The following is an 88,720-nucleotide window of genomic DNA, read 5'->3' on the forward strand; positions in this document are numbered from 1 at the left end:
GTGAGCACCGCGATCGCGCCGGCCTTGTCCAGCGGGTCGTTCCCGTTGCCGCACTTCGGTGACTGCACGCACGACGGGCAGCCCGAGCGGCACTCGCAGTCGGCGATCGCGTCGCGCGTCGCCGCGAGCCACACCCGCAGCGCCTCGTGGCCGCGGTCGGCGAACCCCGCGCCGCCCGGGTGCCCGTCGTGGACGAACACGGTGGGCCGCCCGGTGTCCGGGTGCAGTGCGGTGGAGACGCCGCCGATGTCCCAGCGGTCGCACGTGGCGACCAGCGGCATCAACCCGATCGCCGCGTGCTCCGCGGCGTGCAGCGACCCCGGCACGCGCGCCGGGTCGATGCCGATCCCGGCGAGCAGCGACTCGGAGAGCGTGTACCAGACCGCCCGGGTCGCGAGCGTGCGCTCCGGGAGGTCCAGCGGGACCTGCTCGACGACCTGCCCGGACGGCATCCGCCGCAGGTAGCCCACGACCTGCTCGGTCACCTCCACCGTGCCGAGGCAGACCTGCAGCTCCGGCCCGTCCTCGCAGGTGGCCCCGTACGACTCGCACTGCTCGGTGTGCACCACGGCGATGTCGGTGACCGACCGCGACTGGGTGGTCCACTCCGGCTCCTCGGCGTGGACGTGCGCGATGTTCTCCTCGAGGTCGAGGGAGTCGACGACGTAGCTGACGCCCTGGTGCAGGTGCACCGCGCCCGCGTGCACCGTGGAGTGCGCGGCGCCCGGGTCGACGGTGCCCAGCATCCGGCCGGTGTCGGTCTCCACGATGACGACCTGCTCGCCCCCGGAGCCGCGGATGTCGACGCCGTGGTGCGGGGTCTCGGTCGGCAGCGCCCAGAACCAGCCGCCGCGGCGGTGCCGCAGCAGCCCCTCGGTGACGAGGTCCTCCAGCACCGCGTCGCTGCCCGCGAACACCTCGGTGACGTCCGCGGCGGTCAGCGGCATCTCCGCGGCGGCGCAGGCGAGGTGCGGGGCCAGCACGTAGGGGTTGGTGGGGTCGAGCACGCAGCGCTCCAGCGGGGCGCCCAGCAGCGCGGCGGGGTGGTGCACGAGGAACGTGTCCAGCGGGTCGTCCCGGGCCACGAGCAGGACGAGCGCGTCGTCGCCCGAGCGCCCGGCCCGGCCCGCCTGCTGCCAGAACGAGGCCCGGGTGCCCGGGAACCCGGCGACCACCACGGCGTCGAGCCCGGCGATGTCGATGCCCAGCTCCAACGCGTTCGTGGTCGCGACACCGCGCAGCTCCCCGGACAACAGGGACTCCTCGAGCGCGCGGCGCTCCTCGGGCAGGAATCCCGCCCGGTAGGCGGCGACCCGTCCGGCGAGATCGGGGTCGACCTCGGCGAGCACCCGGCGGGCCGAGAGCGCGGTGAGCTCCGCCCCGCGCCGGGAGCGCACGAAGGCGAGTGACCGAGCACCCTCGACGACGAGGTCGGCCAGGATGCGGCTCGTCTCGGCGCCCGCCGAGCGCCGCACCGGCGCGCCGTTCTCGCCGGTGATCTCCTCCAGCAGCGGCGGCTCCCACAGCCCGACCGCCCGCGCCCCGCGCGGCGACGCGTCGTCGGTGACCCCCACGACGTCGAGCCCGGTCAGCGCCGAGGCCGACGCCGCCGGGTCGGACATGGTGGCCGAGGCCAGCACGAACGTCGGGTGCGCGCCGTAGCGGGCGCACACGCGGCGGAGCCGCCGCAGCAGGAGCGCGACGTGCGAACCGAACACCCCGCGGTAGGCGTGGGCCTCGTCGATCACGACGAAGCGCAGGCGCCGCAAGAAGGTGGTCCAGCGCCCGTGCCGGGGCAGGACGCCCCGGTGCAGCATGTCCGGGTTGGTGAAGATCCAGCGGGCGGTGCGGCGGATGGCGTCGCGCTCGGCGTACGGGGTGTCGCCGTCGTAGGACGAGGCCCGCAGACCCTCGGGCCCGCCCGGGTCGAGCGCGCGGGCGGCCCGCAGCTGGTCGGCGCCCAGCGCCTTGGTGGGGGACAGGTAGAGCGCCGTCGCCCGGGGATCCGCCGCGAGCCCCGCGACGACCGGCAGCTGGTAGGCCAGCGACTTGCCGGACGCCGTCCCGGTGGACACCACGACGTGGCGGCCCGCCCACGCGTGCTCGGCGGCCTCCGCCTGGTGCCCCCACGGCCCCGGGACCCCGCGCGCGGCGAGCCGGGCCCGGAGCTCGTCGGGGACCCAGCCCGGCCAGGCCACGCGCCGGCCCTCGCGCGCGGGCACCACCTCGGCGTGGGTGAGCGGCGCCTCGCCCTGCGGCGTCCCGGCCAGGACGCGGCGCAGCAGGGCGGTCCCGCGCCCGTCGTCGTCGGGGATGCCCTCCGCCCGTTCCAGGGCCCCGACGCTGCTCACGCACCCGAGAAAAGCACACGGGCCCGACAGCACCGCGCGTCGGGAAAGAAACGCATCTCACAGCTTGATCGGGAACCGGGCCCGACGACTGTCGGACACCCCTCCTACACTGCGACTCCTGCCACGTCGTTCGCAGTGTGCGAGGTGGCGATCACTCAGCGCCGAGGACGCCGCCAGCCGGCCTCCCGTCGCCGGATCCATTCCAACCGGGAGGCTGGATGCAAGCGTCCTACCTCGCTCAGGGAGTCGAGTTCTCCACGAGCGAATACACCGTGGTGAGCGTGGTGGGGGTGATCGCCCTCATCGCTCTCGCCATCGGCTTCGTCCTGCGCAAGCAGGTGCTCGCCGCCGACGAGGGCACGCAGAACATGCGCGACATCGGTCGCGCGGTGCAGGAGGGGGCGCAGGCGTTCCTGCGGCGCCAGTTCCGCACCCTGGCGCCGTTCATCGTCATCGTGTTCCTGGTGCTGCTCGCGCTGCCGGCCACCGGCTGGGTCGAGCGCATCGCGCGCTCGATCGCCTTCGTCGTCGGTGCGCTGTTCTCCATGGCCATCGGCGGCCTGGGCATGAACCTCGCGACGAAGGCGAACATCCGCGTCGCGGCCGCGTCCACCAAGCCCGGTGGCCGGGACGAGGGCGCCCGCATCGCCTTCCGCACCGGTGGTGTGGTCGGCATGGCGACGGTGGGCCTCGGCCTGCTCGGCGCCGCGGTCGTCGTGCTGATCTTCGTCGAGGAGGCCCCGCGCATCCTCGAGGGCTTCGGTCTCGGTGCCGCGCTGCTCGCCATGTTCATGCGTGTCGGCGGCGGCATCTTCACCAAGGCCGCGGACGTCGGCGCCGACCTCGTCGGCAAGGTGGAGCAGGGCATCCCCGAGGACGACCCCCGCAACGCCGCGACGATCGCCGACAACGTGGGCGACAACGTCGGTGACTGCGCCGGCATGGCCGCCGACCTGTTCGAGTCCTACGCGGTGACCCTGGTCGCGGCGCTGATCCTCGGCTCGGTCGCGTTCGGCACCCTCGGCCTGACCTACCCGCTGATCGTCCCGGCGATCGGCGTCCTCACCGCCATCGTCGGTGTCTTCATCACGCGGACCCGCGAGGGCGAGAACGCCCTCAAGGCGATCAACCGCAGCTTCTACATCTCCGCGGGCATCTCGCTGGTGCTCACGGTGATCGCGGCGTTCGTCTACCTGCCCTCGAGCTTCGACCAGCTGCCCGGGGTCAACCAGGTCTCGGTCGGCGACCTCGCCGCGGCCGGCAACCCCGCGGTCATCGCCGCGATCGCCGTCGCCATCGGCATCGTGCTGGCGATCGTCATCCTCGCGCTGACCGGCTACTACACCGGCACCGAGGACCAGCCGGTCAAGGACGTCGGCACCTCGTCGCTCACCGGCGCGGCCACCGTCATCCTCGCCGGCATCTCGGTCGGCTTCGAGTCGGCGGTCTACACGGCGATCGTCATCGGTGCGGCCGTCTACGGCGCCTTCCTGCTGTCCGGCTCGGTCATCGTGGCGCTGTTCGCCGTGGCCCTCGCGGGCACCGGTCTGCTGACCACGGTCGGCGTCATCGTCGCCATGGACACCTTCGGCCCGGTCTCGGACAACGCGCAGGGCATCGCGGAGATGTCCGGCGACGTCGAGGGCGCCGGCGCCGACATCCTCACCGAGCTCGACGCGGTGGGGAACACGACGAAGGCCATCACCAAGGGCATCGCGATCGCGACCGCCGTCCTCGCCGCCACGGCGCTGTTCGGCTCGTACAACGACGCGATCCGCCAGGCCTACGAGCAGGTCGGCCAGCAGGTGACCGACATCTACAACGTCACCGCCCCGAACCTGCTCGTCGGCGTCGTGCTCGGCGCGGCGGTCGTGTTCATGTTCTCCGGTCTCGCCGTGAACGCCGTGTCCCGCGCCGCGGGTGCGGTGGTCTACGAGGTGCGGCGCCAGTTCCGCACCAAGCCCGGGATCATGACGTTCGACGAGCGGCCCGAGTACGGCCGCGTGGTCGACCTGTGCACCCGCGACGCGCTGCGCGAGCTCGCGACGCCGGGTCTGCTCGCCATCCTCGCCCCGATCGCCGTCGGCTTCGGCCTCGGCGTCGGTCCGCTCGCCGGCTACCTCGGCGGCGCGATCGCGGCGGGCACCCTGATGGCGGTCTTCCTCGCGAACTCGGGCGGCGCCTGGGACAACGCGAAGAAGCTCGTGGAGGACGGCAACCACGGTGGCAAGGGGTCGGACGCCCACGAGGCGACGATCATCGGTGACACCGTCGGCGACCCGTTCAAGGACACCGCGGGCCCGTCGATCAACCCGCTGATCAAGGTCATGAACCTGGTGTCGGTGCTCATCGCGCCGGCCGTGGTCGTGCTCTCGGTCGGGCCGGACGCCAACCCGGTCGTCCGCGTGATCATCGCCGTGGTGGCCGTCATCGGCATCGCGGTGGCGGTGTTCATCTCGAAGCGCCGCTCGACGGCGATCGCGGACTCCAACACCGACGCGCCCTCGCCGGCCTCGGTCTAGTCCCACCCGCACGAAGGGCGTCGTCCGGACCGGACGGCGCCCTTCGTGCTGTCCGGGCCCCGGAGACGCCAGCGGTGGCACACGGCTGCCACCTGACGTCAGGACGGCGCCACGGTCACCCGAGAGGCCGCGCGACATCCGGCGCGTGGTCGACCACGGTTCGAACGCATGTTCTAGAGTGCGCGCGCGTGGGGCAGATGTCGTTCTACTCGGCGGACGCCCTGCCGCGCGCGGTCACCGACCTCGAGGGCGTGCTCTGCGCGGGCGGGGGCATGTCCCTGTTCGGTCGCGGCACGGCCGCGCGCCTCACGATCGTCCTCGGGACACCCCCACCGGCCCCGGAGGAGGAGTCGGAGGACCCCGAGGGCACCGACGACGGGCTCCGGCCCGCGGAACCCGTCGAGCCGGCGGCCCCGAGCCCGCCGAGCACACCGAGCCCGCCGAGCACACCGAGCCCGCCGAGCACGCCGACCCCGGAGCCCCGCGCGTGGGAGGAGGGCGTCGACGAGATCTACGACGACGACCTCCCCGTCCGCGACGACGGCGCGCCCACCACGCCGGGACCGCCTCCCGAGGCGCCCGAGCCGGCCCGACCCGACGTCGGGACGGACCCGATGACGGAATGGCGGGCGCACGCCCTGTGCTGTGCCTTCCGCGGCCGTGGGGTGCCGGCCGAGGTGGACCGCCTGCCGGACGGGCGTCCGGTGGTGCGCAGCGCCTTCCGGGCGGATCTCCTGCCCCTGGCGGAGCACTGGCACACCGATCCCAAGCACGCGCCGGTCCCCCTCCAGCTGGACGGGCCCCGGCTGCGCCTGTGGGTCCTGGCCGCCGGGCGCTGGGCGGGGCGTGCCTACACTCTCGGTCTCGACCCGCTCGCACCGACGACGCACGAGCCCGTGCTCACGGCGTGTCAGCGGGCGGGCCTCGGCGCCACTCTGGCCGGGGACTCCGACGACCCCGTCGTCCGGATCGTCGGGCGGGCGCGGCAGCGTCGGCTCGCCGAACTGGTCGGGGGCCGGCCACGGCACCTCCACGACGGGGTGTGGCCGGACTGACGGATCCGATTCAGGCTCGTGACCAGCGGGAATCGGGCGGTGGACCGGGAACGACCGCACGGCGGACGACGTTCTCGATGGCACGGAGGTCGCCGTGAGGCACACTGGCGACGAGTGGGGGACCCGAGAGCGGGCCGCCACGAGGCGACGAGACGAGGCATGACTGGTGGCAGCGCGAGAGGCGGCGGCTGGGAAGTCGGCATCGACATCGGCACGGAGCGCAACCGCGACGGCCGACGAGACGTCCGCTCCGACCCAGCGCGCCCGCGCGTCGAGCACGCGCAGGAGCACGGCCAAGGGCGGCGGGCGCAAGAACGGCACCGGCACGGCGACGCCCGCGGGTGACGGCAACCGCCGGCTCGTGATCGTCGAGTCGCCGGCGAAGGCCCGCAAGATCGCGGACTACCTCGGCTCGAGCTACATCGTCGAGTCCAGCCGCGGCCACATCCGCGACCTGCCGCGCGGCGCCGCCGACGTGCCCGCCAAGTACAAGGGCGAGAGCTGGGCGCGGCTCGGGGTCGACGTCGACAACTCCTTCGAGCCGCTCTACATCGTCACGCCGGACAAGAAGTCCACGGTCACCGAGCTCAAGGACGCCCTCAAGGAGGTCGACGAGCTCTACCTCGCGACGGACGGCGACCGCGAGGGCGAGGCCATCGCCTGGCACCTGCTCGAGACGCTCAAGCCCAAGGTGCCGGTCCGCCGGATGGTCTTCCACGAGATCACCGAGTCCGCGATCCGGGCCGCCGCCGCGAACCCCCGCGAGCTCGACCACGACCTCGTGGACGCGCAGGAGACCCGCCGCATCCTCGACCGGCTCTACGGCTACGAGGTCAGCCCCGTGCTGTGGAAGAAGGTCATGCCGAAGCTCTCGGCGGGCCGCGTCCAGTCGGTGGCGACCCGCGTGATCGTCGAGCGGGAGCGCGAGCGCATGGCGTTCGTGTCCGCGGGCTACTGGGGCATCGACGCGCAGCTCAACACCGGCGCCGGGGACAAGGCCAACCCGCAGACGTTCAAGGCCGCCCTGACGAAGGTCGGCGACCAGCGGGTGGCCACCGGACGCGACTTCGACGCCCGCGGGCAGCTGAAGTCGGACACCGTCACCCGGCTCGACGAGGCCTCCGCGCGGCGCCTGGCCGAGGCGCTCGGCTCGAGCGACTACTCCGTCGCCGAGGTCGAGGAGAAGCCCTACACGCGCAAGCCCTACGCGCCGTTCATGACCTCCACGCTCCAGCAGGAGGGCGGCCGCAAGCTGCGGTTCTCGTCCGAGCGGACGATGCGCACCGCGCAGCGGCTGTACGAGAACGGCTACATCACCTACATGCGTACGGACTCCACGACGCTCTCGGAGACCGCCATCAACGCCGCGCGCAGCCAGGCGCGCGACCTCTACGGCTCCGAGAACGTCGCGGAGCAGCCGCGCCAGTACACGCGCAAGGTGAAGAACGCCCAGGAGGCCCACGAGGCCATCCGGCCCGCGGGGGACACCTTCCGGACGCCGGGTCAGGTCGCCGGCGAGCTCGGCGGCGACGAGTTCCGGCTCTACGAGCTGATCTGGCAGCGCACCATCGCGAGCCAGATGCGCGACGCGCGCGGCACGACGATGACGGTGCGCATCGAGGCCACCGCCGCCACCGGCGAGGCCTGCACCTTCACGACGTCGGGTCGCACCATCACCTTCCCCGGCTTCCTGCGGGCCTACGTCGAGACGGTCGACGAGCTCGAGGGCGGCCAGGCCGACGACGCCGAGTCGCGGCTGCCCCGCCTCGAGCAGGGGCAGGGCCTCACCGCCGACGAGCTCGACCCGTCCGGGCACTCGACGAGCCCGCCCGCGCGCTACACCGAGGCGAGCCTGGTCAAGACCCTGGAGGAGCGCGGCATCGGCCGCCCGTCGACCTACGCGTCGATCATCAACACCATCCAGGAGCGCGGCTACGTCTGGAAGAAGGGCAGCGCGCTCGTCCCCAGCTGGATCGCGTTCGCGGTCGTCGGGCTGATGGAGAAGCACTTCGGCCGCCTCGTCGACTACGACTTCACCGCGACCCTCGAGGACGAGCTGGACGCCATCGCGTCGGGCAACGCCCGGCGCCAGACGTGGCTCTCGCACTTCTACTTCGGCGGCGACGGCGAGTCGACGAACGGGGCGGGCGGGGACGGCGTCGAGGCGTCCATGACCCAGCTCGGCGGCCTGAAGAAGCTCGTCGGCGACAACCTCGAGGGCATCGACGCCCGCGAGGTGAACTCGCTGCCGATCGTCACCGACGACCAGGGCCGCGACATCGTCGTGCGCGTGGGCCGCTACGGGCCCTACCTCGAGCGGATGATCACCGAGGACGGCGAGGAGAAGAGCCAGCGGGCCAACCTGCCCGAGGACCTCCCGCCCGACGAGCTCGACCTCGCCCTGGCCGAGCAGCTCTTCGCCACGCCGCAGGAGGGCCGCTCGCTCGGCACCGACCCGGAGTCGGGCCACGAGGTCCTCGCGAAGGAGGGGCGCTTCGGGCCGTACGTCACCGAGGTGCTGCCCGAGGGCGCGAAGGAGAAGCCGCGCACCGGCTCGCTGTTCAAGTCGATGACGCTCTCCGAGATCACCCTCGACGACGCGCTCAAGCTCCTGAGCCTGCCGCGCGTCGTCGGGAAGGACCCGGAGACCGGGGTCGAGATCACCGCGCAGAACGGCCGGTACGGGCCCTACATCAAGAAGGACAAGGACTCGCGGTCGCTCGACAGCGAGGAGAAGCTCTTCACGGTCACGCTCGAGGAGGCGCAGAAGATCTTCGCGCAGCCCAAGCAGCGGGGCCGGGCCGCGGCGAAGCCGCCGCTGAAGGAGCTGGGCAAGGACCCGGTGTCGGGCGAGACGATGGTGGTCAAGGACGGTCGCTTCGGCCCGTACGTCACCGACGGCACCGGCTACAACGCCTCGCTGCGCAAGGGCGACAGCGTCGAGACGCTCACCGACGAGCGGGCCGCCGAGCTCCTCGCCGAGAAGCGTGCGAAGGGGCCGGCGCCGAAGAAGGCGACCGCCTCGAAGGCGCCGGCCAAGAAGGCACCCGCGAAGAAGGCCCCGGCGAAGAAGACGACGACGCGGAAGTCGCCGACGACCTGAGTCACCCGGCGGGCGTCAGCAACGGCGTCCGCCGGTACGTCTCCAGGCAGGTCACGGTGAGCCACGTCCACGCCAGGATCACCGCCACCCAGAAGCCGAGGACCACGGCGGGCGCGGAGCTCCCGCTCGCGATCGCCGCGAAGGCGACGAGGAAGACGACCCCGGTGACGCGGCCGAACCAGGGGCGGGCCGTCGGCACGGCGAGGCAACCGACGACCAGGCACAGGAAGCCGAGCCCGGCGAACACGAGGTGCCCGAGCCCGCTCACGGTCACGGCGGTCGCGGTCCCGTCCGGACTCCCGGGCGGGAAGCCGTTCATCGGGTCGGCCACGAACACCCCGGCCCCGACCAGCCCGGTTCCGTAGCCGGCGACGAGCCACCCGGACCAGGGGCGTGGAGCCCGCAGCGTCCGCAGGGCGCGGGTGATGCCGACCCCGGCCGCGACCGTCATGAGCCCGCAGACGACGAACGTGGTGGTCTGGACCCACCCGCCGGGCCCGTTCGCGAGCAGCGAGACGTCGTGGCGGGTGAGGTCGAAGCCGTCGCGCACGAGGCCCTGCACCAGCGCGGAGACGACGTAGAGCGGCCCGGCGACGAGCCCGTAGCCCAGCAGGGAGCGCGTGACGGCAGCGTGGAGGTCCGCGTCGCCGCGGCCCACGAGCGGGCTGCCGGAGGGGCCGGTCGGGCGGGACGTCGTCATCGTGGAGCCCTTCTGGACCGAGCAGTACTGCAGCTGGACCGGACGGTACCGAGCGCAGTACCGTCCGGTCCAGTGGACGAGTTGATCGTGCGGGTCGACCCGGCCGCGCCGTCCGGGCGCCGTCGGGACGAGCCGGCGCGCGCCGCGATCGTGCGGGCCGCCACCGAGCAGTTCCTCGCGGAGGGCTTCCAGGCGACCAGCACCGACCGGATCGCGGCGGCCGCCGCGGTGTCGAAGCAGACGGTCTACAACCAGTTCGGCGACAAGCGCAGCCTGTTCGCCGCCGTGGTCCTCGGGGTGACCGCCACGGCCGAGGCGTTCGGCGCGGAGCTCACCGCCGCGCTCGCCGCCGTCCGGCGCCCGGAGGAGGTCGAGCCGGCGCTGCGGATGCTCCTGCGACGCTGGGCCGCGGTGGCGCTGAGTCCCCGCGTGCTGGCCATGCGCCGCCTCGTGATCGCCGAGGCCGGGCGCTTCCCGGAGCTCGCCGCCGAGTACCACCGCCGGGCGCCCGAGGCGACGCTGCGCACGGTGGCGGCGGGCCTGGCCGACCTGGTCGAGCGGGGGCTCGCGCGCGTCGAGGACCCCGACCGCGTCGCCGCCGACCTCGCGTTCGTGCTCTTCGGCGCCGAGCTCGACCGTGCCCTGTTCCACCCCGGGACCCCGCCACCCGACGCCGAGCGGCTCGACGCGCTCGTCGACCACGCGTTCCGGGTCGTCCGCCCGCTCGGGTGACGCCGGGTAACGAGGAGGTCAAGATCCCCGATAGGCCGGTCGTCCGAGCGCACGGTGCGCCCGGCGGACCAGTTCGGGGGAACCGTGCGCATCGCCGCGCTCGTCGTCGGGGCCGTGACGGCCGTCCTGCTGCTCGCCGGGTGCGGGCCGGCGTCGTCGACCCGCTCCTTCCCGACGACGGGTGCGGCGGCTCCGGTCGCTGCCTCGCCCGTGGCGGACAGCGACGTGGCCGCCGACGGGGCGACGGACGGCATGGTCACCCGGGTGATCGACGGGGACACCTTCGTCGTCGACGGCGGCACCGAGGTCCGGGTCCTCGGGATCGACTCGTGCGAGGCGCCGACCGCCGGGGGCAGGCGGGCGACGCGGGCGGCCGAGGACGCGATCCTCGGCCAGACGGTCCGACTCACCGCCGAGCCCGGGGTCGACCGCGACCGCTACGGCCGCGAGCTGCGCTACGTGTCCTACGCCGGCGGCGACCTCGCCGAGATGATGGTCCGCGCGGACCACACGGCGATCTACGCGAAGGGCCGCAACGACGCCTCGTCCGCGGTGCAGGCCCGGCTGCGCTCCCTCGACGGCAACGGCCGTACCTGCGGGGCCGCGGCCACCAGCACGAAGCAGGCCGCACCCGTCGTCGGGAACCCCTCGCCGAAGCCGCAGCCGAAGGCCTCCCCGAAGCCGGCCCCGCGTCCCGTGGCGGCCGCGCCGAAGCCGGCCGCGGCCTCGTACGCGAACTGCGACGCGGCGCGCGCCGCCGGGGCGGCGCCGCTGCACCGCGGCGAGCCGGGCTACTCGGGCAAGCTCGACCGCGACGGCGACGGGATCGCCTGCGAACCGAAGAAGCGGTAGGTCAGTCCTTCGTGTACGAGTAGCCGCCCGGCAGGTCGACGGTCTTCCGGCCGGTGCGGCTGTTCCACGTGAACGGACCGAGCTTCACCGAGTACGACACCGTCTTGCCCGCGTCGGAGCGCGAGACGTTCCGCCAGATCGGCAGCGGGCCGAGACGGCGCTTCTTACGGTAGTTCAGTCCCATACCGTTCTCCTGCCCGCTGTCCGGCGCTCCCACGCGCGTCCGACCGGGCGGGACGGTGGCCGGATTCACTCGGACGTGTGAGGGTCGTGGGATGGACGAGCGCAGGGCCGAGGGGTTCACCGACCCCCTCGCCGGGCCGGACGGGACCCGGCCGACGCGTCGGGAGGACGACCCGACGACCGCCACCGCCCCGTCCTCGGACCTCCGGCTCCCGGGCGCGGTCGACGACGACGGCGTCGCGCGGTGGATGGACGAGGACCGGGGGCGGGCGCTGCAGCCGCTGGGCCGGGACGTGCCGCCGCCCCGCCCGATCCCGCCGCCCCGCCGGGAGCGGGTGCTGCCGCCCGAGTACGCCGAGCCCGCGTCGACCGCGGCGGACCACGGTGAGGAGTCCGCCTGGCAGCGCGAGCGGCGGGAGGAGGCCGAGTTCCGGGCGCAGTTCGGGGAGTGGCGCGCCGGCGCGGCCCCACGGTCGCCGGGTCCGCTCGGCGGCGTGCGGCTGGGGGCGCCGCTGATCGTGCTGATCGCGGTGCTCATCGCGGTGTTCGCGCTGGCCCTGCACCTGTGAGCGGAGGCTGTCGGGGGTCTGGGGCATCATCGGTCCCGTGAGCGTGTGGTCGCAGGTCGTGGGGCAGCCGGAGGCGGTCGACGAGCTGCGCGCGGCCGCCGAGCACGCGGCCCACGTCCGGTTCACCTCCGACGGGGCCGAACCCGAGGGCGCGCCGCGGCACGCCGGCGGGATGACGCACGCGTGGCTGTTCACCGGGCCGCCGGGGTCGGGGCGGTCGGTGGCCGCGCGGGCCTTCGCCGCGGCCCTGCAGTGCCCGCGGGGCGGCTGCGACGCGTGCCAGGTCTGTCGCACGGTCCTGGCCGGTACGCACGCGGACGTCCACGAGGTGGCCACCGAGAAGCTCTCGCTCGGGGTCAAGGAGATGCGCGCGGTCATCGAGCGGGCGGCGCGGATGCCGACCACCGCGCGCTGGCAGGTGGTGCTGATCGAGGACGCCGACCGCATGTCGGAGAACGCCTCGAACGCCGTGCTCAAGGCGGTGGAGGAGCCCAACGAGCGCACCGTGTTCCTGCTCTGCGCGCCCAGCGAGCACCCGGACGACGTCAGCGTCACCATCCGGTCCCGCTGCCGGCCGGTGCGGCTGCGCACCCCGCAGGCGTCGGCCATCGCCGACGTGCTCCGCGAGCGCGACGGGATCGACGCGGACACCGCCTCGTGGGCCGCGAGCGTCTGCGGCGGGCACATCGGACGCGCACGGCGCCTCGCGCGTGACGAGGACGCCCGGGGGCGGCGGGAGGCGGTCCTGGGGCTGCCGCGCGCGGTGCGGGACGCGGCCGCCGCGTTCGCCGCGTCGGACGACATGCTGGCCGCCGCCGAGGCCGAGATGGTCGCCCTCACCGGGGCGCGCGACGAGGCGGAGCGCGAGGAGCTCGCCGTCTCGATGGGCGCGGGCGGCACGGGGAAGGGCGTCGCGCAGGCGCAGCGGGCGGCGAAGGCCGCGGAGAAGGAGCTGGAGAAGGCGCAGAAGCTGCGGCAGACTCGGGCACGGCGCGACTCGCTCGACCGGGCGCTCGTCGACCTGGCGGGCTACTACCGCGACGTGCTCGTCCGCGGGTTCGGCGCGCAGGTGGCGGCCACGCACCCCGACCGGGCGATCGAGGTGGAGGGCGCCGCGCGCGACGGCTCGCGCGAGTCCACGCTCCGACGCCTCGAGGCGGTCCTGGCCTGCCGCGAGGCGCTGGAGACGAACGTGAAGCCGCAGATCGCCGTGGAGGCGATGGTGACGGCGCTGCGGGCCGGTTGACCCCGGTCAGTCCTCGACGAAGACCAGGTCGGTGATCGGGACGGTCAGCGAGACCCGGTCGCCGTCCTGGCTGACGAGCGCCGAGAGCGTGGTCCGCCGCCCGGCCGCCTCCACCGGGTCGTCGTCGCTGCCCTGGTCGCGCAGCCAGCCGAGGAAGGTGCCGGAGGTGTCCGCGCGCAGGTAGTCGGTGGCGCGTCGGAAGAGCTTGGGCAGGATCAGCTGACCGTCCGGCCCGACGTCGGCCTGCTTCGTCAGCGTGAACCCGCCCGACCGGTCGGCCGCCCACACGCTGCCCGGTCCGGTCGCGTCCGCCGCGAGCTCGAGGAACCGGCGGCGCACGGGCTCCGGCGTGGAGGAGTACAGGGTCAGGTAGGCGCGGCCGTTGCTGGTCTGCGTCGCGTTCACCGAGACGTCGACGACCGTCGCCGGGTCGACCTCGTCGCCGTCGGCGTGCGCGGTCGCCGCGTGCCCGGTGACGAGCAGGGCGACCGGGCGGCCGTTCACCTCGACCAGCGCGGCGCAGACGGCGGCGGGCACCGAGTCGGGCGTCGACGCCGTGACGGTCCCGTCGTCGTCGAAGCGCACGTCGGAGAAGCCGACGGCCTCGAGGAGCGTCGCGCGGGCCTCGTCGGCGAGGGGCTGCGCCTGGTCCTGGTAGTGCGTCTCCGGGGCGTCGATCGCGTCGAGGCGCAGCTGGATGCTGCCGTCCCGCTCGCTCGGCCGGACGCGTCGGCCGTTCTCCAGCCGGCGCACCGTCGCGAGCTCGTCGGGGACGAAGCGCACCGAGTCGCCGTCGGGGGAGTAGCCGACCACCACGAGCCGGCCGCGGATCCACGTGAACGCCATGTCGATGTCCTGCCCCGGGGCGGGCCCGACCACGCCGTCGGAGAGGCGAACACCCGGCGACGACTGCTAGGTTGTCGTCATGTCGAGATTCCGGATTCTCGTAATCACGGTCCTGGGGCTGGTGCTCGTCGGGTGCGGGTCGGCCCCGGCGGCCCCGTCCGAGCCGCCGCGCCCGGCCGACTGCCCGGCGCCGACGTCGTCGGACCTGACCACCGCGGACGGCTGGCTGGGCCGGATCGCGGGGCAGCCCGACACGGTCGGTCTCGTGCTCGACGACGGGCGCGGCCGGGTCGTGTCCCACGAGGCGGACCGGCCGTTCCCGCTGGCTTCGGCGGTGAAGGTGGTGCACCTGACGGCCTACGCCGCCGCGGTGGCCGACGGGCGGATCCGGCCCGACGAGCAGGTCGCGCGCGCGGACTGGGAGCGCTGGTACGTGCCGGGCACCGACGGCGACGCGCACCCGACCGCGCTGCAGCGGCTCGGACCGGGGCCGGACTACGCCGTCGACCAACTCGTCACCGCGATGATCCGGGAGAGCGACAACGCGGCGGCCGACTGGCTGCGGGCCCGGCTCGGCGACGACGCCCTGCGGGCGGCCGCGGCCTCCACCGGCTGGGTCGACGTCGACCTGCCCTCGTTCGCCGGCGGCGCGGCCCGGCTCGCGATGCCCGACCTGGCGCCGGCGGGTGCCGACCGCGCCCGGCTCGCGGTCCTCGACGCCGAGCTGGGCCGGCGGGTCGCCGACGAACCCGCCTTCCACGACGAGGTCGTCCGACGCATCGCCGCCGCCGTCCGTCAGGACCCGGCGCAGTTCGTCGCGGACAACGAGGCGTGGACCGCCACCAGCGCCCTCGGGACGCCCGCCCAGCTGCTCGGCGTCCACCGGGCCATCGCGACCGGGTCGGTTCCCGGCGCCGACGTGGCCGCGCGGCACCTGACCTGGCAGGGGCCCTCGTCGTCCGGGACGATCGGCTTCAAGGGCGGCAGCTTCGTCGACGTCCTCACCTTCGGCGGGTTCCTGCGGCGGACCGACGGCTCGGTCGGCTACGCGGTGATCCTCGGCCGCGACCTGCCGGTCGTGCCGCTGACCGGCCAGCAGGCGCGCGGCCAGCAGGAACTCGTGCTCGACGCCCTCCGGTCGCCGGGAGGTCTCGACCGGCTGGCCTGTGTCGCGTGAGTGGGACGATCACCGCGTGACCGACGACGACCGCCTCGCCGCCCTCGAGGCCCGGGTCGCGGCGTTGGAGTCGGCCGCCCCGGCGCCGACGACCGAGGCCGTCGACGACTCGGGGCTCGTGTCCTACGAGGGCGCGGTCCGCCTGCACGGCGAGGTGTCGTGGCGGATCGGCTACTCCCCGGCCGGCGTGGTCGACCTGCCCTCCGCACCCACCGCCGAGGTCCTCGCCGCGCTGGGCCACCCGGTCCGGCTCGCCCTGGTCCGCCGCCTCCTGCTCGGCCCGGCCTCCGCCGCCGAGCTCCAGGACGCGGCAGAGCTCTCGTCGACCGGCCAGGTCTACCACCACCTGCGCGCGCTCACCGCCGCCCGCGTCGTCGAGCAGGACGGCCGCGCCTTCCGCGTCCCCGCCACGGGCGTGGTCCCGGTCCTGACGATGCTGCTGGCCGCGGGGGACGTCGCCGGGCTGTTGCGCTGAGTTCGTCCGTTCCGTTCCCGACGACGGGTCCGGCTGGCTAGCGTGGGTCGGGTGAGCGTCCCGGTGCCGCCCGGCCCGTACGCGGCCCCGACGCCGCGGGCCTCCGACCCGACCGTCCTGTCCACCGGACAGGTCGTGCCCCGCCAGGCGATGCCGGTCGCCGAGGTCGGCGACTCGTTCTCGGTCGACCTCGCCGCGGCCCCGCAGGTGCTGCGGGAGTTGCGCGCGGCGCGCGATCAGCTGATGCAGATCCGCCGTGAGGCGCTGGCACTCGGCAAGGTCGACCCCGGGACGAACGACGACGTCAGTCGGGACGCGGCGACCGTGCTCGGCTCCATCGCGGTGGGTGGTCCCGGCTCATTGTTGGTCGCCGTCGAAGGCGGCATGCAGCGGATCGACGAGCTCGTCTCAGCGATCGAGTCCGAGTTGCGGGATTACGCCTCGAGCGATGCCGGCCAGGTCGCACGGTTCGATGCCCGTTCCTGAGCCGACGCGCATAGCTGTCCTGGTGATATTCCTGTTGTGTTCGGCGTGCACCTCGCCGGAAACGATGTCCCCACGTGAATCGACTGCGCCGACCTCTCCCCGATTTGGCGCACCTACGGTGTCGGTGCCGAGGGACGTCAGTGAGGTCGCCGCCGCACCCTGCTCGACGCTGCTGACCAGCTCCGAGCTGGAGACACTGGATTTCGGACGACCGGGCCGGCAGCGGATTGTTCTCGACAGCCGGGAGTGTTCGTGGACGAACGAGCAGGACGAGCAACTCGCGATAACTGTGATCGCCGACCGCGACCTGTTGGCTGACACCTACCGCACGCGCCTACTACCGATCTTCCAGCCGACGACGATCGAGGGCATGCCGGCCGTGCGTCAGCGGATACGGGTCGACGACAACACGTGCACGGTGACGACCGGGCTCGGGCCGCGGCAGGCCCTCGAGACGGAGTGGTCGGGTCTGACGAATCGGCAGACCGAGGACCCGTGCGCGAAGGCCGAAGAAGCCATCGCGCTCGTCGTCAGGAAGCTTCCGCCGCAGGGTTGAGAGACGGGCGCGCGGGGTCGATGGCAGGAGTTCAGTGGCACGGCGTGCGCTCAGGTGGCTCGAGTTCACCGGGGAGTGACGAGGCTGTCCGACTCGTGCTGCAGAACCGATGCCGCCGGCACCGGTTCTCGGGCAGAGCTTCGGCGAGCCGACCTGCGAACGCCCCTACTCCGCCGCGTCCACCACCGTGCCGCCCGTGGCGTCCACCAGCTCCGACGGCGTCGCGTCGAAGACCGTGCGCGGCGACCCGGCGGCGGCCCAGACGCGGTCCCAGGCGAGGACGCCGCGCTCGACGTAGGTCGTCACCGGCGACACGAGACCGACCGGCGCGACCCCGCCGATCGCGAACCCCGTCCGTTCCCGCACGAACGAGCCCGTCGCCTGCTCCACGGGCTCGCCCACCACGGCCGCCAGCTTGCCCACGTCCACCCGCGTCGAGCCCGACGCCAGGACCAGCACCGCAGCGTCCGTCGACGGCACCCGGAACACGAGCGACTTCACGATCTGCCCGACCTCGCAGCCGAGCGCCGCGCCCGCCTCGGCGGCCGTCCGGGTCGAGTCCGGCAGCTCCCTGGTACGTCCGCCCATGCCCTGCGCCGCCAGCGCGGAGGCCACCCGCTCGACGCTGCGTCCCCTGGCCACCGGACTACATCCGCCGGTTCGCGAGCACGGGCAGCACCTCGCGCACGCGGGCCACCGACGCGGTGTCGACGTCGACCACGAGCAGACCCGGGTCGTCCCCGAGCGACTCGACGACCGTGCCCGTCGGGGACGCCACGAGCGAGTGGCCGACCCCGCGCGGCGCCTTCCCGGGGTCGAGGCCGCGGGCGAGGGGGTCGGCCTGGTCGCAGGCGACCACGAACGTCGTCGAGTCGACGGCGCGGGCGCGCACCAGCAGCTCCCACTGCTCGATCTTGCCCTCGCCCGCGCCCCACGAGGCCGGGAGCAGCACCGTCGAGGCGCCGCGGTCGGCGAGGGCCCGGAAGAGCTCCGGGAAGCGGACGTCGTAGCAGACGGCGAGTCCGAGCGTCTCGCCGTCGACCTCCACCACGACCGGCTCCTCCCCGGGCGCGACCGTCCTCGACTCGGCGAAACCGAACGCGTCGTAGAGGTGGATCTTGTCGTAGGAGGTGTCGACCCCGCGGCCGACCGCGAGGAGCGTGTTCGTGACGCGGCCGTCGTCGGTCGGGGTGAACATGCCCGCCACGACCAGGACGCCGTGCTGGTCGGCGATCGCACGCACCTCGGTCGCCCACGGTCCGTCGAGCGGCTCGGCGACGGGCTTCAGCGACACCCCGAAGCGGCACATCGTCGCCTCCGGGAACACCACGACGGTCGCGCCCTGCTGCGCCGCGAGCGCCGTGTGGTCACGGACCAGCTCCAGGTTCGCCTTCGGATCGTCGGTGGCCAGGATCTGGGCGAGGGCGACGCGCATGGGGCCGTGTATACCGGGCGCGTGGACGTGGACACATACCTCGGGCGCATCGGCGCGCACGAGGGCGACGACGTGGCGGTGCTGGCCGACCGCCACTTCCGCGCCGTGCCCTTCGAGAACCTGTCGATCCACCTCGGCGAGCCGGTCGACCTCCGCCCCGAGGCGCTGTTCGACAAGATCGTGCACCGGCGGCGCGGCGGCTTCTGCTACGAGCTCAACGGGCTGTTCGCCTGGTTGCTCGCCGAGCTCGGGCACGACGTCCGGTTCCTCGGCGGCGTCGTCCACACCCCGACCGGCGACACGGCCCCGCTGGCCCACATGGCGCTCACGGCGGGCGGACGGCTGGTCGACGTGGGCTTCGGCGGGTTCCTCGTGCTCCCCATCTCCCTCGACGAGCCGTCGACGCAGATCGACCCGCAACCCGACGGCGACGTCGAGGTGCGCAGCCCGGCGGGGAAGCCGGGCTACCGGCTGGAGCGGCGGGAACGGGCGCGCGACGACTTCGGCCCCACCTGCTTCTGGACCGCGACCCACCCCGACTCCGGGTTCACGCACGGCCCCACGTGCTCGCTCCCCACGGCCGACGGCGGACGGGTCACGATGGCCGGGGCGCACCGCATCGTCACCGCCCCCGACGGCACCCGCACCGAGGACGACCTGCCCGACGACGAGGCCCTCGCCGCCTACCGCGACCTGTTCGGCGTCGACCTCGACCGCCTCCCCGTCGCGCTCCACCCGCCGTCGTGATCGCCGCCCGGCTCGCGCTCGCCCTCGTCGGCGCCCTGCTCACCGGCGCCTGCGCGGCCACACCCGCTGCCGCACCGCCGCCCGCCGCGGCGCCGCGCGTGGCCGTACAACAGCCCGCGCCGCCCACCACCTCCACCGCACCCGCCCCGCTCCGCGTCCTCCTCACCGACGACGACGGGTGGGACGCCGGGGGCATCACCGCGATGCGGTCGGCCCTGCTCGACGCCGGGTACGACGTCACCCTCGTCGCGCCCGACGGGAACCGCTCCGGGGCGGGCGCCTCGTCGGACGGGCGGACGGAGCTCGAGGAGAAGGAACGCGGCGTCTACGCCGTCGACGGCTACCCGGTCGACGCGGTGCGGGCCGGCCTGGACCTCATGCGCGCGGACCCGCCCGACCTCGTCGTCTCCGGCACCAACCTGGGGCACAACTCCGGCACGGGCATCGTCGAGTCCGGCACCGTCGGCGCCGCCGTGACCGCCGCCCGCGCCGGCATCCCCGCGATCGCCTCGTCGACGCACCGTGGGCGGTCCGAGGACGACTGCGCCGCCACCGCCGCGTACGTCACCCGGCTCGTGCAGACGCTCGGCCCGCAGCTGTTCGCACCGGGCGTCGTCGTGAACGTCAACTACCCGGCGGGGGAGCGCGCCGACGAGGTCCGGGTGCGCGGCCCGCTCGCCGTCGAGCTGGACGGCGAGGAGATGACGGTGCCGACCGACGGCCCGGACGACGACGTCGACCTGCTCGACGACGGCGTCGCGACCCTGACCCAGCTCGACGTGGGCGGCTCCCCGTCGAACACGGTCGTCGACCGGCTGCGGGACGTCCCCGCCTGACCGTCAGGCCTCGAGCGCCGCCCAACCCGCGGCGACGGCCTCCGCGTACGGCGCCGGGTCGATCCCCTGCGCGTGCAGCCAGGCGTCGTTGCCGAAGGTGGCCCGGTAGCGGTCGGACCGGTCGCACATCAGGGTCACGACGCTGCCCTGCTCGCCCCGCGCGGCCATCTCGCCCAGCAGGTGCAGCGCGCCGAACACGTTGGTCCCGGTGGACGGCCCCGCGTCGATCCCGAAGCGATCCGCGAGGAACCGCATCGCCGCCACCGACCCGCCGTCGGGAACGCCGAGCATCCGGTCGACGACCCGCGGGACGAACGACGGCTCGACCCGCGGCCGCCCGATGCCCTCGATGAGCGAGCCCGGCCCGGTCGGCTCCTCCCCGGCGTAGTGGCGCAGGAAGGCCGAGCCCTGCGGGTCCACGACGGCGAGGCGGGTCGCGTGGCCGCGGTAGCGCAGGTAGCGGCCGATGGTCGCGCTGGTGCCGCCGGTGCCGGCACCGACGACGATCCAGGTCGGGATCGGGTGCGGCTCCTCGGCGAGCTGGTCGAAGATCGACTCGGCGATGTTGTTGTTGCCGCGCCAGTCGGTGGCGCGCTCCGCGTGCGTGAACTGGTCGAGGTAGTGCCCGCCGCGCTCGTCGGCGATCCGCCGGGCCTCGGCGTAGACCTCGCCGGGGGAGTCGACGAACGCGCACGTGCCGCCCTCGCGCTCGATCAGCCGCACCTTGCGCACGCTGGTCGACCGCGCCATCACCGCGACGAACGGCAGCCCGACGAGCCGCGCGAAGTAGGCCTCGCTGACCGCGGTCGAGCCGGACGAGGCCTCGACGACGGTCGTGCCCGGGCCGATGTCGCCGTTGCACAGCGCGTAGAGGAACAGACTGCGGGCGAGCCGGTGCTTGAGGCTGCCGGTCGGGTGCGTCGACTCGTCCTTGAGGTAGAGCTGGACCCCGCCCGACATCGGCGGCCGGAGGAGGTGCGTGTCGGCCGAGCGCCGGGTGTCGGCGGTGATCTGCCCGACCGCCCACGTCACCCAGGCGCGGTCGGTCGTCGTCGCCGGCAGGACGTCGCGGAGCTCCACGCCCCGCACCCTCTCAGGCGGGGCGGACACCCGTCCTCGACCGCTCGGGCCGCTGCCGACCCCGCCCGTCCGGGGTGCGGAGCAGGTCCCCTACACTTGGCCCTGCTGCCGCCTTAGCTCAGTCGGCCAGAGCAACGCACTCGTAATGCGTAGGTCTCGGGTTCGAATCCCGAAGGCGGCTCCGCAGGTCAGGGCCGGTCCGGACGCTTCCGGGCCGGCCTTTTCCGTTCCTGGAGGGGGAGGTCGTCCCGGTGCCCGTGAGGCGTTCGCCGCTCGCCGTGGCCGCCTGCGCCGCGGCGCTGCTGCTCGTGACGGCATGCGGCAGCGACCGGGCGCCGGTCGTCGCCCCCCTCGCCGCGACGCCGACGTCCGCGACGGCACCCGTCCCGCCCGCGACACCGACCGGCACCGCTGCCCCGGCGCCGACGGACCTCCACGACCCGGTGCTGAAGGACGTCGCGATGCAGCTGGTGTCCGCCGCCGAGAACTCGACGCTCGACTGGCGCTCGCAGTACGGCTACCTCGAGGACATCGGCGACGGCCGGGGCTACACCGGCGGGATCATCGGCTTCACGTCGGGCACCGGCGACATGCTGACGCTGGTCCGGAACTACACGGCCGCAGCGCCCGGCAACCCGCTCGCCGGGTTCCTCCCAGCGCTGAAGGCCGTGAACGGGAGCGCCTCGCACGACGGCCTCGGCGAGGCGTTCGAGGAGGCCTGGCGGGAGGCGGCGACCGACCGGCGGTTCACCGCCGCGCAGGACCGGCTCCGCGACACGGCCTACTTCGACCCGGCGGTGGCGGCCGCGAAGGCCGACGGGCTGCCGCCCCTCGGGCAGTTCGTCTACTACGACGCCATGGTGGTGCACGGGCCCGGCAACGATGCGCAGAGCTTCGGGGGCATCCGTGCGGCGGCGAAGAAGCAGGCGAAGGCGCCCGCCCAGGGCGGCGACCTCGAGGACTACCTCGCCGCGTTCTGGAAGGTCCGGATCGCGGTGATGCGCTCCGAGCCCGCCCACACCGACGTCACCCGCATCACCGACCTGCAGCAGAAGTTCGCACGCGACGGGAACTTCGCGCTGCGGACCCCGCTCTCGTTCTCGGTCTACGGAGACCCCTACACGGTCCCCTGAGCAGGGAAAATCCGTCGCGGCCCAGGCGTGCCGGACCCACGATGAACGCATGGCCGCACCTGACCGGGACCGTGCGCGCCGCGACGCGCTGCGTGTCGCGGCCGAGCTCGGACGCCCCTGCCCCGACCCCACCGCCCCGCTCGACGAGGCCGCCCGCCTGCTCGCGCGGTGGCGGACCGACGACGAGATCCGGGCGGCGCTGCGCCCGGTGTTCGCCGCGGCGGTGCCGCACCAGCGCGCCCTGATCGCGCTCGGCGACATCGACGCCTGGCTCCCCGACGGCCGGGTGGCGCTGGGGCACTGGGAGGCGGCGGTGTCCGGCCCCGACGCGGCACTGGCCGCCGAGGCGGCGTGGAAGGCCGCGCGTGCCCACCTCCGGGCGGGTCGCCCGGCGGAGGCCGCGCCGCTGCTCCGGCAGGCGGCCGCGGGTGGGTGGACCGAGGACGCCCAGGCCCGACGCCGGGCCGAGAAGGCCGCCGCGGTGGAGGCCGCGGCCCAGCGGGAGGGCGACCGCCTGCGGCGCGCGCAGCGCTGTCTCGACGCCGACGACCACGAGAGCGCCGAGGACGTGCTGCTCACGCTCGAACACCCCGAACCCGGGTTCAGCGGACTCCGCCACGGGGCGTGGGAGCAGGACCTCCGCGGCGAGATCGCCTTCCGCCGCGGTGACCTCGAGCGGGCGGAGGAGCACTTCGTCGCGGGCGGCGGACCGGGCCACCGACGTCGGGATCTCCGGCTCGCGCAGCTCGCGATCCTCCGGGGCGACGCTGCGGAGGCCTTCGAGCGGACCACGGGACTGACCGATCCCGACGACGAGGTGTCCGAGGAGGCCTGGCCGCTGCTCGTCCTCCACGCCGAGCTCATCGCTGCCGGGATGGACCACGACGAGGCGCCGGTGTGCGTGTGCGGCTGCTGCTGCGACGCCGAGTGCCAGGGATGGTGCGGCGGAGATTGATGGAAACATCGCATCGCCCTCGTCGCGGTACCCGGAAGTAGTGCCGTACGGTGCGCCGCTGCCGAATTCCCGAGCAGCGGCCACCGTTCGGACCACCGATCCGGACAGATCTTCCTGTTACCGCACGTTGCTTATGATCCCTGGTAACGGGAACGCGCGGTAAGGGGCACGCGTTGTCCGGAATACCTCTCATGGCGCCCCCACGAACAATCGCGCACTCTCGGATTCATGAGAGCGGCACAGCGCTACGACGACGTGGTGATCACGGGACTGGCGCACGTCGACGCGCCGCACGTGGTCACCTCCTCCGACCTCGAGGACCGGCTGGGCGGCACCCTGACGAGGCTCCGGATCACGCCCGGCCTGCTCGAGAAGCTGTCGGGCATCGTCGAGCGCCGGGTGTGGGACGACGGCACCATGCCGAGCGAGGTGGCCGCGCAGGCGGGGGAGAAGGCCCTCGCGAACAGCGGCGTCGCGCGGGACGAGATCGGCATGCTGATCAACACGTCGGTCTCCCGCGACCATCTCGAACCGAGTACCGCGAGCATCGTGCACGGCCGCATGGAATTGTCGCCCGAGGCGGGTAATTTCGATCTCGGCAACGCCTGCCTCGGATTCCTCAACGGCATGAACGTCGTCGCCACGATGATCGAGGCGGGCGAGATCGACCACGGACTCGTCGTCGCGGGGGAGACCAGTCGATTCGCGATGGAATCGACGATCGCCCGCCTCGCGGGCGAGGACGCGACCCGGCAGATGTTCCACCAGCAGTTCGCCACGCTCACCGTCGGCTCCGGCGCCGTCGCCATGGTCCTGTCCCGCGGCAGCACCGGCCACCGCTTCCTCGGCGGGCTCGGCCGCGCCAGCACGATGGGCAACGCGCAGCTCTGCGTCGGACAGGCCGACGAGATGCGTACCGACTCGGGTGGGCTCCTCGCCGCCGGGATGGAGCTCGCCGGGCGGGCCTGGAAGGACGCCGTCTCGGCCTTCGACTGGGACACCGGCTCCTACGACGTCTACTGCCTGCACCAGGTCTCGAAGGTGCACACCCGCGCCGTCGCCGACCAGCTCGGGCTCGACATCGCGCGCTTCCCCTCGCAGTTCCCGCACTTCGGCAACATCGGCCCGGCCGGGGTTCCGACGGTGCTGTCGAAGGCGGTCGAGGACGGCACCGTCACCGACGGCTCCCGCGTCATGCTCATGGGCGTCGGCAGCGGCATCAACGCCGCGGCGGCCGAGGTGATCTGGTGACCACCGGCTTCGCCCTGGACCACCGCACCGTCGAGATCGGCGGCCACACGATGGCCTACGTCGACGAGGGCGCCGGCACCCCGGTGCTGCACGTCCACGGCAACCCGACGTGGTCGTTCTACTGGCGCTCGCTGCTGACCACGCTGCCCGACGACGGGTTCCGCGCGATCGCGCCCGACCACATCGGCATGGGCCGCTCCGACAAGCCCGCGCTCGCCGACTACCCGCACACCCTCGCGCGGCGCGTCGCCGACCTGAGCGCGTTCGTCGAGCACCTCGACCTCGACGGGCCGCTCCACCTCGTCGTCCACGACTGGGGCGGCCCGATCGGCCTCTCGTGGGCCGCGGAGCACCTCGATCAGGTCGACCGGATCGTCGTCCTCAACAGCGCCGCCTTCCCGCTGCCCGCGGACAAGCGCATCCCCTGGACGTTGCAGGCCGCGCGCCTGCCCGTCGTCGGGGACGTCCTCGTCCGGCGGTTCAACGCCTTCTCCCTCGGCGCGCTCGCGCTGGGCAGCGGTCGGCCCTGGCTCGGCGCCGAGGCCCGCCGCGGCCTGCTCGAGCCGTACGACTCCCCGGAGCACCGCGTCGCCGTCCACGCCTTCGTCCAGGACATCCCGACCGGTCCCGCCGACCCGGCCCACCCGGTGCTGGTCCGCCTGGCCGAGCGGCTCCCCGAGCTCGACACCCACCCGGTCCAGGTGCACTGGGGGATGAAGGACCCGGTCTTCGACGAGACGATCCTGCGCCACCTCGTCGCGCACCTGCCCCACGCCGAGGTGCACCGCTACCCGGACGCCGGGCACTACGTCCTCGAGGACGCCGCGGACCGGATCGTCCCCCGGGTCCGGCGCTTCCTGACGGCGGGTCGGTGAGGGCTGCGATGACCGCCGAGAGCCTCGACGGCATGCTCGCCGAGCACGCCGTCGCCCGCTCCCGTGCCGCCGCGCTCGTCCTGCCGGCTCCGCTCGGCCGCACGCGCACCGTCACCTTCGGCGCCCTGCAGCGTCGGGTGGCCGACGCCGCGGCGGGGCTCCTCGCCGCCGGGATCGGCCCCGGCACCCGAACCGCGCTGCTCGTGCCGCCGACCGCCGACTTCTTCGTCCTCGCCTACGCCCTGCTGCGGGTGCGGGCCGTTCCCGTCGTCGTCGACCCGGGCATCGGGCTGGACCGGGTGCGCTCGTGTCTGAACGAGGCCGCACCCGAGGCCTTCGTCGGGATCGCCAAGGCGCACCTCGCCCGGCGCGCGCTGCGGTGGTGCCCGTTCGCGCGGATCGCGGTCACCGCCGGCCCGGTGCCGGTTCCCGGCACGCTCTCGCTGCGTCGGCTGGAACGGGCGGGTTCCCGACGCCGGGCCCTGCCGCCGCTCCCGCGGCCCGCGGGCACCCCCGCCGCGATCCTGTTCACCAGCGGCAGCACCGGCCCGCCGAAGGGCGTCGAGCACCACGAGGAGGGGCTGCTCGCGCAGGCCCACCTCGTGCGCGACCTCTACGGCCTCGGTCCCGGCGACGTCAGCCTGGCGACGTTCCCGCCGTTCGCACTGTTCGGACCCGCCCTCGGCATGACGACCGTGGTGCCGCGGATGGACCCGACGAAGCCGGGGAAGGTCGTGCCGTCGCGGCTGGTCACCGCCGCCGAGCGGACCGGGGCCACCGTGATGTTCGGCTCGCCCGCCGTGCTCGACCGGCTCGGCCGCGGCGCCCCGGCCGACACCCACCTGCCGACGCTGCGTCAGGTCATCTCCGCGGGCGCCCCGGTGCCGCGCGACGTGCAGCGCCGCGTGCTGGCGCTGCTGCCCGACGGCGCGCAGGTGCACACGCCCTACGGGGCCACCGAGGCGTTGCCCGTCGCGTCGATCGGCAGCCACGAACTGCTCGAACTGCCCGACGACGGCATCTGCGTCGGGCGCGCGGTCCCGGGCGTCGACGTCGCGCTCGTGCGCCCGACCGAGGGGGCCGTCACCCGCCTGGAGCCGTCGATGCTGGTCGGACACGGTGAGGTCGGGGAGGTCGTGGTCCGCGGACCCGTCGTCAGCCCCGCCTACGCCGAGCGCCCAGAGGCCACCGCGGCCGCGAAGCTCTCGTGGGACGGCCGACTCGCCCACCGCACCGGCGACCTCGCCTCGCTCGACGACGCCGGCCGGCTCTGGTTCGCCGGGCGGGTGGCGCACGTGGTGCACACCGCGGGTGGGCCGCTGTACAGCGTGCCGTGCGAGGAGGTGCTGAACCGCCATCCGGCGGTCCGGCGCACGGCCCTCGTCGGGACCGGCCCGTCGTCGGACCGCACGCCCGTCGCGGTCGTCGAGCTGCTCGAGGGCGGGCGCTGGACGCCGGAGCTCGTCGACGAGCTCCGGGCGCTGGCCGCGAGCGACCCGCGGACGAAGCCGATCGAGACGTTCCTGCTGCACCGGGCGCTGCCGGTCGACCCGCGGCACAACTCGAAGATCGACCGGGAGGCGCTCGGGCGCTGGGCGGCGGGGGAGCTCGGATGAGGGCCCTCGTGACCGGCGGCGGCGGCTTCCTCGGCGGTGCGGTGGTCGACGCGCTGCTCGCGCGCGGCGACGACGTGACCAGCGTGGCCCGCGGCGACTACCCCGCGTTGCGGGCCCGCGGGGTGGCGACGATGCGGGGCGACCTCGCCGACCCCGCCGTCGCCCGCGCCGCTGTGGCGGAGGTCGACGTGGTGTTCCACGTCGCGGCCCGGGCGGGCATCTCCGGAGCGGCGTCGTCGTACCGGCGCAGCAACGTCGACGCGACGCGGGCCCTGCTCGACGCCTGTCGGGCGGCCGGCGTGCGGCGGTTCGTGTTCACCAGCACGCCGAGCGTGGTGCACGCCGGCGCCGACATCCGCGGCGGCGACGAGTCCCTGCCCTACGCCACGCACTACGACTCGCCGTACCCGGAGACGAAGGCCGAGGCGGAGCGGCTGGTGCTGGCGGCGAACTCGCCCGACCTCGCGACCGTGGCGCTGCGCCCGCACCTCGTCTGGGGGCCGGGGGACACGCAGCTGGTCCCGCGCATCCTCGACCGCGCCCGGTCGGGACGGTTGCGCCTGGTCGGCGACGGCGCCGCCGTCATCGACACGACCTACGTCGACGACGCCGCGCAGGCCCACCTCGACGCCGCCGACCGGCTCGTCCCCGGTGCCGCGTGCGCCGGGCGGCCGTACTTCATCACGTCCGGCGATCCCCGCCCGGTGCACGAACTGGTCAACGGCATCGTGACGGCGGGCGGGCTGCCGCCCGTCTCGGCGACCGTCCCGCTGCCGGTGGCGGTGGCGGCCGGCGCCGTGGTGGAGACGGTGTGGAAGGGGCTGGAACGGATCGTGTCGGTGGGTGACCCGCCCATGACCCGCTTCCTCGCCCGGCAACTCGCGACCGACCACTGGTTCGACATCTCGGCCGCGAAGCGGGACCTGGGCTACGCGCCGCAGGTCCCGCTGGACGAGGGGTTCGAACGGTTGGCCGCCGCGCTCAGCGCGTGATCTCTGCGAGGAACTCCGCCATCGCCACGCTCGCGTCCGGGCCAGCCGGGTCGGTGTAGGACCCGCCGGCCCGGCCGCCCGACCAGGCGTGTCCGCTGCCCCGCACCGTCCAGTGCTCGGCGCGGACGTTCCCGTCCCCGTCGGTCCACCGCTCGCGCGTCCAGTCCCGAGCGCCGTGGCCGTGCTCCACGGTGCGGGCGCAGCCGGGGTGGTCGGCGAGGGCGGCCTCGACCGCGCGGCTCCCGTTGACCGCGGCCACCGTCGGGTCGTCGGCCCCGTGGAACACGATCGTCGGCACGGACGTCGCCGGCACCCGGTACGGCGCCCCGCGCATCGCCGCGAAGGCCGACCCGACGTCGCGCGCCGCGCCCGCCGGCAGCCCGGAGTGGATCCCGACGCCGGCGACGAGGTCGGGGTAGGCCGCACCGATCACCGCCGCCATCGCGGCCCCGGCGGAGAAGCCGGCGACGAACACCCGGTCGCGGTCGACGCCGTGCGCCGCCGACACCTCGGCGATGACGGCCGCGATCAGCGCGGCCTCCCCGTGCCGGCCCTGGTGGGCGGGCTCGAACCAGTTCCAGTAGCCCATCGCGTTCGCCGACCGGGACTGCTCCGGGTAGGCGACGAGGAACCCCTCCCGCTCGGCCAGGTCGTCCATCCCCGTGGCCGCGGCGAACGTGTCCGCGTCCTGCGTGCCGCCGTGCAGCATCACGAACAGCGGCGGGCGTTCCTGCGGTCGCGTCGGCCGGACGAGCCGGTAGGCCCGGGTCCCCGCGGGCCCGCTCACCGTGCCGCGGGAGATCCGTCCCGACGACGGGTCCGGCCCGGCCGCACGCGGGCCCGCGGAGAAGGCGCCGGGCATCGTCGGGAAGACACCGGTCGTGGTGGGGACGCTGCCCGCGCCCTGCAGGACGGTCATCGCCTCGGTCAGCCGGCCGGCGCGGGTCAGGCGGGTGGCCTCCGCCATCCTGGCCGACTGCGGGCCCCCGGCCGTCGGGAGGCGGGAGCAGTGGTCGACGAGCGCGCGGACGAACCGGCGGCCTCGTGGTGAAGTCATGCGTCGTCCCTTCGGACGAGGTGCGTGGCGAGGGGAGGTCCCCGACGCCGCCGGCGGCTCACACGATCCGCGGGCCCAGGGCCGCCTTGACGGCCCGGCTCGCGCGGAACGCGCCGAGGACCTCGACCGAGGCGATGGTGGCCACCGCCAGGTCGGGCGAGACGTCCTCGGCGAGGCTCGCCAGTCCCAGCACCCGGATGTGGATCTGCTCGCCCCGGTCCTGCAGGGCCTGCAGGTCGGCGCGGGAGAAGTGCTGGGTGCCGAGCACCAGGGTCCGGCGGGCCACCGTGGTCTCGAGGGCCGGGCCGTTGGCGTTCAGCTGGTTGCGAATGGCGGTCCGGATGAAGTCGGTCCGGGTCGTGTAGAAGCCCTCCTGCACGAGGAGGTCGATGTGCCCGAGATCGACCAACCCGAGGTTGACGGTGATCTTCTCGGTCTTGTCCTCCCCCACGACCCGCCTCTCGTCATCCGTGGACCATCCAACTGGATGGTGCACGGAGTCCGGCCCGTTCGCAAGACCTCGCCCTTGCGCGTGTCAGGGGCCTGACATAGCTTCTCGTATGTCAGGCCCCTGACATCGCTGTCCCCGAGGAGTCCCCATGCCCGCCGTCACCGGCCCGTCCTTCCTCGCCCTCCAGGTCCGTGACCTCGACCGGGCCGCCGCCTTCTACGAGACCCGGCTCGGGCTCCACCGCGCGCCCGCGTCCCCGCCGGGAGCGGTCGTCTTCACCACCAGCCCCGTGCCGTTCGCCGTCCGCGAGCCGCAGCCGGGGGTCGACCTGGACGCGACGTCGCCCCGCCCGGGACACGGCGTCGCCCTCTGGCTGGCGGCGGACGACGCCCAGGGTCTGCACGACGCGCTCGACGCGGCGGACGTCCCGATCCTCGCCGACCCCGTCGACGGGCCCTTCGGTCGCCAGTTCACCTTCGCCGACCCCGACGGCTACGCCGTCACGGTCCACGAGCAGGCCTGATGCGCACGCTGGAGACGACCGTCGAGGTCCGAGGCCCGTGGTCGCTCGCCACCGGCGCCGCCTTCTGGGAGGGCTTCGCCCCGGCCGCGCTCCCCCCGGCCGCGGGGGGCCACCTGACCACGACCTTCCGCAGCGACACCGACTGGACGCCCGTCCACGCGGAGGTCGCCCAGGACGGCGACGTCGCGCGCGTCCGGGTGCGCGGCGCCGGGGACCTCGAGGCGGCGGCCGCGCAGGTCGCACGCTTCCTGGCCCTCGACGTCGACGCGAGCGGCTGGCCCGGGATCGGGGCGGCCGACCCCGTGATCGGGCAGGCCCAGCGGGCGTTGCCGGGCCTGCGCCCCTGCGGCTTCCACTCGCCGTACGAGGCGGCCGCGTGGGCCGTCCTGGCGCAACGCCTGCGGATCGTCGTGGCGGCCCGCCTGCGCACCGAGCTGATCGGGCGCCACGGTGACGAGGGCGCCTTCCCGGCCCCGGCGGTGCTGCGGGGACTGGACCTGGACCTGCCCGGCCGGAAGGCGGAGTACCTGCACGCGGTCGCCGACGCGGCGCTCGAGGGGCGGCTCGACGGTGCCGCACTGCACCACGCCGACCCCGAGCGGTCCGTGGCCGACCTGCAGCAGATCCGGGGCATCGGGCCCTTCGCGGCCGAACTCGTCGTGCTGCGCGGGGCCAACGCCCCGAACGCCGTGCCCCGTCACGAACGCCGCCTGGAGGCCGAGATCGTCGAGCGGTACGGCCCGGGGGCCGACCTCGACCGGATCGCCGAGGCGTGGCGGCCGCTGCGGACCTGGGCGGCGGTCCACCTGCGGGCCCTGCGCGAGGAGCGGACGAGGGAGATGGCCGGTGTCCGATGACCGGGACGTCGCGCCCGAGGGCGGCGTCGGGGACCTGGAGGGCTCGGTGGGCTACGCGCTGAAGCTCGCCGCCACCGCGTTGCGGGTCGCCCTCGACCGGGACCTGCGTGCGCTCGAGCTGACGGTGTCGCAGTACTCGTGCCTCGAGGTCCTCGGCCAGCGCCCCGGGCTCTCGAACTCCGAGCTCGCGCGGGCCACCTTCGTCACCCGCCAGACGATGAACGAGGTCCTCCGCGGGCTCCAGGCGCGGGACCTGCTGACCCGCCCCGCCACCGCGACCAGCGGGCGGTCCCGTCCCGTGGAGCTCACGGCGGCCGGCCGCCGCGCCCTGGCGGAGGCGAGCGCCGTCGTCGCGGCCGTGGAGCAACGCATGGTGGCCGCCCTCCCGGCCGGGCGGCGGGCCCGGTTCCTGGAGGACCTCCGACACTGCGTGCAGGCCCTCGGGTAGAGCGGGTCAGCGACCGCCGAGCACCTTCCCGCCGAAGCGCACGAGGGCGGCCGGGTAGAAGCGGGGCACGAGGCGCACGAAGAGGTCGACCAGCTTGGCGTCGTTGCCGACGAGCACGCGCGGCTTCCCGCCCTCGACGCCGTCGACGACGATCGTCGCGGCCTGGTCGGCGGGCATCTTCAGGAGCTTCTCGTTGTAGGCCTTCACGCGCGCCTCGTCGGCGGCGGTGGTCTGCCCGGCGGCGGAGCCGCGCTCGAAGGCGGCGGTCGCGATGTTGGTCTTCACCCCGCCCGGGTGCACCACCGTCACGGCGACGGGCGCGCCGCTCGCGAGCATCTCCGCGCGCAGCGTCTCGGTGAAGCCCCGGACGCCGAACTTCGCGGTGCAGTACGCCGACATGCCGGGCTGCGCCATGATTCCGTTCAGCGACGACACGTTGACCACGTGCCCGTCGCCCGACCGCACGATCGCGGGCAGGAACGCCTTGGTGCCGTTGATGACGCCGAAGAGGTTGATGCCGAGCACGTGGTCGTACTCCGACCACTCGCCGTCGAGCACCGTGCCGGACGAGGCGATCCCGGCGTTGTTGTAGATCTGGTGGACCACGCCGTAGTGCTCCTCGACGGCCGCGGCGTAGGCGACGACCGCGTCCCGGTCGGCCACGTCCAGCCGCGCCGTGTGCACCTCGGCGCCGAGCGCCTTGGCCTGGTCGGCGGTCTCGGTCAGGCCGGTCTCGGTCAGGCCGGTCTCGTTGACGTCGGAGATGGCGAGCCGTGCGCCCCGTCGGGCCAGCTCGAGCGCGAGCCGGCGCCCGATGCCCGACCCGGCCCCGGTCACGACCGTGACCTTGTCCCGCACGCTGCTCATCGCTGTCGGCCTCCTCGACGTCGTCGGTACGAATCCGTACCGCTCTGAGACGGTACGTCAGCGTACCGGGCGGGCGCAACCGCCCGTCGACGATGCGGCGTTCCTGCCACTGGATGACAGCAACGACGCTTTCCTGCCACCGGAAGGAGGGAGGGCGGGAGGGAAGGGGGTCAGAGCTCCGGCCGCTCCTCACCACGTGGGGGCGTGGCGGTCGGGTCGAACTCGACGTCGATCGTCTGGAACGACTTGAGCCGTTCCGCCGCGGCGTAGGCGGCGTAGGCGCGCTCGTCGGCCGGGGTGGTGTCGGTGTCGTCCGGGAAGGCCGAGAGCAGGCTGCGGGGGTACAGGCGGAGCACACGCACGGTGTTGAGCTCGGCGCAGAAGAGGGCGACGACCGCGCTCAGGTAGATCCACGCGAGCAGGCCCAGCACGATGCCGAAGATCCCGTAGCTCGCGCTCATCCCGCGCAGCTGGTACTGCACGAGGTAGGCGCCGAGGGTCTGCAGGACGTACCAGGCGAGGGCGGCGAGCACCGCCCCCGGCAGCACCTGGCGCATCGTCAGCGCCCGCGGCGTGAGGAGCCGGAACGCGAGCACCACGAGCGCCGCGTTGACCCCGATCCCGGCGACGGTGACGAGGATGCGGCCGCCCACGTACAGCGGCGTCGGGAGCCCCGCGAGCACACCGCCCAGCGCGGTCAGCGCGGCGGCCGCGACGATCGCGGCGGCGAGCACCACGACGGCGAGCGCCCCGCGCGCGTACGCCGTGGGCAGGGCCGGCCGCTCGGCCTTCGGCACCACCCACATCCGGGCGAAGGCGTTCTGCACGGCCACGGTCACGCCGAGCCCGCCGTAGAGGCTGACGACGATCCCGACGACGAGCGCGCCGACGCTGCCCTGAAGCGAGCGGACGTTCTCCCCGATCTGGTCGCCGACGATCGGGAAGTTCCGCAACGCGGAGTTCACCAGGGCCTGCTGCAGCGCCGGGTCGTCCTGCAGGACGAAGCCGAGCACCGTCAGCGCGAGGAGCAGGAGCGGGAACAGCGAGAGGAAGCCGTAGTAGGTGATCAGCGCGGCGAGGTAGGTGCCCTCGTCGTCGATGAACTTCCACAGCACTGCGATCGGCAGGCCGGCCCAGCGGTGGCGGCGCTGGAAGCCGTCGAGCGCGCCGACCACCCCCACGGGACCTCCCTCGCGCTCAGCCGAGCAGTGCGTCGCGCCGGGCGCGGAAGCGCTCGACGTTCCGGAGCTTGACCTCCTCGTACCCACGGACGTCGTCCGCCAGCCCCGCGATCTCGAGCACCGTGTCCACCGTGAGCCCGGGCAGCCGGTCCACGGCCGTCCGCACCGCCTGCTGGTACTCCCCGACGAGGGCCCGCTCCACCTGGCGCACGCCGGCGAGCCCGAACACGTCGAACGGCGTGTGCCGCAGCCGGCGGGCGGCCCGCAGCCCGCGGAACGCGACGTCCGCCGCCCGTCCGCGCAGCCGGATCTTGCGCTCCATCCCGAGGGCGCGGAGCACCGGCGGGTGCAGCATCACCGACACGTCCGCGTCGGCGCCGTACTCGGCCTCGCGGCGGGCGACCTCGACCGGGTCGAGGTGCAGGCGGGCGACCTCGTACTCGTCCTTGTAGGCCATGAGCCGGTGCAGGCCGCGGGCGTAGGCCGCGCCGACCCGCGACCCGTCGTCGGGACCCACGGCCTCCGCGGCCAGCGCGGTGACCCGCCGGACCTCCTCCGCGTAGCGCGCGGCGTAGGCCGCGTCCTGGTAGCCGGTGAGGTCGGCGATCCGGGTCGCGAGCAGGTCCTCGATCCCCTCGACCCCGGCGGCGAGCGCGGCGGAGTGCGCGTCGACGGTCACGACGGCGGGTGCGGCCGGGACCGCGGCCGCGAGGACGGCGTCGTGGTCGATCGCCGCGGCCCGGCCCCACCGGAACGCGGCGAGCGAGGTCTCGACGGCGGCACCGTTGAGCCGGATCGCCCGCTCGATCGCCTCCGCCGACACCGGGACCACGCCGTGCTGCCACGCGGCGCCGAGCAGCAGCACGTTGGTGGGCAGGTGGTCGCCGAACAGGGCCTCGGACAGGCGCTGCGCGTCGACGTGGTGGACCTCGGCGGTCACCGCGGCGAGCTTCTCGAGCGCGTCGTCGGGGGAGCCGGGCAGCACGACCCGGCCGGTCACCATCGCGGCGGTCGGCGTCAGCGAGGTGTTCACGACGGCGACGGTGTGCCCGGCCCGTGCGACCCCGAGCGTCGCCGGGTCGGCCGCGCCTAGCAGGTCGAACCCGACGACCACGTCGGCGCTGCCCCGCGAGGCGCGCAGCGCGCCGTCGACCGGGTGCTTGGCGATGCGGACGTCGGAGACGACCGGCCCGCCCTTCTGCGCGAGCCCGACCTGCTCGAGCCCGGCCGCGAACGACCCGTCGAGGTGGGCGGCCATCTGCAGGATCTGCGAGACGGTGACGACGCCGGTGCCGCCAATGCCCGGCATCCGCAGCAGGACCTCGTCGGAAAGGGTCCGCTCGGTGCGGTCGACGAGGCGCACCGGCAGGTCGGGCACCGCCCGGGGGGCCACCGTGCCCGGCTCGACCAGCAGGAACGACGGGCAGTCGCCCTTGAGGCACGAGTAGTCGGAGTTGCACGACGCCTGGTGGATGCGGGTCTTGCGGCCGAACTCGGTCTCCACGGGCAGCACCGAGAGGCAGGTGGACACGTCGCCGCAGTCCCCGCAGCCCTCGCACACCCGCTCGTTGATCACGACCCGCTCGGTGGCCGTCGGCAGCTCCCCGCGCTTGCGGAGGCGGCGCTCCTCGGTGGCGCAGCGGTCGTCGTGGATCAGCACCGTGACGCCCTCGACGGCCGCCAGCTCGGACTCGGCGGCCGCGAACTCGTCGCGGTGGCGCACGGTCGCGATCGGGTCGAGGTCGCCGCGGCCGTACTTCCCGGGCTCGTCGGTGGTGACGACGATGCGGCGCACGCCCTCGATCGCGAGCTCCCGGGTGATGGCGGGGACGTCGAGGCGGCCCTCGGCGCGCTGCCCGCCGGTCATCGCGACCGCGTCGTTGTAGAGCAGCTTGTAGGTCATCGACACCCCGGCGGCGATCGCGGCGCGGATCGCCAGCGAGCCGGAGTGGTGGAACGTCCCGTCGCCGAGGTTCTGCACGAGGTGGCGGTCGTCGGTGAACGGGGCGAGCCCGATCCACTGCGCGCCCTCGCCGCCCATCTGCGTCATGCCCACCTGGTGGCCGCGGTGCGCGGTGTCGAGCGCGACCATCGCGTGGCACCCGATGCCCACCCCGACGAGCGTGTCGTCGTCCGTCCGGGTCGAGGTGTTGTGCGGGCAGCCGGAGCAGAAGTACGGCGTGCGCGAGGGCGTGTCCGCCGTGGTCAGCGGGATGCGGGAGGGCCGCGGCGGGGTGAGGGCGTCGAGGTGCGCGACGGCGGCCGCGGGCAGCTCGGCGCCGAGCGCGACGAGCCGGGCGGCCACGGCCTTCGCCACGTCCTCCGCGGCCAGCTGGGCGCGGGCGGAGAGGAGCGGGCGGTTCCGGTCGTCGCGGCGGCCGACCACGCGCGGCGCGGGGACGGTGCCGTAGAGGGCCTGGCGGACGTGGCCCTCCAGGAACGGCACCTTGTCCTCGACGACCAGCACCTCCTCGAGGTCGGCGGTCATCTCCGCGAGCGCCTCGTGGTCGACCGGGAACGGCATCGCGAGCCGGACCAGCCGCACCCCGAGCGCGTCCAGCTCCGGCTCGCCGAGCCCGAGGTCGTCCAGGGCGCGCACCACCGTCGCGTAGCTCGTCCCCGAGGCGACGATCCCGAGCCGTGCCCGCCGCGCGCTGAACGCGATGCGGTTCAGCCCGGTGTCCCGGGCGTAGGCCTTCGCGAGGTCCAGCCGACGGGTGAGGACGTCGTGCTCCGCGTCGAGCGCGGCCGGCCCGACCAGCGCCGACGGGGCGGGACGCGTTCCGGACGGCGGGTGCGGGACACCGAGCACGTCGGGCGCCAGTGCCCCGAGGTCGACGGTCGCCGAGGCGTCGGCGACGTCCGCGATGATCTTCAGGCCGGTCCACAGCCCGCTCGCCCGGGACAGCGCGACGGCGTGCAGCCCGAGCTCCACGACCTCGGCGACCGACCCGGGCGCGAGCAGCGGTAGGGACAGACTCGCGGCCATCGGCTCGCACGAGCTGGGCACGGTCGAGGACTTGCTGGCCGGGTCGTCCCCGATCACCGCGACCGCACCGCCCTGCGCCGCCGTGCCCACGAGCTGGCCGTGGCGGATGGCGTCCGCCGCCCGGTCGAGGCCGGGGTTCTTGCCGTACCAGAACCCGACGACGCCGTCGTGGCGCCGACCGGGCACGCGGTCGAGCAGCTGGGACCCGGCGACCGCGGTCGCGGCGAGCTCCTCGTTGACCCCGGGGGTGAACACGACGCCGGCCGGGTCGAGGTGCCGCCGGGCCCGCCCGATCTCGGAGTCGAACCCGCCGAGCGGCGACCCCTGGTAGCCCGAGACGAAGACCCGCGTGTCCAGGCCGCGGGCCTCGTCGAGCCGGCGCTGGTCGAGCAGCAGCCGCACCAGGGCCTGGATGCCGGTCATCAACGCCCGCCCGCTCGTGGCGGTGTAGCGGTCGTCGAGGGAGACGGTCGTGTCGGGGCTGTCCAGGGACATGTCGGCCACTCCTGCCCGTGGTGGTGGAGCCCACATGCCATCCGACGGGACCCGGCGGCGCAACCTTCACCGACCCGTCGTCGGGAAGGACGCAAAGAACTCCATCGCGCGGCCCCCGGAGCTTCAGGACGTTGCGCCGAGGAACTCCTCCACGACGGCGTTGAACCGCTCGGGGTTCTCCAGGAACGGGAAGTGCGAGCGGGCCTCGTCGGCGGAGAAGACGTGCAGCCGGGCGTCGGGGATCTGGTCGGCGATGTACTCCTGCGACGACGGCGCGACGTGGCTGCCGTCGCAGCCGAGGACCAGGGTGGGGACGTCGACGCGGGGGAGGACGTCGCGCCAGTCCTGGGCGCAGTGGTCGAACAGCAGCGGGACCCCGGCGTACGCGGGCGTCGACCGGATCTCCTGCCGGACGAACTCCCAGACGTCGGGCTTCGGCTCACCCGAGAACATGCTGCGCACGAAGTCCTCCAGTGCCGCCTCGCCCTTCTCCCCGGCGAGTTCGCCGCCGAGGGCGACCAGGCCGGCCACGTCGAAGATCGCCCCGCACTGCTGCTGCTCGGTGCGGCTCATCCACGGCACGGCGGCGACGGCGGCGGGCTGGTCGACCGCGACGAGGCGCCGGACGCGGGCCGACCCGCGCTGGTCGAGGTAGCTCCAGCAGACCGACACGCCCATCGACCAGCCGAGCAGGTCCACCTCCTCGACGCCGAGGTGGTCGAGGAACTCGTGGAGGTCCTGCGCGAGGCGGGCGATCCGGTAGCCGTGGTGCGGCTTGGCGGACTCGCCGTGACCGCGCTGGTCGAGGGTGATCACGCGCCGGTCCAGCCCGTCGAGCTGGTGGTGGAACATCGCCCGGGTCTGGCCCCAGCCGTGCAGCATGACCAGGGGGACGCCCCGGCCGCCGCGGTCGGAGTAGGTCAGGGCGACGTCGTCGGCGGTGGTGAAGGTCGGCATGGGGGGAGGGTGCCGTGGGCGTGACCCGCGCCACGACCGACCGATGTCGGAGGCCGCCGGGCTCCGCGTCCTCGTTCTGTCGAGTCTGTCGGGTCAGCCGCGCCCGTCGAGCAGTTCCAGTGCCCGCAGACCCTGGTGCAGCACCAGCCGGTCGCGCCCGTCGTCGAGATCGGTGCCGGTGATCTCGGCGATCCGGCGCAGCCGGTAGTAGAGCGACGTCCGGTGCAGGTGGAGCCGTTCCGCGGTGCGCGGCACGGAGCCGGCGAGGTCGAGGAAGACCTCCAGCGTCGCCCGCAGCCGCGCGCCGGACTCGTGCTCGACGAGGCGGCGCAGCGGCTCGGGCACGAGGTCGGGGCCGAGGGCCTCGTCGGGCAGGCGGAGCAGCAGGGCGTGGTCGGCGACGTCCTCCCAGCGGGCCGCGTCGCCGTGCCGGGCCAGGGACCAGGCGCCGCGGAGCGCGAGCTCGGCCTGGCCGGCGGACCGGGCCGCGGCGGGCAGGCCCGCGACGTCGCCGCCGACGCCGACGCGGACCTCCCCGGCGGGCCCGACGGCCGAGCGCACCGCCGCGACGAGTCGTCGGGCGACCGCGGCGACCTCGTCCCGGCCGACCGGCCGCGGCCCGACCTCCACGAGGCGGACCCGCCGGCCCGCCACCACCGCGACCCCGGGCCGCACGCCGCGCCGCAGGTGGGCGCCCACGGTGCTGCGCAGGACCCGCGTCAGCTCGCCCGTGCGGGCCGGGCCGCGCGCCTCGACCACGGTCACCACCGCGTGCGGGGCGTCCGGCAGCCCGCCCGCGACCAGCGCGCGGTGCGCCTCGGCGCGCTCGTCGGGGCCGCCGTCGAGCAGGGCGGCCGTGTGCCGCTCCGTGGCGGCCGAGGTGCGGGCGGCCTCCAGTTCACGGTCGGCCAGGCAGGCACCGATGACGGTCGCGGCCGCGCCGAGCCGGTCGAGCTCGTCGTCCGACAGCGTCGCGTCGGCGTCGATCACGAGCAGCAGCCCGAGCAGCCGCGTGTCCCGGCGGATCGGGACGCACACCCGGCGTCGCAGCCCGAGTGTCTCGTCCGGCGGGACGACGCCGGGTCCGGTCCACGTCGCGACGCCCAGTCCGAGGACGTAGGCGGCGACGTCGGCGCCGGGGTCGCGCTGCAGCACCGCCCGCACCCGCACCGCGTCCTCGTCGGCGAAGTGGCGCGTCACGTGGAGCAGGTGCATCCCGGGGTCGTTCACGACGATCGAGCGGCCCAGTTCGTCGGCGAGCTCGTCGACGAGGCGCTGGACCTCGTCCACCGTGCCCGCGTGCGTCGTCATGGGTGCACCTCCTCGTGCCCGCATGTTCCTACAGAACGAGGAGGGCGCGGGTCACGGTCGCGTCAGCGGGCGGTCGTCCGGCGGAGCGGGGGAGCGCACCGTCGGGGCCGAAGAGGGGAGGTCCGCGATGCCCGATCTACGGGGCCGGGTGGCCGTGGTGTTCGGCGCGGGGTCCAGCGGCGCGGCGATCAGCAACGGCCGGGCGGCCGCGCTGGCCTACGCGGCGGCGGGCGCGGCGGTCGTCGCCGTGGACCGGGACTCCCAGCAGGCGGAGCTGACCGCGCGGCTCGTCGTCGAGCAGGGCGGCCGGGCGACCGGCGTGGGCGCCGACGTGACCGTCGAGGACGACGTCGTCGTGGCCCTCGACGCCGCGGCCGGGGCCTTCGGCCCGGTGACGATCCTGCACAACAACGTCGGCGTCGCGACGCCCGTCGGCCTCGTCGACCTGAGCCGCGCGGAGTGGGACGCCGCCCTGGCGGTCAACGTCAGCGGCGTCTTCCTCACCTGCAAGCACGCGGTCCCGCGCATGGTCGCCGCGGGCGGCGGCGCCGTGGTCAACGTGTCGTCGGTGGCCGCCATCCGCCACCCCGGCTACGACTACCCGGGCTACATGGCGGCGAAGGCGGCGGTCGACCAGCTGACGGTGTCGGTCGCCCTGACCTACGCCGCCCACGGCGTCCGGGCCAACGCCGTGCTGCCCGGGCTGATCGACACCCCGCTCGTGGGCGACCAGTTGGCCGACGAGGCCGCGGCCCGGGCCCGCCGCAGTCCCACCGGGCGGTGCGGCACCCCGTGGGACGTGGCCAACGCCGCCGTCTTCCTCGCCTCCGACGACGCGGCCTACGTCAACGGGGTGTGCCTGCCGGTGGACGGCGGCCTGACGGCGCGCTGCTGATCACGGCGTCAGCGCGTCGTCGGCCTTGACCGCGCCGCGGCGTCCCATCGGCGCGGCCGTGCCCGTCGTGGTGTCGGCCGCGGTCTGGTACTCCGACTCGGAGTTGACCTCGGCGCCGAGCAGCACGATGTAGCTGGTCAGGTACATCCAGAGCATGAGCACGATGACGCCGGCGAGCGCGCCGTAGGTCTTGTTGTAGCTGCCGAAGTTGTCGACGTAGACGCTGAACACGACGCTGCCGACGACCCAGAGGACGGTCGCGAGCACCGAGCCGAGCGTGACCCAGCGGAAGCGCGGCGCGTCCCGGTCGGGCGCCGTCCGGTAGAGGACGGCGAGGGCCACGACCACGAACAGCACGAGCAGGACCCAGCGCACGACCTGTCCCACGATCTGGCCGACGGGACCGAAGTAGTCGAGGACGATGGGTGCCACGGCCACCAGGGCGATCGCGACGATCACGAAGACGACCGCTCCGAGGGTCAGCAGGAGCGCGAGGGCCCGCAGCTTCACGGCGCCGCGCGTCTCGGTCTCGTCGTAGGCGATGTTGATGGCGGCCATGAGGTTCTGGGTGCCGCTCGAGGCACTGAACAGGGCCGCGAGGGCGGCGATCACCAGACCCGTCGTCAGGCCGCCGGTGCTCGAGGTGACCACCGACTGCAGCTGGTCGGCGACCAGCGGCCGAGCGCTCTCGGGCAGGGCCGAGGTGATGCTCTCCAGCGTCCGGGCGGCCTCGGCCGGGTCGGCGACCAGGCCGTAGAGCGACACGAGCGCGATCAGGGCCGGGAAGATCGCGAGGAAGCCGAAGAACGCGACGCCGCCCGCGAGCATGCTGACGTTGTCCTTGCTGCCCTCGGCGAACGCGCGCCGCAGGATCTGCCACCAGCCCCGCGCCGGGATCTCGGTGGGCTTCTCGGCGTTCCCGCCCGGCGGGCGCTCCGGACGGTCGTCCGACCTCGATCGGTCGGTCGGCGGGTGCGGGTGGCGCACCCCCTGGGCGACGCTGCGGGCGACCAGCCCCGCGGCGAGCATCCTCGCTGGGTTCATCGCCGCTGGTACCCGCGAGGGCGCGCGGGTCACCGTCGTCGTCGGGAGCTCTCCGCGGCGTCGTCGAGGGTGACCCCGACGTGGGCGTTCATCCACTCCGCCAGCGGATCCATCCGCCGCCAGGCGGCGGCCACGCGCTCGGCGACGGCGGGGGTGTGCAGCTCCTCCGACGGCTCCCACGCGGTGTGGGCGTAGAGCGCGCGGTGGCGCAGCAGGTCGAGGCGCGGGTGGTCGGGGTCGGTGCCGCGCGGCCGCGTCTTCAGCCGGTCACCGCCGATCGCGAACCCGTCGTCGTGCAGGGCGGCGACGAGGCGCTCCAGCTCCGGGCCGTGGCGCTCGTCGTCGACCGCCGCCCGGTAGCGCGCGACCTGGCCCGGGACCATGGCGTAGTAACCGGCCGCCACCATGATCCCGTCGGCCGAGACCTGGACGTAGTGGGCGCCCGCGGTGGCGCCGCACTGCGTCTTGTAGGGCACCTTGTCCTTCGAGAACCGCACGTCCCGGTACGGCCGGAAGATGCGGCCCTCGCCGAACTCGGGCTCGAGGGCCAGCAACAGGGCCTGCATGGGCGCCCGCACGTGGTCGTCGTAGAGGTGCCTGTGGTCCTGCCAGTAGGCCTTCGAGTTGTCGGCCTCGAGGCCCTCGTAGAAGTCGACCGCCGCGTCGCCGAACCCCGTGAACACGGTGGACGACGCTAGTACGGCCGGCGGCTCAGCGGCTGCGGCGTGCTCCCGAGCCGGCGGGCGACGCGGACTGGCCGCCCCGGGTGCCCCGACGACGACCGCCGCCGGTCGACTGACCGCCGGTGCCCTGGCCGGCGCCCTGCGGCGAGCCCCCGCCGCGACCGCCACGGCGGCGCGGCCGTCCGGAGCGCGAGGAGGTCCCCGACGACGGGCGGGACTGCTGCGGCGGTGCCTCGACCTCGGGCATCGCCGCGGGCGGGGCCGCCTCGCCGACCAGGTCGCGGATCTCGCGCGCACCCGGCGACACCTGTGCCGTGCGGGGCTTGATCCCGGCCTGCCGCGTCAGCTTCGCGACGTCGGAGCGCTGGTCGGGCGCGGCGAGCGTGACCACGTCGCCGGCCGACCCGGCGCGGGCGGTGCGCCCGGAGCGGTGCAGGTAGGCCTTGTGCTCGGCCGGCGGGTCGACGTGCACCACGAGGGCGACGTCGTCGACGTGGATGCCGCGGGCGGCGATGTCGGTGGCGACGAGGACGCGGACGTCGCCGTCGCGGAACCAGCCGAGGTTCCGGTCGCGGGCGTTCTGCGCGAGGTTGCCGTGCAGCTCCGCGGCCGGGATGCCGGAGGCGGCGAGCTTGCGGGAGAGCTTGCGCGCCGCGTGCTTGGTGCGGGTGAACAGCATCGTGCGGCCGAGGCCGCCCGCGAGCTCCTGCACGATCTGCGCGCGGTCGGCCGGCTGGACCGTGAAGACGTGGTGGGTCATGTCCGGCACCGGCTCGGCGGCACGGTCGACGCTGTGCGTCACCGGCGAGCGGAGGAACTCCTTCACCACCTTGTCGACCTCGCCGTCGAGCGTCGCCGAGAACAGCAGGCGCTGGGAGGTGGCCGGCGTGCGGCGCAGGAGGCGGCGCACGGCGGGGAGGAAACCGAGGTCGGACATGTGGTCGGCCTCGTCGAGCACCGTGACCTCGATGTGGTCGAGGTCGAGCACGCCCTGGCCGATGAGGTCCTCGAGGCGGCCGGGGCAGGCGATGAGGAGGTCGACGCCGCGGCGCAGCGCGTTCTCCTGCGGGCGCTGCCCGACGCCGCCGTAGACGACGGTCTGCTCGAGGCCGAGGGCCTCCGAGAGCGGGGCGAGAGCGTCGCGGACCTGGCTCGCGAGCTCGCGGGTCGGCAGCAGGATCAGCGCCCGCGGCCGGTTGGGGCGCGTCGGGGCGTCGCAGCGGGCGAGCTTCGCCAGCACGGGGAGCCCGAAGGCGAGGGTCTTGCCGGACCCGGTGCGCCCGCGGCCGAGGACGTCGCGTCCGGCCAGGGCGTCGGGGATCGCGGCGGCCTGGATCGGGGTGGGCTCGGTGATGCCGCGGGGGGCGAGGAGCTCGGCGATCGAGGGCGAGATGCCCAGGCCGGTGAATGTGGTGATGTCAGAGATGAGGAGCACCTAGCGTCGGGGTGGGTCCGCCCGGGCGGTGCTCGCGCGTCGCGAGGGCCAGGCGGCGTGCGCGTCACGCATCAGGGGGTGTCGCGCTCGTGACCGAGTGTCGCACGTTGATCGTCCGGGGTGCTCCCGAACGTGATGCTCGTCCTCAGCGGCGCACGCTGACGTGGACGTGGTCGAAGTGGCCGCCGGTGGCGTCGGCCGGGTCGTAGACGCCCCCACCGTCGTACGGGCGGCCCCATCCGTCCTGGTCGGCGGTGCCGCGGTACCAGATGCGGCCCTGCCAGATGACGTAGCGCACGCGCAGTTCGGTGGCGTTCTCGCGCAGCCAGGACGCCATCGCCCACCCGGCGGCGAGCTCCTCGCCGACCGGGAAGCGGCCGGACCGCGTGGGGAAGAAGTCGCACGCGCGCCCGGCCGGGTGGTCGCTGGACGGGTTCCAGGCGTGCTCGGACCAGCAGCTCACCCCGCGCGGGTCGTCGTCGAACCGGGCGACGGCCGCGTCGTGCAGGCGGAGGGTGGTCGGCGTGAGGCAGCCCTCGCTCGTCGGGTCGGGCTCGCTGCACGGCTCGGGCGGCGGGGGCTGCACGACCTCCCACACGTCGGCGGCCGTGAACCCGCGGCTCTGCACGAACCAGATCGCCCCGGCGGCCAGCAGGGCGAGCACGAGGACGGCGACGAGGGCACGGGTGGCGGTTCGGGTGATGTGTCCAGGATAGGAAGACCGGTGGTGATCCGGCGGTGAGTCGCCGGCCTTCCTGACGGCGGGTGGTGCGGCCTACGCTCCGCCCCATGGCCGTGTACGAGTTCCGATGCCGGGAGTGCGGGTCGACGTTCGAGGTGAACCGGCCGATGCAGCAGGCGGGCGACCCCGCGGCCTGCCCGGGCGGTCACGCCGACACCGTCAAGCTGCTGTCGACGGTCGCGCTCGGCGGGAAGGCCCGCACGGCGCAGCGTCCGGCCATGGCCCCGTCGGCTGGCGGTGGTGGCGGCGGGTGCTGCGGAGGCGGCTGCTGCGGCTGACCGGCGCACACAGGTCGGAGGACGCCGACCTGACGGGCGAACCGGGTCGGAGCGACCCGGTTCGCCTCACGTGGTCCGGACTGCGGCCGACCTAGGGCGCCGGGACGGCCGGGACGGCGGGTGCCCCGGGCACGGCGGGCACGCTCGGGACGGCGGGCGCCCCGGGCACGGCGGGCACATCCGGCACCGCGGGCGCTCCCGGGACGGCCGGTACCGACGGAACTGCCGGTGCCCCCGGTACTGCCGGTGCCCCCGGTACGGCCGGTGCCCCCGGTACGGCCGGGGCGCCGGGGACGGCCGGGACCGTCGGCGGCGTGACCTGCCCGGCCACGGCCGCCGTGGCAGGCAGGACGGCCGCACCGGCGACGGGCGCGGCCACCACGGCCGCGCCGATCGCCACCGTGGCGGCAGCGGCCAGGATCTTGACGCGCATGCTTCCCCCGATCGCCGTACGCCGCTGGGGCGTCCGCCCCAGAACTCGGCGATCACGAGCAAACGCGGCGTGCGTGATCGCGACAAGTGACGGCGACACGCCGCACTCGATCGTGCGGATCGGGTCGTCGGCGCTTGTCGGGGACTACGGGCTGTGTATGCGGGACCCGACGCGGCGCGGCGAGGCCGCGCCTGCCCGGCCCCGCCGCCGGCGGACACCGGTCGTCGCGCAGATTGCTCGCCATCGAGTCGCAGGTCCGGTGGCGGTCGCGGCGATATCGTGGCGCGTATGGACGGCGGGCACTCGGCGGCGGTCGACGATTACGTCAAGGCCGTCTACAAGCTCGTCGAGACCGAGGGCACGGCGACGACGTCCCGGCTCGCCCTGCGCCTCGGCCTCTCCGCGTCGTCGGTCTCTGGGATGGCGCGCAAGCTTGCCGACCTCGGGCTGGTCGAGCACCGTCCCTACGCCGGCCTGACCCTGACCGAGGCCGGCCGTCGACACGCGCTGTCCATGCTCCGCCGGCACCGACTGATCGAGACGTTCCTCGTGCAGGAGCTCGGCTACGGCTGGGACGAGGTGCAGGACGAGGCCGAGGTGCTCGAGCACTACGTCTCGGACACGTTCCTCGCGCGCATCGACGCCAAGCTCGGGCACCCCGAGGTCGACCCGCACGGCGACCCCATCCCCGACGCCGACGGGCGCACCGTCGAACAGGACGCCCGCGCCCTCGCGGTCCTGGAGCCGGGACGCACCGCCCGTCTGGTCCGGGTCGACGAGGAGGACCCCGCGGTCCTGCGGCACCTGAAGGAGCGCGGCTTCGGGCTCGGCACCGAGGTGCTCATGCGCGGCCGGCACCCGTTCGGCGGCTCGTTCGTGGTCTCGCTGGGCGGCGACGCGGAGGAACACCTGCTCGGCCCCGAACTCGCCGCGGCGATGTGGGTGGCGCACGCGGAGTAGGTCGCGACCGGGCGTCGCGGGGCCGACCTCCTAGGTCGAGGCGCGGAGGACGAGGAGCCGGCCGTCGTCGAGACAGGTGACCACCGCTTCCACCCCGCGCATCCCGACGCTGGTGGGGGAGCCGCAGGCGGGCACCGTCGCGGTGACGGTGTCGGTGGCGGTGTCGATCACCGACACGGTGCCGTCGTCGACGTTGGCGGTGTGGAGGTGTCGACCGTCCGGCGTGTAGCTGACGTGCTGCGGACCCCGGCCGACGGACACGGTCGCGAGCACCCGGTCGGTGCGTGCGTCGAGGACGTCGACGGTGCCGGCGTCGTAGTTGACCACCGCGACCCGCTCGCCGTCGGGGGAGACGGCGAGCGCGTGCGGGCTGCGGCCGACGGGCACGGTCGCCCGCGCCGCGCCGTCGGGGCCGAACGACGTCACGAGGTTCGACTCGTGGTTCGCCACGTAGATGCCGTGGGGGCCGAAGGCGATCCAGTGCGGGTTCGGGCCGACGGGGATGCGGCGGACCACGGCGTTCGCCGACAGGTCGACCACGTCGATGGAGCCGGTCGCGTGGCTCGGCACCCACAGCGTGCGCTGGTCGGGTGCCACCGCGAGCGCGTACGGCTCCCGGTCCACGGGGATCGTGGCGGTGACGGCGTTCGTCCGGGTGTCGACGACGTGGACGACGTCGCCGCCGCGCTCGTCGTAGCAGCTGACGAAGGCCCGGGCGCCGTCGGCGCTCAGGGCGACGAAGCGAGGTGTCGCGACCGGCATGGGAATGGTGGCGACGACCGCCCGGCGATCGAGGTCGATCACCGAGACGACCCGGGCGTCGCGGTTGGCCAGGTAGCCGGTGCGGCCACCGGGGGCGACGGCGAGATAGCCCGGGGTGGGCGGCGTGGCGATCGTGCCGGCCACGGCGGGCACCGCCAGGCTGACGGGCACGCTCGGTCCCGCCGCCGGGGCGGGGGCCGGCGACGCGGCCGCCGGTTCACGGTCGGGGGCGAGCGCCGCCGCGAGGACCACGGCGAGCACGACGACCAGGGCGATCGCGACGACGACGAGGACCGGTCGGTCGCGCAGCCAGCCCGCGACGTCGGTCCGGGACACCCGCACGGTGGTGCCGTCGCGTCGGAACCGCTGGGGACGGGCGACCGGCGGCGCGCCACCCTGCGGGCGGACCGGCGCGAACACCGGCGGCGGGATCCGCGCCGGCGACGTCGGCAGCGGGGATTCGGGGGTGTCGAGGGGCTGAGGTGCCGTGGTGCTCGAGTCCGGTCCGGAGACCAGGGTGGGAGCGGACCGGCGACCCGCGACGGCCACCGCGGGCGTGCGTTCCCGGGTGGGGGCTGCCTCGACGGCGCGCCGGGCGGCGTCCGCGAGCGCACCCGCCGTCGGGAAGCGGTCCCCCGGGTCCTTCGCCATCCCGGTGGCGACGACGTCGTCGAGGGCCGCGGGGAGCCACGGCCGACCGTCGCTCGGGCGGGGTGGGGCGAGATCGAGGTGGGCGTACATGAGCGCGGGCAGGCTGTCGCCCTCGAAGGGCGGCCGGCCGGTCAGGCACTGGTGGAGCAGGCAGGCGAGCGAGTAGACGTCGGCCCGGCCGTCGATGGAGCGGGACGTGAAGCGCTCGGGCGCCATGTAGTCGAGCGTCCCGACCGTGGAACCGGTGCCGGTCAGCCCGGCGGCCGTGTGGCCGATGGCGTGCGCGATGCCGAAGTCCACGACGTAGACGAAGTCGCGGGGCGTCACGAGGACGTTCGACGGCTTGACGTCGCGGTGCACGAGGCCGTCCGCGTGGGCGGCGTCGAGGGCGTCGGCGACCTGCACCACGAGGTCGACGGTCCGACGCGCGGGCAGCGGACCGTCGTCGGAGAGCAGGCGGGCGATCGTCACGCCGTCGTCGACGAGCCGCATGTCGATGAACAGCCGACCGTCGATCTCGCCGTAGTCGTGGATCGGGATGATGTGGGGGTCGCGCAGGCGGGCGACCACGCGGGACTCCCGACGGAACCGGGCGAGGAACTCCTCGTTGCCGCCGAAGAGTTCGGGCAGCAGCTTGAGCGCGACCACGCGGTCGCGATCGACGTCCACGGCCTCGAAGACGTCGCCCATGCCCCCGGACCCGATGAGGCGGCCGAGCCGGTACCGGCCGAACTCCCGACCCTCCATCGCGCCCCCCGTGGATCTCGTCCCGCGGACAGCGTCGACGCCCGCCTGTGATCCGCGCAACCATCTCGCAGGACGCGCCGCCCGTGGGTCGGTTCCGGCAAGTGCATGGAGACGCTCCTCCTCGGGGAAGAGAGCCCTGTAGTTCGCGGGAATCGTCCGCGACCGACCGAGGAGGACCCCGTGGCGCCGCAGCCGCCGGACCCGTACAGCTTCCTGCCCGAGGTGGCCACCTTCCAGGTGACCTCCACCGATGTGACCGACGGTCAGCCGGTGCCGAACTCCCTGGTCAGCGGGATCATGGGCGCGGGTGGCGAGGACGTGTCGCCCCAGCTCGAGTGGTCCGGCTTCCCCGAGGGCACCAAGAGCTTCGCGGTCACCTGCTACGACCCGGACGCCCCGACGGCCAGCGGGTTCTGGCACTGGGCGGTCACCGGCATCCCGGTGTCGACCACCTCGCTGCCGACCGACGCCGGCAACCCGGACAAGGACCTGCTGCCGGCAGGGGCGATCACGCTGGCCAACGACGCGGGCGCGCACCGGTTCATCGGTGCGGCCCCGCCCGCCGGGCACGGTCCGCACCGCTACTTCTTCGTGGTCCACGCCGTCGACGTGGAGGACCTCGGGGTGGGTGAGGACGGGAGCCCGGCGTTCCTGGGCTTCAACCTGTTCTTCCACTCCATCGGCCGCGCCACGATCACGCCGACCTACGAGGTCCAGGGCTGACGAGCTCCGGGCCCGGGGTCACCGGGCCCGGAACGCGGTCACCGTTCGAGCAACTCCTCCAGGAACGCCTCGAGGTCGAGCGGGCGCCCGGCCACGTCCTCGAGGCGCGGCGCGGGACGCAGCTCCGCGGTCGCCTCCTCGACGGCCTGGCAGACCACCGCGAGCTCCTCGGCACCGAGGACCCGGAAGCCCCGGGTGACCCCGTTGTAGGGCCGCCGCCACTCGAGCGCGGTCAGCTCGGTGTCCTCGATCTCCCACATCACGACGCGGTTGCCCATCCACGGTACGGACGTCGTCGGCATCGTCATCACCACCATCTCCAGCGCGGGTCTCGGCATCGGCCGCAGCGCTGGGGCGACCACCGGAGGATGCCGCCCCGCCCGCGCGGCCACACCGCGGAGTGGTCCGCGCGACACCGCGACCCGGGTCACCCCCCTCCGTGGAGACGGCGGTGCAGCTCGCGGACCTCCTCGTCGAGCCCGGGCGCCGGTCCCTCGACGACGATGCCGGGCGCGACGTCCCGCACCCGCAGCAGCGTCACCGGCCCGGGGGCGGCCCCGAACTCGGCCAGCCAGCCGCCGAGCTGTTCCGACGAGCTCGCGTAGACGATCCGGCCGAGCCCCACCCACGCGTGCGCCGCCGAGCACATCGCGCAGTGTTCGCCGGAGGTGTAGACGGTCGCCCCCGGGCGGTCCGCCGGGGGCAACGACTCCGCCGCCCACCGGGCGAGCTCGAACTCCGGGTGCAACGTCGGGTCCGAGCCCGTGTTCACCCGGTTCCGGTCCTCCGCGAGCGCCGTCCCGTCCGCGCCGACCAGCACCGAGCCGAACGGCTCGTCACCGGCCTCCAGGGCCTCGCGGGCCAGCTCGACGCAGCGGCGGAGATGGACGAGGTCGGCGTCGCGCACGGACCGGGAAGCTACAGCCGCTCGAGGCGCAGCGGGAGGTGGTCGGCGGGCGTCGGACCCGTCGTCAGGCCGATCGGCATGACGTAGTCGTCGGGCACCGACCAGCGGAAGCGACGCAGCATCGCGTGCATGATCGCCTTGACCTCCATGCCGCCGAAGTGCAGCCCGATGCACTTGTGGACCCCGCCGCCGAACGGGATCCAGGCGAACCGGTGCGACTTGTCCTCGGCGCGCTCCGGGGCGAAGCGGTCGGGGTCGAACTCGTCGGGTCGGTCCCACCACGGCTCCATGCGCTGCGAGGCGTGGATGCCGAGCGACAGCAGCGTGCCGGCGGGGATGTGGAAGCCCTGGAGCTCGGCGTCGCGGACGGTGATACGGGCGAGCTGGCCGACCGGCGCGTACATCCGCAGGGTCTCGCGCATGGCGAGGTCGAGCGAGACGAGGGAGTCCAGCTCGGCGCCGGAGAGGTCGTCGGAGTCCAGCGCGAACGACTCCTCGCGCAGCTTCTCCTGCCATTCCGGGTTCTTCGCGAGCAGGTAGCTCATCATCGACAGCGTGATCGTCGACGTGTCGTGCGCCGCCATGAGCAGGAAGATCATGTGGTTGACGACGTCGTCGTCGGAGAACGTCTCGCCCTCGTCGCTGCGGGCGCGGCACAGCACGCTGAACATGTCCCGGCCGTCGCCCGCGCGCTTCGCCGGGATCTGCGCGGCGAAGTAGTCCTCGAGGAGCTTCCGCCCGTCGAGGCCCCGCTTCCACGAGCCGCCGGGGACCGGTGCGCGGACCACCGCGACGCCGGCGTGCACGGTGTCGACGAAGGCGCGGTTGACGCGGTCCGCGCGCGGCCCGAGCTCGTCCCCGACGAACACCTCGGTGCCGATGTCGAGCGTCATCTGCTTGATCCGGTCGTAGATCCGGATGCCGTCGCCCGTGGTCCAGTCGTCGAGGCTGCGCCGGATGCGCGGGTTCATCACCTCGAGGTACTCCCCGAGCCGGTCGCGGGTGAACGCCTCCTGCAGGATGCGCCGGTGGGTGCGGTGCTCCTCGAAGTCGAGCAGCATCACCCCGCGACGGAAGAACGGGCCGATGAAGAAGCCCCACCCGTCGGCGTTGCCGAAGTACTTGTCCTTGTTGACGAGCACCTGGCCGAGAGCGTCCGGCCCGAGCACCGACACCATCCGACGGCCGAAGGCCCCGGTCCACGACACCGGCCCGTACTGCTCGTAGCGCCGACGCCCGAACCCGAGCATGTCCGCGGCGAACTCCAGGGACCGCCCGACGACGGGTGTGCCGTAGTCCCCGGGCACGGCCTCGAGCCCGCTGCCGGGCGGGGGCGGCGCGAGCGGGGCCGTCGCCGACGGCACGAGGCTCGTCGCCGAGGCCAGTCCGCTCTGGATGCGGTGCGCCAGCGGTGCCGTCATCGTTCCTCCCGGAAGTCGGCCGCGGCCAGCACGAGATGGACGCAGCGGGTGACGAGGTGCTCGGCGTCGACGGCGAGCCGCCCGTCGAGCCAGAAGCCGACGGCGTCGACGATGCCGGCGGTGAGCAGCACCGTCGTGACCTCGAGGTCGTCGGGGGACAGGTGGGGCCGCGCCTCGACGACGAGGCGGGTGAGGAAGGCCGCGAAGGTGGCCACGGTGTCCTGACGGCGGGCCGCGAGCACCGGGTGCCCGACGGCCTCGCGGTAGAGCCGGGCCGACCGCGGGTCGCGGGCGAGCAGCGTGACCGTCGCGCGGATCGCGGCCCGGGCCCGCGCCGCGAGGTCGTGCGCCGGCAGTCCGGCGGCCGCCTGCAGGGCGAGGCGCAGCGCCGTGTCCGACGTGGCGTCGAACAGCGCCGCGAGCAGGTCCTCCCGATTCGGGAACGACTCGTAGAAGTACCGCTCGGTCAGCCCGGCCGCGCGGCACACCGCCGTCATCGTGAACTCGCCGACCCCGCGCTCGCCCACCACGTCGAGGGCGGCGTCGAGCAGGCGTGCGCGGCGCTCGGCCACGCGCTCCTCGGCGCTCGCGCCCTGGAAGGTGCGGGTGGGCATGCCGCCATCCTGACAGGGTGCCCTGTCAGAAAGGAAGGGTTCTGACAGGGCCTCCTGTCAGGGCAGGATCGAGTCCACGTACCCGCCGTCCACGCGCACGGCGCCCCCCGTCGTCGCGGACGCCAGCGGCGAGGCGAGGTACGTGACGAGGTGGGCGATCTCCTCGGGCTCGATGAGGCGCTGGATCAGCGACTGCGGGCGGTGGAGGCGCATGAACTCGCGCTGCGCCTCGTCCCACGGCAGCGAACGGTCGACGAGCTGGTAGACGAAGTCCTCGACCCCGGCGGTGTGCGTCGGACCGGCGATCACCGAGTTCACCGTGACCCCGGTGCCGGCCGCCTCCTTGGCGAACCCGCGGGACACCGCGAGCAGGGCCGTCTTGGACATCCCGTAGTGGATCATCTCCGCGGGGATGACGACGGCGGAGTCGCTCGCCACGTTCAGCACCCGTCCCCAGCCGCGCTCGCGCATGCCGGGCAGGTACGCCCGGACGAGCCGCGTCGCCGTCAGGACGTTGACCTCGAAGTAGCGGCGCCAGTCGTCGTCGGTGATCTCCAGCGCGGGCTGGGCGTCGAAGATGCCGAGGTTGTTGACGAGGACGTCGACGTCGGGCAGGTCGGCGGTGAGGGCCGCCGTCCCGTCGGCCGTGGTGACGTCGCCGGGCGCGGGGACCACGTCGCCCCCGCTCTGCTCACGGACCTGCGCCACCGCCGCGTCGACGCGCCCGGCCGTGCGCCCGTTGACGGCGACCCGCGCCCCGGCCCGGGCGAGGTCGACCGCGATCGCGAGGCCGATGCCCTGCGTCGAGCCGGTGACGAGCGCGGTGCGCCCCGAGAGGTCGAGCGTCGTGCCCACGGCCCCGCTCACTCCCCGATGGTGTGCATCGCGGCCTCCTCGGCGCTCGCGCCCGCGCCGTCGACGCCCACGTCGTCGGCGTAGCCCTCGTCGCCCTCGTCGCGCAGCACCAGCCGGCCGGAGCGCTCCGTGCCGACCTCGTCGTCGTAGAGCTCGCCCTCGGTGTCGCGGGAGTCGCCCAACCCGTCGGCGCCGAGGTCGTCGGGGTCCTCGGCGACCTCACGGCGCAGCCGCTCGTCGAGGGGCTCGCCCTCTTCCTCCTCGCGTTGCGTGACGCCCCAGGCATCGACGCCGCGGGTGCGCTCGTTCGGGATCCACCCGGCGTCGAGCGGGTCCTCGGGGTCGCGCTCCGGTGCGTCGCCGTCGAGCAGGTCGGCCTCGTCGAGCTGCTCGAAGGAGGTGTCGTCGACGGAGTCGCGGTCGTCGGCGGGCAGGTCGTCGGGGCTGTCGGGCAGCTCGGTCCCGGTCATGGCGGTCCTCTCGGCGCTCACAGGTGAACGCGGTCGATCCTGCCCGCACGCCCTCCGGACGCAACGGAGCGGTCCCTCGGCAGACCCTGGGTGTTCTCCCCAGGTCGTCCCGACGGCGGATGTGGCTTGCTCTGGCCGTTGGCCCGTTCGGAGTGCGGGAGTGGTCGTGGGCCGTCGGGAGCCCCACGGTGCGCGGGACGCGACCAGCGGCGACATCTCCAGCAGCGGGAGGAAGTAGCGGATTCGGACGCCCAGGCCTCGAATCCGCTACCTCTGCGAGCGACCGGACGATCACGGCGGCCACGAAGACGGCGAGCGGCGGCACCGTGGCCAGCTCGGGAGCGTGCTGCGGGACCCGTCGTCGGGATGATCCTCCCGTCCTGCGTCGTTCGACCGACGCGGACACCGGTCCGTCCTCCCTAGGGTGGGCGGAGGTCGAGAGGAGCCGGCGATGGCGATCACGCGGGGATTCACGGGACGACGCAAGCAGGCGGAGCGCGACCCGCGGCTGCCCCCGGGCCAGTACGACGTCGGGAAGTCCTGGCCCGTGCTGACCGCGGAGCCGACCGCGCGGATCGACGCTGAGCGGTGGTCGCTGACGATCGACGGGCTCGTGGCCAACCCGACGACGTGGTCGCTGAAGGAGCTCAAGGCCCTCGGCCAGGACACCTACCGCGGCGACATCCACTGCGTGACGACGTGGTCGAAGCTCGACACGTCGTTCACCGGGATCAGTCTGGACACCCTCCTCGAGGTGGCGCAGCCGCTGCCGGAGGCGCGGTTCGTCGTCGAGGAGTCGACGACCCGGTACCGCACCAACCTCCCGCTCGACGACGTCACCGGCGGCAAGGCGTGGGTGGTCTGGGAGCACGAGGGCAAGCCGCTGACCCGCGAGCACGGCGGGCCGGTGCGGATGCTCGTGCCGCACCTGTACTTCTGGAAGTCCGCGAAGTGGATCTCGAAGATCACGCTGCTGGACCACGACGAGCCCGGCTTCTGGGAGATCAACGGCTACCACCACCGCGGCGACCCGTGGCAGGAGCAGCGCTTCGATGGCGACTGACCCGCAGCGAGCCGCCGTCTGGCGGGACGCGAAGGTCGTCTCGGTCGACCACCACGGCGAGCTCGGCGTGATCCTGCGCCTCGACGTGCCCGACCGCGTCGTCCACCGACCCGGTCAGCACTATGTCCTACGGCTGCGCGCGGAGGACGGCTACACGGCGAGCCGCTCGTACTCGACGGTGTCGGCGCCGTCGGACGACCTCGTCGAGCTCTACGTGGAGAAGGTCCCCGACGGCGAGGTGTCCGGCTTCCTCGCCGAGGTCGTCGAGCCCGGGGATCTGCTCGAGTGCCGCGGGCCGATCGGGCGGTGGTTCGCCTGGGACGGTGCCTCGCCCGCGCTCGGGATCGGGGGCGGCAGCGGGGTGGCGCCGCTGGTGTCGATGCTGCGGCACGCCCAGGACGTCGGACGGCCCGACCTGCTGCACCTCGCGGTGTCGGCGTGGACGGCCGACCACCTGCCCTACCGCGAGGAGCTGGAGGCGGCCGGGGCGCTCGTCGCGTACTCGCGGCAGAAGGGCGGCTCGCGGCTCGACGCCGCCGTGGTCGGCGCGATCGCCGACCCGGGCGCCACCGCCTTCGTGTGCGGCTCGGCACGATTCACCCTGGCGATGGAGTCGCACCTCGTCGCCGCCGGGCAGCCGGAGGCCAGCATCCGGATCGAACGGTTCGGACCGACGGGAGAAGGTGACGGGAATGGCTGACCTGGACGTCGACGTCGTGGTGATCGGCGCGGGCCCGGTGGGCGAGAACGTCGCCGACCGGGCGCACCAGCAGGGACTGAGCGCGGCGATCGTGGAGGCGGGCCTGGTCGGGGGCGAGTGCTCCTACTACGCGTGCATCCCCTCCAAGGCGCTGCTGCGCCCGGTCGACCTCAAGGCCGCGGTCGACCGCATGCCCGGGGTGGACGCGGGCCGGGTCGACCCGACGGCGGTCTTCGAGCGGCGCGACCAGTTCGCGAACCCGGACGACTCCGGACAGGCCGAGTGGCTCGACGGCGCCGGCATCACGCTCCTGCGGGGCCGCGGCCGCATCACCGGCGAGCGCGCCGTCGCGGTGGACCACGAGGACGGGACGACGACGGACGTGGCCGCCCGCTACGTCGTGGTCGCCACCGGTTCCGTGCCGACCTACCCGCCGGTCGACGGGATCCACGAGGTCGACGCCTGGACCAACCGCGAGGCCACGCAGTCCTCCCGCGTGCCCGACTCGCTGCTCGTCCTCGGCGGCGGCGTCGTCGGCGTGGAGATGGCGACCGCGTACCAGCGGCTCGGCGCCCGCGTGACGCTCGTGCAGCACGGCGACCGCCTCGTCCCGTCGGTCGAGCCCGAGGCCGCCCGGCGGCTGCAGGCGTCCCTCGAGGGCGACGGCGTCGACGTCCGGCTCGGCGTCTCCATGACCGCGGTGAAGCGCGACGGCAGCGAGGTCGTCGCCTCGCTCGACGACGGGTCCGAGCTGCGCGGCGCGGAACTGCTGGTCGCGGCGGGTCGCAAGCCGGCGACGTCGGACCTCGGCCTGGACACCGTCGGCCTGGAGCCCGGGAAGCCGCTGGCGGCCGACGAGACGACCACCGTGCAGGGCGACTGGCTCTACGCCGTCGGCGACGCCTCGACCGGCGCGAAGCTGACGCACATGGGCAAGTACCAGGCCCGCATCTGCGGCGACGTGCTCGTGGCGCGGTCGAAGGGCGCCGAGGTCGGCGGTCGGTACGCGAAGACGTCGACGACGGCGGAGTACACCGCCGTGCCGCAGGTGATCTTCACCGACCCGCAGATCGCCGCCGTGGGGCACACCGCGGAGAGCGCGGAACGAGCGGGTCTCCACGTGCGCGCCGTGACGTTCGAGATCGGGGACGTGGCGGGCGCGGCTCTGCAGGCCGACGGCTACGACGGGTTCGCGACGCTCGTGGTCGACACCGACCGCGAGGTGGTCGTCGGCGCGACCTTCGTCGGGCAGGACGTGGCCGATATGGTCCACGGCGCGACGATCGCGATCGTCGGGGAGGTGCCGCTGGCGCGGCTGTGGCACGCCGTCCCGTCGTTCCCGACGATGTCCGAGGTGTGGCTGCGGCTGCTGGAGACCTACGGGCTCTGACCTAGTTGCTGATGGCCGGCGCCGCGTGCAGGTACGCGGTGCTGGTCAGCTGGTCGACCATGAACCGCGCGACGTCGGCCCGGGCCATCTCCACGCCGATCGGGTCGACGCCGAGGAAGCCCGAGCGGATCGGGTTGCCGCCGGGGACGTCGATGGGCGCGAACATCCGCGCCACGGTCCAGTCGAGGTCCGAGGTGGTCACGGCCTCGTGGATGCCCTGCACCTCGGCGAGCGCGCCGGGGATGAGGATCCCGATCCCGATCGGCACGAGCCGGTCGAGCAGGCGGGGCCGGTCGCGAGGGTCCGGCACGCTCACGGTCACGAGCGAGATCAGACGACGGACGTCCGCGGCGTGCATCGCCTTGACGATCGTCCGCGTGCCGTCGGTCAGCGGGGTGTCGGACAGGAACGGGTCGATCGGCGGCCCGAAGGCCGTGATCACGGCGTCGGCGCCCTCGACCGCGCGGGCGACCGCGTCGGTGTCGGAGAGCTGGGCCTCGATCACCTCGACCGCGTACTGCAGTTCCCCGAGCTTCTGCGGGGACCGCACGAGGGCGGTGACCTCGTGTCCGTCGGCGAGCAGGTGGCTGACGACGAACCGGCCGACGCCGCCGGTCGCCCCGAACACGGTGACCTTCATGTCGGTGGGATGGCTCACCGCGGGCGGTTCCAACCCCCTGGTGTCAGGCGGCACACCCGAGGTAGAGGTGGTTCAGCACCGACGGTCCCGGCATCGACGCGTGCTCCAGCGACTCGACGGTGAAGCCGGCGGCCGCCACCCGCCGGTCGATCGCCCGCTCCAGGTGGCATCCCGCGAGCAGCCGTTGCTGCAGCCCGGTCAGGCGGTGCTGCCACCGCGCGACGGCGGGGTCGGGGGCGAGGCCGTGGTCGAGGAAGAGGAACCGGCCGCCCGGACGCAGCACCCGCCGTGCCTCGTGCAGTGCCGCATCGAGGTCGGGGATGGTGCAGAGCGTGAAGGTGCTGACGACGGTGTCGACCGAGGCGTCGGGCAGCTCCAGCCGGGCGCCGTCGAGGCCCGCGTACTCCAGCGGCGGCCCCGTCCGGCGTCGGGCCAGCCGCCGGGCCGTCGCCGACGGCTCCACCGCCAGCACCTGCTCGACGGCCGGTGGCATCAGCGGCAGGTTCGGCGCCGACCCCGAGCCGAGGTCGAGCACCACGCCGCGGGCGGGCGCGAGGACCCGCTCGCGCAGCCGTGTCACGTCGGCGCGGCCCAGGGCGAGGTCGGTGACGCGCGGGACGACGTGCTCCGACCAGAGGCCCACGCGACGGCACCCTAGTCCCGCGACTCAGCCCCGGAGCGCCGGCAGGACCTCCTTCGCGTACGCCGCGAAGAAGCCCTCGACGTCGGGGCCGATCTGCTGCACGTAGACCTCGTCGTAGCCCGCGTCCGCGTAGGAGCGCAGCTGGGAGACGTGCTCGTCGACGTCCGGGCCGCAGGAGAACAGGCCGGGGACGGCGTCGCGCTGGAGCAGCTGCGCGGCGTCGGAGAAGTCCGACGGCCGCGGCAGGGTCTGGGCGAGCTGGCCGGGGAAGCCGTCGTTGGGCCACATCCGGTGGGCGTGGTCGATCATCGCCTCGCGGTCGTCGCCCCAGCAGACCTTGGTGCCGCCCTGGGTGGGGCCCCGGCCGCCGGCGCCCCGGTAGGTCTCCAGCAGCGACGCGTCGGGCGCCACCCCGCAGTACCCGTCGCCGATGCGGGCGGCGAGCTCGGTGGCCTGCTCCCCGAAGCCGGACACGTAGATCGGGACCGGGTTCTCCGGCAGCGTGTAGATGCGGGCGTCGGTGACCCGGTAGTGCTTGCCGCGGTGGTTGACCACGCCGCCCTCGTGCATCCGGCGGATGATCCCGATCGCCTCCTCGAGCATCTCGAAGCGCTCGCCGATCGGCGGCCACGGGTCGCCGAGGACGTGGTCGTTGAGCGCCTCGCCGGTGCCGACGCCGAACACGAACCGGCCGTCGAGCAGCACGGAGGCGGTCGCGGTGGCCTGCGCCAGGATCGCCGGGTGAATGCGGATGATAGGGCTGGTCACCGCGGTGCTCACGGGCAGGGACGTGACCTGGGACAGCGCCCCGAGCACGCCCCAGACGAAGGCGCTCTGCCCCTGCGCGTCGTTCCACGGGTGGAAGTGGTCGGAGATCCACAGGCGCTCGAACCCGGCGTCCTCGGCGCGTCGGGCCTGGTCGAGGAGCTCGTGCGGCGAGTACTGCTCGCAGGAGAGGAAGTAGCCGTAGGAGGTCATCGGTGCGGCTACCCGGAACCACGTGTGTGGTGCACCCGGCCCTGGGCACCAGCAGCCATGGCAGCGTCCACCACCCGTGCCCGCCTCGACGCCGTGCTGAACGGCCAGTCGTTCCCCGCCGACCGCGACACGCTCGTGGCCGCGGCCGAGAGCGCCGGCGACGACCAGACCGCCCGCGCGATCCGCGCCATCCCGCCGGTGGACTACGGCAGCCCGTCCGAGGTCGTCTCGTCGGTCTCGCTCGCCGAGAACGACCACCCGGCCGAGCGCGGCGACACCGACGCCGGCACCGGGCCGCCCGCGAACTGATCCACACTGGGCCGGTGCTGCTCGACGCCACCGCCCACGCCCTGACCCACCGCCTCGCCGTCGAGCAGTCCCGCGGCCGTGCACCGTCGATGGCGGGCGCGGTGCTGCGTGGCGACGCGGTCGTCTGGAGCGGGACGCGGGGCGAGGTCGACGACGCGGCGCCCACCGACGACACGCAGTACCGGATCGGGTCGATCACGAAGACCTTCGTCGCGGTGCTCGTCCTCCGGCTGCGGGAGGAGGGTCGGCTCTCGCTCGACGACCGGCTCGACGAGCACCTGCCAGACACCCCGGTGCCGGACGCGACGATCGCGCACCTCCTCGCCCACTCCTCGGGGCTGCCGGCCGAGACCGGGGCGCCGTGGTGGGAGCGCTCCGACGGGGCCGTCCGCCCCGACCTCGCGAGCCTCGTCGCCGAGCCGCCGCTGCGCGCCCCGGGACGTCGCCACCACTACTCCAACGTCGGATTCGGGCTGCTCGGCGCGCTGGTCGGGCACCTGCGCGGCCACGACTGGTTCACCGCCGTGGCCCACGAGATCCTCGAGCCGCTCGGGATGGACCGCACGACGTACCACCCGACGGCGCCGCACGCGGCCGGCTGGGCCGTCCACCCGTGGGCCGACGTGCTGCACCCGGAACCCGCGCACGACGCCGGGCTGATGGCGCCGGCCGGGCAGATGTGGTCGACGACGACCGACCTCGCCCGCTACGGCGCGTTCCTGCTGCACGGGGACGACCGCGTGCTGCCGACGCGCGTCGTCGAGGAGATGCGGCGACCCTCGGCGCCGTCCGAGGCCGGGGACGCCGACCGGTCGCAGGGCCTCGGCCTGCAGCTCCTGCGCCACTCCGGCCGGGCGCTGGCGGGCCACACCGGGTCGATGCCGGGCTTCGTCGCCACCCTCTGGGTCGACCCCGCGGAGGACCTCGCCGCGGTCGCCTTCGCGAACGCGACGTCCGGCCCGGCCATCGGTGCGCTCGTCGCCGAGCTGATCGGCATCGTGGCCGAGCGCGAGCCGCGCCTGCCCCGGCCGTGGCGACCCGCCGTCGTGCCCGCGGACCTGCTCGCGCTGCTCGGGCCCTGGTACTGGGGCGCGGCGCCGATCGCGCTGCGCCTGCGCGGCACCGACGAGCTGACGATCGGCGGGCTCGGTGGCGGCGCGCGGACCTCGCGGTTCTCCCCGCGGGAGGACGGCACGTGGGTCGGCCTGGACGGCTACTACGCGGGCGAGACGCTGCGGGTGGTGCGCCGGCCGGACGGGTCGGTCAGCCACCTCGACCTCGGCAGCTTCGTCTTCACCCGCGAGCCCTACGCGCCCGGCGAGGTCATCCCCGGAGGCGTTCCCGACGACGGGTGGCGATGAGTTCCGCTCGATACCCTCGCCGCGTGGCGGAGCTGCTGATCGCCCGGAACCCGGACCCGGACTCGAAGCTCCCCTACCTGCTCCGGGTCCCGACGGCGGGTGGTCTCGTCTTCCGCACGTCGGGCACGTGGCCGCGCACGAAGGCGCTGTACTGCCACCCCGTCGACGCGCAGGAGTGGCCGGCCGAGCCCGAGATCGTCGAGCGGGTGCCGCTGGTGTCGTGCGCCCGGACCGGCGCGGCGATCGACGTGATCGCCGACCGCCGGACCGAGCGCCGGTCGCAGATCGTCCACACCCGGGCGCGGGGCCGGGAGATGGTGTTCTGGCAGTCGCCGAACACCCGCAAGCAGGCGCGCCCGCAGGTCCGGACCCCGACGGCGCGGGCGGCCGGGACCGAGGCCGAGCTCGAGATCCTCGTCGACTCGCACGAGCGCTACGCCTACCGCTTCACCGGGCAGCAGGTCCGCACGGCGAAGCGCGCCTTGAGCTGCGGGGACTACGGCGTCGAGGTCGACGGGCGGGTCGTCGCGGCCGTCGAGCGGAAGTCGCTGTCCGACCTCGTGTCGAGCCTGACCAACTCGACGCTCCGGCACGCCGTGGCGGAGCTCGCCACCCTGCCGCGCGCGGCCGTCGTCGTGGAGGAGCGGTACTCGAAGGTCTTCGCGCTGGAGTACGTGCGGCCGGCGCTGGTCGCGGACGGGATCGCCGAGCTCGCCGTGCGGTACCCCGGCGTGCCGATCGTCTTCACCGAGACCCGCGGGTTGGCCGAGGAGTGGACCTACCGCTTCCTCGCCGCCGCGTCGACGTGGGCCCGCGACGAGGCCGTGATCGCATCCCGCATCCCCGGCGCGGAGTCGGAGCTGGGGGAGGCCGACCCGGCGCCGGAGCCGGCGACCGCCGAGGTCCGGACCTGGGCCCGCTCGGCCGGGATCGACGTCCCGGACCGCGGCCGGCTCCGTCCGGAGGTGTGGGCGGCCTACCGGTCCGCGCACGAGAACCGGTCGGGGTCCGCGCGCTCCCAGTCGTCCACCCAGCCCATCGGGGGCTCGGCGAGCAGCTGACGGGGCCGCAGTCGCTCGACGAGCTCGGCGTAGGAGCGGGTCTCGGTCGGCGCGATCCGGTTGGTGTGGCAGCGCTGACTCTGGATGACGATGTCCGTGCCGGTGGCGACCTTGCCCGACGCCCCGATCTTGACCCGGTCCCGCAGGCCCGCGCCGACCAGGGCGTTGTGCACGAGGATCAGGCCATCGGTGAGCGGAGTGCCCATGTGGTCCTCGTACTCCAGCGGCGCGGAGCCGGTCCCGCCCCTCCGAGCCGTCGATGACGATGAAGTCCGGCGTCGTGTCCTCGTCGACCACGGCCTTCACGACGGCGAGCACGTCGATCCGCGTGCCCACGCACAGCGTGAACCCGGCGGGCCTGCCGCCCGCCAGCTCCCGCATCCGCGCGATGAACCGGACCAACTCGGGCGGGGTGGAGAAGGACGTGTGCCGCGGCGGGCTGGTGAAGGTCACGCCGACCGGCACGGTCCGCGCCTCGGCGATCTCCGGGGTCACCTTCGGGTCCGGGAGCACCCCGCCGATGCCCGGCTTCGCGCCCTGACTGAGCTCGAGCGACACGCACTCCACCGCGTGGTGGGAGGCCTTGTCGCCGACCCGCACGTAGTGCGGCTGGGCGGGCTCGTCCGCGGGAGCCGCGGAGTGCACGAGGTACTCGTAGCCGACGGCGTTGACGTCGAGCTCGGTGCCGAAGGCCTTCTCCCCGGCGATGCCCTTGACGCGCTCGCAGACGATCGTGCGGGTGTCGCGCGGGAACGGACGGCCGTCGACGTCGCGCTCGATGAAGTGAGGAAGCCGAGGATCAGGAAGGCCAGCACGTGATCACGTGAGGGCTGCGAAGCGTCTCGGGTCCGTCGAACCGGCCGTGACTGTCGGACCTTCGTACTAGTGTTCGAATCATGGCAGCGGTGGTGGGCGTCGAGACCCCGGGTGGGGACCCGTTCGCGGGGATCCCTGCTGGTCCGGCGCTCGCGGCCGCGCTGGCGCAGGTGTCGCCGGCCGAGTTGACCGGGCAGCACGCCGCGGCGTGGATGCGGGCGGCGTTCCGGCAGCGCAACCACGACGACGTGGTGTTCCTCGACGCGCTGCGCCAGACCTGCCGGGCCCGCGCCGACGACTGCCGCCGGGTCCTCGACGACGGGTTCGCCCCGAAGGCGGCGGCGGCGAATCTGGGCTGGTCGCCGATCACGGCGTCGGCCCGCTACGGGCTGGCGTGTTTCGTGCTGGAGGCCCAGCCGGCGTTGGGCGAGGCGATGTACGCCGGGCTGCTGGAGGAACGCAAGGCCGACATCTTCGACTCCGCCACCGAGGGGCTGGAGGACCACCAGGTCGCCGAGGTGGTGCGGATCGTGCTGCCCGAGGCGCCCGGGTTGGCCTACCAGGCGCTGCGGGAACGGATCCTCGAGGTCGCCCGGGCGCTGGACCCGCAGTGGGCGGCGGGGCGGCTCGCGGCCGCGGTGGCGCGGGCGCGGGTGGCCGCGCGGACCTCCCCGTCGGGGGCGGTCGACCTGTGTGGCTACGACCTGCGCCCCGACCTCGCCCAGGACGCCAAGTCCCATCTGGACGCGCTGGCGGTCGCGGTGCAGGCCCGGTTGGCGGTGCTCGGGGTCGATCTGGGGCTCGGGTTCCTGTGCGCCCGGATCTTCACCCGGCTCCTCGACGGCACCCTGGCCGGGCTCGACGACTCCGCGGTCACCGACGCCGTGGTGGCCGAGTTCGCCGGCCACCCGGACAACGACCCCCACGACGGACCCGACGACGGCCCCGACGACGGCCCCGACGACAGCGGGCCGGACGAGTCAGGCGGTCCCGACGGCGCCTGCGACGACGGCCCGGGCGTCGGCCCGGCGCCTGAGGTGCTGCCGCACCCGGCCGGGGTCGCGCTGCGGATGCGCCTGTCGACCCTGCTCGGACACGACGAACGACCCGCCGAACTCCCCGGCCTCGGCGGCACCCTGCCCGAGATCGCCCGCCGCCGCGCCCACGACCTCGGCGCCGCCCGCTGGCACGTTCTCGTCCACGACCAGCAGGGCCGACTGACCCACCTGCTCGTCCACCGCGCCCCACCCCACGCGAGCCACGACCCCCGCCACCGGCGCCGCACCGTCGAGATCACCGCCCCCGAGACACTGCTCGACGAACTCGACACCACCGGCGCACACGACCCGTGGCTGGCCGACCTGCTCGCCGCCCACCGCCGCTCCCGCGACGCCGCACCCGAGGACCACCCCGCCACCACCAACCGCGACGCCGACCGCCGCCTGCCCGGCGCCGCCCTCGCCCGCTGGATCGACGCCCGCGACCCCGTCTGCGTCGCCCCCGGCTGCACCGTGCTCGCCCGCCGCTGCGAACACGACCACACCCTCGACTGGCAGCACGGCGGCCGCACCCGCGCCGACGGCCTCGCGAACCTCTGCCCCGCTCACCACGCCGCCAAGCACCGCCGCGGCTGGACCTACCACCAACCCACTCCCGGCCACTTCGAGATCACCGACCCCACCGGCACCGTCCACCACACCCGCAGCCGCGTCGTCCGCCCCCTGCCCGACCCGCTACCCGCCCACCACGACACACCGGTCCACGAGCCCGCACCGACCACCACGGACTACACCCCGAGACCCACCCCCGACGGCCGCATCACCACCGCCGCCCTCGCCACCGTCGAATACCTCCTCGCCCGCCGCCCCATCAGACGCACCACCCCACCGCCCACCGACCACCAGGACGACGACCCCCCCTACTGACCCGGTCAGCCCCGCCCGAGGTAGGGCATCGTCGTGGCCATCACGGTCAGGAACGGGACGTTCGCGTCGAGCGGCAGTCCCACCATGTAGCGCACCGCGTCGGAGACGTGCTCGGCGTCGAACGTCGGCTCGACCATGCGCTCGCCGTGCGGCTGCACGATGCCCTCGCGCATCCGGGCGGTCATGTCGGTGGCGGCGTTGCCCACGTCGAACTGGCCGCAGGCGATCCCGAACGGCCGGCCGTCGAGGGCGATCGAGCGCGTGATCCCGGTGATCGCGTGCTTCGTCGCCGTGTACGCGATCCCGCCGGGTCGCCCGACGTGCGCCGCGATCGAGCCGTTGTTGACGATCCGGCCGCCCTGCGGATCCTGCGCCCGCATGATCGCGAACGCCTCGCGGGCGCACAGGAACGAGCCGGTGAGGTTGACCCCGACCGTCGCGTTCCACCCGTCGACGTCCACCTCGTCCGGCGTGCCCACCGGCCCCGTCATGCCGGCGTTGTTGACGAGCAGGTCCAGCCGCCCCCACCGGTCGAGCACGGCTCGGAAGAGGGCCGCGACCGCGTCGGCGTCGGCGACGTCGGTCGGGACGACGAGGGCCTGCTCCCGGCCGCCGGCCGTCTCCTCGAGGGCATCCGCGCGCCGCCCGGCCAGGGCGACCCGCCACCCGTCGTCGAGCAGGGCCCGCGTGATCACCCGCCCGAGCCCGGAGCCCGCTCCGGTGACGACGGCGATCCCGGGTTCGGTGTGGCTGACCATGGCGTCACCCTGGCACGGGGTCGCGATTCTTCAATCCCGACGACGGGTCGCGCCCCTAGCGTCCGGGCCATGCAGACCACCGGCACCTTCGAGGTCACGTCGTTCGAGGCCGTCGACCTCCCCCTCGACGCACCCGTCGAGACCGCTCTCCCCCTCGGGCTCGCCCGGCTGACGAAGACGTACTCCGGGGCCGTGTCCGGGCGCTCGACGACGCTGTTCACCTCGCCTACGACGGGACGATCGGCAGCTACGTCGCGATGGACGCGTTCGAGGGTTCCGTCGACGGACGGTCGGGCGCCTTCGCCTACCTGCACTCGGCGTCGACCGGCGGGGCGGACCGCTCGGACGAGTACCTGCGCATCGTCGAGGGCAGCGGTACCGGGGAACTCGCCGGCATCCGGGGCGGCGGCGCCCTCGCGCTCGCCGCGTGGTCGCGCACGGTCCGGCCGCGGAGCTGCTCGACGGTGTCACCGACGCCGACACCTGGGACGAACGCTTCGCGTTCCGCACCTCGTTCCGGGAGACCGACGACCGCAGCCGCAGCACCATGAGCCGGGTCGAGGACGCGCGCCGCGAGGTCACGTGCTCGATACCGCCGATCAGAAGGTGACGACGTTGTCGATCACGCCGGAGAGGATCGCGACGAGCGTCGCGAGGCCCATGAGGACGAGGACGAGGTAGACCGCCTACTGCGTCGCCTGTCCGGGCTACTCGTCCTGCGGACGGTCGGACCGCGTACCCCCAGCGGGGGAACCTGATGCCCTCGATCGGCAGATCCCGGGGGGAGAGATCGCATCGCCCCGCCATGGGACTCGTTACGTCGACAACATCCCCCGCGGGCGCCGTGCGCGCCTGTTCCCGCTCCCCGCCCTGCAGTGGAGGTCGTCCGTGTCCCTGTCCGCGCGCATCCGCGCCCTGGCCGTCGGCGTGTTCGCCGTGGCCGTCGCCTCGCCGGCCACCGCGCTGGCGGCCCCGGCGCCCGCCGCCCCGGCCCCCGCCGCCGCCCCGGCCCCCGCGGCCGCCCCGGCCCCCGCGGCTGCTCCGGCCCCCGCGGCTGCTCAGCCGGCTGCGGCTCAGCCCGCTGCGGCTCAGCCGGCCGCGGCTCAGCCCGCTGCGGCTCAGCCGGCCGCGGCTCAGCCGGCCGCGACTCAGCCCGCTGCGGCTCAGCCGGCCGCGGCTCAGCCCGCTGCGGCTCAGCCCGCCGCTGCCCCGGCCGCTCCGGCTCCCGCCGCGCCGGAGTCGCCGATCATGAGCGTCTTCAGCTCGTTGCTCGGCGTGCCGGCCCCGGCCCAGGCCGCGCCCGCGCAGGCCGTCCCGGCCGAGGCTGCCCCGGCGGAGGCCACCCCGGCCGCCGCGGCGACGCCCGCCCAGGAGACCGAGCCGGTCCAGCAGGCCCAGGAGGGCGGCAAGCACCGCGCGGCGGACGATGAGAAGGCCGACGAGCAGAAGGCCGACGAGCAGAAGGCCGACGAGCAGAAGGCCGACGAGCAGAAGGCCGACGAGAACCAGGGCGACCAGAACCAGGGCGACCAGGGCGAGGACGGCGGCGACCAGGCGTCCCCGCTGAGCGGGATGAACCTCGGACTCTGATCCTGCACGCACCGACGCCGGCCCTCCCACCACGGGAGGGCCGGCGTCGTCGTGTCGGGCGGGTCAGCCGACCTGGTTCGCCGCCCGCTCGGCGTCGCGGGCCGCGACGTCGGCGGCCGAGCAGAACCCGCGGCCGTGGCGCTTGAGGCACAGCAGCCCGAGCAGCGTCCCGGCGTCGTCCACGACGGCGAGCCGGCGCTGCGCCCGGGCGGCCATGGCCTGCCGGGTCGCCTCGAGGTCGTCGTCGGGGGCGGCGACCCGGCCGGTGAGGACACCGACCGACCGGGCCCGGGCCGCGTCGGGAACGCCCTCGAGGTCCTCCCGCTCGACGACCGCGACGAGGACGCCCCGGTCGACGAGCAGCAGCGCGTGCACGTGCCCGTCGAGGAAGAACACGCGCGCCGCACCGACGGACACGTCGGGTCCGTGGACCTTCGGTGTCCGCAGGTGCGCGTCGGCGACGGTGCTCATCTCAGACCGGGGTGACCTCGACGCGCGTGTCGGAGAACGTCGGTGCGTTCCCCAGGTCCGCGAAGACGAACGGGTTGACGGCGTTCACCGTGGTGCCCTCCTTCGCGTTCTTGCCCCACGATCCCATGGGACAGACGACGACGCCGGGTGCGACCTCCTCGGAGATCTTCGCGAGCGCCACGAACCGTCCCCGGTCGTTGGAGACCGCCACGTAGTTGCCCTCGTCGATGCCGCGGGCCTGCGCGTCGGCCGGGTGGATCGTCACCGTCTGCTCGCCCTGGACCCGCTTCTGCATCGCCTGGTCGCCCGCGCTGGAGTTGATGTACGCGTGCGACTTCGGTGAGAGCAGGTTCAGCGGGTACAGCTCGCTGTTCTCGCGGGGGGCGATGTAGTGCGGCAGCGGGTCGACCGGGGTGCCCGGCTGGTGGTCGTCGGAGAGCTGCCGGAACAGGTTCACGACGAAGTTGCCCATCGCCTCCAGCGCGGAGCTCCTGAACTCCGTCTTCCCGCTCGGCGTCGGGAACCCGCCCTCGGCGTGCGGGCGGTACTCGTCCGGGCCCGGCAGGTTCAGCCGCGCCCACCCGGTCTCGCGCAGCGACTCCAGCGTGATGCCCTCCATCGCGGGCGCCGACCAGTCGTAGCTCTGCTCGAGCAGCTGCTCGTCGGAGAGGGTGAAGTACTCGTCGTCGAAGCCCATCGCGGCCGCGAGCCGCCGGAACAGTTCGGTGTTGGGCACCGACTCGCCCTCCGGCTCGACGGCGGGCGTGTTCAGCGTGACGTAGAAGTGGCCCCAGCTGAACATGATGTCGTGCTGCTCGAGCGCCGTCGTCGCGGGCAGGAGGATGTCGGCGTAGCGCGCGGTGTCGGTCATGAAGTGGTCGCTGACCACGGTGAAGAGGTCCTCGCGCTCGAGGCCCCGCGCGATCTTCTCCTGCTCCGGCGCCACGACCATCGGATTCGAGTTGTAGACCATCAGCGCGGTCACCGGGGTGTCGAGATCCATCTCGCCGGTGAGGGCCCGCCCCAGCAGGAACTGGTTGATGACCCGGGTGCCCGGGGTGCGGAACTCGGGGTGGATGAAGGCGGGCCAGTTGACCGGGTGCGCCCACAGCGGCAGCTGCAGCAGCCCGCCGCCGACGTGGCGCCACGCCCCGACCAGCGCCGGCAGGCAGGCGATCGAGCGCACGGTCTGGCCGCCGCCCGCGTGCCGCTCGATCGCGACCCCGATGCGGATCATCGACGGGTCGGTGGTGGCGTACTCGCGGGCGAGGGTGCGGATGTCCTCGACCGGGATGCCGGTCTCCTCGGACGCCCACTCCGGGGTGTACTGCTGCACGCGCTCGGCGAGCTCGTCGAAGCCCAGCGTGTGCTCGCGGACGTAGTCCTCGTCGTGCAGCCCCTCGGCGATGATCACGTGCATCATCGCCAGGGCGAGCGCGTTGTCGGTGCCCGGGCGGATCGGGATGTGCCAGTCGGCGCGGCGGGCCGTCTTGTGCCGGACCGGGTCGATGCAGACGACCTTCGCGCCGCGCTTCTGCGCCTCGGCGATGATCGGCCAGAGGTGCAGGTTCGTCGAGATCGTGTTCGACGCCCAGATGATGATGTACTTCGAGTGGACGATGCTCTCGGGGTCCACGCCCGCCGTCGCGCCGACGGTGGAGGCGTAGGCGGTGCAGGCGCCGGAGTCGCAGTACGTGCGCTCGGTGATGGTGGCGCCGAGGCGGTGGAAGAACGCGTCACCGACGGACAGCCCGTTGAGGATGCCCTGGTTGCCGAGGTAGCTGACCGGCATGACCGTCTCGGCGCCGTGCTCGGCGATCTTGGCCTTGAACGTCGACGCGATCGTCTCCAGCGCCTCGTCCCAGGAGATCCGCTCGAAGCGGCCGAGGCCCTTCGGTCCGACCCGCTTCATCGGGTACAGCAGCCGGTCCGGGCTGTAGGTCTTGTCCGGGTAGTTGTTGACCTTGACGCAGAGCCCGCCGCGGGTGATCGGGTGGTCGGGGTCCCCGGCCACGTTGGTGGCGCGGCCGTCCTCGACGGTCACGAGCATCGCGCAGGTGTCCGGGCAGTCGTGCGGACAGGCGGCGCGGACGGTCGTGGTCGGCGTCAGGGTCAGGTCGTCCAGAGCGGTCACGAAGCTCCTCCTGGCAGTGGTGGTGGCGGAGTCGTCATCGACTGTCTGCGATGGTGGCCCGCGACACACCGAGCAGGCTTGTCGCTGCGTGCCACGTCTTGCGGGCTCGCGACCCCCGGCTCTAGCGTCGGACGACCACCACTGGAAGCCACCCGCCCATGACACGAGCGATGCACCCCGTCGGGCCGTTCGACGAGCCCGGGGTGGGCTGTGCCGCGGAGACCACGCAGGGGCTCGGGGGCTGGAACGACATCCTGCGTGAGCACTTCGTGTCGCTCGACGTCGACGAGACGGTGGACACCGACCGGGAGTTCGTCTCCTCGGTGCGCAGCACGCTCGTCGGGCACCTGTCCGCGGCGGTCGTCAGCTCGGTGCGTCAGAGCGCCCGCCGCACCCCGGGCCTGGTCCGCGTCGACCCGCGCACCTACCTGCAGGTCGGGATGGTGACCCGCGGCCGCGCGGTGCTCGAGCAGGACGGACGCGAGGCGGTGCTGACGCCGGGGCACTACGCCGTCTACGAGACCGACCGGCCCTTCGCCTGGCACTTCGACGGCCCGTGGACGCTGAACGTGCTCACCTGGCCCCGCGAGCTGGTGCCGCTCGGCGTCGACGTCACGCGGGCCGCCACGGCACGGACGCTCGGACGGGACCGCCTCGGCACGATCGTCGGGCACGCCCTCGCCGAGACCGCCACCGCACCGCCCGACCTCGGCGAGACCGCGGCCGGACGGCTCGCCGGTCAGCTCGCCGCCCTCCTCGGAACCGCCGTCGGCGAGTCGCTGCGCCGCGACGAGGTGCTGTCCCCGGGCAGCGCCGAGGACCTCCGGGCCCGGGTCGACGAGTACGTCGTCGACCACCTCGCCGACCCCGACCTCGGGCCCGAGGAGATCGCCCGCGCCTTCTTCATCTCGGTCCGCACCCTGCACCGGGTGTTCGCCGACGGCGACCTCTCGGTGTCCGCGCTCATCCGCACCCGCAGGCTCCAGCACGCCCGCCGCCGGCTGCTCGACCCCCGGGACGCGGCGCTCTCCCTCACCGAGATCGCGCACTCCTGCGGCTTCGCCGACCTGGCGTCCTTCAGCCGCCGGTTCAAGCAGGAGTTCCACGAGGCGCCGGCGACCTACCGTCGGCGGGCAGGGTTCATCATGCGCGGCTGACCCGTCCGGTCGGTCGGCGTGATCGGGTGTGGCGTGGGTAACCATGCCAGCGGAGTTCGACCACAGCTCGACCGCGACGACGGGGGTGCAGGGCGATGGCCGTTGGCGTCCGGGAGGAAGCCCCGACGACCGGTGGGACCGGGGCGGTGATCGTGCTCGGGGCGGCGCGCACCGCGCCTGAGCGCGAGCTGATCGCCGACTGGGCCGCGCAGCACCATCCCGGTGCCCCGGTGTGCCTGACCGTCGACGACCTGGAGCGGGCGCTCGCGGGCGCGGACGGCGGGACGACCGTCGTCCCGGTCCGCGTGACCTGGCTGCCCCCGACGCGGGCCGCCGAGTGGGCCGACGGCTCGGGCGCCCCGCACCGCCCGAAGGCGGCCGACCTGCTCGCCCTGCTCGGTCACCGGCGGCCGCCCGCCTTCTGGCAGCGCCGGCTCGCGCGCTCGGTCCCGGACCGGGTGCGGGTGGTCGAGGGCGAGCCGGCCACGCTCGCCGACCTGGACCGCCGGCACGACGAGCAGGCCCGCGAGGAGCCGTTGGCCGCCTACGTGCACCGCGCGGGGGTGCTCGCCTGCGAGCGCGCCGAGCGTGCCGTGATCGGCGACCACTACACCGTGCCGCGGCTGGTCGTCGAGCAGATCGTCGCGTCGACCCGCGTCCGGGAGAAGGTCCGGGAGCTCGCCGAGTCCGAGGGCCGCCCGTTCGACGAGGTGCTCGACGAGATGCGGGACCGGCTCGCCGACCTCGCGGCCGTGCAGAACCCGCTCTCGATCGACGCCTTCCGCGTCGCGCTCTCCCCGCTGCACACCACGGCGTGGGAGGTGGAGGTGGACGCCGAGACCGTCGAGCCGCTGCGCGAGCTCAACCGCGCCGCGCCGCTGGTCTTCCTCCCGACCCACCGCTCCTACGCCGACCCGCTCGTGCTCGGCGAGGTGCTGCGCGACCTCGACCTGCCGCGCAACACCGTGCTCGGCGGCAACAACATGTCGTTCTGGCCGATCGGGCCGCTGGGCAAGCGCGCGGGCGTCGTGTTCATCCGGCGCTCCAGCGGCGACGACCGCGTCTACAAGCTCGCGCTGCGCGAGTACATCGCCCACCTCGTGGCGAAACGGTTCAACCTCGAGTGGTACATCGAGGGCGGTCGCTCGCGCACCGGGAAGCTGCGCCGGCCGAGCATGGGGCTGCTCGCCTACCTCGTCGCGGCCCTCGACGACGGCCGCGCCCCGGACGTCCAGCTGGTCCCGACCTCGATGGTCTACGACCGGCTCTACGAACTCGACGCGATGGCCGCCGAGCAGGGCGGGCAGGGCAAGTCCGCGGAGGGCCTCGGCTGGCTCGCGCGGTACGTGCGCGGGCAGCGGCACAACCACGGCACTGCGCGGGTGCGGTTCGGGGAACCGTTCTCGCTCAGGGCGGCCCTCGACGAGGCCGGCGAGGGCCCGAACCGGCTCGACAAGGTCGCCTTCACGATCTGCGACGGGATCAACCGCGCGACACCGGCCACCCCGACCGCCCTCGTGACCTTCGCGCTGCTCGGCACGGGTGGGCGGGCCCTCACCCACGAGCAGATCCGGGTGTCCACCGAACCCCTGCTCGACCACCTCGACGCCCTCGGCCGCCCCGGACCCCGCGAGGGCCTGCACGACGGCGGGCTCTCCCGCACCCTCGAGCGGCTCGTCACCGGGGAGGTGGTCGAGCGCTACGACGGCGGCGACGAACCGGTCTGGTCGATCCGCGAGGGCCGCCACCGGGTGGCCGCGTTCTACCGCAACGGCGCGATCCACCACTTCGTCGACCGCGCGATCGTCGAACTGGCCCTGCTCGCGGCCTCGCGCGCGCCGGCGGGCACCGACCCGCTCGAGGCGGCGTGGGCGGACGCGCTCGCCCTGCGCGACCTGCTCAAGTTCGAGTTCTTCTTCCCGTCCAAGCGGCGGTTCTCCGACGAGATCACCGCCGAGACCGACCTGCTCGACCCGCGGTGGCGCGAGCGGGTCACCGACGACGACGGCGCCACGACCCTGCTCCACGACGCCCGGTTCCTCGTGGCGCCCCGGACCCTGCGCTCGTTCGTCGACGCCCAGTGGGTGGTGGCGACGAAGCTCGCGGGCACCGACCCGGCCAGGGAGATCGACGCGAAGGCGTTCCCGCGCGAGTGCCTCGGGCTGGGACGCCAGATGCTCCGGCAGGGCCGGGTGGCCCGGCCGGACTCGGTGTCCATCGAGCTGTACACCTCGGCGCTGGACCTCGCGCGCAACCGCGGCCTGCTCGACGGGGCCGGCCGGGAGGGTCGCGCGGCGTTCCTGGCCGAGATCGACGAGGTCCGGGGCCGGCTCGTCGAGCTGGCCCGGCTCGAGGAGCGCCTGACCGAGGAGCTGCTGGCATGAGCACCGTCGCCCGGATCGACGCCGCACCGGCTAACGAGACGGTCACCGCGTTCGTCGTCGTCGACGGCGGCCTCCTCGCGGGCAGCCCGATCGCGCCGTTCGCCGCGCCCGACTCGCTGTGGGGCCGGTTCGTGGCCGACGTCGCGAGCGGGGTCTCCGGACCGGCGGCCGTGACCCCGGCCGACGTCGAGCGGGTGGTGCGGGCGCGACGTGGCCGGTCGGTCGACGAGGTCGCCCAGGAGTGCGCGGCGACGTTCCGGGCCACCACCGCGTCCTGGCTGCACCCCGAGGTGTGGCGGCTCGCCGTCCGGCACGCCGGCCGGGGCCACCGGGTGGTCCTCGTGTCGGCGGCGACCCCGCTCGACGTCGCGCCGCTCGCCGAGGCGCTCGGCGCGGACGACGTGGTCGCGACCCGGCTCTCCTACGACGGCGACGTCGTCGCGGGCCTCGGCTCCCCGGTGTGCAGCGGCCCCGACGCGGCCGCCGCGGTGGTCGGCTGGGCCGACGACCACGACGTCGACCTCGGGCAGGCGTTCGTCTACGCCCCGGCCGAGGACCGCGCCGTGCTCGACCTCGCCGCGCACCCCACCGTGGTCGGGGCGGGCGACGGGATCCACCCGACGTTGCCCGTCGCCCCCCGCGGCGCGGTCCCACCGGTCGGTGCCCTCGGCGGCACCCTCGGCTTCTACACCGGGTTCTTCTCGGGGACCGCGGCCGCGCTCGGATCGGCGCTGCTGCGGCTCTCGCGCCACCACGGGGTCAATCTCGCCGGGTCGCTCGGGTCCGAGCTCGGGCTGGGCCTGGCCGGGATCGACGTCGAGGTCGAGGGCGCCGAGCACCTCTGGTCGCAGCGCCCGGCGGTGTTCGTGTTCAACCACCAGAGCCTGATCGACCCGATCATCGTCATGACCCTGCTGCGCCACGACTTCACCGGCGTGGCCAAGGCCGAGGCGCGGACCATGCCGGTGTTCGGGCAGCTCTTCCAGGTCGCCGACGTCGCCTTCGTCGAACGCGGCAACACCGACCAGGCCAAGCAGGCCCTCGGACCCGCCGTCGAGAAGGTGCGCGGCGGGATGTCGCTGGCGATGGCGCCGGAGGGCACGCGCTCGCCCACGCCGCGGCCCGGGCGGTTCAAGAAGGGCGCCTTCCACATCGCGATGCAGGCCGGGGTGCCGATGGTCCCGATCGTGCTGGAGAACGCCGGCGAGCTGATGTGGCGCCACGACCGCACGATCCGACCGGGCACGGCCCAGGTCACCGTGCACCCTCCGATCGACACCGGCGACTGGACCGTCGAGACTCTCGACGATCACGTCGCGCACGTCCGCGGGCTGTTCCTGGAGACGCTGGGACTGGAGGAGAAGCCGTGAGCGAGACCGGCCTGCGCTGGGCGGACGCCGACGAGATGTCCGCCTTCGAGACCATGATGTGGCGGGCGGAGGCCGACCCGGCGCTGCGCTCGACGATGGTCGCGGTGGCCGACCTCGACGCCGTGCCCGACTGGTCGCGCCTGGTCGACGCCCACGACTGGGCGACCCGCATGGTGCCCCGCTTCCGCAAGCGGGTGGTCGAGCCGCCGCTCGGGCTCGGTGCCCCGGTCTGGTCGCCGGACCCGGACTTCCACCTGGACCGCCACGTGCGGCGCCTGTCCGTGCCGGCGGGGGAGGGTTGGTCGGAGGTCCTCCGGATCGCCGAGCACCTCGCGCTCACCCCCTTCGACCGGGAGCGCCCGCCGTGGGAGGCGGTGCTCGTCGAGGGCCTGCCCGACGGCCGCGCCGCCTACCTGCTCAAGCTCCACCACGCGACCACCGACGGGCTCGGCAGCGTCCAGCTGCTGAACGGGCTGCTGAACCGCTCGCGGGAGACCGACCGCGACAAGCCCCAGCCGCCGCCCCCGGCCGACGCCGGCCCGGGTCCCTGGGCCGCGCTCGGCCGGCAGGTCCGGCACGACGCCGAGGCGCTCGCCGCCGTCCCGGTGCACATGGTGCGGGCCGTCGGCTCCGCGCTGCGCGACCCGATCGCGAAGGCCCGGGAGGCGGTGGCCTTCGGGCTGTCGGCGATCCGGGTCATCGGCGACCCCGGCGCGACCCCCTCCCCGCTGCTCGCGCCGCGCGGGCCCGACTGGCGGTTCGTGTCGATGGAGATGCCGTTCGCGCCGTTCCGCGCGGCCGCGAAGGCGGTGGGCGGCACCGTCAACGACGCCTACCTCGCGGCGCTGCTCGGCGCGTTCCGGCTCTACCACGAGGCGCTGGGCAGCCCCACCGACACGATCCGGATGTCCATCCCGGTGTCGCTGCGCTCCGAGGACGACGCGGCCGGCGGCAACCGGATCGCGTCCCTGCGGCTGACCGGCGACCTCGTCGAGAAAGACCCGGCGGCGCGGATGGCGCGCATCGCCGCCGACGTCGCGCGGGGGCGGGCGGAACCCGCCGCCGACGACGTCGGGCTCGTCTCGCCGCTGCTCGCGCGCCTGCCGGGCAGCGTGATGGCGGCCGTCGCCGGGGGCGTCACCAAGGGCAACGACCTGCAGGCGTCCAACGTGCCGGGCATCCGCGAGGAGGTCTACCTCGCCGGCGCGAAGGTCGACCGGATGTTCCCGTTCGCGCCCCGCCCCGGCTGCGCCGCGATGATCACGATGGTGACCCACGGCGACACGTGCTGCCTCGGCGCGAACATCGACCCCGCCGCGATCACCGACCGGGAGCTGTTCGGCCGCTGCCTGGTCGAGGGCTTCGTCGAGGTCCTCACCCTCGGCCCGGGCGACCCCCCGGCGCCGATGCTGCGGCGCTGACAGCCCGTCCGAGAAGCTCGTCCGAGAAGGAGAACACGTGCAGCTGGGACTGGCGCTGGGGTACTGGGGCGCGGGGCCGCCGCCCGAGATGGCGGACCGGGTCCGGACGGCCGAGGAGCTCGGCTTCGACTCGGTCTGGACCGCCGAGGCCTACGGGTCGGACGCCCTCACCCCGCTCGCGTGGCTCGGGGCGGCGACCACGCGGCTGCGGCTCGGGACGTCGATCGTGCAGATGTCCGCGCGGACCCCCGCCGCGACCGCGATGGCGGCGATGACGCTGGACCACCTCTCCGACGGCCGGATGGCCCTCGGAGTCGGCGCGTCCGGCCCGCAGGTCGTCGAGGGCTGGTACGGCGCGCCCTACCCGAAGCCGCTGGCCCGCACGCGGGAGTACGTGCGGATCCTGCGCGACGCGATCGCGCGGGAGAAGCTCGTCAACGACGGCGAGCACTACCCGCTGCCCTACCCGGGCGGCACGGGGCTCGGGAAGCCGCTGCGCTCGACGCTGCACCCGCGCCGCACCGACCTGCCGATCCTGCTCGCCGCGGAGGGACCGAAGAACGTCGCCCTCGCCGCCGAGATCGCCGACGGCTGGATCCCGCTCTTCTACTCGCCGTACGACGACGGGCACTACCGGGAGTCCCTCGACGAGGGCTTCGCGCGCCGGGAGGGCGGCCGTCCGGAGGGCTACGAGGTCGTCTGCATGGTGCAGGTCGAGATCGACGACGACGTCGAGGCCGCCGCCGACCGGGTGCGCGACCACCTCGCCCTCTACATCGGCGGCATGGGCGCCAAGGACGTCAACTTCCACTACCGCGTGTTCGCGCGGATGGGCTTCGAGGACGAGTGCGCGGCCATCCAGGAGCACTACCTCGGCGGGCGGAAGGCCGAGGCCGCGCAGGCGGTGCCGACGGCCCTCGTCGAGAAGGTGGCCCTGGTCGGTCCGCGGGCGAAGATCGCCGAGGAGCTCGGGGCGTGGCGGGACTCCCTGGTCACCACCATGGTGGTCGGCGGCGACCGGACCACGCTGGAGACGATGGCCGATCTCGTCGGGACGCGGTAGTCAGGCGGCGCGCAGGCCCAGCAGGCGGTCCAGCAGGGACGGGCGGCGGTCGGTGCCGTCGCCCTCCCCGGTGGCCACCGCGCACTCCGGGCAGCGCGCGGCGGGCGGGCTCGCGAGGGAGGAGGCCCAGACCGTCCGGCCGCAGGCGGCGCGGTGCGCGCCCGACTCCGGGTCGTGCGCGAGCACCGCGTGGTCGCGGCCGTCGAGGGCGCAGGTGAGCCAGTGCGCGCGACCGCGCAGCGCGTCGTGGTGGACCGGGGCGGCCATCAGGCGCTCCCGAGGAGGTCGTCGAACCGGCCGGCGCGGACGTCGGAGAGGAAGGCGCCGAGCTCGGCCCGGGTCAGCAGCAGCGCGGCGTCGTCGGGGAAGCGGGAGTTGCGGACGGCGACGTACCCGTCCGACCCGACGGCGGCCAGCTCCACGCAGTTGCCCTGCTTGCCGCTGCGCCGGCTGCGGCGCCACGCCGCACCCGTGAGGTGCGAGGCCGTGGTGTGCATCGGTCGTCCCGTCCGCCGTCGGTGCTTGAAACCGGTACGACGGTAGCACCCGCGAGCGCCGTCTGCATGTGCAGAAGCTCCGGTCGCGGGTGGCGTCAGGGAGTGCCGGCGCGCAGCTTGGCGAGCAGACCCCGGCTCTCGTCGGGGCTCAGCGCGTCGATCGTCAGCTCGTCCATCTGCCGCGAGTACTCCTCCACCTCGGCGCGACGGTCGAGGTACAGGGCGCCGGTGAGGCCCTCGATGTAGGTGATGTCGGGGACGTCGGGCTCGGCGAAGCGGAGCATGGTGAACGCCGTCTCGCTGCCGTAGCCGGAGAGCTCCGAGGGCAGGACCTGGAGGGTGACGTTCGGGCGGCGCGCCATCTCGGCGAGGTGGTCGAGCTGGGCGCCGAGGACCGCGGGGCCGCCGATCGGGCGGTGCAGCACGCCCTCCTCGACGACCGCCCAGAGCCGCGGCGCCCCCGGCCGGTCGAGGACGCGCTGGCGCTTCATGCGGACCTCGAGGCGCTCGCGCTCGGTCGCGCCGGCGCGCTCCGGGTGGCCCCGGGTCATGATCGCGAGCGCGTAGTCCGGCGTCTGGAGCAGGCCGGGCACGAACAGCAGCTCGTAGGTCTGGATGCGCACCGCCGCCGACTCGAGGCCCACGTACTCGGAGAACCAGTCCGGCACGGCCTCCCCGGGGCGCTGCCACCAGCCGGGCTCGTTGGCCTGCTGCGCGAGCTCGAGGAGCCGGGCGCGGCGCTCGGTGGCGCCCTCGCCGTAGAGGGTGAGCAGGTCGTCGACGTCGCGGTGCTTGAAGCCGACCTTGCCCGACTCCATGCGGCTGATCTTCGACTCGCTGCCGCGGATGTGGTAGCCGGCGGCCGAGCGGGTGACCCCGGCCTCCTCGCGCAGCCGCTTGAGCTGGGCGCCGACGATGATCCGGCGGGCGGTGGGCCCCGGGTCGTCCGGTCCGCCGGGGACGTCCGAGCGCTCGGGTCCCTCGGGGGCGTTCTCGGCCACGCCGGTCCTCCGGTGTCGGTGACTCCTCCGGACGCAGGAGACTACAGGCCGCGGGGCGATTTCCGTACGTGTCGCGGCCGCCGCGGTGGAGCATCCTGGGGTCCGTGCGACGGTCGGGATCATGACGGCGGGGTGGGCCGGCCTGCTCGCCCCCGGGCGCCGGGGCGCGGTCGGGGTGCTCTGCGGCGGGGTGCTGCTGTTCGCGATCGACACCTACGTGACGGCGAGCCTGATGCCGTCCGCGATCGCCGAGATCGGCGGCGAGCGGTTCTACTCCTGGGTGGTCACGGTCTACCTGCTCCCGGCCACGGTTGCCTCGGCGCTGACCGGCCGGGCGCTCGCCGTGTGGTCGGCCCGCCGCGCCTACGTGCTCGCCGCCGCGACGTTCGCGGTGGGCACCGCGATCGACGCGGTCGCCCCGTCGATGGCGGTGCTGCTCGTCGGGCGGGCGGTCCAGGGCGCGGGCGGTGGTCTGCTCGCGGGGCTGGCGTACGCGCTGCTGCGCACCGCGCTGCCACGCGAGCTGTGGACCCGCGGCAGCGCCGCGATCTCCGCGATGTGGGGCGTGGGGCTCCTCGTCGGCCCGCTGCTCGGTGGCGTGTTCGCCGAGGCCGGGCTCTGGCGGGGCGCCTTCGTGACGATGGTCGGGGTCAGCCTGCTCGTCGTCCTCGCGGTGCCCGCGGGGCTGCGGCGCGTCGCGCCCCGGCCGCCCTCCGCGCGGACCCCCTTCCCGCTCGGGTCGGTCCTGCTGGTGGGCGGCGCCGCGGCCGTGCTGTCGGTGTCCGGGCTCGCGGTGTCCGGGTCGGGGGTCGGCGCCCGCGGCATCCTGGTGGCCGCGGGCGGCCTCGTGGTCGCACTCGCGCTGCTGGTGGCGCTGGTCGTCCACGAACGGCGACCGGGGGCGGCGCGGGTGCTGCCGCTCGCCACCTTCACCCGCGGTGGGCCGCTCGCGGCGGTCTACCTGACCGCGGCGGTGCTGATCGGGATCTCCGCGGTCGAGGCCTTCGTGCCCCTGTTCGGGCAGCGGCTGGGCGGGCTCGCGCCGGTCTGGGCCGGCTTCCTCGGTGTCGCGCTCGCGTGTGGCTGGGTGGTCGGGGAGATGGGAAGCGCGTCGGTGGGCCGGGGACGGCTCGCCGTCGGGATCGGCCCCCTGCTCGGTGTGGCCGGGTTCGGGCTCCTCACCGTCACCCAGACCCCCGGCGCGGTCGTCTGGTGGGCCGTCGGGCTCCTCCTGGCCGGGCTCGGCGTCGGCGTCGCCTGGCCGCACCTGGCGGCGGGGGCGATGGCGGGCGGCGGCTCCCACGGTCCGGACGACGACCCGGACGACGACCCGGACGACGACCCGGACGACGCCGAGGGCGACCGGGCGTCCGCGGCCATCACGATGATCCAGATGCTGGCGGTCGCGCTCGGGGCCGCCTTCGCCGGGGTCGCGGTGGCGCTGGGCGGCGACGACACCGCCGCGTCCGCGGTGTACCTCTACGGCGGGATGGGGGTCGTGGCCGTGCTCGGGGCGGTCACGGCGCTGCGGGCCCGCCAGGCGGCCTAGAAGTCGCCGTCGGCGACCTGCAGCACGGTCAGGCCCAGGGCGCGCCACATCGCGACCACGCGCGACCGGTCGTCGAGCACCAGCCGCACGGTGTGGCGCCCCGCCACGTGCCGGTCGTGCAGCTCCCGTTTCACGACGTCGTCCGGACGGGTGTCGCCGACCGCACGCAGGTACAGCTCCGGCCACTCCCGCCCGCCGAGGACGTGCGCGTGCAGCCACCACTCGGTCGGCACCCGCGCCGCCTCCGTCCGACCCGAGAGGAACACGACCCGCGGCGTGGACCGGCGCAGGTCGTCGAGCACCCGGATGACGGGGAGGTTGGGGAGGTCCTCGCCCGCCCGCAGCTCACCGTGCGGGCCGGGGAAGGGCGAGCGGTCCGCGCGCAGGGCGAGCGTGCCGTCGACGTCGCAGAGCAGCACCTCCTCCACGGCCGGCCTCCCGGTCAGCCGAGCAGGGACAGCACGGCGCCGAGCCCGCGCTCCCCGAGCCGGAACTCGCTCGGCAGCAGGAACACCCGGCAGCCCACCGCCACCGCCCCGCCGTCGCGGGCCGGGTTGTCGCCGACCATCAGCGTGGCCCGCGGGTCGGCGCCGAGCGCGGTGCAGGCGGTGGTGAACATGGCGGGGTCGGGCTTCTCGACGCCGAGCTCGCAGGAGAGCACCCAGGTGCCGACGAGGTGCTCGACGCCCGCCGCGCGGGCATGGACCCGGATGTCCCACCCGATGTCGGACACCACGCCGACCCGCACGCCGCGCCCGGCCAGTGCCGTCAGCACGGTGCCGGTGTCGGGGTAGGGCACCCACGCGTCCGCGCCGCGCAGCAGGTCGACGGCGGTGTCCTCGACGCCGCGGAGCACCCGCACCCGGGAGAACCAGGCGCGCATGGCCTCGCGGTGGGCGTCGTCGGAGAGGTCGCGGCCCTGCTGCGCGGCGGCGACCTCCGGGAGCGCGGCCGCGGCGGCGAGCTCGTCGAGCGTGCCGTCGACCGGGATCTCCCGGTCGGTCGCCCCGCCGACCGCGTGCAGCCAGTCGGCCGTGTCGACCATGTGGAAGAGCGTGTTGGAGAAGTCGAACAGCACGGCCTCGACCGGCGGGACCGGATCGCGGCGCTGGGCCGTGGTGGGTTCGTAGGCGGCGGTCAGGTCGAACAGGGCACGCACCCGGTCAGTCTGGGTCAGGCGCCGGTGGACACCACGAGCGCGGTCGCGTTGTCGCGGGTCCCCGCCCGGCCGGCGGCGTCGACGAGGGCCTGCGCCAGGTCGGGGACCGACGTCCGGGCACACGCCGCGGCGAGCGTGTCGGGGTCGAGGACGCGGTGGACGCCGTCGGTGGCGAGCACGAGCGCGTCGGGCGCCGCGATCGCGGTGACCCCGATCCCGACCGCGCCGCGGAGCGTGCGCACGCTCGTCGTCAGGACGTGGTCGAGGTGGTCGGCGACGGCGATCCCCGCCGCGCGCATGTCCGCCCCGACGGTGTGCTCGCGGGTGAGGGGCCACGGTCGGCCGTCGACCAGCGCGAACGCGCGGACGTCGCCGACCCACGCCACCGTCCACGTCGCCTCGGCCAGCCGCGTGTCCGGTCCGAGGGCGACGGTGAGGGCGGCGTCGCCCGGCAGGCCGGCACCGAGGAGGACGTCGTGGGCGGCGAGCACCGCGAGGTCGGCCCGCCCGTCGAGGACCGCGGTGCGCACGGCGTGGTCGACCGCGATCCGGGCGGCCCGGGCCGCGGCGGGGGAGTCGCCCACCCCGTCGGCCACCGCGAGGGCGTGCCGGGCGTACCGGGGCCCGCGGCCGGTGAAGCCGGCGGCCGCGTCGGCCTGGTGCCGCCGGGGCCCCCGGGCGTCGGCCGCCCACCAGCGCAGCGGCGCCGCCGCGATCGTGCGGTCCCGTCCGACCCTCGGCGTCGTCACCGTCATCGCCGGCCTCCTCGCTGCGTCCGTGCTCCCCACCGTGCGCGCGGGAGCTGTGCGTCGGCTGAGGGGCCGGTGAGATCAGCCGAGGCTGCGGCGGATCTCCTCGAGCTTCGCCCGGGCCGCCTCGGCGCGGAGGGCCTCCTGCTGGGCGAGGTCGTGCGCCTCCGGGGTCGCGGCGTCGAGCTCGTCGGCGCCGTTCGCGGTGGCCGCGCGCTGCTCGATCCGGTCGCGCACGTGGTCGAAGGTCGGTACGCCGTCGGCGGTGTAGTCGGGCCCGGGCTCAGTCATGGGGCCAGGCTCCCAGAATCCGCGGGACGGCGGGAATTGAGCGGGGTCGACTCAGGTTGCAGGAGTCAGCGGCCCGCAAGGTCGGGCCCCCTTCCGAGTCCGAGGAGGACCACCATGACCGCACTGACCTTCCGTCACCCCCGCTTCGTCGGGCCGTTCGGCGCCTTCCGTCTGGCCGACGCCCTCGTGCGCGGCTCCGTCGTGCCGCGGCAGTCCGAGTCCGCCTGGTTCGTCCCGGCGGCCGACGTGGTGCGCGACGGGGACGACGCCGTGGTCCGCGTGGAGCTGCCCGGGGTCGACGTCGCGTCGGACGTCACCGTCGAGGTCGTCGAGCATCGGCTCTCGATCGCGGGCGAGCGCCGCGAGGAGCACGACGGCGAGGGCTTCCGCGAGTCGCGGCGCGGCTCGTTCCGCCGCAGCTTCGCCCTCCCGCGGCACGTCTCGGCCGACGCCGTGAGCGCGTCGTACGACGCCGGGGTGCTCACCGTCCGGGTCGCGGGCGCGCACGTCGCCCCGCAGCCGGTGACCCCGGAGCCCCGCCGCATCGAGATCGCGGGCGTGGCCCCGGTCGACCCCTCCCCCGAGGGCTCGACCGACAGCACGACCGAGGCCTGATCCGTCTCCCCCGATGCCCCCGTCGGACACCGTCCGGCGGGGGCATCGTGGTGTCCCGACCCGGCCGCGGTCGGTGCCCGTCGTCGGGCGGGGTCGCTACCATCCGGCGCGAGCCCCCGACCCTCGTGCACCGCCCGGAGACGCCGATGCCCCCGCAGGCCCCGCCGCCCGGTCCGCCCGGTCCGGGCCGCCCGCCGGGGCCGTACCCGGGAGCCGGCCCGTCCGGGCCCCCGGGCCCGCCGCGACCACCGACGGGCCCCTTCCCCCACGCGCCGTCCGGCGGGCCGGGCGGACCGCCGCCCCGGCCGCCCGTCCAGTCGATCTACGGCCCGGGCGGGCCGAACCGGATGCCCGCTCCCGCCCCCACCCGGGCCTCGCGGATGGCCGTGGTGGCACTGGTGCTCGCGGTGCTCGTCGCGCCGGTCGGGTTCGTCCTCGGCATCGTGGCGCGGCGCCGGATCGCCGCGTCCGGGCGGGCGGTCTTCGAGCAGCAGCCCACCGAGCGGCTCACCGGGCGCGGCACGGCCACCGCCGCGATCGTCGTCGGCGCGCTGCTCACCCTGCTCGAGATCGCGCTGGTCGTGGCCCTCACCGTCGGCATCCCCACGAGCTGGCTCCCGTCCTCCGACGTCGCCGCGCCCGACGTCGCGGCGCAGATCGAGCAGGCGGCCCGCCTGCCCGCGGGCAGCGTCCGGTGCCCGGGTCCGCTGCCGGCCACCGTCGGGGCGACCATCACCTGCACCGGCACGCAGAACGGTCAGCCGGTGAACCTGAAGGCCACGGTCAGCACGGTGCAGGGGCGCGACGTGCGGTTCGACGTCACCCGCGGCTGACCCGCGGCGGCGGCGGGCTCACCACCGCCAGACGCGTTCCTCGCCCGCGCCCTGGCGCACGATCTCCGGCTCGGGCCCGGACAGGTCGACCACGGTGGTGGGCTCCTTGCCCTGGTCGCCCGAGTCGAGCACCGCGTCGACCTGGTGCTCGAGACGCTCGGCGATCTCCCAGCCCTCCGTGGGCGGCTCGGTCTCCCCGGGCAGCAGCAGGGTGCTGGAGAGCAGCGGCTCGCCGAGCTCGTCGAGCAGGTCCCGGGTCACGGCGTTGTCCGGGATCCGCACGCCGACCGTGCGCTTCTTGGGGTGCGCCAGCCGGCGCGGCACCTCGCGGGAGGCGGGCAGGATGAACGTGAACGGTCCGGGGGTCGCGGCCTTGACGGCCCGGAACACCGGGTTCGAGACCTCGACGAAGTGCCCGAGCTGGGCGAAGTCCCGGCAGACCAGCGTGAAGTGGTGCCGGTCGTCGAGGTGGCGGATCGTGCGGATCCGCTCCACCGCCTCCCGGGCGTCGATGCGACAGCCCAGGGCGAACCCGGAGTCGGTCGGGTAGACGATCAACCCGCCGTCGCGGAGCAGCGCCACGACCTGGGCGATCGTCCGCCGCTGCGGGTTCTGCGGGTGCACGTCGTAGAACCTGGCCACCTCACGCAGCGTAGGCCCCGACGGAAGGACGTGTATCCGTGGCCGCACCGGGATATGTTCGAGATGCCACCGTGACCCGGGAGCAGGAGATCACCACCATGGGAGCCCACGCGGCCCGCCCGTCCGAGCACGACCAGCACCGTCCGTCGACCGTCGCCCGTCTCGCGGCCACCACGCTGACGGTCGCCGTCACCGGTGCGCTGGGCGCCGGCACCGCCCTGGCGCACGACGGGGCGGGCCACGACGGCGGCCACGGGGGGCACGGCGACCACGGGGGGCACACCGAGCGCACGGTGGACGGCTGGAGCGGCGACGAGGACGACGCCCGCGCCGAGGCCGAGCGGGCGGGCGACCGGGCCCGGGAGACGGTCCGCGACGTCCTCGCGGACCTCGGGCTGCCGGGTGACTCCGGTGACTTCGCTGACTCCGGTGACCATGCCGCCTCCGGCGACGCGGACGGGGGCGACGAGTCCGACGCCGCCGCCACGGCGGACGAGTCGCACGACTCGCACGACTCGCACGACACCGAAGGGCACCCGGCACCGGCGGCCGGGTCGCCGCAGCCGAACCGCCCGTCGTCGGGCGGGACGACGACGCAGCCGATCGCGACGAACACCGCCGACCGGCCGACGTCGGACGTGCCCCCGGCCGGCCAGACCCAGACCTTCCCCATCCGCTGACCTCGCTCGTGCGCAGGTCGTGAGCCGGGCGAAGGATTTCCCGACGGCGGGTCGTAGCGTGACCCGCCGTGGGGTACCTGCCCCGGCATGAGCGTCGTCGACAACGCGGTCTACCGGGCCGGGCGCCGGGAGGCGGAGCCCGAGTCCCTCGACGGCACGCTGGCGGTGCTGCGCGACGAGGAGTCCGCCGACGGGCGCGGCGCCGCGGACTTCGCGTGGATCGGCCTCCTGCGTCCCGACGACGACGAGATCGAGCGGGTGTCGCGGGACTTCTCGCTGCCCGAGCTCGCCGTCGAGGACGCGGTGCACGCCCACCAGCGGCCCAAGCTCGAGCGCTACGACGACGTCGAGTTCGTCGTCCTGCGCCCCGCCTGGTACGTCGATGCCGCGGAGGACGTGCAGGTCGGCGAGATCCACCTGTTCCTGGGCGTGGACTTCGTGGTCGCGGTGCGGCACGCGGAGACCCCCGACCTCGCCGACGTCCGCCGGCGCCTCGAGGACGACCCCGACCTGCTCCGGCTCGGGCCCCGCGCCGTGCTCTACGGGATCCTCGACCGGGTCGTCGACGACTACCGCCCCGTGGTGCACGAGCTGCGCCGCGACATCGACCAGATCGAGACCGAGGTGTTCGGGGGCGACCCGGACGTCTCGCGACGCATCTACCACCTGTCGCGCGAGGTGATCGAGTTCCAGCGGGCCACCGACCCGCTGCGCGGCATGCTGCGCACGCTCCTGGCGGAGACCGAGGACGACCCCGACGCGGTCGACCTGCACCGGGGCCTGCGCGACGTCGCCGACCACGTCGAGTCCTGCGTCGAGGCCGCCGACGGTTTCCGCCAGCTGCTCGAACGGCTCCTGACCGTCAACGCCTCGCTCGTCGGTCAGCGTCAGAACGAGGAGATGCGACGGCTCTCCGAGACCAGCCTCGCGCAGGGCGACGAGGTCAAGAAGATCTCCAGCTGGGCGGCGATCATCTTCACCCCGTCGGTGATCGCGGGCGTCTACGGCATGAACTTCGACGACATGCCCGAGCTGCACTGGACCTTCGGCTACCCCTTCGCCATCGGCCTGATGGTCGCCGCGGCCCTCACCCTCTTCCTGGTCTTCAAGAACCGCGGCTGGCTGTAGGCCCTCAGGCGCCCGGCGCGCTCGGCACCGGCGACTCGACCGGCAGCGCGTCCAGCCCGGCGCGGATGCCCTCGCCGAGCAGGCGGATCTCCTCGTCGGTGACGATCAGCGGCGGCGAGACGGCCACGCCCTTGCCCAGGCCGCGCACCAGCAGCCCGGCGGCCCGGGCCCCCGCGAGCACCTTGTTGGGAGCGTCGGGCACCGCGGACAGCACCTCCGGCGTCAGCTCCACCGCGGCGAGCAGGCCGAGGCCCGCCCGGACCTCGGCGACGTACGGGTGGTCGCGCAGCGGGGCGAGGGACGCCTCGAGGGCCGTCTCGAGCTCCTGGCCCTTCGGGATGAGGCCCTCCCGCTCGTAGACGTCGAGCGTGGCGAGGCCCGCGGCGCAGCAGGTGGGGTGGCCGGAGTAGGTCGGGCCGTGGCGCAGCGTGCGCTCACCCGGGGTCGTCCACCACGGCGCGGCGACGTCCGCGGACACGAGCACCCCACCGAGCGGCAGGTAGCCCGCCGTCACGCCCTTGGCGAAGGTGACCAGGTCCGGCGTCACGCCGAAGCGCTCGATGCCGAACCACGTGCCCAGCCGGCCGAACCCGCAGATCACGCTGTCGATCACCAGAAGCACGCCGTGGCGGCGGCACAGCTCGGCGACACCCTCGACGTAGCCCGGCGGCGGGATGTGGACGCCGCCCGCCCCGGTCACCGGCTCCATCACGAACGCAGCGATGCGCTCCGGGCCGACGTCGGCGAACACCTTCTCCACGCCGTCCAGGTCCTGCGGCGCGACCGTGTTCTCGCCCGCGAGCACGCCCCAGCCCTCCCGGTTCGCCGGGATGCCGACGATCGAGGTCCCGTAGCCGTGGGTGCCGTGGTACCCGGTCTCGCGCGAGACGACGTGCACCCGCTGGTGCTCGCCGCGGGCCTGCCAGTAGGAGCGGGCGATCTTCACGGCGGTGTCGATGGCGTCCGCGCCGCCGGAGCCGAGGAACACCTTGCTGTCCGGACCGGTCGGCGCGAGGGCGGCGAGCCGGTCGGCGAGCTCGAGCGCGGGCCGGTTCGCGATGTCCGCGAAGCAGGAGTACGCCTCCAGCCGGCTCATCTGGCGCATCGCCGCGTCGACGATCTCCTGCCGGCCGTGGCCGACGTTGGCGTACCAGAGGCTCGCGCACCCGTCGAGGTAGGCGCGGCCGGCCTCGTCGTAGACCCAGGCGCCCTCGGCGCGGTCGATGACGAACTCGTGCTCGCGCACGGCGGCCATGTCGGAGAAGGGGTGCCACAGGGATCCCATGCCCCCGATTCTCGTGACGCGCGCAACCCCCGCCCGGCGTCGTCCTACGGTGACGCCCGTGGACGTCCGCCCCGTCACCGTCGAGGAGGCGGTGACCCTCGCCTTCGAGCCGGAGGCGTTCGCGGACCGGTTCGGGCTCGGCCTCGTCGAGGGGTGGGACGAGCCGGGCACGCTCGAGCCCACCGTCGAGGCCCTCGAGGGCGGGGTCGACCCCCGCTGGCTGACGCACCTGCTCGTCGAGGGCGACGAGGTCGTCGGCATGGGCGGCTTCACCGGGCCGCCGTGCGACGGCGAGGTGGAGGTCGGCTACCACGTCGCCCCCGCCCGGCGGGGTCGCGGATTCGCGACGGCGGCTGTGCGGGTCTGGGTCGGGACCGCCCGCGCCGCGGGACTCGAGCGGGTCCTCGCCCGGACCGCGCCCGGGCCGAACGGCTCCACCACCGTGCTCGCGCGGTGCGGGTTCGTCCGGGACGTCGACCGGGAGGACGAGGCCGCGACGTGGTGGTGGGTGCGGGCGTTGCGCTGAGACGCACGTCCCCTCCGACACCCCGGACCGTGGGTGTGGCGGTGCGGCCGAACGGCTAATCCGGTCGGCGATGCTGGACACCCCGCGTGTACGGAACGCGGTCGATGGAGGACAGTGGAGGACGTGACGGTGACGACGGGCGAGGTGATCGGCCGGGTCCGACGGGTCGCGTCCGCCCGCACCACGCGCGTCCTCGTCGGGGTCGCCGTGGTCGCCGGACTCGTCGTCGGCGCCGTCCTCATCTGGCCCACCATCGAGGCCGCAGGCGCGGCCCTCGCGGACGCGGACGCCGTGTGGGTGACGATCGCCGTCGCCTGCGAGGCAGGCTCCATCCTCGCCTTCTCCCTGCTCCACCACCGTCTGCTGCGGGCCGCCGCGGTCCGGGTCCGGTTCCGCGCGGTCGCCATGGTGACGCTGGCGGCGAACGCCCTGCACCTCACCGTGCCGGGCGGGGCCGCCCTCTCGACCGCCTACACGTTCCGCAAGCGGCGCGCCTGGGGCGCGTCCGGGCCGATCACCACCTGGACGATGGTCGCCGGCGGCGTCGCCGCCAGCCTCGCCCTGGCGGGGATCGCGGTCGGCTCCGCGCTGGTGGTCAACGGCCGGGCGACCACGCTCGGGCCCCAGCTGCTCCAGCTCGCCGGGGTGGTCGCGCTCGGCGCGGTCATCGTCGTCGTCAGCCGCCGTCCCGGCCTCATCACCGCCGCGGCCTCGGGCGGCCTGCGGCTGGTCAACCGGCTCCGGCGGCGCCCGCGCGAGACCGGCGTGCCGGAGCTCGTCGCGCAGATCGAGGGCCTCGCCCTGATCGAGCTCGACGGCCGCGGCCGCGTCGTCGTCGGGCTCTCCGCGCTGACCAACTGGTTGCTCGACATCGCGTGCCTCGCCGCCTGCTGCGTCGCGGTCGGCGCCAACGGCATGACCCTCTCGCTGGTCCTCGTCGCCTACGCCGCGGCCACCGCCGCGTCGAGCCTCGCGTTCCTGCCGGGCGGCCTCGGACTGGTCGACGGCGCGCTGCTCGCCGCCCTCGTCGCGGGCGGGGTGCCCTCGCACCCCGCGCTCGCCGCCGTCCTGCTCTACCGCCTGGTCAGCTTCGTCGGCGTCGCGGCCGCCGGGTGGGGCGCGTGGCTGTGGGTGCAGACCCGCGGCAGCGTCGACGAGCGCCCCCTGGACGACCGCGTCGACGACGGCGAGATCCACACCCTGCCGTTCCCCTCGGCGCGCACCCGCGACGACGCGGTGGGCCCCCGCTAGTTCGCGGGCGCCGCGGGCGGCTCCTCCGTCGGCGCGGGCGTGCCCTTCGGCGGCTTCGTCGTGGTGGTCGTCGTCGTGGTGGACCCGGAGCCGTGGTGCCCGCCGCCGGACGAGCCGCCCGACGACCCGCCCGAGCCTCCCGACGACCCGCCGGACGAACCACCCCGCGACCCGCTGCCGACCGAGCCCCCCGGGTTCGCCGGGGCCGCGTCGTCCACGGCCACGTCCGACGGGGTGGGCAGGGGCGGGGGCGGGACCGCCTCGCTGGTCGGGGGCGTCACGGTGGCCGACACCGACGCGCTGCGGGCGTAGACCACCCCGCCGGTCGTCAGCGCCGCGACCAGCGCGACGGCGGCGCCGAGGGTCAGGAGCAGCCGGGTCCGGGAACGCGGGGCGTCCGCGGGCGGCTGCTCGAGCGGCTCCCGCAGCGCGGCGGGCGCCGCGACCGGGGGCCGGGGCGGGGTGCGGCCGCCCGGGGTCAGGGTGGTGCGGTCGTCGGCGGTCGGCGCCCGGAACGGGCCCGACGAGGGCCCGAGCCCGCGGGTGGGCGACGGGAAGTAGCCCGAGCCCGGCCCGGTGCGCAGGGCGTCCGGTGCCGGGAAGCGGCTCGACGGCGGGCCGGTGCGGGTGCCGCCGGTGACGGCCGGGAAGCGCGACGAGCCCGGACCCGTCGTCGGGCCGGGGCCGGACGGCGGTGCGGAGCGGGTGGGTCGGGCCGGCGCGGGCGGGGCGGCCGCCGCGGCCCGCAGGT

Annotated in this window: 90 protein-coding genes, 1 tRNA gene and 3 pseudogenes (1 of these 94 cut by a window edge); 50 read left to right on the forward strand and 44 right to left on the reverse strand. The window is 74.6% G+C overall.

Annotated features, from left to right (window positions below):
- Positions 1-2,351 carry the 5' portion of a DEAD/DEAH box helicase gene (gene sftH, locus LN037_RS22540; protein WP_230757170.1) on the reverse strand. 25 nt of this gene lie to the left of the window's left edge, so only the first 2,351 of its 2,376 coding nucleotides appear in the window; it begins with the start codon at positions 2,349-2,351; the stop codon falls past the left edge of the window.
- A 218-nt stretch (positions 2,352-2,569) separates the two neighbouring features.
- Here sftH and LN037_RS22545 point away from each other — a divergent pair, with 218 nt between their 5' ends.
- From LN037_RS22545 to topA, 3 genes are all read left to right on the forward strand, one after another.
- A complete protein-coding gene (locus LN037_RS22545) occupies positions 2,570-4,873 on the forward strand; it encodes a sodium-translocating pyrophosphatase (RefSeq protein ID WP_230757179.1) in 2,304 nt (767 codons plus the stop codon).
- Between the two features lie 188 nt (positions 4,874-5,061).
- Positions 5,062-5,928, forward strand: coding sequence for a hypothetical protein (locus LN037_RS22550; protein WP_230757181.1), 867 nt, complete (start codon positions 5,062-5,064; stop codon positions 5,926-5,928).
- Between the two features lie 166 nt (positions 5,929-6,094).
- Positions 6,095-9,031 (forward strand): type I DNA topoisomerase, encoded by a 2,937-nt coding sequence (gene topA / locus LN037_RS22555; RefSeq protein ID WP_230757190.1) that lies wholly within the window; start codon positions 6,095-6,097, stop codon positions 9,029-9,031.
- A 1-nt stretch (position 9,032) separates the two neighbouring features.
- Here topA and LN037_RS22560 read toward each other — a convergent pair whose 3' ends face one another.
- Positions 9,033-9,731, reverse strand: coding sequence for a DUF998 domain-containing protein (locus LN037_RS22560; RefSeq protein ID WP_230757196.1), 699 nt, complete (start codon positions 9,729-9,731; stop codon positions 9,033-9,035).
- Positions 9,732-9,803: 72 nt separating this feature from the next.
- On the opposite strand from LN037_RS22560, the gene LN037_RS22565 reads away from it, so the two are divergent.
- Both LN037_RS22565 and LN037_RS22570 read left to right on the forward strand, forming a co-directional pair.
- Complete coding sequence (locus LN037_RS22565) at positions 9,804-10,463, forward strand: TetR/AcrR family transcriptional regulator (RefSeq protein ID WP_230757200.1); 660 nt, start codon at positions 9,804-9,806, stop codon at positions 10,461-10,463.
- 54 nt (positions 10,464-10,517) lie between these two features.
- Complete coding sequence (locus LN037_RS22570; RefSeq protein ID WP_230757202.1) at positions 10,518-11,315, forward strand: thermonuclease family protein; 798 nt, start codon at positions 10,518-10,520, stop codon at positions 11,313-11,315.
- Position 11,316: 1 nt separating this feature from the next.
- On the opposite strand, the gene LN037_RS22575 is transcribed toward LN037_RS22570, so the two are convergent.
- Entirely contained in the window at positions 11,317-11,499 is a 183-nt protein-coding gene (locus LN037_RS22575) for a hypothetical protein (protein ID WP_230757205.1), read from the reverse strand.
- A gap of 91 nt (positions 11,500-11,590) precedes the next feature.
- On the opposite strand from LN037_RS22575, the gene LN037_RS22580 reads away from it, so the two are divergent.
- Both LN037_RS22580 and LN037_RS22585 read left to right on the forward strand, forming a co-directional pair.
- Positions 11,591-12,067 (forward strand): hypothetical protein, encoded by a 477-nt coding sequence (locus LN037_RS22580; RefSeq protein WP_230757208.1) that lies wholly within the window; start codon positions 11,591-11,593, stop codon positions 12,065-12,067.
- A 37-nt stretch (positions 12,068-12,104) separates the two neighbouring features.
- Entirely contained in the window at positions 12,105-13,313 is a 1,209-nt protein-coding gene (locus LN037_RS22585) for a DNA polymerase III subunit delta' (protein ID WP_230757211.1), read from the forward strand.
- Positions 13,314-13,319: 6 nt separating this feature from the next.
- On the opposite strand, the gene LN037_RS22590 is transcribed toward LN037_RS22585, so the two are convergent.
- Positions 13,320-14,159, reverse strand: coding sequence for a hypothetical protein (locus tag LN037_RS22590; protein ID WP_230757213.1), 840 nt, complete (start codon positions 14,157-14,159; stop codon positions 13,320-13,322).
- A gap of 79 nt (positions 14,160-14,238) precedes the next feature.
- Between LN037_RS22590 and LN037_RS22595 the strand changes: the two genes are divergently transcribed.
- The 4 genes from LN037_RS22595 (at position 14,239) to LN037_RS22610 (ending at position 16,853) form a co-directional block, all read left to right on the forward strand.
- Positions 14,239-15,336 (forward strand): serine hydrolase, encoded by a 1,098-nt coding sequence (locus tag LN037_RS22595; RefSeq protein WP_230757215.1) that lies wholly within the window; start codon positions 14,239-14,241, stop codon positions 15,334-15,336.
- Positions 15,337-15,352: 16 nt separating this feature from the next.
- Complete coding sequence (locus LN037_RS22600; RefSeq protein ID WP_230757217.1) at positions 15,353-15,811, forward strand: helix-turn-helix domain-containing protein; 459 nt, start codon at positions 15,353-15,355, stop codon at positions 15,809-15,811.
- A 135-nt stretch (positions 15,812-15,946) separates the two neighbouring features.
- A complete protein-coding gene (locus tag LN037_RS22605; protein WP_230757219.1) occupies positions 15,947-16,297 on the forward strand; it encodes a hypothetical protein in 351 nt (116 codons plus the stop codon).
- Entirely contained in the window at positions 16,284-16,853 is a 570-nt protein-coding gene (locus tag LN037_RS22610; protein WP_255694737.1) for a DUF3558 domain-containing protein, read from the forward strand. Before LN037_RS22605 ends, LN037_RS22610 begins: the two co-directional genes overlap by 14 nt.
- A gap of 165 nt (positions 16,854-17,018) precedes the next feature.
- On the opposite strand, the gene LN037_RS22615 is transcribed toward LN037_RS22610, so the two are convergent.
- Positions 17,019-17,468, reverse strand: coding sequence for a YbaK/EbsC family protein (locus tag LN037_RS22615; protein WP_230757221.1), 450 nt, complete (start codon positions 17,466-17,468; stop codon positions 17,019-17,021).
- Between the two features lie 31 nt (positions 17,469-17,499).
- Positions 17,500-18,288: a carbon-nitrogen hydrolase family protein gene (locus LN037_RS22620; RefSeq protein ID WP_230757224.1), complete on the reverse strand. Its 789-nt coding sequence runs from the start codon at positions 18,286-18,288 to the stop codon at positions 17,500-17,502.
- 21 nt (positions 18,289-18,309) lie between these two features.
- On the opposite strand from LN037_RS22620, the gene LN037_RS22625 reads away from it, so the two are divergent.
- Positions 18,310-19,035, forward strand: coding sequence for an arylamine N-acetyltransferase family protein (locus LN037_RS22625; protein WP_230757235.1), 726 nt, complete (start codon positions 18,310-18,312; stop codon positions 19,033-19,035).
- A complete protein-coding gene (gene surE / locus LN037_RS22630) occupies positions 19,032-19,871 on the forward strand; it encodes a 5'/3'-nucleotidase SurE (RefSeq protein WP_230757238.1) in 840 nt (279 codons plus the stop codon). Before LN037_RS22625 ends, surE begins: the two co-directional genes overlap by 4 nt.
- 3 nt (positions 19,872-19,874) lie before the next feature.
- On the opposite strand, the gene LN037_RS22635 is transcribed toward surE, so the two are convergent.
- Positions 19,875-20,960, reverse strand: coding sequence for a PLP-dependent cysteine synthase family protein (locus LN037_RS22635; protein WP_230757508.1), 1,086 nt, complete (start codon positions 20,958-20,960; stop codon positions 19,875-19,877).
- Between the two features lie 98 nt (positions 20,961-21,058).
- Here LN037_RS22635 and LN037_RS22640 point away from each other — a divergent pair.
- The 7 genes from LN037_RS22640 to LN037_RS22670 all read left to right on the forward strand — a co-directional run bounded on the left by LN037_RS22640 (position 21,059) and on the right by LN037_RS22670 (position 27,773).
- A tRNA-Thr gene (locus LN037_RS22640) sits at positions 21,059-21,132 on the forward strand.
- Positions 21,133-21,202: 70 nt separating this feature from the next.
- A complete protein-coding gene (locus LN037_RS22645) occupies positions 21,203-22,084 on the forward strand; it encodes a chitosanase (protein ID WP_230757241.1) in 882 nt (293 codons plus the stop codon).
- Positions 22,085-22,133: 49 nt separating this feature from the next.
- Positions 22,134-23,039, forward strand: a complete 906-nt coding sequence (locus LN037_RS22650) for a hypothetical protein (protein ID WP_230757244.1) — start codon at positions 22,134-22,136, stop codon at positions 23,037-23,039.
- Between the two features lie 228 nt (positions 23,040-23,267).
- Positions 23,268-24,290 carry a 3-oxoacyl-ACP synthase III gene (locus LN037_RS22655; RefSeq protein WP_230757252.1) on the forward strand — a complete coding sequence of 341 codons (1,023 nt, stop codon included), beginning with the start codon at positions 23,268-23,270 and terminating at the stop codon, positions 24,288-24,290.
- Positions 24,287-25,165: an alpha/beta fold hydrolase gene (locus LN037_RS22660; protein WP_230757261.1), complete on the forward strand. Its 879-nt coding sequence runs from the start codon at positions 24,287-24,289 to the stop codon at positions 25,163-25,165. Before LN037_RS22655 ends, LN037_RS22660 begins: the two co-directional genes overlap by 4 nt.
- Before the next feature lie 8 nt (positions 25,166-25,173).
- The gene (locus tag LN037_RS22665) at positions 25,174-26,781 is read left to right on the forward strand and encodes a fatty acid CoA ligase family protein (RefSeq protein WP_230757268.1); all 1,608 of its coding nucleotides are present in this window, start codon (positions 25,174-25,176) and stop codon (positions 26,779-26,781) included.
- Positions 26,778-27,773, forward strand: coding sequence for an NAD-dependent epimerase/dehydratase family protein (locus LN037_RS22670; protein WP_230757276.1), 996 nt, complete (start codon positions 26,778-26,780; stop codon positions 27,771-27,773). The genes LN037_RS22665 and LN037_RS22670 overlap by 4 nt, the downstream gene beginning before the upstream one ends.
- Here the strand turns inward: LN037_RS22670 and LN037_RS22675 are convergent.
- Both LN037_RS22675 and LN037_RS22680 read right to left on the reverse strand, forming a co-directional pair.
- Positions 27,763-28,830: an extracellular catalytic domain type 1 short-chain-length polyhydroxyalkanoate depolymerase gene (locus LN037_RS22675; RefSeq protein WP_230757279.1), complete on the reverse strand. Its 1,068-nt coding sequence runs from the start codon at positions 28,828-28,830 to the stop codon at positions 27,763-27,765. The genes LN037_RS22670 and LN037_RS22675 overlap by 11 nt on opposite strands.
- Before the next feature lie 58 nt (positions 28,831-28,888).
- Positions 28,889-29,281: a ribbon-helix-helix domain-containing protein gene (locus LN037_RS22680; RefSeq protein WP_230757282.1), complete on the reverse strand. Its 393-nt coding sequence runs from the start codon at positions 29,279-29,281 to the stop codon at positions 28,889-28,891.
- 148 nt (positions 29,282-29,429) lie between these two features.
- On the opposite strand from LN037_RS22680, the gene LN037_RS22685 reads away from it, so the two are divergent.
- The 3 genes from LN037_RS22685 to LN037_RS22695 are packed head-to-tail and all read left to right on the forward strand — an operon-like array spanning position 29,430 to position 31,109.
- A complete protein-coding gene (locus LN037_RS22685) occupies positions 29,430-29,804 on the forward strand; it encodes a VOC family protein (protein WP_230757285.1) in 375 nt (124 codons plus the stop codon).
- Positions 29,804-30,661 carry a DNA-3-methyladenine glycosylase family protein gene (locus LN037_RS22690; RefSeq protein WP_230757289.1) on the forward strand — a complete coding sequence of 286 codons (858 nt, stop codon included), beginning with the start codon at positions 29,804-29,806 and terminating at the stop codon, positions 30,659-30,661. Before LN037_RS22685 ends, LN037_RS22690 begins: the two co-directional genes overlap by 1 nt.
- Positions 30,651-31,109, forward strand: a complete 459-nt coding sequence (locus LN037_RS22695) for a MarR family winged helix-turn-helix transcriptional regulator (RefSeq protein ID WP_230757293.1) — start codon at positions 30,651-30,653, stop codon at positions 31,107-31,109. Before LN037_RS22690 ends, LN037_RS22695 begins: the two co-directional genes overlap by 11 nt.
- 6 nt (positions 31,110-31,115) lie before the next feature.
- Here LN037_RS22695 and LN037_RS22700 read toward each other — a convergent pair whose 3' ends face one another.
- The 5 genes from LN037_RS22700 to LN037_RS22720 all read right to left on the reverse strand — a co-directional run bounded on the left by LN037_RS22700 (position 31,116) and on the right by LN037_RS22720 (position 38,909).
- A complete protein-coding gene (locus LN037_RS22700; protein ID WP_230757300.1) occupies positions 31,116-31,976 on the reverse strand; it encodes an SDR family NAD(P)-dependent oxidoreductase in 861 nt (286 codons plus the stop codon).
- Positions 31,977-32,146: 170 nt separating this feature from the next.
- Positions 32,147-33,157, reverse strand: a complete 1,011-nt coding sequence (locus LN037_RS22705; protein ID WP_230757304.1) for a YihY/virulence factor BrkB family protein — start codon at positions 33,155-33,157, stop codon at positions 32,147-32,149.
- A 16-nt stretch (positions 33,158-33,173) separates the two neighbouring features.
- Positions 33,174-36,641 carry an indolepyruvate ferredoxin oxidoreductase family protein gene (locus LN037_RS22710; RefSeq protein WP_230757307.1) on the reverse strand — a complete coding sequence of 1,156 codons (3,468 nt, stop codon included), beginning with the start codon at positions 36,639-36,641 and terminating at the stop codon, positions 33,174-33,176.
- Between the two features lie 123 nt (positions 36,642-36,764).
- A complete protein-coding gene (locus tag LN037_RS22715) occupies positions 36,765-37,598 on the reverse strand; it encodes an alpha/beta fold hydrolase (protein WP_230757310.1) in 834 nt (277 codons plus the stop codon).
- 93 nt (positions 37,599-37,691) lie between these two features.
- The gene (locus LN037_RS22720; RefSeq protein ID WP_230757311.1) at positions 37,692-38,909 is read right to left on the reverse strand and encodes a PucR family transcriptional regulator; all 1,218 of its coding nucleotides are present in this window, start codon (positions 38,907-38,909) and stop codon (positions 37,692-37,694) included.
- A gap of 127 nt (positions 38,910-39,036) precedes the next feature.
- On the opposite strand from LN037_RS22720, the gene LN037_RS22725 reads away from it, so the two are divergent.
- A complete protein-coding gene (locus LN037_RS22725) occupies positions 39,037-39,804 on the forward strand; it encodes an SDR family NAD(P)-dependent oxidoreductase (protein ID WP_230757313.1) in 768 nt (255 codons plus the stop codon).
- On the opposite strand, the gene LN037_RS22730 is transcribed toward LN037_RS22725, so the two are convergent.
- From LN037_RS22730 to LN037_RS22745, 4 genes are all read right to left on the reverse strand, one after another.
- Complete coding sequence (locus tag LN037_RS22730; protein ID WP_230757315.1) at positions 39,805-40,848, reverse strand: YihY/virulence factor BrkB family protein; 1,044 nt, start codon at positions 40,846-40,848, stop codon at positions 39,805-39,807. It lies immediately after the preceding gene.
- Positions 40,849-40,877: 29 nt separating this feature from the next.
- Complete coding sequence (locus LN037_RS22735) at positions 40,878-41,531, reverse strand: DUF2461 domain-containing protein (RefSeq protein ID WP_230757317.1); 654 nt, start codon at positions 41,529-41,531, stop codon at positions 40,878-40,880.
- A 28-nt stretch (positions 41,532-41,559) separates the two neighbouring features.
- Positions 41,560-42,966, reverse strand: coding sequence for a DEAD/DEAH box helicase (locus tag LN037_RS22740; protein WP_230757320.1), 1,407 nt, complete (start codon positions 42,964-42,966; stop codon positions 41,560-41,562).
- A gap of 145 nt (positions 42,967-43,111) precedes the next feature.
- Entirely contained in the window at positions 43,112-43,630 is a 519-nt protein-coding gene (locus LN037_RS22745) for a VldE C-terminal domain-containing protein (RefSeq protein WP_230757323.1), read from the reverse strand.
- Between the two features lie 125 nt (positions 43,631-43,755).
- On the opposite strand from LN037_RS22745, the gene LN037_RS22750 reads away from it, so the two are divergent.
- A complete protein-coding gene (locus tag LN037_RS22750) occupies positions 43,756-43,986 on the forward strand; it encodes an FmdB family zinc ribbon protein (RefSeq protein WP_230757326.1) in 231 nt (76 codons plus the stop codon).
- 91 nt (positions 43,987-44,077) lie between these two features.
- Here the strand turns inward: LN037_RS22750 and LN037_RS22755 are convergent, their stop codons facing one another.
- On the reverse strand, positions 44,078-44,419 hold the full coding sequence (locus tag LN037_RS22755; protein ID WP_230757328.1) for a hypothetical protein: 342 nt from the start codon (positions 44,417-44,419) through the stop codon (positions 44,078-44,080).
- Positions 44,420-44,707: 288 nt separating this feature from the next.
- On the opposite strand from LN037_RS22755, the gene LN037_RS22760 reads away from it, so the two are divergent.
- The gene (locus LN037_RS22760) at positions 44,708-45,379 is read left to right on the forward strand and encodes a metal-dependent transcriptional regulator (protein ID WP_230757331.1); all 672 of its coding nucleotides are present in this window, start codon (positions 44,708-44,710) and stop codon (positions 45,377-45,379) included.
- A gap of 30 nt (positions 45,380-45,409) precedes the next feature.
- Here LN037_RS22760 and LN037_RS22765 read toward each other — a convergent pair whose 3' ends face one another.
- Positions 45,410-47,539, reverse strand: coding sequence for a serine/threonine-protein kinase (locus LN037_RS22765; protein WP_230757338.1), 2,130 nt, complete (start codon positions 47,537-47,539; stop codon positions 45,410-45,412).
- A 180-nt stretch (positions 47,540-47,719) separates the two neighbouring features.
- Here LN037_RS22765 and LN037_RS22770 point away from each other — a divergent pair, with 180 nt between their 5' ends.
- Positions 47,720-48,262 (forward strand): YbhB/YbcL family Raf kinase inhibitor-like protein, encoded by a 543-nt coding sequence (locus tag LN037_RS22770; protein ID WP_230757344.1) that lies wholly within the window; start codon positions 47,720-47,722, stop codon positions 48,260-48,262.
- 38 nt (positions 48,263-48,300) lie between these two features.
- On the opposite strand, the gene LN037_RS22775 is transcribed toward LN037_RS22770, so the two are convergent.
- From LN037_RS22775 to LN037_RS22800, 6 genes are all read right to left on the reverse strand, one after another.
- Positions 48,301-48,600 carry a hypothetical protein gene (locus tag LN037_RS22775; protein ID WP_230757346.1) on the reverse strand — a complete coding sequence of 100 codons (300 nt, stop codon included), beginning with the start codon at positions 48,598-48,600 and terminating at the stop codon, positions 48,301-48,303.
- An 89-nt stretch (positions 48,601-48,689) separates the two neighbouring features.
- Entirely contained in the window at positions 48,690-49,169 is a 480-nt protein-coding gene (locus LN037_RS22780) for a nucleoside deaminase (RefSeq protein WP_230757349.1), read from the reverse strand.
- A gap of 11 nt (positions 49,170-49,180) precedes the next feature.
- Positions 49,181-50,590, reverse strand: a complete 1,410-nt coding sequence (locus tag LN037_RS22785; protein ID WP_230757354.1) for a cytochrome P450 — start codon at positions 50,588-50,590, stop codon at positions 49,181-49,183.
- Positions 50,587-51,204, reverse strand: a complete 618-nt coding sequence (locus tag LN037_RS22790) for a TetR/AcrR family transcriptional regulator (RefSeq protein WP_230757357.1) — start codon at positions 51,202-51,204, stop codon at positions 50,587-50,589. The genes LN037_RS22785 and LN037_RS22790 overlap by 4 nt, the downstream gene beginning before the upstream one ends.
- Before the next feature lie 57 nt (positions 51,205-51,261).
- On the reverse strand, positions 51,262-52,071 hold the full coding sequence (locus tag LN037_RS22795) for an SDR family NAD(P)-dependent oxidoreductase (protein WP_230757360.1): 810 nt from the start codon (positions 52,069-52,071) through the stop codon (positions 51,262-51,264).
- The gene (locus LN037_RS22800) at positions 52,068-52,529 is read right to left on the reverse strand and encodes a DUF5709 domain-containing protein (protein ID WP_230757362.1); all 462 of its coding nucleotides are present in this window, start codon (positions 52,527-52,529) and stop codon (positions 52,068-52,070) included. The genes LN037_RS22795 and LN037_RS22800 overlap by 4 nt, the downstream gene beginning before the upstream one ends.
- 451 nt (positions 52,530-52,980) lie before the next feature.
- Here LN037_RS22800 and LN037_RS22805 point away from each other — a divergent pair, with 451 nt between their 5' ends.
- The 3 genes from LN037_RS22805 to LN037_RS22815 are packed head-to-tail and all read left to right on the forward strand — an operon-like array spanning position 52,981 to position 55,682.
- On the forward strand, positions 52,981-53,592 hold the full coding sequence (locus LN037_RS22805) for a sulfite oxidase-like oxidoreductase (protein ID WP_230757365.1): 612 nt from the start codon (positions 52,981-52,983) through the stop codon (positions 53,590-53,592).
- Positions 53,582-54,292 carry an FAD-binding oxidoreductase gene (locus tag LN037_RS22810; RefSeq protein WP_230757368.1) on the forward strand — a complete coding sequence of 237 codons (711 nt, stop codon included), beginning with the start codon at positions 53,582-53,584 and terminating at the stop codon, positions 54,290-54,292. The genes LN037_RS22805 and LN037_RS22810 overlap by 11 nt, the downstream gene beginning before the upstream one ends.
- A complete protein-coding gene (locus tag LN037_RS22815) occupies positions 54,285-55,682 on the forward strand; it encodes a dihydrolipoyl dehydrogenase family protein (RefSeq protein ID WP_230757370.1) in 1,398 nt (465 codons plus the stop codon). The genes LN037_RS22810 and LN037_RS22815 overlap by 8 nt, the downstream gene beginning before the upstream one ends.
- A gap of 1 nt (position 55,683) precedes the next feature.
- Here the strand turns inward: LN037_RS22815 and LN037_RS22820 are convergent, their stop codons facing one another.
- The 3 genes from LN037_RS22820 to LN037_RS22830 are packed head-to-tail and all read right to left on the reverse strand — an operon-like array spanning position 55,684 to position 57,943.
- Complete coding sequence (locus LN037_RS22820; protein ID WP_230757379.1) at positions 55,684-56,322, reverse strand: NAD(P)-dependent oxidoreductase; 639 nt, start codon at positions 56,320-56,322, stop codon at positions 55,684-55,686.
- Positions 56,323-56,365: 43 nt separating this feature from the next.
- The gene (locus LN037_RS22825) at positions 56,366-56,965 is read right to left on the reverse strand and encodes a class I SAM-dependent methyltransferase (RefSeq protein WP_230757382.1); all 600 of its coding nucleotides are present in this window, start codon (positions 56,963-56,965) and stop codon (positions 56,366-56,368) included.
- A 24-nt stretch (positions 56,966-56,989) separates the two neighbouring features.
- The gene (locus tag LN037_RS22830; RefSeq protein ID WP_230757390.1) at positions 56,990-57,943 is read right to left on the reverse strand and encodes a TIGR03557 family F420-dependent LLM class oxidoreductase; all 954 of its coding nucleotides are present in this window, start codon (positions 57,941-57,943) and stop codon (positions 56,990-56,992) included.
- 57 nt (positions 57,944-58,000) lie between these two features.
- Here LN037_RS22830 and LN037_RS22835 point away from each other — a divergent pair, with 57 nt between their 5' ends.
- Genes LN037_RS22835 through LN037_RS22845 form a run of 3 tightly spaced genes read left to right on the forward strand, consistent with a single transcriptional unit; the run spans position 58,001 to position 60,674 of the window.
- Positions 58,001-58,252 (forward strand): DUF2795 domain-containing protein, encoded by a 252-nt coding sequence (locus tag LN037_RS22835; protein WP_230757393.1) that lies wholly within the window; start codon positions 58,001-58,003, stop codon positions 58,250-58,252.
- Between the two features lie 17 nt (positions 58,253-58,269).
- Entirely contained in the window at positions 58,270-59,613 is a 1,344-nt protein-coding gene (locus LN037_RS22840; RefSeq protein ID WP_230757510.1) for a serine hydrolase domain-containing protein, read from the forward strand.
- A gap of 23 nt (positions 59,614-59,636) precedes the next feature.
- Positions 59,637-60,674, forward strand: a complete 1,038-nt coding sequence (locus LN037_RS22845; protein WP_230757401.1) for an ERCC4 domain-containing protein — start codon at positions 59,637-59,639, stop codon at positions 60,672-60,674.
- Here the strand turns inward: LN037_RS22845 and LN037_RS22850 are convergent.
- Both LN037_RS22850 and LN037_RS33810 read right to left on the reverse strand, forming a co-directional pair.
- Entirely contained in the window at positions 60,590-60,880 is a 291-nt protein-coding gene (locus LN037_RS22850; protein ID WP_230757404.1) for a glutamate synthase-related protein, read from the reverse strand. The two genes, LN037_RS22845 and LN037_RS22850, sit on opposite strands and share 85 nt — an antisense overlap.
- A gap of 97 nt (positions 60,881-60,977) precedes the next feature.
- Positions 60,978-61,319, reverse strand: a pseudogene (locus LN037_RS33810) (glutamate synthase-related protein); the annotation flags it as partial.
- On the opposite strand from LN037_RS33810, the gene LN037_RS22860 reads away from it, so the two are divergent.
- Positions 61,314-61,493, forward strand: coding sequence for a hypothetical protein (locus tag LN037_RS22860; RefSeq protein WP_230757406.1), 180 nt, complete (start codon positions 61,314-61,316; stop codon positions 61,491-61,493). The pseudogene LN037_RS33810 and the gene LN037_RS22860 overlap by 6 nt on opposite strands.
- Before the next feature lie 77 nt (positions 61,494-61,570).
- Positions 61,571-63,415, forward strand: a complete 1,845-nt coding sequence (locus LN037_RS22865; protein ID WP_230757414.1) for an HNH endonuclease signature motif containing protein — start codon at positions 61,571-61,573, stop codon at positions 63,413-63,415.
- 5 nt (positions 63,416-63,420) lie between these two features.
- On the opposite strand, the gene LN037_RS22870 is transcribed toward LN037_RS22865, so the two are convergent.
- Positions 63,421-64,173, reverse strand: coding sequence for an SDR family oxidoreductase (locus tag LN037_RS22870; RefSeq protein WP_230757418.1), 753 nt, complete (start codon positions 64,171-64,173; stop codon positions 63,421-63,423).
- A gap of 257 nt (positions 64,174-64,430) precedes the next feature.
- Between LN037_RS22870 and LN037_RS34065 the strand changes: the two are divergent.
- The 3 genes and pseudogenes from LN037_RS34065 to LN037_RS22885 form a co-directional block, all read left to right on the forward strand.
- Positions 64,431-64,535, forward strand: a pseudogene (locus LN037_RS34065) (DUF3224 domain-containing protein); the annotation flags it as partial.
- 65 nt (positions 64,536-64,600) lie between these two features.
- Positions 64,601-64,783: a hypothetical protein gene (locus LN037_RS33820; RefSeq protein ID WP_230757516.1), complete on the forward strand. Its 183-nt coding sequence runs from the start codon at positions 64,601-64,603 to the stop codon at positions 64,781-64,783.
- 638 nt (positions 64,784-65,421) lie between these two features.
- A complete protein-coding gene (locus LN037_RS22885) occupies positions 65,422-65,763 on the forward strand; it encodes a hypothetical protein (protein WP_230757420.1) in 342 nt (113 codons plus the stop codon).
- Between the two features lie 63 nt (positions 65,764-65,826).
- Here LN037_RS22885 and LN037_RS22890 read toward each other — a convergent pair whose 3' ends face one another.
- Both LN037_RS22890 and LN037_RS22895 read right to left on the reverse strand, forming a co-directional pair.
- Positions 65,827-66,234 (reverse strand): CBS domain-containing protein, encoded by a 408-nt coding sequence (locus LN037_RS22890; protein ID WP_230757423.1) that lies wholly within the window; start codon positions 66,232-66,234, stop codon positions 65,827-65,829.
- 1 nt (position 66,235) lies between these two features.
- Positions 66,236-68,368, reverse strand: coding sequence for a molybdopterin-containing oxidoreductase family protein (locus LN037_RS22895; RefSeq protein ID WP_230757426.1), 2,133 nt, complete (start codon positions 68,366-68,368; stop codon positions 66,236-66,238).
- Positions 68,369-68,526: 158 nt separating this feature from the next.
- On the opposite strand from LN037_RS22895, the gene LN037_RS22900 reads away from it, so the two are divergent.
- The 5 genes from LN037_RS22900 (at position 68,527) to LN037_RS22920 (ending at position 75,763) form a co-directional block, all read left to right on the forward strand.
- Positions 68,527-69,525, forward strand: coding sequence for a helix-turn-helix domain-containing protein (locus LN037_RS22900; protein WP_230757428.1), 999 nt, complete (start codon positions 68,527-68,529; stop codon positions 69,523-69,525).
- 95 nt (positions 69,526-69,620) lie between these two features.
- Positions 69,621-71,909: a glycerol-3-phosphate 1-O-acyltransferase gene (locus LN037_RS22905; RefSeq protein WP_230757431.1), complete on the forward strand. Its 2,289-nt coding sequence runs from the start codon at positions 69,621-69,623 to the stop codon at positions 71,907-71,909.
- Positions 71,906-73,279 carry a 1-acyl-sn-glycerol-3-phosphate acyltransferase gene (locus tag LN037_RS22910; protein WP_230757435.1) on the forward strand — a complete coding sequence of 458 codons (1,374 nt, stop codon included), beginning with the start codon at positions 71,906-71,908 and terminating at the stop codon, positions 73,277-73,279. The genes LN037_RS22905 and LN037_RS22910 overlap by 4 nt, the downstream gene beginning before the upstream one ends.
- Positions 73,276-74,700, forward strand: coding sequence for a wax ester/triacylglycerol synthase domain-containing protein (locus LN037_RS22915; protein ID WP_230757441.1), 1,425 nt, complete (start codon positions 73,276-73,278; stop codon positions 74,698-74,700). The genes LN037_RS22910 and LN037_RS22915 overlap by 4 nt, the downstream gene beginning before the upstream one ends.
- 37 nt (positions 74,701-74,737) lie before the next feature.
- Positions 74,738-75,763: an LLM class F420-dependent oxidoreductase gene (locus tag LN037_RS22920; RefSeq protein ID WP_230757444.1), complete on the forward strand. Its 1,026-nt coding sequence runs from the start codon at positions 74,738-74,740 to the stop codon at positions 75,761-75,763.
- Here the strand turns inward: LN037_RS22920 and LN037_RS22925 are convergent, their stop codons facing one another.
- From LN037_RS22925 to LN037_RS22935, 3 genes are all read right to left on the reverse strand, one after another.
- Entirely contained in the window at positions 75,764-76,030 is a 267-nt protein-coding gene (locus LN037_RS22925) for a hypothetical protein (protein ID WP_230757447.1), read from the reverse strand.
- Positions 76,030-76,260 (reverse strand): DUF397 domain-containing protein, encoded by a 231-nt coding sequence (locus LN037_RS22930; protein WP_230757450.1) that lies wholly within the window; start codon positions 76,258-76,260, stop codon positions 76,030-76,032. Before LN037_RS22930 ends, LN037_RS22925 begins: the two co-directional genes overlap by 1 nt.
- 95 nt (positions 76,261-76,355) lie before the next feature.
- The gene (locus tag LN037_RS22935; RefSeq protein ID WP_230757453.1) at positions 76,356-77,261 is read right to left on the reverse strand and encodes a helix-turn-helix domain-containing protein; all 906 of its coding nucleotides are present in this window, start codon (positions 77,259-77,261) and stop codon (positions 76,356-76,358) included.
- Positions 77,262-77,382: 121 nt separating this feature from the next.
- Here LN037_RS22935 and LN037_RS22940 point away from each other — a divergent pair, with 121 nt between their 5' ends.
- On the forward strand, positions 77,383-78,810 hold the full coding sequence (locus tag LN037_RS22940) for an MFS transporter (RefSeq protein WP_230757456.1): 1,428 nt from the start codon (positions 77,383-77,385) through the stop codon (positions 78,808-78,810).
- Here LN037_RS22940 and LN037_RS22945 read toward each other — a convergent pair.
- The 4 genes from LN037_RS22945 to LN037_RS22960 form a co-directional block, all read right to left on the reverse strand.
- Positions 78,807-79,238: a phosphatase domain-containing protein gene (locus LN037_RS22945; RefSeq protein ID WP_230757459.1), complete on the reverse strand. Its 432-nt coding sequence runs from the start codon at positions 79,236-79,238 to the stop codon at positions 78,807-78,809. The two genes, LN037_RS22940 and LN037_RS22945, sit on opposite strands and share 4 nt — an antisense overlap.
- A 14-nt stretch (positions 79,239-79,252) precedes the next feature.
- Positions 79,253-79,969, reverse strand: coding sequence for an HAD family hydrolase (locus LN037_RS22950; RefSeq protein ID WP_230757462.1), 717 nt, complete (start codon positions 79,967-79,969; stop codon positions 79,253-79,255).
- 14 nt (positions 79,970-79,983) lie between these two features.
- Positions 79,984-80,724 carry a PP2C family protein-serine/threonine phosphatase gene (locus LN037_RS22955; protein ID WP_230757463.1) on the reverse strand — a complete coding sequence of 247 codons (741 nt, stop codon included), beginning with the start codon at positions 80,722-80,724 and terminating at the stop codon, positions 79,984-79,986.
- Between the two features lie 75 nt (positions 80,725-80,799).
- On the reverse strand, positions 80,800-81,009 hold the full coding sequence (locus LN037_RS22960) for a hypothetical protein (protein ID WP_230757466.1): 210 nt from the start codon (positions 81,007-81,009) through the stop codon (positions 80,800-80,802).
- 114 nt (positions 81,010-81,123) lie between these two features.
- Between LN037_RS22960 and LN037_RS22965 the strand changes: the two genes are divergently transcribed.
- Both LN037_RS22965 and LN037_RS22975 read left to right on the forward strand, forming a co-directional pair.
- Positions 81,124-81,624 carry an Hsp20/alpha crystallin family protein gene (locus tag LN037_RS22965; RefSeq protein ID WP_305059225.1) on the forward strand — a complete coding sequence of 167 codons (501 nt, stop codon included), beginning with the start codon at positions 81,124-81,126 and terminating at the stop codon, positions 81,622-81,624.
- A 347-nt stretch (positions 81,625-81,971) separates the two neighbouring features.
- Complete coding sequence (locus LN037_RS22975; RefSeq protein WP_230757513.1) at positions 81,972-82,457, forward strand: DUF4333 domain-containing protein; 486 nt, start codon at positions 81,972-81,974, stop codon at positions 82,455-82,457.
- 18 nt (positions 82,458-82,475) lie between these two features.
- Here LN037_RS22975 and LN037_RS22980 read toward each other — a convergent pair whose 3' ends face one another.
- On the reverse strand, positions 82,476-83,099 hold the full coding sequence (locus LN037_RS22980) for an L-threonylcarbamoyladenylate synthase (protein ID WP_230757473.1): 624 nt from the start codon (positions 83,097-83,099) through the stop codon (positions 82,476-82,478).
- Positions 83,100-83,170: 71 nt separating this feature from the next.
- Here LN037_RS22980 and LN037_RS22985 point away from each other — a divergent pair, with 71 nt between their 5' ends.
- Both LN037_RS22985 and LN037_RS22990 read left to right on the forward strand, forming a co-directional pair.
- Complete coding sequence (locus tag LN037_RS22985; RefSeq protein WP_230757477.1) at positions 83,171-83,779, forward strand: hypothetical protein; 609 nt, start codon at positions 83,171-83,173, stop codon at positions 83,777-83,779.
- A gap of 87 nt (positions 83,780-83,866) precedes the next feature.
- Positions 83,867-84,907, forward strand: coding sequence for a magnesium and cobalt transport protein CorA (locus tag LN037_RS22990; RefSeq protein ID WP_230757480.1), 1,041 nt, complete (start codon positions 83,867-83,869; stop codon positions 84,905-84,907).
- Between the two features lie 4 nt (positions 84,908-84,911).
- Here the strand turns inward: LN037_RS22990 and LN037_RS22995 are convergent, their stop codons facing one another.
- On the reverse strand, positions 84,912-86,192 hold the full coding sequence (locus LN037_RS22995) for an aminotransferase family protein (protein ID WP_230757487.1): 1,281 nt from the start codon (positions 86,190-86,192) through the stop codon (positions 84,912-84,914).
- 58 nt (positions 86,193-86,250) lie between these two features.
- On the opposite strand from LN037_RS22995, the gene LN037_RS33185 reads away from it, so the two are divergent.
- Together LN037_RS33185 and LN037_RS23005 are read left to right on the forward strand one after the other, a co-directional pair.
- Positions 86,251-86,718, forward strand: a complete 468-nt coding sequence (locus LN037_RS33185; RefSeq protein ID WP_230757490.1) for a GNAT family N-acetyltransferase — start codon at positions 86,251-86,253, stop codon at positions 86,716-86,718.
- A 123-nt stretch (positions 86,719-86,841) separates the two neighbouring features.
- Positions 86,842-87,969, forward strand: coding sequence for a lysylphosphatidylglycerol synthase transmembrane domain-containing protein (locus LN037_RS23005; protein ID WP_230757492.1), 1,128 nt, complete (start codon positions 86,842-86,844; stop codon positions 87,967-87,969).
- On the opposite strand, the pseudogene LN037_RS23010 reads toward LN037_RS23005, so the two are convergent.
- A pseudogene (locus LN037_RS23010) lies at positions 87,966-88,720 on the reverse strand (hypothetical protein); the annotation flags it as partial. The gene LN037_RS23005 and the pseudogene LN037_RS23010 overlap by 4 nt on opposite strands.

This window comes from Actinomycetospora soli, assembly GCF_021026295.1.
GTDB lineage: Bacteria > Actinomycetota > Actinomycetes > Mycobacteriales > Pseudonocardiaceae > Actinomycetospora > Actinomycetospora soli.

Coding starts and splice junctions, on each gene's coding strand:
- LN037_RS22955 (WP_230757463.1), bottom strand. CDS start 80,724: ATGACGGTGACGACGCCGAGGGTCGGACGGGACCGCACGATCGCGGCG.
- LN037_RS22720 (WP_230757311.1), bottom strand. CDS start 38,909: ATGACGACGCACGCGGGCACGGTGGACGAGGTCCAGCGCCTCGTCGAC.
- LN037_RS22905 (WP_230757431.1), top strand. CDS start 69,621: ATGGCCGTTGGCGTCCGGGAGGAAGCCCCGACGACCGGTGGGACCGGG.
- LN037_RS22925 (WP_230757447.1), bottom strand. CDS start 76,030: ATGGCCGCCCCGGTCCACCACGACGCGCTGCGCGGTCGCGCGCACTGG.
- LN037_RS22995 (WP_230757487.1), bottom strand. CDS start 86,192: ATGGGATCCCTGTGGCACCCCTTCTCCGACATGGCCGCCGTGCGCGAG.
- LN037_RS22790 (WP_230757357.1), bottom strand. CDS start 51,204: ATGCCCACCCGCACCTTCCAGGGCGCGAGCGCCGAGGAGCGCGTGGCC.
- LN037_RS22850 (WP_230757404.1), bottom strand. CDS start 60,880: ATGGGCACTCCGCTCACCGATGGCCTGATCCTCGTGCACAACGCCCTG.
- LN037_RS22730 (WP_230757315.1), bottom strand. CDS start 40,848: ATGAACCCAGCGAGGATGCTCGCCGCGGGGCTGGTCGCCCGCAGCGTC.
- LN037_RS22865 (WP_230757414.1), top strand. CDS start 61,571: ATGGCAGCGGTGGTGGGCGTCGAGACCCCGGGTGGGGACCCGTTCGCG.
- LN037_RS22670 (WP_230757276.1), top strand. CDS start 26,778: ATGAGGGCCCTCGTGACCGGCGGCGGCGGCTTCCTCGGCGGTGCGGTG.
- LN037_RS22910 (WP_230757435.1), top strand. CDS start 71,906: ATGAGCACCGTCGCCCGGATCGACGCCGCACCGGCTAACGAGACGGTC.
- LN037_RS22715 (WP_230757310.1), bottom strand. CDS start 37,598: ATGCCGACCTTCACCACCGCCGACGACGTCGCCCTGACCTACTCCGAC.
- LN037_RS22800 (WP_230757362.1), bottom strand. CDS start 52,529: ATGACCGGGACCGAGCTGCCCGACAGCCCCGACGACCTGCCCGCCGAC.
- LN037_RS22760 (WP_230757331.1), top strand. CDS start 44,708: ATGGACGGCGGGCACTCGGCGGCGGTCGACGATTACGTCAAGGCCGTC.
- LN037_RS22960 (WP_230757466.1), bottom strand. CDS start 81,009: ATGACTGAGCCCGGGCCCGACTACACCGCCGACGGCGTACCGACCTTC.
- LN037_RS22610 (WP_255694737.1), top strand. CDS start 16,284: ATGCCCGTTCCTGAGCCGACGCGCATAGCTGTCCTGGTGATATTCCTG.
- LN037_RS22725 (WP_230757313.1), top strand. CDS start 39,037: ATGCCCGATCTACGGGGCCGGGTGGCCGTGGTGTTCGGCGCGGGGTCC.
- LN037_RS22805 (WP_230757365.1), top strand. CDS start 52,981: ATGGCGATCACGCGGGGATTCACGGGACGACGCAAGCAGGCGGAGCGC.
- LN037_RS22685 (WP_230757285.1), top strand. CDS start 29,430: ATGCCCGCCGTCACCGGCCCGTCCTTCCTCGCCCTCCAGGTCCGTGAC.
- LN037_RS22750 (WP_230757326.1), top strand. CDS start 43,756: ATGGCCGTGTACGAGTTCCGATGCCGGGAGTGCGGGTCGACGTTCGAG.
- LN037_RS22975 (WP_230757513.1), top strand. CDS start 81,972: ATGCCCGCTCCCGCCCCCACCCGGGCCTCGCGGATGGCCGTGGTGGCA.
- LN037_RS22560 (WP_230757196.1), bottom strand. CDS start 9,731: ATGACGACGTCCCGCCCGACCGGCCCCTCCGGCAGCCCGCTCGTGGGC.
- LN037_RS22690 (WP_230757289.1), top strand. CDS start 29,804: ATGCGCACGCTGGAGACGACCGTCGAGGTCCGAGGCCCGTGGTCGCTC.
- LN037_RS22655 (WP_230757252.1), top strand. CDS start 23,268: ATGAGAGCGGCACAGCGCTACGACGACGTGGTGATCACGGGACTGGCG.
- LN037_RS22665 (WP_230757268.1), top strand. CDS start 25,174: ATGACCGCCGAGAGCCTCGACGGCATGCTCGCCGAGCACGCCGTCGCC.
- LN037_RS22575 (WP_230757205.1), bottom strand. CDS start 11,499: ATGGGACTGAACTACCGTAAGAAGCGCCGTCTCGGCCCGCTGCCGATC.
- LN037_RS22755 (WP_230757328.1), bottom strand. CDS start 44,419: ATGCGCGTCAAGATCCTGGCCGCTGCCGCCACGGTGGCGATCGGCGCG.
- LN037_RS22900 (WP_230757428.1), top strand. CDS start 68,527: ATGACACGAGCGATGCACCCCGTCGGGCCGTTCGACGAGCCCGGGGTG.
- LN037_RS22710 (WP_230757307.1), bottom strand. CDS start 36,641: ATGTCCCTGGACAGCCCCGACACGACCGTCTCCCTCGACGACCGCTAC.
- LN037_RS22815 (WP_230757370.1), top strand. CDS start 54,285: ATGGCTGACCTGGACGTCGACGTCGTGGTGATCGGCGCGGGCCCGGTG.
- LN037_RS22650 (WP_230757244.1), top strand. CDS start 22,134: ATGGCCGCACCTGACCGGGACCGTGCGCGCCGCGACGCGCTGCGTGTC.
- LN037_RS22965 (WP_305059225.1), top strand. CDS start 81,124: ATGACCGCACTGACCTTCCGTCACCCCCGCTTCGTCGGGCCGTTCGGC.
- LN037_RS22580 (WP_230757208.1), top strand. CDS start 11,591: ATGGACGAGCGCAGGGCCGAGGGGTTCACCGACCCCCTCGCCGGGCCG.
- LN037_RS22870 (WP_230757418.1), bottom strand. CDS start 64,173: ATGGTCAGCCACACCGAACCCGGGATCGCCGTCGTCACCGGAGCGGGC.
- LN037_RS22675 (WP_230757279.1), bottom strand. CDS start 28,830: ATGACTTCACCACGAGGCCGCCGGTTCGTCCGCGCGCTCGTCGACCAC.
- LN037_RS22765 (WP_230757338.1), bottom strand. CDS start 47,539: ATGGAGGGTCGGGAGTTCGGCCGGTACCGGCTCGGCCGCCTCATCGGG.
- LN037_RS22830 (WP_230757390.1), bottom strand. CDS start 57,943: ATGACCTCCTACGGCTACTTCCTCTCCTGCGAGCAGTACTCGCCGCAC.
- LN037_RS22595 (WP_230757215.1), top strand. CDS start 14,239: ATGTCGAGATTCCGGATTCTCGTAATCACGGTCCTGGGGCTGGTGCTC.
- LN037_RS22820 (WP_230757379.1), bottom strand. CDS start 56,322: ATGAAGGTCACCGTGTTCGGGGCGACCGGCGGCGTCGGCCGGTTCGTC.
- LN037_RS22890 (WP_230757423.1), bottom strand. CDS start 66,234: ATGAGCACCGTCGCCGACGCGCACCTGCGGACACCGAAGGTCCACGGA.
- LN037_RS22885 (WP_230757420.1), top strand. CDS start 65,422: ATGAGCGTCTTCAGCTCGTTGCTCGGCGTGCCGGCCCCGGCCCAGGCC.
- LN037_RS22700 (WP_230757300.1), bottom strand. CDS start 31,976: ATGAGCAGCGTGCGGGACAAGGTCACGGTCGTGACCGGGGCCGGGTCG.
- LN037_RS22785 (WP_230757354.1), bottom strand. CDS start 50,590: ATGACGGCACCGCTGGCGCACCGCATCCAGAGCGGACTGGCCTCGGCG.
- LN037_RS22990 (WP_230757480.1), top strand. CDS start 83,867: ATGAGCGTCGTCGACAACGCGGTCTACCGGGCCGGGCGCCGGGAGGCG.
- LN037_RS22810 (WP_230757368.1), top strand. CDS start 53,582: ATGGCGACTGACCCGCAGCGAGCCGCCGTCTGGCGGGACGCGAAGGTC.
- LN037_RS22930 (WP_230757450.1), bottom strand. CDS start 76,260: ATGCACACCACGGCCTCGCACCTCACGGGTGCGGCGTGGCGCCGCAGC.
- LN037_RS22940 (WP_230757456.1), top strand. CDS start 77,383: ATGACGGCGGGGTGGGCCGGCCTGCTCGCCCCCGGGCGCCGGGGCGCG.
- LN037_RS22775 (WP_230757346.1), bottom strand. CDS start 48,600: ATGCCGAGACCCGCGCTGGAGATGGTGGTGATGACGATGCCGACGACG.
- LN037_RS22620 (WP_230757224.1), bottom strand. CDS start 18,288: ATGCGCGTCGCCCTCGCCCAGATCCTGGCCACCGACGATCCGAAGGCG.
- LN037_RS22590 (WP_230757213.1), bottom strand. CDS start 14,159: ATGGCGTTCACGTGGATCCGCGGCCGGCTCGTGGTGGTCGGCTACTCC.
- LN037_RS22545 (WP_230757179.1), top strand. CDS start 2,570: ATGCAAGCGTCCTACCTCGCTCAGGGAGTCGAGTTCTCCACGAGCGAA.
- LN037_RS22835 (WP_230757393.1), top strand. CDS start 58,001: ATGGCAGCGTCCACCACCCGTGCCCGCCTCGACGCCGTGCTGAACGGC.